The sequence below is a fragment of the Janthinobacterium paucivorans genome, assembly GCF_051380805.1.
Classification (GTDB): domain Bacteria; phylum Pseudomonadota; class Gammaproteobacteria; order Burkholderiales; family Burkholderiaceae_D; genus Janthinobacterium; species Janthinobacterium lividum_D.
In genome coordinates this window covers 56,954-172,296 of sequence record NZ_JBNYXR010000008.1, presented here as the reverse complement: position 1 = coordinate 172,296, position 115,343 = coordinate 56,954, and the positions used below count along the sequence as shown (strand labels likewise).

The 115,343-nt window shown below is 62.3% G+C and carries 84 protein-coding genes (1 of these 84 cut by a window edge); 42 read left to right on the top strand and 42 right to left on the bottom strand.

The genetic code is table 11. The annotated features are described in order from the left end of the window. Nucleotides 1-11: 11 nt before the first annotated feature. Nucleotides 12-3,110 carry an efflux RND transporter permease subunit gene (locus ACQ4V8_RS12175; RefSeq protein ID WP_436571542.1) on the bottom strand — a complete coding sequence of 1,033 codons (3,099 nt, stop codon included), beginning with the start codon at nucleotides 3,108-3,110 and terminating at the stop codon, nucleotides 12-14. Further along, nucleotides 3,107-4,270: an efflux RND transporter periplasmic adaptor subunit gene (locus ACQ4V8_RS12170; protein ID WP_010398455.1), complete on the bottom strand. Its 1,164-nt coding sequence runs from the start codon at nucleotides 4,268-4,270 to the stop codon at nucleotides 3,107-3,109. Before ACQ4V8_RS12170 ends, ACQ4V8_RS12175 begins: the two co-directional genes overlap by 4 nt. A gap of 290 nt (nucleotides 4,271-4,560) precedes the next feature. On the opposite strand from ACQ4V8_RS12170, the gene hpnC reads away from it, so the two are divergent. The 6 genes from hpnC (at nucleotide 4,561) to ACQ4V8_RS12140 (ending at nucleotide 9,635) form a co-directional block, all read left to right on the top strand. Next, complete coding sequence (hpnC, locus tag ACQ4V8_RS12165) at nucleotides 4,561-5,442, top strand: squalene synthase HpnC (RefSeq protein ID WP_010398457.1); 882 nt, start codon at nucleotides 4,561-4,563, stop codon at nucleotides 5,440-5,442. 46 nt (nucleotides 5,443-5,488) lie between these two features. Further along, complete coding sequence (gene hpnD / locus ACQ4V8_RS12160) at nucleotides 5,489-6,322, top strand: presqualene diphosphate synthase HpnD (RefSeq protein ID WP_196855165.1); 834 nt, start codon at nucleotides 5,489-5,491, stop codon at nucleotides 6,320-6,322. Nucleotides 6,323-6,326: 4 nt separating this feature from the next. Then, entirely contained in the window at nucleotides 6,327-7,706 is a 1,380-nt protein-coding gene (hpnE, locus tag ACQ4V8_RS12155; protein ID WP_436571541.1) for a hydroxysqualene dehydroxylase HpnE, read from the top strand. A 128-nt stretch (nucleotides 7,707-7,834) separates the two neighbouring features. Then, entirely contained in the window at nucleotides 7,835-7,990 is a 156-nt protein-coding gene (locus ACQ4V8_RS12150; RefSeq protein ID WP_436571540.1) for a hypothetical protein, read from the top strand. A gap of 36 nt (nucleotides 7,991-8,026) precedes the next feature. Then, complete coding sequence (locus ACQ4V8_RS12145) at nucleotides 8,027-8,818, top strand: DUF1700 domain-containing protein (RefSeq protein ID WP_010398465.1); 792 nt, start codon at nucleotides 8,027-8,029, stop codon at nucleotides 8,816-8,818. Between the two features lie 10 nt (nucleotides 8,819-8,828). Beyond that, nucleotides 8,829-9,635 carry a head GIN domain-containing protein gene (locus tag ACQ4V8_RS12140; protein ID WP_010398467.1) on the top strand — a complete coding sequence of 269 codons (807 nt, stop codon included), beginning with the start codon at nucleotides 8,829-8,831 and terminating at the stop codon, nucleotides 9,633-9,635. Nucleotides 9,636-9,651: 16 nt separating this feature from the next. On the opposite strand, the gene ACQ4V8_RS12135 is transcribed toward ACQ4V8_RS12140, so the two are convergent. Then, on the bottom strand, nucleotides 9,652-10,893 hold the full coding sequence (locus ACQ4V8_RS12135; RefSeq protein WP_436571539.1) for a TIGR03862 family flavoprotein: 1,242 nt from the start codon (nucleotides 10,891-10,893) through the stop codon (nucleotides 9,652-9,654). Between the two features lie 163 nt (nucleotides 10,894-11,056). Here ACQ4V8_RS12135 and ACQ4V8_RS12130 point away from each other — a divergent pair, with 163 nt between their 5' ends. Further along, nucleotides 11,057-11,296, top strand: a complete 240-nt coding sequence (locus ACQ4V8_RS12130) for a hypothetical protein (protein WP_010398471.1) — start codon at nucleotides 11,057-11,059, stop codon at nucleotides 11,294-11,296. A 50-nt stretch (nucleotides 11,297-11,346) separates the two neighbouring features. Here ACQ4V8_RS12130 and moaD read toward each other — a convergent pair whose 3' ends face one another. The 3 genes from moaD to thrC are packed head-to-tail and all read right to left on the bottom strand — an operon-like array spanning nucleotide 11,347 to nucleotide 14,352. Further along, a complete protein-coding gene (gene moaD, locus ACQ4V8_RS12125; RefSeq protein ID WP_436571538.1) occupies nucleotides 11,347-11,604 on the bottom strand; it encodes a molybdopterin converting factor subunit 1 in 258 nt (85 codons plus the stop codon). A gap of 10 nt (nucleotides 11,605-11,614) precedes the next feature. Next, a complete protein-coding gene (locus tag ACQ4V8_RS12120) occupies nucleotides 11,615-12,856 on the bottom strand; it encodes a molybdopterin molybdotransferase MoeA (RefSeq protein WP_436571537.1) in 1,242 nt (413 codons plus the stop codon). Then, on the bottom strand, nucleotides 12,856-14,352 hold the full coding sequence (gene thrC / locus ACQ4V8_RS12115; RefSeq protein WP_010398477.1) for a threonine synthase: 1,497 nt from the start codon (nucleotides 14,350-14,352) through the stop codon (nucleotides 12,856-12,858). Before thrC ends, ACQ4V8_RS12120 begins: the two co-directional genes overlap by 1 nt. Before the next feature lie 297 nt (nucleotides 14,353-14,649). Between thrC and ACQ4V8_RS12110 the strand changes: the two genes are divergently transcribed. Next, nucleotides 14,650-15,390, top strand: coding sequence for an AAA family ATPase (locus ACQ4V8_RS12110; RefSeq protein ID WP_436571536.1), 741 nt, complete (start codon nucleotides 14,650-14,652; stop codon nucleotides 15,388-15,390). A gap of 122 nt (nucleotides 15,391-15,512) precedes the next feature. Here ACQ4V8_RS12110 and ACQ4V8_RS12105 read toward each other — a convergent pair whose 3' ends face one another. Genes ACQ4V8_RS12105 through kbl form a run of 3 tightly spaced genes read right to left on the bottom strand, consistent with a single transcriptional unit; the run spans nucleotide 15,513 to nucleotide 19,189 of the window. Then, on the bottom strand, nucleotides 15,513-16,925 hold the full coding sequence (locus tag ACQ4V8_RS12105) for an L-serine ammonia-lyase (protein ID WP_436571535.1): 1,413 nt from the start codon (nucleotides 16,923-16,925) through the stop codon (nucleotides 15,513-15,515). A gap of 48 nt (nucleotides 16,926-16,973) precedes the next feature. After that, entirely contained in the window at nucleotides 16,974-17,939 is a 966-nt protein-coding gene (locus tag ACQ4V8_RS12100) for an NAD-dependent epimerase/dehydratase family protein (RefSeq protein ID WP_010398484.1), read from the bottom strand. A gap of 20 nt (nucleotides 17,940-17,959) precedes the next feature. Then, nucleotides 17,960-19,189: a glycine C-acetyltransferase gene (gene kbl, locus ACQ4V8_RS12095; RefSeq protein ID WP_010398487.1), complete on the bottom strand. Its 1,230-nt coding sequence runs from the start codon at nucleotides 19,187-19,189 to the stop codon at nucleotides 17,960-17,962. A 222-nt stretch (nucleotides 19,190-19,411) separates the two neighbouring features. Here kbl and ACQ4V8_RS12090 point away from each other — a divergent pair, with 222 nt between their 5' ends. Beyond that, nucleotides 19,412-19,987, top strand: coding sequence for a helix-turn-helix domain-containing protein (locus tag ACQ4V8_RS12090; protein WP_010398490.1), 576 nt, complete (start codon nucleotides 19,412-19,414; stop codon nucleotides 19,985-19,987). A 180-nt stretch (nucleotides 19,988-20,167) separates the two neighbouring features. Here the strand turns inward: ACQ4V8_RS12090 and ACQ4V8_RS12085 are convergent, their stop codons facing one another. Next, nucleotides 20,168-22,348 carry a prolyl oligopeptidase family serine peptidase gene (locus tag ACQ4V8_RS12085; protein ID WP_436571534.1) on the bottom strand — a complete coding sequence of 727 codons (2,181 nt, stop codon included), beginning with the start codon at nucleotides 22,346-22,348 and terminating at the stop codon, nucleotides 20,168-20,170. 415 nt (nucleotides 22,349-22,763) lie between these two features. Here ACQ4V8_RS12085 and ACQ4V8_RS12080 point away from each other — a divergent pair, with 415 nt between their 5' ends. Beyond that, nucleotides 22,764-24,551, top strand: coding sequence for a GGDEF domain-containing protein (locus ACQ4V8_RS12080; RefSeq protein ID WP_196855156.1), 1,788 nt, complete (start codon nucleotides 22,764-22,766; stop codon nucleotides 24,549-24,551). A 60-nt stretch (nucleotides 24,552-24,611) separates the two neighbouring features. Here ACQ4V8_RS12080 and ACQ4V8_RS12075 read toward each other — a convergent pair whose 3' ends face one another. The 4 genes from ACQ4V8_RS12075 to ACQ4V8_RS12060 all read right to left on the bottom strand — a co-directional run bounded on the left by ACQ4V8_RS12075 (nucleotide 24,612) and on the right by ACQ4V8_RS12060 (nucleotide 28,870). Next, nucleotides 24,612-26,066: a tetratricopeptide repeat protein gene (locus ACQ4V8_RS12075; protein WP_436571533.1), complete on the bottom strand. Its 1,455-nt coding sequence runs from the start codon at nucleotides 26,064-26,066 to the stop codon at nucleotides 24,612-24,614. Nucleotides 26,067-26,204: 138 nt separating this feature from the next. Then, nucleotides 26,205-26,834, bottom strand: a complete 630-nt coding sequence (locus tag ACQ4V8_RS12070; protein WP_010398502.1) for a 3'-5' exonuclease — start codon at nucleotides 26,832-26,834, stop codon at nucleotides 26,205-26,207. Nucleotides 26,835-26,929: 95 nt separating this feature from the next. Next, nucleotides 26,930-28,180: an Hsp70 family protein gene (locus ACQ4V8_RS12065; protein ID WP_436571532.1), complete on the bottom strand. Its 1,251-nt coding sequence runs from the start codon at nucleotides 28,178-28,180 to the stop codon at nucleotides 26,930-26,932. Between the two features lie 270 nt (nucleotides 28,181-28,450). Continuing rightward, nucleotides 28,451-28,870, bottom strand: a complete 420-nt coding sequence (locus ACQ4V8_RS12060; protein WP_029496435.1) for a YidB family protein — start codon at nucleotides 28,868-28,870, stop codon at nucleotides 28,451-28,453. Between the two features lie 306 nt (nucleotides 28,871-29,176). On the opposite strand from ACQ4V8_RS12060, the gene ACQ4V8_RS12055 reads away from it, so the two are divergent. The 3 genes from ACQ4V8_RS12055 (at nucleotide 29,177) to ACQ4V8_RS12045 (ending at nucleotide 34,274) form a co-directional block, all read left to right on the top strand. Then, nucleotides 29,177-29,905, top strand: a complete 729-nt coding sequence (locus ACQ4V8_RS12055) for a hypothetical protein (RefSeq protein WP_436571531.1) — start codon at nucleotides 29,177-29,179, stop codon at nucleotides 29,903-29,905. A 464-nt stretch (nucleotides 29,906-30,369) separates the two neighbouring features. Further along, nucleotides 30,370-31,587 (top strand): MFS transporter, encoded by a 1,218-nt coding sequence (locus tag ACQ4V8_RS12050; protein ID WP_436571530.1) that lies wholly within the window; start codon nucleotides 30,370-30,372, stop codon nucleotides 31,585-31,587. 383 nt (nucleotides 31,588-31,970) lie between these two features. Beyond that, the gene (locus tag ACQ4V8_RS12045; RefSeq protein ID WP_436571529.1) at nucleotides 31,971-34,274 is read left to right on the top strand and encodes a TonB-dependent receptor; all 2,304 of its coding nucleotides are present in this window, start codon (nucleotides 31,971-31,973) and stop codon (nucleotides 34,272-34,274) included. Nucleotides 34,275-34,375: 101 nt separating this feature from the next. Here the strand turns inward: ACQ4V8_RS12045 and ACQ4V8_RS12040 are convergent, their stop codons facing one another. The 3 genes from ACQ4V8_RS12040 to ACQ4V8_RS12030 are packed head-to-tail and all read right to left on the bottom strand — an operon-like array spanning nucleotide 34,376 to nucleotide 39,289. Beyond that, nucleotides 34,376-36,262, bottom strand: a complete 1,887-nt coding sequence (locus ACQ4V8_RS12040) for a glycoside hydrolase family 15 protein (RefSeq protein WP_436571569.1) — start codon at nucleotides 36,260-36,262, stop codon at nucleotides 34,376-34,378. A gap of 10 nt (nucleotides 36,263-36,272) precedes the next feature. Continuing rightward, entirely contained in the window at nucleotides 36,273-37,025 is a 753-nt protein-coding gene (gene otsB, locus ACQ4V8_RS12035) for a trehalose-phosphatase (protein WP_070347290.1), read from the bottom strand. Further along, complete coding sequence (locus ACQ4V8_RS12030) at nucleotides 37,025-39,289, bottom strand: alpha,alpha-trehalose-phosphate synthase (UDP-forming) (RefSeq protein WP_436571528.1); 2,265 nt, start codon at nucleotides 39,287-39,289, stop codon at nucleotides 37,025-37,027. The genes otsB and ACQ4V8_RS12030 overlap by 1 nt, the downstream gene beginning before the upstream one ends. Before the next feature lie 261 nt (nucleotides 39,290-39,550). Here ACQ4V8_RS12030 and ACQ4V8_RS12025 point away from each other — a divergent pair, with 261 nt between their 5' ends. The 3 genes from ACQ4V8_RS12025 (at nucleotide 39,551) to ACQ4V8_RS12015 (ending at nucleotide 42,160) form a co-directional block, all read left to right on the top strand. Continuing rightward, nucleotides 39,551-40,666: a mechanosensitive ion channel family protein gene (locus tag ACQ4V8_RS12025; RefSeq protein WP_070347291.1), complete on the top strand. Its 1,116-nt coding sequence runs from the start codon at nucleotides 39,551-39,553 to the stop codon at nucleotides 40,664-40,666. 5 nt (nucleotides 40,667-40,671) lie between these two features. Next, entirely contained in the window at nucleotides 40,672-40,863 is a 192-nt protein-coding gene (locus tag ACQ4V8_RS12020; protein ID WP_142303387.1) for a hypothetical protein, read from the top strand. 109 nt (nucleotides 40,864-40,972) lie between these two features. Further along, entirely contained in the window at nucleotides 40,973-42,160 is a 1,188-nt protein-coding gene (locus ACQ4V8_RS12015) for a serine hydrolase domain-containing protein (RefSeq protein WP_070347293.1), read from the top strand. Here ACQ4V8_RS12015 and ACQ4V8_RS12010 read toward each other — a convergent pair. From ACQ4V8_RS12010 to dsdA, 4 genes are all read right to left on the bottom strand, one after another. Beyond that, a complete protein-coding gene (locus ACQ4V8_RS12010) occupies nucleotides 42,157-42,540 on the bottom strand; it encodes a YkvA family protein (protein WP_050855926.1) in 384 nt (127 codons plus the stop codon). The genes ACQ4V8_RS12015 and ACQ4V8_RS12010 overlap by 4 nt on opposite strands. Before the next feature lie 85 nt (nucleotides 42,541-42,625). Then, nucleotides 42,626-42,904: a hypothetical protein gene (locus ACQ4V8_RS12005; protein WP_142303388.1), complete on the bottom strand. Its 279-nt coding sequence runs from the start codon at nucleotides 42,902-42,904 to the stop codon at nucleotides 42,626-42,628. A gap of 164 nt (nucleotides 42,905-43,068) precedes the next feature. Then, a complete protein-coding gene (locus ACQ4V8_RS12000; protein WP_436571527.1) occupies nucleotides 43,069-43,881 on the bottom strand; it encodes a ferritin-like domain-containing protein in 813 nt (270 codons plus the stop codon). A gap of 160 nt (nucleotides 43,882-44,041) precedes the next feature. Further along, nucleotides 44,042-45,361 (bottom strand): D-serine ammonia-lyase, encoded by a 1,320-nt coding sequence (gene dsdA / locus ACQ4V8_RS11995; protein WP_436571526.1) that lies wholly within the window; start codon nucleotides 45,359-45,361, stop codon nucleotides 44,042-44,044. A 258-nt stretch (nucleotides 45,362-45,619) separates the two neighbouring features. Here dsdA and ACQ4V8_RS11990 point away from each other — a divergent pair, with 258 nt between their 5' ends. Continuing rightward, nucleotides 45,620-45,808, top strand: a complete 189-nt coding sequence (locus ACQ4V8_RS11990; RefSeq protein ID WP_142303389.1) for a hypothetical protein — start codon at nucleotides 45,620-45,622, stop codon at nucleotides 45,806-45,808. Between the two features lie 233 nt (nucleotides 45,809-46,041). On the opposite strand, the gene ACQ4V8_RS11985 is transcribed toward ACQ4V8_RS11990, so the two are convergent. Both ACQ4V8_RS11985 and ACQ4V8_RS11980 read right to left on the bottom strand, forming a co-directional pair. Continuing rightward, complete coding sequence (locus ACQ4V8_RS11985) at nucleotides 46,042-48,138, bottom strand: TonB-dependent receptor (protein ID WP_436571525.1); 2,097 nt, start codon at nucleotides 48,136-48,138, stop codon at nucleotides 46,042-46,044. A gap of 89 nt (nucleotides 48,139-48,227) precedes the next feature. Then, nucleotides 48,228-48,638 (bottom strand): DUF2946 domain-containing protein, encoded by a 411-nt coding sequence (locus tag ACQ4V8_RS11980; RefSeq protein WP_070347296.1) that lies wholly within the window; start codon nucleotides 48,636-48,638, stop codon nucleotides 48,228-48,230. Between the two features lie 288 nt (nucleotides 48,639-48,926). Here ACQ4V8_RS11980 and ACQ4V8_RS11975 point away from each other — a divergent pair, with 288 nt between their 5' ends. From ACQ4V8_RS11975 to ACQ4V8_RS11935, 9 genes are all read left to right on the top strand, one after another. Further along, entirely contained in the window at nucleotides 48,927-52,529 is a 3,603-nt protein-coding gene (locus tag ACQ4V8_RS11975; RefSeq protein WP_436571524.1) for a DUF748 domain-containing protein, read from the top strand. A 526-nt stretch (nucleotides 52,530-53,055) separates the two neighbouring features. Continuing rightward, the gene (locus tag ACQ4V8_RS11970; protein ID WP_436571523.1) at nucleotides 53,056-54,786 is read left to right on the top strand and encodes a methyl-accepting chemotaxis protein; all 1,731 of its coding nucleotides are present in this window, start codon (nucleotides 53,056-53,058) and stop codon (nucleotides 54,784-54,786) included. 93 nt (nucleotides 54,787-54,879) lie between these two features. Beyond that, nucleotides 54,880-55,533: an Hpt domain-containing protein gene (locus ACQ4V8_RS11965; RefSeq protein ID WP_142303390.1), complete on the top strand. Its 654-nt coding sequence runs from the start codon at nucleotides 54,880-54,882 to the stop codon at nucleotides 55,531-55,533. Continuing rightward, nucleotides 55,530-56,444: an HDOD domain-containing protein gene (locus tag ACQ4V8_RS11960; protein WP_436571522.1), complete on the top strand. Its 915-nt coding sequence runs from the start codon at nucleotides 55,530-55,532 to the stop codon at nucleotides 56,442-56,444. Before ACQ4V8_RS11965 ends, ACQ4V8_RS11960 begins: the two co-directional genes overlap by 4 nt. 73 nt (nucleotides 56,445-56,517) lie before the next feature. After that, nucleotides 56,518-57,144: a response regulator gene (locus ACQ4V8_RS11955; protein ID WP_010398542.1), complete on the top strand. Its 627-nt coding sequence runs from the start codon at nucleotides 56,518-56,520 to the stop codon at nucleotides 57,142-57,144. 38 nt (nucleotides 57,145-57,182) lie between these two features. Beyond that, nucleotides 57,183-57,545, top strand: coding sequence for an Hpt domain-containing protein (locus ACQ4V8_RS11950; RefSeq protein ID WP_010398544.1), 363 nt, complete (start codon nucleotides 57,183-57,185; stop codon nucleotides 57,543-57,545). Next, entirely contained in the window at nucleotides 57,542-59,773 is a 2,232-nt protein-coding gene (locus ACQ4V8_RS11945) for a hybrid sensor histidine kinase/response regulator (RefSeq protein WP_436571521.1), read from the top strand. Before ACQ4V8_RS11950 ends, ACQ4V8_RS11945 begins: the two co-directional genes overlap by 4 nt. Before the next feature lie 110 nt (nucleotides 59,774-59,883). Then, on the top strand, nucleotides 59,884-61,593 hold the full coding sequence (locus ACQ4V8_RS11940) for a sensor histidine kinase (RefSeq protein WP_436571520.1): 1,710 nt from the start codon (nucleotides 59,884-59,886) through the stop codon (nucleotides 61,591-61,593). 48 nt (nucleotides 61,594-61,641) lie between these two features. Continuing rightward, nucleotides 61,642-65,061 (top strand): response regulator, encoded by a 3,420-nt coding sequence (locus ACQ4V8_RS11935; RefSeq protein ID WP_436571519.1) that lies wholly within the window; start codon nucleotides 61,642-61,644, stop codon nucleotides 65,059-65,061. Between the two features lie 151 nt (nucleotides 65,062-65,212). On the opposite strand, the gene ACQ4V8_RS11930 is transcribed toward ACQ4V8_RS11935, so the two are convergent. The 9 genes from ACQ4V8_RS11930 to ACQ4V8_RS11890 all read right to left on the bottom strand — a co-directional run bounded on the left by ACQ4V8_RS11930 (nucleotide 65,213) and on the right by ACQ4V8_RS11890 (nucleotide 77,728). Beyond that, nucleotides 65,213-66,436, bottom strand: coding sequence for an NnrS family protein (locus ACQ4V8_RS11930; protein ID WP_196855141.1), 1,224 nt, complete (start codon nucleotides 66,434-66,436; stop codon nucleotides 65,213-65,215). Between the two features lie 136 nt (nucleotides 66,437-66,572). After that, a complete protein-coding gene (locus ACQ4V8_RS11925; protein ID WP_010398554.1) occupies nucleotides 66,573-67,235 on the bottom strand; it encodes a response regulator in 663 nt (220 codons plus the stop codon). A gap of 23 nt (nucleotides 67,236-67,258) precedes the next feature. Next, entirely contained in the window at nucleotides 67,259-69,154 is a 1,896-nt protein-coding gene (locus ACQ4V8_RS11920) for a type IV pili methyl-accepting chemotaxis transducer N-terminal domain-containing protein (RefSeq protein WP_436571518.1), read from the bottom strand. A gap of 44 nt (nucleotides 69,155-69,198) precedes the next feature. Next, nucleotides 69,199-70,185 carry a GTP 3',8-cyclase MoaA gene (moaA, locus tag ACQ4V8_RS11915; protein ID WP_436571517.1) on the bottom strand — a complete coding sequence of 329 codons (987 nt, stop codon included), beginning with the start codon at nucleotides 70,183-70,185 and terminating at the stop codon, nucleotides 69,199-69,201. A gap of 116 nt (nucleotides 70,186-70,301) precedes the next feature. Continuing rightward, on the bottom strand, nucleotides 70,302-71,063 hold the full coding sequence (locus tag ACQ4V8_RS11910; protein ID WP_010398559.1) for a peptidylprolyl isomerase: 762 nt from the start codon (nucleotides 71,061-71,063) through the stop codon (nucleotides 70,302-70,304). Between the two features lie 15 nt (nucleotides 71,064-71,078). Continuing rightward, nucleotides 71,079-71,765 (bottom strand): respiratory nitrate reductase subunit gamma, encoded by a 687-nt coding sequence (gene narI / locus ACQ4V8_RS11905; RefSeq protein ID WP_010398562.1) that lies wholly within the window; start codon nucleotides 71,763-71,765, stop codon nucleotides 71,079-71,081. A gap of 34 nt (nucleotides 71,766-71,799) precedes the next feature. Then, the gene (gene narJ / locus ACQ4V8_RS11900; protein ID WP_070347304.1) at nucleotides 71,800-72,456 is read right to left on the bottom strand and encodes a nitrate reductase molybdenum cofactor assembly chaperone; all 657 of its coding nucleotides are present in this window, start codon (nucleotides 72,454-72,456) and stop codon (nucleotides 71,800-71,802) included. Nucleotides 72,457-72,477: 21 nt separating this feature from the next. Beyond that, nucleotides 72,478-74,028: a nitrate reductase subunit beta gene (narH, locus tag ACQ4V8_RS11895; protein ID WP_436571516.1), complete on the bottom strand. Its 1,551-nt coding sequence runs from the start codon at nucleotides 74,026-74,028 to the stop codon at nucleotides 72,478-72,480. A 1-nt stretch (nucleotide 74,029) separates the two neighbouring features. Further along, the gene (locus tag ACQ4V8_RS11890) at nucleotides 74,030-77,728 is read right to left on the bottom strand and encodes a nitrate reductase subunit alpha (RefSeq protein WP_010398569.1); all 3,699 of its coding nucleotides are present in this window, start codon (nucleotides 77,726-77,728) and stop codon (nucleotides 74,030-74,032) included. Nucleotides 77,729-77,958: 230 nt separating this feature from the next. On the opposite strand from ACQ4V8_RS11890, the gene ACQ4V8_RS11885 reads away from it, so the two are divergent. Next, the gene (locus ACQ4V8_RS11885) at nucleotides 77,959-78,330 is read left to right on the top strand and encodes a hypothetical protein (protein ID WP_010398571.1); all 372 of its coding nucleotides are present in this window, start codon (nucleotides 77,959-77,961) and stop codon (nucleotides 78,328-78,330) included. Here ACQ4V8_RS11885 and ACQ4V8_RS11880 read toward each other — a convergent pair. Genes ACQ4V8_RS11880 through ACQ4V8_RS11870 form a run of 3 tightly spaced genes read right to left on the bottom strand, consistent with a single transcriptional unit; the run spans nucleotide 78,316 to nucleotide 81,704 of the window. Beyond that, a complete protein-coding gene (locus ACQ4V8_RS11880; RefSeq protein WP_010398573.1) occupies nucleotides 78,316-79,011 on the bottom strand; it encodes a carbonic anhydrase in 696 nt (231 codons plus the stop codon). The two genes, ACQ4V8_RS11885 and ACQ4V8_RS11880, sit on opposite strands and share 15 nt — an antisense overlap. A 54-nt stretch (nucleotides 79,012-79,065) precedes the next feature. Beyond that, nucleotides 79,066-80,451, bottom strand: coding sequence for a NarK family nitrate/nitrite MFS transporter (locus ACQ4V8_RS11875; protein WP_010398575.1), 1,386 nt, complete (start codon nucleotides 80,449-80,451; stop codon nucleotides 79,066-79,068). Between the two features lie 8 nt (nucleotides 80,452-80,459). Then, nucleotides 80,460-81,704, bottom strand: coding sequence for an MFS transporter (locus ACQ4V8_RS11870; protein ID WP_436571568.1), 1,245 nt, complete (start codon nucleotides 81,702-81,704; stop codon nucleotides 80,460-80,462). 393 nt (nucleotides 81,705-82,097) lie between these two features. On the opposite strand from ACQ4V8_RS11870, the gene ACQ4V8_RS11865 reads away from it, so the two are divergent. After that, complete coding sequence (locus tag ACQ4V8_RS11865) at nucleotides 82,098-82,475, top strand: SirB2 family protein (protein WP_010398578.1); 378 nt, start codon at nucleotides 82,098-82,100, stop codon at nucleotides 82,473-82,475. Nucleotides 82,476-82,534: 59 nt separating this feature from the next. Here the strand turns inward: ACQ4V8_RS11865 and ACQ4V8_RS11860 are convergent, their stop codons facing one another. The 6 genes from ACQ4V8_RS11860 to ACQ4V8_RS11835 form a co-directional block, all read right to left on the bottom strand. Beyond that, nucleotides 82,535-83,176, bottom strand: a complete 642-nt coding sequence (locus ACQ4V8_RS11860; RefSeq protein WP_128089329.1) for a hypothetical protein — start codon at nucleotides 83,174-83,176, stop codon at nucleotides 82,535-82,537. Nucleotides 83,177-83,538: 362 nt separating this feature from the next. Further along, nucleotides 83,539-84,840: a DUF3472 domain-containing protein gene (locus ACQ4V8_RS11855; protein ID WP_029496441.1), complete on the bottom strand. Its 1,302-nt coding sequence runs from the start codon at nucleotides 84,838-84,840 to the stop codon at nucleotides 83,539-83,541. Nucleotides 84,841-84,967: 127 nt separating this feature from the next. Further along, complete coding sequence (locus tag ACQ4V8_RS11850) at nucleotides 84,968-86,359, bottom strand: Gfo/Idh/MocA family protein (RefSeq protein WP_010398586.1); 1,392 nt, start codon at nucleotides 86,357-86,359, stop codon at nucleotides 84,968-84,970. A gap of 66 nt (nucleotides 86,360-86,425) precedes the next feature. Beyond that, nucleotides 86,426-89,473: a TonB-dependent receptor gene (locus tag ACQ4V8_RS11845; RefSeq protein WP_436571515.1), complete on the bottom strand. Its 3,048-nt coding sequence runs from the start codon at nucleotides 89,471-89,473 to the stop codon at nucleotides 86,426-86,428. Between the two features lie 508 nt (nucleotides 89,474-89,981). Further along, nucleotides 89,982-92,927: a TonB-dependent receptor plug domain-containing protein gene (locus ACQ4V8_RS11840; protein WP_436571514.1), complete on the bottom strand. Its 2,946-nt coding sequence runs from the start codon at nucleotides 92,925-92,927 to the stop codon at nucleotides 89,982-89,984. Nucleotides 92,928-93,027: 100 nt separating this feature from the next. After that, nucleotides 93,028-96,378 (bottom strand): TIM-barrel domain-containing protein, encoded by a 3,351-nt coding sequence (locus ACQ4V8_RS11835; protein WP_436571513.1) that lies wholly within the window; start codon nucleotides 96,376-96,378, stop codon nucleotides 93,028-93,030. 347 nt (nucleotides 96,379-96,725) lie between these two features. Here ACQ4V8_RS11835 and ACQ4V8_RS11830 point away from each other — a divergent pair, with 347 nt between their 5' ends. The 8 genes from ACQ4V8_RS11830 to ACQ4V8_RS11795 all read left to right on the top strand — a co-directional run bounded on the left by ACQ4V8_RS11830 (nucleotide 96,726) and on the right by ACQ4V8_RS11795 (nucleotide 106,861). Continuing rightward, nucleotides 96,726-97,886: an AgaS family sugar isomerase gene (locus ACQ4V8_RS11830; RefSeq protein ID WP_436571512.1), complete on the top strand. Its 1,161-nt coding sequence runs from the start codon at nucleotides 96,726-96,728 to the stop codon at nucleotides 97,884-97,886. Further along, the gene (locus ACQ4V8_RS11825; RefSeq protein ID WP_010398601.1) at nucleotides 97,873-98,835 is read left to right on the top strand and encodes an ROK family protein; all 963 of its coding nucleotides are present in this window, start codon (nucleotides 97,873-97,875) and stop codon (nucleotides 98,833-98,835) included. The genes ACQ4V8_RS11830 and ACQ4V8_RS11825 overlap by 14 nt, the downstream gene beginning before the upstream one ends. Further along, nucleotides 98,835-100,178, top strand: a complete 1,344-nt coding sequence (locus ACQ4V8_RS11820) for a D-tagatose-bisphosphate aldolase, class II, non-catalytic subunit (RefSeq protein ID WP_010398603.1) — start codon at nucleotides 98,835-98,837, stop codon at nucleotides 100,176-100,178. Before ACQ4V8_RS11825 ends, ACQ4V8_RS11820 begins: the two co-directional genes overlap by 1 nt. A gap of 35 nt (nucleotides 100,179-100,213) precedes the next feature. Beyond that, on the top strand, nucleotides 100,214-100,981 hold the full coding sequence (locus ACQ4V8_RS11815) for a DeoR family transcriptional regulator (protein WP_029496444.1): 768 nt from the start codon (nucleotides 100,214-100,216) through the stop codon (nucleotides 100,979-100,981). A gap of 3 nt (nucleotides 100,982-100,984) precedes the next feature. Further along, entirely contained in the window at nucleotides 100,985-102,079 is a 1,095-nt protein-coding gene (locus ACQ4V8_RS11810) for an N-acetylglucosamine-6-phosphate deacetylase (RefSeq protein WP_070347057.1), read from the top strand. A 38-nt stretch (nucleotides 102,080-102,117) separates the two neighbouring features. Continuing rightward, nucleotides 102,118-103,911 carry an MFS transporter gene (locus ACQ4V8_RS11805; protein WP_010398609.1) on the top strand — a complete coding sequence of 598 codons (1,794 nt, stop codon included), beginning with the start codon at nucleotides 102,118-102,120 and terminating at the stop codon, nucleotides 103,909-103,911. Nucleotides 103,912-104,099: 188 nt separating this feature from the next. After that, nucleotides 104,100-105,497, top strand: a complete 1,398-nt coding sequence (gene bcaP / locus ACQ4V8_RS11800) for a branched-chain amino acid transporter BcaP (protein ID WP_010398611.1) — start codon at nucleotides 104,100-104,102, stop codon at nucleotides 105,495-105,497. 77 nt (nucleotides 105,498-105,574) lie between these two features. Then, nucleotides 105,575-106,861, top strand: coding sequence for a DUF445 domain-containing protein (locus ACQ4V8_RS11795; RefSeq protein ID WP_436571511.1), 1,287 nt, complete (start codon nucleotides 105,575-105,577; stop codon nucleotides 106,859-106,861). 114 nt (nucleotides 106,862-106,975) lie between these two features. Here ACQ4V8_RS11795 and ACQ4V8_RS11790 read toward each other — a convergent pair whose 3' ends face one another. Then, the gene (locus ACQ4V8_RS11790) at nucleotides 106,976-107,239 is read right to left on the bottom strand and encodes a hypothetical protein (RefSeq protein ID WP_436571510.1); all 264 of its coding nucleotides are present in this window, start codon (nucleotides 107,237-107,239) and stop codon (nucleotides 106,976-106,978) included. 393 nt (nucleotides 107,240-107,632) lie between these two features. Here ACQ4V8_RS11790 and ACQ4V8_RS11785 point away from each other — a divergent pair, with 393 nt between their 5' ends. The 6 genes from ACQ4V8_RS11785 to ACQ4V8_RS11760 all read left to right on the top strand — a co-directional run. Continuing rightward, nucleotides 107,633-107,782 carry a hypothetical protein gene (locus tag ACQ4V8_RS11785; protein WP_157998742.1) on the top strand — a complete coding sequence of 50 codons (150 nt, stop codon included), beginning with the start codon at nucleotides 107,633-107,635 and terminating at the stop codon, nucleotides 107,780-107,782. An 81-nt stretch (nucleotides 107,783-107,863) separates the two neighbouring features. After that, nucleotides 107,864-108,367, top strand: coding sequence for a chemotaxis protein CheW (locus ACQ4V8_RS11780; protein WP_010398619.1), 504 nt, complete (start codon nucleotides 107,864-107,866; stop codon nucleotides 108,365-108,367). 52 nt (nucleotides 108,368-108,419) lie between these two features. Beyond that, complete coding sequence (locus tag ACQ4V8_RS11775) at nucleotides 108,420-109,478, top strand: HD domain-containing phosphohydrolase (RefSeq protein WP_010398621.1); 1,059 nt, start codon at nucleotides 108,420-108,422, stop codon at nucleotides 109,476-109,478. Nucleotides 109,479-109,492: 14 nt separating this feature from the next. Continuing rightward, nucleotides 109,493-110,638, top strand: coding sequence for an FIST signal transduction protein (locus ACQ4V8_RS11770; RefSeq protein WP_010398623.1), 1,146 nt, complete (start codon nucleotides 109,493-109,495; stop codon nucleotides 110,636-110,638). After that, nucleotides 110,635-114,189 carry a PAS domain S-box protein gene (locus ACQ4V8_RS11765; RefSeq protein WP_436571509.1) on the top strand — a complete coding sequence of 1,185 codons (3,555 nt, stop codon included), beginning with the start codon at nucleotides 110,635-110,637 and terminating at the stop codon, nucleotides 114,187-114,189. The genes ACQ4V8_RS11770 and ACQ4V8_RS11765 overlap by 4 nt, the downstream gene beginning before the upstream one ends. A 62-nt stretch (nucleotides 114,190-114,251) precedes the next feature. Further along, on the top strand, nucleotides 114,252-115,343 hold the 5' portion of the coding sequence (locus ACQ4V8_RS11760; protein ID WP_436571508.1) for a PHA/PHB synthase family protein. Its footprint extends 726 nt past the window's final position; the window shows 1,092 of its 1,818 coding nt (coding positions 1-1,092); its start codon is at nucleotides 114,252-114,254; its stop codon lies beyond the right edge, outside the window.

The following is a 115,343-nucleotide window of genomic DNA, read 5'->3' as shown; positions in this document are numbered from 1 at the left end:
GAGGTAATTATTTATGCTTGCTCCTTGGCTGTCACCAGCGGCTTCTTGACGCGAAACCAGGCCGCATACAGGGCCGGCAGGAACAGCAGGGTCAAGGCCGTCGCCAGAATCAGGCCGCCCATGATGGCCACCGCCATGGGGCCCCAGAAGACGGAGCGCGACAGGGGGATCATGGCCAGCGCGGCAGCGGCGGCCGTCAGCACGATGGGACGGCAGCGCCGCACGGCCGAGTCGATGATGGCATCCCATGGGGCCGAGCCATCCTTGATGTCTTGCTCGATCTGGTCGACCAGGATCACCGAGTTGCGGATGATCATGCCGAACAAGGCAATGACGCCCAGGTTGGCGACGAAACCCAGCGGTCGGTGCAGCAACAGCAAGGCAAACGCGGCGCCCGCCACGCCCAGCGGGCCCGTCAGGAACACCAGCAGCGAGCGCGAGAAGCTGTGCAGCTGCAGCATCAGCAAGGTGAAGATGATGAAGATGGCCAGCGGCAAGTTGGTCGCGATCGACGCTTCCGCCTCACCGCTGCCGGCCGCCACCCCTTTCACGGTGATGCGGTAGCCGGCCGGCATCTTGGCGCGCAAGGCATCGAGCTGCGGCGCCAGCTGCGTCGACACGGTCGCGCCCTGGATGGCGTCGACCACGTCCGATTGCACGGTAATGGCCCATTCGCGCTTGTCGCGCCAAACCACGCCCGGTTCCCATACGAAATGCACGCGCGCCAATTGCGAGATGGGCACGGACTTGCCCGTCGCGGTCGCAATATTCGTGTCATTGAGTACAGAAATCGTCGACCTTTCGGCCAAAGGCTGGCGCACCTGGATATCGATCAGCTTATTGTCTTCGCGGAACTGGCCGATGACCGTACCCGACAGTATCGTATTGGCCGCCTGCATCACGGTTTTCGAGGTGACGCCGAGCGCGCGCATCTTGTCCTGATCCAGATCCAGGCGCAGCACTTTCACCGATTCATTCCAGTTGTCATTCACACCCAGAGTGTTCGGATTGGCGCGCATGACCTCCTTGACCTGGTCGGCAATGGCGCGCACACCGGGCACCTCGGGCCCCGTGACGCGAAATTGCACGGGATACGGCACCGGTGGCCCGTTGGGCAACAGTTTGACGCGTCCCCGCACTTCCGGGAAATCCTTCTTGAACACCTCGATGATCTTTTGGCGCAGTGGCTCGCGGTCCGCCAGGCTCTTCGGCAAGATCACCACTTGCGACACATTCGTCTGCGGGAAGATCTGGTCGAGCGGCAGATAGAAGCGGGGGCTGCCGGTGCCGACATAGCTGGTCACACTGTCCACGCCGTCGAGCTTGCCCACAAAGGCTTCGAATTTCTTCACCTGCTGTTCATTCGCGGCAAAGGTCGTTCCCTCGGGCGACCATAGTTCCACCATCAATTCGGGACGGCTGGAATCAGGAAAAAACTGCTTTTCGATGAAGTCAAAGCCATAAATGCCCAGCGCAAAGATGGCCAGGGTGGCGGCGATCGTCGTCTTGCGCCATTCCACGCACCAGCTGACGGCGCGGCGGAAGCGGCGAAAGTTCGGCGTATCGAACAATTCATGGTCGTTATGCGCGTGCGGCTTCACTTTCAGCAAGACGTAGCCGATGTAGGGCGTGAAGACGACGGCCACCACCCAGGAAATGATCAGCGCCAATGCATTCACGGAGAACAAGGAAAACGTGTATTCGCCGGCGGCCGACTTGGCCAAGCCGATGGGCAAGAAGCCCGCCACCGTGATCAGGGTGCCCGTCAGCATGGGCATCGCCGTTGACGTGTAGGCGAACGTGGCCGCGTCGAAGCGCGACATGCCCTCTTCCATCTTGCGCACCATCATCTCGACGGCAATGATGGCGTCATCGACCAGCAAGCCTAGTGCAATGATCAGGGCGCCCAGCGAAATCTTGTGCAAGTCGATGTCGAGCAGGCGCATGAACAGGAAGGTGACAGCGAGCACCAGCGGGATGGTCAGCGCCACGACCAGGCCGGGCCGCACGTCGATGCGCAGCGGTTTGGTGTGCAAGCCCAGCGCGACAAAGCTGACGGCCAGCACGATCAGGACGGCTTCGATCAGCGTGTGCAAGAATTCGCCAACGGAGGCCGATACGGCTTCCGGCTGGTTCGACACGCGCTGCAGCTCTATGCCCACCGGCAACTCGCTCTTCATGCGCGTCACCGTCGCTTGCAGGGCCTTGCCCATGTCGATGATATTGCCGCCCTTTTCCATCGACACGCCCAGGCCGATCACTTCCTTGCCATTGAAACGCATCTTGTCCTTGGGCGGATCGATGAATTCGCGTTTCACGCTGGCAAAGTCACCGAGGCGGAAGGTCGTGCCGTTGGCGCGTAGTTCCAGCCTTTCCAGATCCTTCACGGTGACCATCGCGCCCGTCACGCGCACTTGCAGATTATCCGTCGGCGTCACCAGCACGCCCGTGGCGTTGATGCTGTTTTGCTCGGACAATTGCTGCACGATAGCGTCAAAAGGAATACCCAACTGGGCAAACTTCTTGTGAGAAAAGATGATATTGATCTTTTCATCTTGCACGCCGAACAGTTCCACCTTGGCTACCTGCCCCACGGCCAGCAATTGCTGACGCACCTTGTCCGCGTAATCCTTCATTTCCGCGTAGCTAAAACCGTCGCCGGACAGGGCGAAGATGGAGCCATACGTGTCGCCGAACTCGTCATTGAAGAACGGGCCCACCACGCCGGCCGGTAAACTGCCCTTGATATCGCCGATCTTTTTGCGCACCTGATACCAGGCCGCTGCCGTTTCCTTGGGTGGCGCCGATTCGCGCAGCTCCAGCAAGATCAAGGTTTCACCGGGCTTCGAATAGCTGGTGATTTCATTGATGTAAGGCGTTTCCTGCAGCTTCTTTTCCAGCTTGTCCGTCACCTGCTCGGCCATCTGCAAAGCGGTGGCACCGGGCCAGTACGCTTGCAAGACCATGGCGCGGAAAGTGAACGGCGGATCTTCATCCTGACCCAGGCTGGCGTAGCTGATCATGCCGCCGATCAGCAGCACGGCCATCAGGTAGCGCGTCAGCGGAATGTGTTCGAGGGCCCAGCGCGACAGATTGAAGCCGCCCTTCATTTGGCCGCCCCAAGGCTGACGGCGGCAGCGGCAGCGTCAGACTTGCTGACCGGTTCGGCGCCAAGAATGGACACTTTCTGGCCAGGCTTGAGCAGGTTGACGCCGGCCGTGACCACCGTCTGCCCCGCTTTCACGCCCGAGGTCAGCAGCAACTCATTGCCCGCCACGCCACCCACCGTCACCGGCACCAGCTTGACGGCGCCGTTTTCCACCACCCACACGGAGCTTTGCGACTTTTCATTAAACAGGGCCGTCAGCGGCACCTTGATCTGTGGCGTCGCCGTCTGCGAAGCAAACTGCACCACGGCCGTCATGCCCAGGCGCGCTTGCGGCGCATCGGGGATGCTGACCTTGGCCAAATAGGTACGCGTGGCGGCATCGGTCACGGGTGATACCAAGCGTATCTTGCCCGGCAAGCCCTGCTTCGGATCGGCCCATAGGCGCACCATCACATCCTTGACACCACGCAAGGTTTCCACCTGATCTTCGGGAATGGCGATCGCCACTTCCTTCTCGCCGCTCTTGGCCACCTGCACCACGGGCGTGCCCGGCGCCACCACCTGCCCCACTTCGGCCTCGATGCGCGTGACGACGCCATCGACATCGGCCAGCAAGCTGGCATAAGCGGACTGGTTCGCCTGGCCGCGGTACAAGGCCTGGGCCGCTTCCACGTTCGCCTGCGCCGCCTTGTAAGTCGCATCCTTGCCATCGAGCACGGCCTGGCTGACAAAATGTTTCTCGCGCAAATCCTGGTAGCGCTTCAGTTCGGCGCGCGCCAGGTCACGGTTCGTTTCTGCGCTGACCAGCGACGCCTTGGCCTGGGCCTGCGACAGCTGCAAGTCGAGCGCATCGAGCTGCATCAGCACTTGCCCTTTCGTCACCGTGGCGCCCACCTCGACCTTGCGCGCGACGATCTTGCCGCCCACGCGAAAACCCAGCTGCGACACGACGCGCGGCACCACCTCGCCTGCCAGCTCGGCACGCACGTCAACGTTGGTACTGGACAACACCATCGCGCGTACGGGGCGCACCTCCTCCACTTTGACGACAGTCTTGGAACAGGCCGCCAAGCTCAGCGCCAGGGCGGCGGCGGCGATCAGCCGCAGGGTGGGCAATGCGGGTACGCCGGTCTCGCGGCGCGGGGTTTTCAGTGCAAACAAGGTATTTTCCTTTACTATGCGGGCTGTTAGATTTTTGCGTGAGGAAACTTTTCACTTACGAAATGGTGCTGGCGAAACTTTTTCGCACGCGATATCCTTGAATTTGTGACAATGTCAGCTGACTCATGACAGGGAGTGACGCCCCTAATGACTTTCTGGTTATTAATTATAATCGGCTGTAAAAGTTTTTAGTGACTTTTACGTCATTAACAGTGAGACGTACAACGTTCGGCAAGCCTCCCGTGCTGGCAGGCTGCCGCACAAAACTGCAAGACTAGAGAAGTGTGTTCATGCCTGTAGACCATTACGAAAATTTTCCTGTTGCATCGTTCCTGCTGCCACGCCGCCTGGTGCCCGCCGTCGAAGCCATCTACGCCTTCGCCCGCAGCGCCGACGACCTGGCCGATGAAGGCGACGCCACGCCGGCCGAACGCCTGGCCAGCCTGCACGCCTACGAAGAAGCGCTGGGCCGCATCGCCCGCGAGCAAGACCACGTCGGCGAGAACGGCGCCATGTTCGAACGCCTCGCTGGCGTCATCGCCAAACACCAACTGCCGCTCAAGCCGTTTTACGATTTGTTGTCGGCCTTCAAGCAAGATGTGGACACGACGCGCTACGCCAGTTACGACGACGTGCTCGATTACTGCGCCCGTTCCGCCAATCCGGTGGGGCTGCTCATGCTGCATCTGTACGGCGCAGCCGATGAACAGAATGTACGCGATTCCGATGCAATATGTTCAGCTTTGCAACTAATTAATTTCTTGCAAGACGTCGCCATCGACCAGCAAAAAGAACGCATTTACCTGCCGATGGAAGACTTGAGCCGCTTTGCCGTGTCCGCCGCCGCCTTTGAGCGGCCCGAGGCGCACGGCAAATGGAGCGCCCTGATGCGCTTTGAAGTGGCCCGCACACGCGCCCTGATGCTGTCCGGCGCGCCGCTGGCCCTGCGCTTGCGCGGGCGTATCGGTTGGGAATTGCGTCTCGTCGTGCAAGGGGGTTTGCGCATCCTCGAAGCGATCGAAGCGGTCAATTACGATGTATTCCGGCGCCGCCCCAAGCTGGAAAAGCGCGACTGGCTGATCATTTTTTGGCGCGCGCTGCGCATGTCGCGCAAAAGCCTGTATCAAGAGGCACAAGTAAAAACGGCTTTTCCCCCGTCGCCCACTCGGTAAGACGATAGAATAGCGGCTTCGATGTGCAACCCTTGCTCTTTTGACTATGTCTCCCGACGAATACTGCCAACAAAAGACCGCCCAGAGCGGCTCCAGCTTCTATTACAGCTTCCTGTTCCTGCCCGCCGAGCGGCGCAAGGCCATTACGGCCCTGTACGCCTTCTGCCGCGAAGTCGATGATACGGTCGATGACTGCACGGACGAAGCCGTGGCGCGCACTAAACTGGTTTGGTGGCGCAAGGAAGTGAAGGCCATGTACGAGGGCAAGCCGACGCATCCCGTAATGCGCGCGCTGCAGCCGCACCTGGATATCTATAAGCTGGAAGAAAAGCATCTGCAAGCCATCATCGACGGCATGGAAATGGACTTGAACCAGACGCGCTACCTCGATTACCAGGCCATGAGCCGCTATTGCTGGCATGTGGCCAGCGTGGTGGGTATCTTGTCGGCCAGCATCTTTGGCGCGACACGCCCGGAAACCCTGCTGTACGCAGAAAAACTGGGGCATGCCTTCCAGTTGACCAACATCATCCGCGACGTGGGCGAAGATGCGCGCAAGGGGCGCATCTACCTGCCGATCAGCGAATTGCAGCAATTTAATGTGACGGCGGCCGACCTGCTGAATGCGCGCCACAGCGAAAACTTTGAAAACCTCATGCGTTTCCAGGTGGCGCGCGCGCAACAAGCGTATGAGGAAGCGTACGCGCTGCTGCCGCTTGAAGACCGCCGCGCCCAGCGCCCGGGTCTGATCATGGCCGCCATCTATCGCACCTTGCTCAACGAAGTCGAGCGCGACGGCTATCACGTCTTGAAACAGCGCATCTCGCTCACGCCGATCCGCAAGCTGTGGCTGGCATGGAAGACCTGGGTGCGTGGCTAAGTTCGTGGCTAAGTTCGTAGCTAACACTAGCGTAAAGCAACGCTATGGCGTCATCGGCGCCGGCTGGGCTGGTTGCGCGGCGGCCATGGAACTGGCGCGCGCCGGCCATGGCGTCACCGTCTTCGAGGCGGCGCGCACCCTGGGTGGGCGCGCGCGCCGCGTAGAGCGGGAAAACACGGTCCTCGACAACGGCCAGCACATCTTGCTCGGTGCCTACACGGAAACCTTGCGCCTGATCAAGCTCGCGGGGCAAGATCCGGCCGAGCTCATCCTCACCCTGCCCCTGCAGATGCGCTATCCGGCAGATTCTGGCGGCATGGATTTCATTGCGCCGCGCCTGCCCGCGCCGCTGCACCTGGCGTGGGCCCTGCTGCGCGCCCAGGGTTTGTCGTTCGCCGACAAGCTGGCCCTGATGCGTTTTTCCACCGCCATGCGCACCATGGGCTGGCAGTTGTACCACGATTGCACGGTCAGCGAGTTGCTGCTGCGCTTCGATCAGACCGAGCAATTGAACCGCCTGATGTGGCACCCACTGTGCCTGGCGGCGCTCAATACCCCGCCCGAACGCGCTTCGGCGCGCGTCTTCCTCAATGTGCTGCGCGACAGCCTGGGCGCATCGCGTCGACGCGCTTCCGACATGCTGATCCCGAAAACGAACCTGAGCGCCCTGTTCCCCGAGGCGGCCGCGCGTTACCTGGCCCAGCATGGCGGTGAAGTACGCACGGGCGCCAAGGTGAGCGCCTTGCAAGCCTTGCCCGATGGCCGCTGGCAGCTCGATGACAGCGCAAGCTTTGACGGCGTAATCGTGGCCACCTCGTCCGTGCAGGCAGCGAGCCTGCTGCAAGGCGTGCACGATGCGCGCCTCGACGAAGCCATTCAAAGCATGCAAGCGTTCACTGCGGAAGCCATCAGTACCTGCTACCTGCAATACGACGCCTCGGTACGTCTGGACTTGCCGTTTTACGCCCTCGTCGATGCGCCGCAACAGCAGCATTGGGGCCAGTTCGTGTTTGACCGGGGCCAGCTCGACGCGCGCCAGGCGGGCTTGCTGGCCGTCGTCATCAGCGCGTCCGGCCCAGCCGCCGAGCAAGGCCACGCGGCGCTGACGCAAGCCATCGCGGCACAACTGGCGCAGGTGCTGCAGCGTGCGGAACTGGCGCAGCCCCTCTGGACCCAGCTGATCACGGAAAAGCGCGCCACCTTTGCCTGCACGCCCGACCTGGTCCGCCCCGGCAACGCCAGCGGCATGCCGGGCCTGCTGCTCGCTGGCGACTATACGGCCAATGCTGACCGGAAGCACGATTATCCGGCCACTATCGAGGCTGCAGTGCGCAGTGGCGTGGCAGCGGCCAAGGCCCTCACCACGGGCAAACTGGCACAGTAGACGACGCTGCATCTTGTCCTGTTACCACTCGCCCCCGCGATATTGCATTCTGTCGCACCGCGCTGGTGCGCCTGAGTGCGCTTGGGTACAGTCTGAGCATTGACAACGGCCATGCGACGGACAATACCATGCACACTACCTTGCACTTAAAAAATAGTTTGAAAGCCTTGGCGTTGCTGGCGGGCGTCGCGCTCGCTACCCTGATCGTCATTCACGTACCGCCAGCGCCGCCAGCGCCATTACTGCTAAGCCAGGCCAGCATGCTGATGCCGACGCTGGGCTAAGCGGCGCGCCGGCACAGGGACAGGAACAGGAGCACTATGATGAACAAGCAAGACTATCTGGAGGCGCTGCGGCGCGCGCTGGCGGGCTTGCCACCGGACCTGGTGGCCAAGACGCTGGACTATTACGAACAGACCTTCATCGAAGGAGCGGCGGCCGGCCGCAGCGAGCACGAGGTCGCCGAGGACCTGGGCGACCCGAAGAAAATTGCCCTGACCTTGCGCAGCAGCACCCGGCGCCAGGCTTTCGCGCAAAAGAAAAGCCCCGTCAACCTGCTGCGCCTGCTCGTCTCGCTGCTGGGCCTCGCCATCTTCAACCTCTTCATGGTCGTGCCCGCCGCCGTCTACGCGGCGCTGCTGACCACGCTGTATGGCGTCGGCCTGAGCTTTTATCTGGCCGGCATTGCCATCACGGCCAGCGGCCTGTCCGGCGCCAACGAACTGGTACTCGATGGCCCGCTGCGCCACGTCTTCATCCATGACGATGACGGTGGCGAAGGCGGCGAGCGGCGCGAAACACGCATCACCATCGGCGACACGGGCATCGAAGTCGATCACCTGCCCGGCCCGTCGCAGCGTGAAGCGGCAGAAACCGAGGCGCCGGGCGCTTCATCGCGCATGATGGAGCGGGCCGAAGCGCTGGCCGGTGGCGGCATCCGCATCTCCACCGACATGGAGCGCGATGCACGCACCACGCAAACGGTCTTCGGCATAGGCATGCTGCTCGGCGGCATCGCCATCTTTTTGCTCAGTCTGGTGGTGACGCGCTATACCTTGATCGGCATCAAGCGCTACATCGCCATGAATGTCTCCCTGCTCAAAGGTCACTAGAAAGGCTGCCATGAAACGCTTGTTCAACGTTGGCCTGTCCATGCTCGTGCTGGCAATGGTCTTGATCGCCCTGTCCTATGCCGCGCTGCGCGCCAAGGGCATCAGCAATCCCAGCAGCGCTGCCGGGCGCGCCGTGCGCAGCGAAACGCGCCCGATTTCCGCCGGCATCAACAGCATCGACCTGGCCGGCCCCATCGACCTGGTGCTGCGCCGCGGCGCCACGCCATCGATGAAGGTGAACGGCGAGCAGCGTTTGTTGTCGAACGTCGCGACCAGCGCCGACGGCACGACCCTGCATATCGGGCCGAAAGGCATGCTGTTCCACCATCGCCAGCCGCTGCAGGTGGAACTGGTGCTGCCATCGCTGGTGCGCGTGGAAGTGCACGGCAATGGCGACAGCAAGATCACGGGATTTTCCGGCGACAGTTTCATTCTGGAATTGACGGGATCGGGCGACGTCAGCTTTACGGGACGCTACAAACAGGTACAAGCGACCGTCAACGGCAGCGGCGACCTCGACATCAACGCTGGCAACAGCGACAGCGTGGTGCTGGAAATGGTCGGCTCCGGGCGCATCGCTGCCAGCGGCAACACAAAATTCTTGCGTGCCGACCTGAGCGGCTCAGGCGATATCGATGCCGAGCACCTGTCGGCCGACAAGGCCAGCGTCAGCCTGCAAGGCTCGGGCCAGAGCACCATCTTCGTGCGCGACGCCACCAACCTCAGCCTGCGTGGCAGCGGTGATATTCACGTCCACGGCAACCCACGCCAGCGCGATGCGCAAAAAAATGGTTCAGGCGACATCATCTGGCACTAATAATGACGGCGATGCTTTAACGCGTCGATTCCAGCCACGCCACCGCCTGCTCGCCGGCCGCCTTGCCTTGCGCCAGGCAGGCCGTCAGCAGATAGCCGCCCGTGGGCGCTTCCCAGTCCAGCATTTCGCCGGCCACGAACACGCCAGGCATGGCGCGCAGCATGCAAGCGTCTACCCCGTCGAAGACCACGCCGCCGGCGCTGCTGATGGCTTCGTCGATGGGGCGCGGGCGCTGCAAGGTAACGGGCAGCAGCTTGATGGCGCGCGCCAGCTTGGCCTCGTCGGCAAAGTCGGCCGCACTCAGGCACTCGCGCAGCAAGCCCGATTTCACGCCTTTGATACCCAGCCGGCTTTGCAGATGGCTGGACATGGAACGCGCGCCACGCGGCCGCGTCACTTCCTCGAACACCCGTTCGCTGCTGAAATCTGGGGTCAGGTCGAGCCAGATGGTGCTGCTGCCCTGAGCGGCAATTTGCTCGCGCAAGGCCGCTGAGAGCGCATAGATCAGGCTGCCTTCGACGCCGCCGGCCGTGATGACGAACTGTCCCTGGCGCTTCACCGTCAAGCCATCGATGTCCTGCGCCGTGATGGCCACCGTGGCCAGGTGCTCGCCCGCGTAACGGCTGCTGAAATGTGCGCTCCAGTCGACGTCGAAGCCGCAATTGGCCGGCGCCAGCGCTGCCACGGCCACGCCCTGCCCTTGCAATAGCGGCACCCAGGCGCCATCGGAGCCCAGGCGCGCCCAGCTGCCGCCGCCCAGCGCCAGGATCACGGCGTCGAACGAGCGCAGACATGCGCCGTCCGGCGTGGCGAAAACCAGTTGGCCATCTTGCCAGCCGGTCCAGCGGTGGCGCATGTGAAATTGCACGCCCGCTTCGCGCAAGCGGTGCAGCCAGGCGCGCAGCAAGGGCGCGGCCTTCATATCGGTGGGGAAGACGCGGTTCGAGGAGCCCACAAAGGTGTCCACGCCCAGGCCGTGCGCCCAGTCGCGCACATTCTGCGGGCCGAACTGGTCCAACGCCGCTTGCAAGCGACTCGCTTGCCTGGCATAGCGCGAGACAAAGGTTGGGTAGCCTTCTGCGTGCGTAATATTCATGCCGCCGCGTCCAGCAAGCAGGAATTTGCGGCCGACGGACGGCATGGCGTCGAACAACTCCACCTTAGCCCCCTGGTCGGCGGCCGCCTGGGCGGCCATCAGGCCGGCGGGGCCGCCGCCGATGACGGCGATATGAAACGGAGCGGAAATGGAATGGGTCATGGCAAGCCGGGAAGACGCTGAAAACCCCGGCATTTTAGTCGAGATAAGGCACGGGGATGGCAATAATGCCGAAAAATGCTGCATACTGCGCTCAGATGCTGCAGTCAAAAGCGGCGAGACTTGACGCGACAACGAGACAACGAGACGACAAGAGGAGAAACATATGGGTGCAGGATTCTGGATTTCCCGTTATTTGCTGGCCAGCTCGATTTTATTCATCATCCTGATGCTCGTCGAGTACAGCAAGGGCGCCACCAGCGGCGCAGATATTCTCAGCACCCTGGCCTGGTCGCTGGTGGCGTCGGCCATCTTTATCGGCTCGAAGTACTGGCGCTACAGGAAAGCCATCGCCTGCGCCACTTGCAGCGACAGTACGCTCAGCAAGCCGAAAACGAAGTCCTGATGAAAAAACGGCCACTTCGATGAAGTGGCCGTCGCATTTGGCAAGCGCGATCAGCCGCCCGTCACGGGTGGGAAGAACGCCACCTCATCGCCTTCGGCTATCACGGCATCGGCATCGCACATCACCTGGTTGAGCGCCATGCGCAGCGCGCGGCCCTGCGCCAGCGCAGACTCCCAGTTGCCGCCGCGGGCGATCAGCAAGGAGCGCACGTCACCGACCGTGCGCAAAGGTGCGCTCACTTCGAGCACTTCCTGTGCCGTGCCCACCAGCTCGCGCACGCTGGCAAAAAAACGCAGATTGATCTTCATCACGGCTTCCTTAGTACAGCAATTCGTTAAACGGGATAAAGCGCAGCATGTCGCCGCGCGCAATCGACAGCCCCGGTGGACAGTCGATCAAGCCATCGCCCCACACAGTGGACGTCAGCACGCCCGAACCCTGATTGGCGAACAATTCCAGTTCGCCCTCCTCGTTGATCTTGGCGCGTAAAAATTCGTTGCGCTTGTCCGCCTTCAGGCGTTCAAAGCTGGCCGGCAGCTTGTAGCTGCGCGGCGCCAGATTGCCGGCCACGCCTTGCAGGCGCAGGATGAAGGGACGCACGAACAGCAAGAACGTGACAAAGCTCGACACGGGATTGCCGGGCAAGCCGACGAAGAACGCCTGATTAACTTCGCCAAACGCCAGCGGCTTGCCCGGCTTGACGGCGATCTGCCACATGTTCAGCCGCCCTTCCGCTTCCACGGCCGGCTTGATATGGTCTTCCTCGCCCACCGACACGCCGCCCGAGGTGATGATCAAATCATTGCCCTGGGCCGCCTGGCGCAGCACGGCTTTTGTCGCTTCCAGGCTGTCTGGCACGATACCCAGGTCGGTGATCTCGCAACCGAGGTTTTCCAGCAGGGCGCGCAAGGTAAAACGGTTCGAGTTGTAGACGGCGCCGGGCGCCAAAGGCTGGCCCGGCATGGCCAGTTCATCGCCCGTAAAAAAGACGGCGACGCGCAGCTTGCGCAGCACCGGCAGCTGCGCCAGGCCGACCGAGGCGGCCAGGCCCATTTCCTGGCTGCGCAGACGCCGGCCAGCAGCAAGGATCTCGCCGCCGGCGCGGATATCCTCGCCCTGGCGGCGCACCCATTCACCCGCCTGCGGCACGTGGTTTACCGTCACCACGGCGTCAAGCACGCTGCACTGCTCCTGCATCACCACGCAATCGGCGCCGTCCGGCAGCAAGGCGCCCGTAAAAATGCGCGCCGCCGTTCCCGGCTGCAAGGGCTGGCCCACGTGGCCGGCCGCGATGCGCTGCGACACGGGCAAGCTGGCCGCGCCGCTGGCGCAATCGCTCGCGCGCACGCAATAGCCGTCCATCTGCGTATTATCGCGCTCGGGTACGTTCAAGGTCGAGGTCTGGGCCAACGCCAGCACGCGGCCGTTGGCGCGCATGGTGTCGATGTGCTCCACCTCCGTTACCGGGCGCGCCGCGCCCAGCATGAACGCTTGCGCCTCGGCCACCGACAACAGGGGTTTTCGTACAGTGCTGGTGTCTGTCATTGCAGTGGCGCTCATTACAAGCCCGTGGCGGCGCTGATATACGCCTTCATTTTCTCGACATCGGTATCCATCACGATGAACTTTTGCGGCAAGTCTTCGATGTTTTCGAAGCCCGCTGGCCGTTCGGCGTCCACGCCCAATGCATCGAGGATGGTTTCGTTGAACTTGGCCGCCAGCGCCGTTTCCAGCACGATCATCGGCACATTCGGCTCCAGGTGCTCGCGCGCCACCTTGATGCCGTCGGCCGTGTGCGTATCGATGATGATGCCGTAGTCGTCAGCCACGTCGCGGATGGTGTCGAGGCGGTCCTGGTGCGTGGACTTGCCCGACTTGAAGCCATACTTGGCGACCAGCTTGAACTCGTCGCCATCGCTGCCAGGCTTGCCGGACAAATCAAAACCGCCGTGGCTGTCCACTTTCGCAAACAGCGCACGTACACGCTCGCCGTCGCGGCCAACCAGGTCGTATATGAAGCGCTCGAAGTTCGAGGCCTTCGAAATATCCATCGACGGGCTGCTGGTGTGGTAAGTCTCGGCCGACTTGCGCACGCGGTACACACCTGTGCGGAAAAATTCGTCGAGCACGTCGTTTTCATTCGTCGCCGCCACCAGTTTCGAGATGGGCAAACCCATCATGCGAGCGATATGGCCGGCGCAGATATTGCCGAAGTTACCCGACGGCACCGTAAACGACACTTTCTGTTCGTTGCTGGTGGTAGCCGACAGGTAGCCGCGGAAGTAGTACACGACCTGCGCCACGACGCGCGCCCAGTTGATGGAGTTGACGGTGCCGATCTTTTGTTTCGCCTTGAACGGCAAGTCGTTCGAGACGGCCTTGACCATATCCTGGCAGTCGTCGAACACGCCTTCGACGGCGATGTTGTAGATGTTCGGGTCTTGCAGGCTGAACATCTGCGCCGTCTGGAAGGCGCTCATTTTCTTGTGCGGCGACAGCATCAAGACGCGGATGCCCTTCTTGCCGCGCATCGCGTATTGGGCCGCGCTGCCCGTGTCGCCCGACGTGGCGCCGAAAATATTGAGTTCGGCGTCATGCTTGGCCAGCGTGTATTCGAACAGATTGCCCAGCAACTGCATGGCCATATCCTTGAAGGCCAGGGTCGGGCCGTTCGACAGCGCCTGCAGCATCAGCGTGGTCTGTCCACCCTTGACGCTATTTTCTTCGAGCACGCGCAGCGGCGTGATGTCGGCCGCGTTTTCACCGGCGCGGACGTTTTTGTAGACGGCCTTGGTATAGGTTTTCGCCGTCAATGCCTTCAAATCCGCAGCCGGGATATCGGTGGCGAATTTCTTCAGGATTTCGAATGCCAGGTCGGCATACGACAATGTGCGCCAGGCATTGAGCTCGGCACCAGTGACTTGCGGGTAATGTTCTGGGAGATACAGTCCGCCATCGGGGGCCAGTCCGCCCAGAAGGATGTCGGAAAATTGCTGCAAAGATGACTGTTGCGACTGCAATGGCGCTTTATCAGCGCGGGTAGACACGTAGTGCATAAATTTGAAGAGTCCAGTTGAGCTGAGTGCGGTTGATCATGAATTGCAGCGGATATTATAGTGCTACAGGCTACCCAAGGCGAATCGCATGCGCAAGCAGCCGTGCTGAGCGGCGCGCTTGTTGCCAAACAGCAGCGCCTGGCAAGGCTGACATCGTTTAAAAGCATTGCACTTTTGAAATTTGTTTGACCAGATCAACGCGCTGCATAAAGGATGCGCGCCCATGCTGGTGTGCGCGCGCGATTTGCGCCACACTCGTCCTTGTCGGCCGCAGTGCGGCCATTCATGGAACCGGCCATGTCGCTGAGTAAAAAACCGTATCTGCAAAGTGCCACGCTGCGCCCTGACGCCGTCGTCGACCTGGACAACTATCCGTTCACCATCCCCGCTATCCGCGAATTCGTGCGCATGGATTTTCATCGCGACGTGACGTTTTTTGTCGGTGAAAATGGCAGCGGCAAGTCGACCATGCTCGAAGCGCTGGCCGTGGGGTTGGGCTTGGGCAAGGATGGCGGCACGCGCAATGTGCGCATCGCCGTGCCATCGGACCAGGAATCGCTCTTGCATGCGCATCTGCGCCTGAGCAAAAGCTACAAGCAGCCGGACGACAGTTATTTTTTGCGCGCCGAGAGTTTTTTCAATGTCGCCACCTATATGGATGACATGCCTGAATACCTGGGCAGCTACGGCGGCAAGTCGCTGCATGCGCAATCGCACGGCGAAGCGTTCATGGCGACCTTGATCAACAAGCTGAGGGGCAAAGGCCTGTATCTGCTCGACGAGCCCGAGGCAGCCCTGTCGCCCAGCCGCCAGATGGCAGCCCTGTCGGTGATCCACCAGCTGGTGCGGGATGACTCGCAGCTGATCATCGCCACCCACTCACCCATCCTGCTGGCCTACCCGAACGCGAAAATCCTGATGTTTAGCGGCGGCGGCATCCACGAAGTGGCGTACGAAGACACGGAACACTACGCCGTGACGCGCGATTTCCTCGATCACTATCCAAGAAGGCTGGAGCAGCTGTTTGAGGAGGAGTGAAGTTGGTGGCTGAGGTGGTGATGTCGGCTTACGCCCTGCGGGCTAAGCCGACCTACGCCGACCGTGGCGTATCGTAGGTCGGATTAGCGCTGCGCGCGTAATCCGACACCACCATCAGCACATCAACAAGCGGCGTGATTCACCGTGATGACGTGCACGGCAAGGCCACCCAAGGACGTTTCCTTGTACTTGTCTTGCATGTCTGCACCCGTCTGGCGCATGGTTTCTATGACCTCATCAAGGCTGACGAAGTGCGTGCCGTCACCCTTCAGCGCCAGCGAGGCGGCCGTGATGGCCTTCACTGCGCCCATGCCATTGCGCTCGATGCAGGGGATCTGCACCAGGCCGCCGATCGGGTCGCAAGTCATGCCCAGATGGTGCTCGATGCCGATTTCAGCCGCGTTCTCGATCTGTTCATTCGTGCCGCCCAGCGCGGCCACCAGGCCGGCCGCCGCCATGGCGCACGCCACGCCCACTTCGCCCTGGCAGCCTACTTCGGCGCCCGAGATCGAGGCATTACGTTTGCACAGCATGCCAATGGCCGCTGCCGTCAGCATGAAACGGCGCACGCCGCCCACAGGGTCGCTGGGTCGGCAATCATGCGCGTAATAGCGCAGCACGGCCGGGATGATGCCGGCGGCGCCGTTGGTCGGTGCCGTCACGACGCGCCCACCGGCCGCGTTTTCTTCGTTGACGGCCATCGCGTACAGGCTGACCAGATGCACGGCATCGTGCGGCAAGTCGTTGGCGCGGTTGTCCGACGCTTTCGTCTCCTGCGCCAGACGCCATAATTTGGCGGCGCGGCGCTTGACGTTCAAGCCGCCCGGCAAATTGCCCGTCGCTTCCAGGCCGTGCGCGATACAGTCGCGCATGACGTGCCAGATGCGGTCCAGGCCTTCATTGAGTTCCGTCTCGCTGCGCTTGACGCACTCGTTGGCACGCAGCATTTCCGGGATCGACAGACCACTTTCCACGCCATGCGCGAGCAGCTGCTCCATGGTGTCGAAGGGAAAGACGACCGGCGCTTTGGCGGCCAGTTCCACTTCGCCTTGCGCCCGGCCCGCAGCATGCCCTTCGCCCTCTGCACGGATAAAACCGCCGCCAATCGAGTAAAACACCTTGTCGACGCGGCTGCCATCGGCCAGTATCAGGGTAAAGCGCATGCCGTTCGGGTGTTCGGGCAAAGAGACATCCTTATGCCAGATCAAGTTCGTCGCTGCCGTAAACGGCACCACGTGCGTACCCAGCAGCGCGACCTCACCGGCCGCATCGATGGCGGCCAGCTTGCTGTCGACGGCATCGGGCGCCACGTCTTGCGGCGTTTCGCCCATCAAGCCCAGAATGACGGCCTTGTCTGTGGCATGACCCACGCCCGTCAGCGCCAGCGACCCATACAAGGCTGCCTCGACGCCCACTACCTGGTCCAGCGAACCGTATTCGACCAGAAAACGCCGCGCCGCCGCCATCGGCCCCACAGTGTGGGAACTCGACGGCCCGATGCCGATCTTGAACAAGTCAAATACGCTCATATCCATGTAGTGTCTCTTTATATTGGTATTTTTTTATTAATTATTGTGCAATCTTCAGGCAGCTTTGGCGTGCTGCCCTGCGTCGACATTGGCCAACATATCGGTGACCATCTGCTCGACGCCGATCTGCGCTTTCCAACCCCAGTCTGCGCTGGCCTTGCTGTCGTCGAGACTTTGCGGCCAGCTGTCGGCGATGGCCTGGCGGCTGTCCGGCTTATAGCTGATCTTGAAGTCCGGCACCGTACGCACGATGGCTTTTGCCAGCTGCTCGGGGTTGAACGACACGCCCGCCACATTGTAGGACGAACGGATCTTGATCGATGCCGCCGGCGCATCCATCAGTTCAATGGTGGCGCGGATGGCGTCGGGCATGTAAATCATCGGCAAGGTGGTGTTCGCATCGAGGAAACATTCATAGCGCTCACCGCGCAAGGCTGCATGGAAAATGGCGATGGCGTAATCGGTGGTACCGCCGCCCGGAGGCGATTTATAACTGATGATGCCCGGGTAGCGGATGCTGCGCACGTCCACACCATACTTGTTGAAGTAATACTCGCACAGGCGTTCGCCGGCCAGCTTGCTGATGCCGTACATCGAAGTCGGGTCCATCACCGTCATTTGCGCGGTGTTCGCCTGCGGCGTGTTCGGACCGAAAGCGGCGATCGACGATGGCCAGAAGATGCGCAAGGGTTTGCCCGCGACACCGCGTTCGCGCGCCAGTTCCAGGATATTGAGCAAGCCATCCATGTTCAGGCTCCAGGCCTTCAATGGCGCCGCCTCGCCCGTGGCCGACAGCATGGCCGCCAGCTGGTAGACCTGGGTGATATGCTCGTCGGCGATGATTTTCGCCAAGCCGTCCTTATCCAGTACGTTCAATTGCGCGTAGCGCTTGGCCTGGTACAGATTGTTTGTGCCGATATCGCTGGCGATGACGTTGTCCGCGCCGTGCTGCAGCGCCAGCGCGCCCACCAACTCACTACCGATTTGGCCGTTTGCGCCGATGACTAAGATGCGTTCCATGCTATGTCCCTGAATTCTTATTAATTAGTAGTGGTAGTGGTCGTAGTGAGCAGGCCCAGTTCCTGGCCGGCCTGCTCGAAGGCGGCCAGCACTTGCACCAGCTGTTCTCGCGTGTGCGCAGCGGACAGCTGCACGCGCACGCGGGCCTGGCCCATCGGTACGACCGGGTAAAAGAAACCGGTCACCAGCACGCCCAGCTCATACAGGCGGGCGGCGAATTTTTGCGCCACGGGAGCATCGAACAGCATCACCGGCACGACCGGATGGGTGCCCGGCTTGATGGTAAAGCCGATGCGCTCGATTTCGCTGCGGAAGAAAGCCGTGTTTTCATGCAGGCGGTCGCGCAGTTCGGTCGATTTGGCCAGACGCTCCAATACCGACAGCGAGGCGCCGGCGATCGATGGCGCCAGGGTGTTCGAGAACAGATAAGGGCGCGATTTCTGGCGCAGGGTGTCGATGACTTCCTTGCGCGCCGCAGTAAAACCGCCCATGGCGCCGCCCAGGGCCTTGCCCAGCGTGCCCGTGATGATGTCGATGCGGCCCATCACATTGTGGTGTTCGTGCGTGCCGCGGCCCGTCGCGCCCATGAAGCCGGAAGCGTGGCATTCGTCGATCATCACCAGCGCGCCATACTTGTCAGCCAAGTCGCAGATCTTGTCGAGTTGCGCAATCGTGCCATCCATCGAGAACACGCCATCCGTGACGATGACCTTATGGCGCTTGCCGGCGGCAAGCGCCGCTTGCAATTGCACTTCCAGATCGGCCATGTCGTTGTGTGCATAGCGGTAGCGGCCAGCCTTGCACAGGCGGATGCCGTCGATGATGGAAGCGTGGTTCAGCGCGTCCGAGATGATGGCGTCGTTTTCATCGAACAGGGGCTCGAACACGCCGCCGTTGGCGTCGAATGCGGCCGCGTACAAAATCGTGTCCTCGGTGCCCAGAAATGCGGAAATCGCCTGTTCCAGTTCCTTGTGCACGGTTTGCGTGCCGCAGATGAAGCGCACGGACGACAGGCCGTAGCCGTATTTTTGCGTGGCGGCAATAGAGGCTTGCTGCGTCTGCAGATCGCCGGACAGGCCCAGATAGTTGTTGGCACACATATTAATCAGGGTACGGCCATCGTCGCATACCACTTCGGCGCCCTGGCGCGAGGCGATCACGCGCTCGGGCTTGTACAAGCCCTGCTGGCGCAATTGATCGAGATTCTGTTGCAGACCGCTGAAAAAGGTGTTCTTCGCTTGCTCGCTCATGATGATCCTTGTGTGTCCCTGTTGTATCGGTGGTATCCGGGTGACCTCAGCGGCCATAGGGGAACAGCAGCCGCTTGACCGGTGCGCGCAGTATGCTGTACCGTGAAGCGCTGTTTGAAGTCTACACGTTTCCGTGCCTTTCCTCAAAATCCACTATGTCGAACTGAAATTCAATATAGTGGATATTACCCAAGCCTACTGAACTTTGCAAGCCACCTGCCGATGAAAACCAGCATTTCGACCAATTCTCCACCCGAAGTGGGTGCAACACTGCAACGGCTGCGCCTGGCGCGCGGCCTGACACTGGAAGATTTGTCGCGCATCGCGGGCGTCTCGAAGTCCATGCTGTCGCAAATCGAGCGCGAAAAAGCCAATCCCACCATCGCCATCACGTGGCGACTGGCCAACGCCCTGGGGGTACAGATCGGCGAATTACTCTCCAACGCAGAAAAAACCGTGGAAACCATCCGCATCACGGACGCCCACGAAACCCCCACCCTGCCCGGCGACCATGCGGGCTACGTGCTGCGCATTCTGGGGCCGATGGAACTGGCCGGCAAATACGAGTGGTATGAAGTGACCCTGGCGCCGGGCGGGGAACTGGCGTCGCAGCCGCATGACCCGGGCACCACCGAGCATTTGACAGTGATCCACGGCAACCTGGAACTGGAAGTAGGCATGGCGAAGAAAAAAGTCAAAAATGGCGGCACGGCGCGCTATCCGGCGGACCAGCCGCATACTATCCGGAATCTGGGCAAGACCGAAGGCAAGGCCTTACTCGTGGTCATCCACCGATAAGCCTCGCCAGCAACTGCGTCAATTCGGCATCGTTCGGCATCGACGTGGGCGGCCTCGATCATTTAAGCTTTCAGTCGATGTCTGAAAAGGGGCTGCTGGCACGCATCGCGCCTTGGCATCGGACGTAAAAAAGCGCGGGCCAACTGCACCCGCGCTTTTCAAGACAGAAAGATGAGCAGATTACTGCGCCGCCACCTTGGCTGGCTCCGCCACTACCGGCGTCATCTTCAGCGAACGGCTGAGGAAGCCCCAGCGATCGGCCACTTCTTCGATCTGCTTGGTCGTCGGCTTGCCGGCGCCATGGCCGGCCTTGCTGTCGATGCGGATCAGTACCGGTGCCGCGCCGCCTTGCGCTGCCTGGGCAGCGGCAGCGAACTTGAAGCTATGGGCCGGCACAACGCGGTCGTCGTGGTCGGCCGTGGTGATCATGGTAGCCGGATAGCAACCGCCCGCCTTCAGGTTGTGCAGCGGCGAGTATTTCACCAGTGCCTTGAACTGCTCGGCGTCATCGGACGAGCCGTAGTCAGGCACCCAGCCCCAGCCCACGGTGAACTTGTGGAAGCGCAACATGTCGAGTACGCCCACTTGCGGGATGGCCGCAGCGAACAAATCCGGGCGCTGCGTCATGGCCGCGCCCACCAGCAAGCCACCATTGCTGCCGCCGCCGATCGCCAGCTTGGATGGCGAGGTGACTTTGTTGTCCACCAGCCACTGCGCGGCGCCAATAAAATCGTCGAACACGTTTTGCTTGTTCAGCTTGGTGCCAGCCTGATGCCAGGCTTCGCCATATTCGCCGCCACCACGCAGGTTGGCCATCACATAGACGCCGCCCATTTCCACCCAGGCAAGATTGGCCACGGAGAAGCTTGGTGTCAGCGAAACGTTGAAGCCGCCATAGCCGTACAAATAGGTCGGATTCGTGCCATCGAGCTTCATGCCTTTTTTCGAGACGATGAACATCGGCACCTTGGTGCCGTCGCGGCTGGTGAAGAATTGCTGGCGCGTTTCAAAGGCGTTGGGATCGAAATCGACCTTTGGCTGGCGGTACATCGTGCTCTTGCCCGACTTCATATCGTAGCGGTAGATGGTCGCTGGCGTGGTAAAGCTGGTGTAGGAGTAGAACGTTTCCGTATCGCCACGTTTGCCCGCAAAGCCACCGGCCGAACCGATGCCCGGCAACGCCACTTCACGCACCAGCTTGCCCTTCAGGTCGACGATCTTAATTTGCGTTTGCGCATCTTTCAGGTAGTCGAGCACCAGCTGATTGTTGATCAGGTTGACGGCAACGAGGGTTTCCGCGCTTTGTGGCACGATTTCCTTCCAGTCGGAAGGCAGAGGTTTGCGCGTGTCGATGGCAATGACGCGCGATTTCGGCGCATTCTTGTCCGTCTTGAAGAAAAATACCGGGCCGTCATTGTCGATGAAGGCATACGCAGCGTCGAACGCTTCGAGCAAGCCTACCACCTTGGCGTTCTTCTGGCGCAAGTCCTTGTAAAAGACACGGTTCTTGCGTTCCGTACCCTGTGTGGCCGTGATGATCAGGTAATTGCCGTCGTCGCTGACGGTGCTGCCACCAAATGCCCATTCTTTCTGGTCAGGACGTTCGAAGACCAGCACGTCATCGCTTTGCGGCGTGCCGATTTTGTGAAAATACAATTTCTGGAAGTAATTGATATCGGCCAGCTTGGTCGCTTCGTTTGGCGCGTCATAGCGGCTGTAGAAGAAACCCTGGTTATCCTGGGTCCACGAAGCGCCGGAGAACTTGGCCCACTTGATGTGGTCCGTCAAATCCTTGCCCGATTCGATGTCGCGCACTTTCCACTCGTTCCAGTCGGAACCGGAAGCGGACGTGGCATAGGCCAGGTATTTGCCATTCGGACTGATCGAGGTACCGGCCAGCGCCACCGTGCCATCGCTGGACAGGGCATTCGGGTCCAGCAGCAGACGCGGTTCGTCCGTCAGTTTTTTAACCGTGTACAGCACGGCCTGGTTTTGCAAGCCGTCGTTGCGGCTGTAGAAGTAACGCCCGCCCTGCTTGCTTGGCGTAGAAAAACGCTCATAGTTCCACAGCTTGGTCAGGCGCTGCTTGATCGTGGCGCGCTCGGCGATGGTGCCCAGATACGACTGTGTCAACTGGTTTTGTGCCGTCACCCACTCGCCCGTCTCTGCGCTGTTGGCATCTTCCAGCCAGCGATAGGGATCAGCGATGGTGGTGCCGAAATAGCTGTCTTGCTGGTCGACTTTTTTGCTGACCGGATACTTCACGGGAGCGCTATCGCCGGCTGGGCACGATTGCGCCATGGCATTGCCAGCAAAAGCGGCCAGCAAGCTCAATATGAGGGTTGTACTACGTAATTGCATGGGTGGTTGTCTCATTGTTGGATGTCGAAGAAAGCAAGCCGCTCAAACGTACGACGCGGCTGCCCATGTTGACTTTCGCCAAGAGAAATCATAGCGCGGATTGACACTTTTAAAGCACAGTTATCTGCTGGATTTGCCGTCTTTTGTTTGGGGAAATGCGGTGAACTACCGTCACAAATTACTGTATTGGCGAGAATTGGCACACTGACGGACAGGCAAGAAACATTATCAAAAGCAAACCCGTTTCATCAAGCCGTCATAAATCTTCGTTACCATGATCAATATGTTCATGGCCCGTCCAGAGGCCGTGCCGCCACATCCTCCTATGCACACTCTCGCCCTCCCTTCCGCCACCGCCGCGCCGCCCGGCGCGATACCATCGAATATAGCTTACCTGAAGCCACATTCTGCCTCCATGTCCATCGAGGCAACAAATGCCTTGCACGAGATTCTGGCAGGGCGCAAGCTCAGCGCCCTGTTCCAACCCATCATCCACATGCACAGCGGCGACATCATCGGCTACGAAGGCTTGATACGAGGGCCTTCGGATAGCCCCCTGCACGCGCCGATGAATCTGTTCAAGGTGGCGCGCGCACATGGGCTGACGCTGGAAGTGGAACATCTGTGCCGGCAAGTGGTGCTCGAGCGCTTTGCAGAACTGCAACTGCCAGGGAAATTGTTTCTTAATGTCAGCCCTGAATGCTTGCTGCTGCGCAATGCGCGCCATGGAGAAACCCTGGGATACATCGAGCACATCGGCATCAACCCGGACCGCGTCATCATCGAGCTGACGGAAAACCAGCCCACCTACGATTACGAACTGATGCGCGAAGCGGTGCTGCATTACCGCAACATGGGTTTCCAGATAGCCATCGACGACCTGGGCGAAGGCTTTTCCAGTCTGCGGCTGTGGTCAGAATTGCGCCCTGAATACGTGAAAATCGATATGCATTTCATTCAGGGCATCAATAATGACCCGGTAAAACTGCAATTCGTGCGCTCGATCCAGGAAATCGCGGAAAAGTCAGGCACCCTGGTGATCGCCGAAGGTATCGAGGCACAAACGGAATTGCTGGTCTTGCGCGACCTGGGCGTGGCGTTCGGACAAGGCTATCACCTGGGCCGACCGAATGCAGTACCGGCGCGCGCCCTGCCGGCCGAAGTGCTACAGGCGCTGGGGCGCAATGGCGTAGCCGTGTATCCACAGCGCAGCAGCCTTGAAAAGAACGGCGCCAGCATCCGCAAGCTGCTGCACCAGGTGGCCGCCGTTTCGCCCGAGAAAAACAATAACGAGGTGTACCAGATCTTCCTGAAGGAACCGAAGCTGATGATCATTCCCGTCGTCGACAATGGCGTGCCGCTAGGCCTGATCAGTCGCTTCGTGATGATCGACCACTTCGCCCGCCCCTACCAGCGCGAACTGTACGGCAAGAAATCGTGCAGCCTGTTCATGGATGCCACGCCCCTGATTGCCGACCACGAGACGAGCTTGCAGGAACTCAGCTACACCATGGTGCAGTCCGACGCCCACCATCTGTTCAACGGTTTCATCATTACCGAACAGGGCCGCTACCTGGGCATGGGCACGGGTCACGACCTGATGCGCGAAATCACGCAGATGCAGATCAATGCGGCGCGTTATGCCAATCCGTTGACGCAACTGCCCGGCAACGTGCCCATCAACGAGCATATCGACCGTTTACTGCACAGCGCCGCCCGTTTCTGGGTCTGCTATTGCGACCTCGACCACTTCAAGCCCTTCAACGATGTGTATGGCTACCGCAAGGGCGACGACGTGATCCAGTTGACGGGGGAAATCCTCAGCAGCCATTGCGACCCGAACCGCGACTTCATCGGCCACATCGGCGGCGACGATTTCATGATTTTATTCCAGAGCGAAGACTGGGAAGTGCGCTGCCAGGCCATACTCGAGCATTTTGCTACCGCCATCCTCGCCTATCACAGCACGGGAGACTGCGAACGGGGCGGCTACATCAGCGAAGACCGGCAGGGGAAAAAAGTGTTTTATTCATTGATCAGCTTATCGTTGGGCGTCATCAAGGTCGGGGCGCACCAGTACTACACGCACCATCAGATTGCCACCCAGGCGGCCGAAGCGAAGAAGCAGGCGAAGAAGATCCACGGCAACAGCTTGTTCCTCGACCGGCGCCAAGGCACGGGCATGGCGAGCCTGGGGCCTTAAGCGGGAAAATTGCGGTATTGCTCGATGAACTCACGCTCATGCGCGCACCGGCGCTGGACGTCAGTGGCGCGGCGGCGGCGGAAAGCGACCCTGCTGCCATTGCCGCACCCGCTGTTGCGCTTCCTGCAACTGTGCCGGTTCCAGCCTGGCGGCCGCCGCTTCCCTGGCCATGGCCGCCGCGCTATCGCCGCTCTCGGCCGCCAGCGCCAGCCACATGTAGCCGCACAGCAAATCCTTTGCCACGCCGCGCCCGCTGTTATACATGCCGCCCAGGTTGTATTGCGCCAGCGCATAGCCCTGGCTGGCCGCGCGCGCATACCATTGCACGGCCAGGCTATCGTCTGGCGGCACGCCATGGCCATTCGCATACATGACGCCCAGATTGTTTTGCGCGCTGACATCGCCCTGCTCGGCGGCCGTGCGATACCAGCGCACGGCACAGACATCGTCGCGTTGCATGCCCTGGCCATTGGCATACATCACACCGAGGTTGAACTGCGCATTCGGCGCGCCCTGGGCCGCCGCCCTGGCATACCAGTCCAGCGCCTGGCGCCAATCGCGGACGATACCGCGCCCGCCCGCATACATGCCACCCAGATTGTATTGCGCCATGCAATGGCCCTGCAGGGCGGCGCGCCGGTACCAGAGCACGGCGCGCGCCTCGTCCATGCCCACGCCCTGGCCGTGCGCCAGCATCAAGCCGAGGTTGAACTGGGCATCGGCATCGTCCTGCTCGGCCGCCCGCTGCAGCCACGCATAGGCACGCAGTTGGTCGGGCGCCACGCCCAAACCTTGCGCATACGCCACGCCGAGTTGCCGCTGCGCCATAGCCAAGCCTTGGGCAGCGGCTTGGCGAAACCAGGCCAGCGCCTGTGCATCGCTTTGCGCCACGCCCTGCCCACGCTTGTAGATCAGCCCCAGATTGAGCTGCGCCTGCGCATCGCCCTGCAAGGCTGCCTTGCGGAACCAGGCCAGGGCCAGCGCATCGTTCTTTTCCGCGCCCAGCCCCTTTGCATACGCTACACCGAGCAAGAATTGCGCGCTGGCCATGCCCTGCTCGGAGGCGCGGTAAAACCATGCCAGAGCCAACTCGTCGCTCTGCAGTACCCCGCGCCCATTGCGGTACATCTGCCCCAGGTTCTGCTGGGCTGCAGCATCGCCCTGGACGGCCGCACGGCGAAACCACAACACGGCGTCTGCATCACTCTGCGCCACGCCCCTGCCATGGTAATACAGGGCGGCCAGTTGGTTCTGCGCGAAAGCCAAGCCTTGCAAAGCGGCAAGGCGTAGCCAGGCGAAGGCGCGCGCATCGTCTTGCGCCACACCCTCGCCCTTCTTGTACAGCAATCCCAGGTTGAACTGGGCGTAGGCATTACCCTGCTCGGCAGCCGTGCGAAACCAGATATACGCCTGGTGCTTGTCTCTGGCAGTATGGTGCTTGTCCATGTGCGCCCCCATCGACATCGCGCTTGCCAGCAGAGCGCGCAAAGCGGCGGCCCAGGGCGGCGAAATCACGTGTTGCCTAAATTTTAAATTCGATGCGCGGGAAGGACTTGAGCAGGCTCAAAAAAGATAATAAAATTATATCGCTTTGATGAGCCCGCCTTGATGCCAAAAGAGGGCTTGCACGCCAGAACAGGCGGGCGGCGGACATTAGGAGCGCGCGGGGTGCTTTTGCAAAAATTGCGGCACTTTCGCGGCCGCCAGCTTGTTCAGCGACACCAGCAAGTCGGCGTCGACATCGGCGATGCCGTAATTGCTGCGCAAATGGCGGCCGATATGGATCAGCACTTGCGCCGCCACTTCGGCATCGGACTCGGCTCTGTGGGCGGCGCTCTTGAAGGCGATGCCCAGCTGGCTCGACAGCAAGCCCAGCTTATAGCTGGCCAAGCCCGGAAACACGCGACGCGACAGTTTCAAGGAACACACGAGCGAGCGGTGCGCGGGCGTCAGGTTCAGTCTCGCGCTTTCCGCGCGCAGGAATTTTTCATCGAAGCTGGCATTATGCGCCGACAAGGCATCGCTACCGATGAACTCCAACAGCTGCGGCAGCACCTCGGTCACGGGCGGCGCCTTGTCCACCATGGCCTGCGTGATACCCGTCAAACCCGTGATGAACGAAGGAATACGCGCATTGCAATTGATCAACGTCACATAGCGGTCCGTGATCCGCCCGTCCTCGATGCGCAAGGCAGCCACTTCGGTGATGCGGTCGCCCATATCGGGTGACAATCCAGTCGTCTCGAAGTCGATCATGACGATCGGTTTGTCAAACACATGCATGGGATGCTCTTTCGTAGGTGCAACGATAAGTGTCTCGATAAAATGCGCAGGGCAAGGCGCGGCAACGCCGCCACGCACACGCCACCCGCATTTTATCAGCCGAACTTGCGCACGGCGTCCAGCGCGAGTCCGGCGCCGATACTGCCGAACCGGTCGCCTTCGACCTTGCGCGCGGCCGGTACCAGGGCAGCGATCTTTTCGCGCAGCAAGCGCACGCCGGAAGAGCCGCCCGTGAAGAACACGGTGTCGACGGCTTCCGGCGCTACGCCGGCGTCGCGCAGCAAACGCAGCACGGTTTCTTCCACGGAACCACACAGGTGAGCGATGGCATCGTCGAATTGCACACGTTTGAGCAACAGGCTGTGCGCGGGCGACAAACGCTCGAGCTCCAGCTGCACTTCGGCCGCGTCGGACAGGGCAATCTTGCCCTCTTCCACTTTCATGGCCAGCCAGTGGCCGGCACGCTCGTCGATCAGCTTTTGCAGACGTTTCACTTTGTCTTGCTCGCGTGCATCGCGGCACACGTCGGCCAGCTGCACCCAGATTTTCTTGGTGTACGCCAGGTTGATGGTGTGCCAGGTAGCCAGGTTGAAATAATAACTGGAAGGCACTTCGCTATTGTTATGCAGACGGCTGCCGTAGCCGAGCAAAGGCATGACGGACGACAAGCTCAGGTATTTATCGAAGTCCGTGCCACCGATATGCACGCCGCCGGTGGCGAGGATGTCGTCGCGCCGTTCGGCTTTTTTCGCCCGCTGCGGCGACAGCCTGACCAGCGAAAAATCGGACGTACCACCACCGATGTCGGCGATCAGTACCAGTTCTTCCTTGTCAATTTGCGACTCATAGTCGAAGGCGGCAGCAATCGGCTCGAACTGGAAGGCGACATCCTTGAAACCCACGGAACGGGCCACTTCAGCCAGCGTATCCTGGGCCAGCTGGTCGGCCTGCGCATTGTCGTCGATAAAGAAGACGGGACGGCCGAACACGGCCGACGAGAACTCGCGGCCAGCCGATTGCTCGGCGCGGCGCTTCACTTCGCCAATGAATTGCGCCAGCAACATGCGAAATGGCAGCGCGCGCCCGCCCACTTCCGTCTGGCCATCGATGAGACTGGTACCCAGCAAGCTTTTCAGCGAGCGCATCAATCGCCCCTCGTAACCGGCCAAATAGCCGGCCAGCGCCGCGCGGCCAAAGCTGACTTCCTCGTCCTCCGCATTGAAGAAGACGACGGACGGTAAGGTCGTCTTGCCATCTTCCAGGCCGAGCATGGTGCTCTGCCCGGGACGTGCCCAGCCTACCGTGGAATTTGACGTGCCGAAATCGACGCCGCAAGCATTGGCCATGTCGACCCTTCCCTGAATAAAGGGGCGTTATCTTATCAGAAGGCAGGCCATAGCACCAGAAAAATACTTGCGCCACGAGCAAGGCAGCAAGCTTGCTTTACGTCAAGTAGCTACGGCGCACAACAGCGACTCTTGTGCAAGGTCCGCCGGAAAACCCGGCAAGCGACCGGCGCAGCGCCATAGAGCGCGCAGCATCGAGGCATGATGGCCGCCGCCTGAAAGAAAAAACCCCGCATCGCTGCGAGGTTTTTCACTTCCAGGGCCAGGCAATCAAGCAAAAAGCTTACCCTTGAGCATATTCAAGCCCTGGCTGACGAGGTCATTGCCTTCTGGTACTTGACCGTTCGGCGTCAGCATGTCGATCAACTGGGGCAGCAAGGCTGCCAGGCCGCCCGATGCCGCATCCGGCGCCACGCCCGCTTTTTCAGCGATCTGGGTAATAGTATCGGCGCCCAGCGCATCCTTAATTTGGTCACCGGAGACGGGCGCATTGGCGCCGCTACCGATCCAGCTGGCCACCTGGTCGCCCAGGCCGCTTTCCTGGAATTTCTGCAGCAGGCCCGGCAAGCCGCCATGCTGGTTGACCAGATCCATCACGCTGGCCAGCAATCCGGCTGACGTTTCCCCATCCGCGCCCGGCTTGCCCAAGGCGCTCATTGCCTGTCCTGCAAGTTGATTTAGAAAACTCATCGTACTCTCCTGAAGGCTATCGATTCGTGCCGCGTGACTGCGGCGTCCGGCATGGCGCAGACCATTCTCCACCACGGAAATAATTGCACTATAAATAATACAAAGACTATAATGACGATTTGGCGGCGAGCACCTGGACGGCCTCACTGCCGCGTCGCCCACCACCATCATATTGAGTTCGGCACAACATGCAAGCGTCAATGTTCGGCAGCCCACCCATGTGGGCGCGCTCTTTTATGCCAGCCCTTATGCCAACCCTCTTGCCAGCCATCTAGCGACTGGCATGCCACCCGCCATGAGGCCCTATTGGACACGCCGTTGACCCTGCCCAGCATTTGCTGGCCCCTGCAAGCGAGTACTGGCCATCTTGCCGTCACCAGCACCCACATCACGGGCCACTTTCACGCCGGCGCGGGCGAAGACGCCATCGTGCTGTGCGCCCTGCTGCCGGCCGGTAAATTTCGCAATGGCGCGGCGCGCCACTGGTGCCGCACACATCAATGCTACTGGGGCACGCAGGCCGACCTGGCCGATAAGCTGGCAACGCAGCTGCTGCGTTGCCGCCAGCATGCCAGCCCCATGGGCTATATGCTGTATCCGCCGCTGTTCGACCCCGCCCGCTTTCATGCCAGCACCTTGCGCCTGGGGCCGGACGGCTTGCTGCAACTGCGCGCCAGGGCCGATGACGGCGACGCCCTGATGGCGCACGACACGGCCGCGTTGGCCATCGACTGCCGCGCCCTGCCCGGTATCTTCCCGCCCGACATCGTGCAGCTCAATATCACGCCACCGGCAGCGCATGCCTATGTGGCCGCATTGCAGGCCGGCGCAGCGCTGGACTGCAGCGACTGCACCCGCTGCGGCCATCCGCACCTGGACCTGGGCAGCTTCGCGCTGGCGCCGCACCGGCGCCACAGCTGCGGCCAGTGCGGCCATGACGCCTCGCATAGCGCCACGCCTATCGTCTCGTCGCCGCTGTGGCGCTTGCGCCAATACGCCTTGCGCAACCGCACACGCATCACCGAATGGCTGTGACAGTGCGCGCTGCCATCGTCGGGACTGCGCTGGCAGCGATCCTCGTTCGGTAATATGCACAGGACGTGACGGATTTGTTGCACGCCATCGTTGTGGCGGGTCTGTCAGCACTACAGCAGTCGTGAGTAAGGTGAGTAAGGTGAGTAAGGTAAGTAAAGCAAGATGCAAGGAAGTCCATTTCGGCCTTGGCCACCTTTTCTGTGCTTGACCTGTAGCGGCATCGGGCGCATTTCGTGTTATCGTTAACAACAAGAACCGTCAATGGTGTGTGCAGTGCAGCAGATTTCAGCCATCGCCCAGCACGGCCTGCCCGAATCTCTTACTATATCGCCTTTGCGCAGTTCTTATCGCCCGCAAATACGGCCGGCCATCGCCTCTGGTGGCGCTTGGCCAGCTTCGGCTGGACTTCCGGCCGGGCCACAGCGCCTCTCCACCCAATCATTGTTTACCCGAGCAACTAGAACATGCACGCCTCCGTAGATCCCCTGATACCGCGCATTACCGCGCCTTTTGGCGCCGGCTATGCCGACCTGGCCCTGGCCCTCGGCGGCCTTGCCATCGGCACGGGCGAATTCGCCTCCATGAGCATCTTGCCCGTGGTGGCAGACGACCTGGGCACAAGCTTGCCGCAAATGAGCCACATGATCAGCGCCTATGCGCTGGGCGTGGTCATCGGCGCGCCGCTGATCACGATCTTCCTGGCGCGCATGCCGCGCCGTCTAATGCTGATCTGTCTGATGCTGATGTTCGCTGGAGGCAACTTGCTCAGCGCCATCGCCCCGAACTACGGCTTGCTGGTGGTGGCCCGCTTTGTGGCCGGCATCCCGCATGGCGCGTATTTTGGCGTGGCAGCGCTGGTGGCGGCCGCCCTGGCCGAACCGGACAGGCGCGGCCAGGCCGTGGCGCGTGTCCTGATGGGTTTGACGGTCGCCAATATCTTCGGTGTGCCGCTGGCCACGTATATCGGCCAGACTCTGGGCTGGCGCTCGGCCTTCTTGCTGGTCGTCGCGCTGGGCTTGCTGACCATGCTGATGGTGCGCATCTTCGTGCCCATGGTGGCTGCCGGGGATGCCAGCCCGCGCCGCGAGCTGGGCGTGTTCCGCCGCCTGCAAGTATGGCTGACCCTGCTGATGGTGGCCATCGGCTTCGGTGGCATGTTCGCCGTCTACACCTTCATCACGCCCACCTTGCTGGAAATTACGAAAGTGTCACCCCTCGTCATCTCCATTTTGCTGGCCATCATCGGTGTCGGCATGACCCTGGGTAATTTGATCGGCGGCTGGCTGGCCGACCGCTCGCGCCTGTGGACCATCTTTGGCGTGCTGCTGTGGAACGTGGCCGCGCTGGCCGCCTTCACCTACTCCAGCAGCAATGTCTGGCTGACGGCGATCAACCTGTTCGCCATCGGCGCCGGCATCGCCGTCGCCCCTGCCGTGCAAACACGCTTGATGGACGTGGCCGGCGACGCACAAACGGTGGCCGCCGCCCTCAACCATTCCGCTTTTAACATCGCCAACGCCCTGGGCGCGTGGGCCGGCGGCATCGCCATCGCCATGGGCATGGGTTTGCGCTCGACGGGCTGGGTCGGCGCGATGCTGGCCTGCGGCGGCATCGTCGTGCTGGGTATTTCCGTGCTGGTGGAAAACCGCAGCCGTCACCAAGGCAGCGCCCAAGCGGCATAAGGGTTGCGCCATGCAGCTGCCTGCCAAGGCGGCTGCATGGCGCATCGCCCGTTGCGGCGTTGGCCGCCTCCGCCAGCAAGCCTTGCAGCAATGCCACGCTGCACCATCCCTCGTCAATATTTTCCAGACTGCAGCGCGCGCACGGCCGCTGGCAGATGCCGGCTGTCTGCGCTGCGCGTTTCCGTGCGCCAGTACGGCAACTGAGCACTCATGGGCTCAAGCGTTCAATTCCATCAAATGCAATTAACTTGCAATAGCAAGGTCTGCAAGCTACTATTGCAACCCTATTGCATTGACACCATTGCGCTGCGTCTGCATTCGACGCCAGTACCCCATCCCGCTTTTTAGAGATTTTTATGCGCCATCACGTATTCGCAGCTGCCATGCTGTCTACTAGCCCGCTCGCTTACGCGGCAGAGGACATCACCGTGCAGAGCATCAACGTCCGGGCAGACAAGCCTACGGCCATCGACAACATCGTTGTCGTCGACAATACACAAGCCCAGAACAGGACGCTGGGCGGCATGCTCGAACATGTCTCTGGCGTGCAAAGCAGCGCCTTTGGACCGCATGCGGGCGCGCCGGTAATTCGCAGCCTGAGCGGCAGCCGCGTGCAGATCCTGGAAGATGGCCAGTCCATCCTCGGCATGAATGCGCTCAGTGGCGATATCAATATCGCGTTTGATCCGCTTTTCGTGCGCAGCGTCACCGTCAACAAATCATCCGATAGCGTGCGTTTCGGCGGCAATGCGATCGGCGGCAGCGTCGACGTCGATTCCGGCCTCATTTCCAGGACCATGGAGAGCACGCAAAAGAACCTGGAATTTGTCCTGCGCAAGGGCTACAACGATACCGACGCCCAGGGCTTGCGCATGAACTTCAACGACCAGCAGCACTTCTCGACCAATTTGCAGATGTCGTTCCAGAAAATCGCGCATTACGCTATTGCTGGCAACAGCAAGGCAGGCGTGTGCAACAGCCAGCTATTTCCTGCGCAGGGCGGCGTGAATATTTTTTTATCCGATAGTTGCCAAAAGGAAGCGCGGATCCAGCAGGTCTACAACAAGGCTTCGCAGCCCTTTATCGATCAATTCATGACAGAAAATCCGGACTGGGCGGACGGTGATTTTTCCTTCTACACCAATAAGCCGACGTCCGTCTGGCAGCGCAAGACCTACGTCAACCCGGCTAACCCCGCTTATGTCGCAGGTACGCCATCGATGACCCAGAACAAGATCAACAAGGATGTAACGCCCGATTACCATGGCACCCTAGGCAATAGCTATGCCAGCAATTCCCACTTTGCCGTCGGCAGCACCTATTTTTTCGATCGTGGTTACGTGGCAGTCAGTATCGATACCAAGAATAGCGCGTATGGCGTGCCCGGCTTTTCCATGGAAAACAAGTCTTTCGGCGCGAAGTATGACGCGGCGCTGCCTGTCGGCGTGGTGATACAGCAGGATAAATATGCGCTGGAAGCGCTTCTGCGAGAGCCCGTCGCCTATATTGAAAGCGCGCAACTGCGCGTATCTCGACTGAGCAATGCATCGGCAGAACTTCTTGGCTCTGCCAGGGCGAACGACTACCGGTTCGACACCAGGCAAGCCGAGCTCGTGCTTGCGCACCGGCGCGCAGGGCCCTTGAGCGGCTCGCTTGGCCTGAGCCACAAGGCCAGAGATATTGCCGGTAGCGGCTCGCAACTTTACCTTCCCGATGCAAGCACCATGAGCCGCGCGCTATTCGTCAAGGAAAGCCTGGACTTCGACTGGGCCACCTTCGATGCGGGCTTGCGCCATGAAAAAGTGGAGCACGAGATCCGCAAGAGCGGATTCAAGACCTCGAGAAATGCGAGCAATTCCCAACTCAACGACAAGGCGTTCAGCCTGAACAGCTATAGCCTGGGGGCTTCGGCCAAGCTAGGCCAGCTTTTCGGCGCGAAGCTGCGCTATACCGACTCGGAAAGAGCACCCGATATCAACGAGTTGTATGCAAGCAATCGGCACTATTCGATCCTGGCCCAGGAAGAAGGAAACCAGAACCTCAAGGCAGAACGTGCAAGCAATACCGAACTTACCGGCTTGTTCGGCAATGGCGGCTTCAAGTTGTCGGCAACGGGCTACGTCATGCAGTACGAGAACTATCTCTACCTTGGCCACTCGGGAGCCCAAATGGCAAACCGCCTGCCCTTGAAGTATTGGAAGCAGACCGATACGACGGTCAAGGGATTCGAGCTCGACGTGTCACAGGACGTGCAACTTGGCAACTACGGCAAGCTCAATCTCTCCGCATTTGCCGACCTGGTCAAGAACAAGGCAGACAATCCGGACAAGCTGCGCGCGCATAACGACGGCGAGTATCTGCCCAATATGCCTACCAACCGCTACGGCGCGAATTTGCTGTGGCAAAACAAGGGCTGGAAGGCCAGGGTTTCCAGCACTTACTATGCCAAGCAAAAGTATCTGGGCAAAAGTGTCGGCACGGAAGTGCCGCTCGACTGCTACACCATGCTGAACTTTCAGCTGAGCCGCGAACTCCAGGTGCCCAATTCACCGTTTGCCGGAGTCGAAGTGTTTATCAGCGGCACCAACTTGCTCGATGAAGATGCCAGGGCGCACAATTCGCCACTGAAATACATTGCGCCCTTGCCAGGCCGCAGCTTTCAAATTGGCTTGAGCGCCACGCTTTAAGGCACGCGGGGGCCGCTGTGGTTGCCGTCGCAGCTGACGGCCGCGCCATCGCTGGCGCGCGCCCTGAGGGTCGGACCCTGGACCTGGCTTTTGGGTTCAGCTTAAACCGCACTGTCCCACGGCGCCGACAACCTCACGGCGCAATTGATCAAGCCCACCATCGAGTACGTCTGCGGGAAGTTACCCCACATTTCGCCCGTCACCGGGTGCGTGTCTTCCGACAGCAGGCCCAGGTGGTTGCGCGCCTTTAGCATCGTTTCGAAGATCTTGCGCGCCTCGTCTTTCCTGCCGATGCGCGCCAGGGCGTCGATGCGCCAGAAGGTGCAGATGTTGAAGGTCGTTTCCGGCTTGCCGAAGTCGTCGGGCGCTTCGTAGCGGCGCATGTAGGGGCCGTCGCACAGCGACGCTTCGAGCGCGTCGACGGTAGCGATGAAACGCGGGTCCATCGGGTCGATGAAGTTCACTTCCGCCATCAGCAAGACGGAGGCATCAAGGTCGTGCCCGCCCAGGCTTTCGGCAAACGCCTGACGCTCCTTGCTCCACGCTTCGCGCAGCAGGCGTTCGCGGATCAGCACGGCGCGGCTGTTCCAGTGGTCGGCGCGCTCCGGCAAGCCCAGTTGATGGGCGACCTTGGCCAGGCGATCGCAGGCGGCCCAGCTCATCAGCATGGACGAGGTGTGGACCCGGGCGCGCGTGCGCAACTCCCACATGCCCGCGTCCGGCTGCGCATGCAGCCTGAAAGCCTGGTCGCCCACGGCTTCGAGCGCGGCAAACTCGGCCTTGCCGGCCTGGTGGAACAGACGCTGGTCGAGGAAGGACTGCGCCGCGCCCAGCACGATATTGCCGTAGACATCGTGCTGGAAGTGTTCCTGTGCCTGGTTGCCCACGCGCACGGGACCATTGCCGCGGTAGCCGGGCAAGTGGGCTAGCGTCGATTCCGGCAATTGTTCTTCCAGGCCGATGCCGTACAGGGGCTGGATATGCCCGCCCTTCGAGCGGGCGACGATATTCGTCAGCCAGCGCAGATACTCTTCCATCGTGCCCACTTCGGACAGGCTATTGAGGGCGCGCACGACAAAGAAGGCGTCGCGCAGCCAGCAATAGCGGTAATCCCAGTTGCGGCTGCTGCCCGGCGCTTCGGGGATGCTGGTAGTCATGGCGGCGATGATGGCGCCCGTATCTTCATATAGAGACATTTTCAAGGTGATGGCGGCGCGGATGACCACGTCTTGCCATTCCAGCGGCACGGCCAGGCGGCGCGTATAGCTGCGCCAGTAATTGATGGTATCCTTTTCAAAGATGCGCGCCGTCTCGTCGATGCCGCCGGCCAACGTTTCATCAGGCCCCAGCAAGAAGTTGGCCGTGCCACCCAGCACGAAATACGTTTCGCTCAGCACATAGTTGAGCGAAACATCCGTGTTCAGGCGCAAGGTCTGTTCCGGCCCTACATAGCGGATGTGGTGGCTGCCCTGCGTGATCTGCGGCGCCAGGCGGCCCCAGTCGTAGCGGGGGCGCAAGCGCACCCGGATGCGTACGGCCTGATCGAGCGGACGCACGCGGCGTATCAGCATCAGCGGGCGGAACATGCGGTCACGGCTGAGGAAACGGGGCGCGAAATCGGTGATTTCCACGCCGCGCCCCTCGGTATCGTACAGGCGCGTGCGCAGCACGGCCGTGTTCGGCTCGTAGCATTGCTCGCTGCGCGCGTGGTTTTCAATGTCGATGCCCCACACGCTGCCGTTTTCCGTGGCATCGAGCAAGCGGTTGAAAACGGGGTCGCCATCGAAACGGGGCAGGCAGGACCAGACGACCTGCCCTGCCTGGTCGATCAGGGCGCTGAAGGCGCAATTGCCCACCACGCCGCAGTTGAGGCTAGCCTGGGCGGGCGTGACCGGTGCCGACGCACTCGCTGCGCCAGCGGCGCAAGCGGCCAGGGAGCCGGCAGCGCCGCTGGGCGTGTCATACGCTTGTTGCGGAGATTGCGTCATCATCTGCTCCTTATGAGGATATAGCGGCAGCCAGCAGCGCGGCGCGCAAGGCGCCCGGACTGGCCAGACGCAGGATGGCGGCGCTGGGGCCGCTGCCCACTTTGACGCCCTGCCCACGAACTTGTTGTACAAAGGCAAAACCTGCCTCGTCAGTGGTGTCGTCGCCCGCGAACACGGGCCGGCGGCCGGCGAATGGCGCTTCACGCATGAAGGCGGCGATGGCGCCGCCCTTGTCGCTGGCGGCCGGCTTGGCTTCCACGACCATTTTGCCATGCAACAGCAACAACCCCGGGCACGCTTGCACGGCGGCCGTCATTTCCTGCGAGCACAAATGTTCGAGTTCCGGTGCCAGACGGTAATGCAGGGCGACGGCGCCCCGCTTTTGTTCCACCAGCAAGCCCGGGTGGGCAGAGGCCAGCGCCAGCGCGCGCGCCAGTACGGATGAGACATCGGGCGTAGCGGCCACATGCAGCGCGCCATCGGCGCCGCGCCGCTCCACGCCATGCACGCCCGCCACCGGCAAGAGCAGCGGTGCCAGCATGGCATCGATCTGCGCCACGGGGCGCCCGGAAATGAGCGCCAGCGCGCCGCCATGGCGCTCGGCCAGCAGGGCCAGCGCTTGCACGATGCCCCCTTCCAGGTGCACGCCATCGGGCGTGGGCGCCAGGTCGACCAGGGTACCGTCGAAGTCGAGGAAGACGGCGCTGCCAGGCTTGCTCAGCAGTTGCAGTACGGCGGCGCTATCGTCAGGCATCTGCATCATCAGATCCCCTTGCGCCGCTTGCGGCGGCTATGGGCATCGATCTTGCTCATGACTTTGTCGCGCTGACGCAAACGGGCGGCATCGAGCAGCATGCGCCCGGCCCAGCGGTAGACATTGAAATGTTTGACACGCGCACGCATGCTCTTCATGCGCTCGCGCTGCTCCACGGGCGGCATCGACAGGCCGCGGTACAGGGCCTCGGCGCCTTGCTCGATGTGATATGGATTGATAATCAGCGCTTCATGCAGTTCGCGCGCCGCGCCGGTGAACTGGCTCAAGACAAGCACGCCCATCTCATCGTCGCGCGCGGCGACGAATTCCTTGGCCACCAGATTCATGCCGTCATGCAAGCTTGTCACCATGCACACTTCAGAAGCGCGGAAATAGCGCTGCAAGTCTTCCTGTCCATGCTGCTCGGCTTTCAACAGGATGGGGACATAGCTGCCGCTGCCGAAGCGGCGGTTGATGCGCTCGACCATCTTGCGCACGCGCGCATCGAAACTTTGATATTCGTCTAGCGAAGCGCGGCTGGGGGCGGCGATTTGCACAAAAGTAAAATGGCCAAGCATGCCAGGCTGCTGTTCCAGCATGCGCTCGACGGCCTGGAAGCGCTCGACGATGCCTTTCGTGTAATCGAGCCGATCCACACCGATGCCCAGCAAGTGATCGGGTGCCACGCCCAGTTCGGCGCGGATTTGCGCGCGGCAAGTGGCTGCATCAGGCTGCTCGCGATGCTCCTCGGGCCAGGCGATGGAAATCGGGTAATCCTCGACCTGCGTCATCTCGCCGCCATAGGAAATCGTCGACGCTTCCGGCGCGATGCGCGTTTCCAGGTAGCGGTCTACCGTTTCGAGGAAATTCTTGCGGTGGAATGGCGTATGGAAGCCCAGGATCGTGCTGCCCAGCAAGCCGTCGAGAATTTCCTCGCGCCACGGACAAATGCCGAACGATTCCGAATTCGGCCAAGGGATATGCCAAAAAGTAATAATCGTCGCTTTCGGAAAAGCTTCGCGCACCATGCGCGGCAGCAAGGCAAAATGATAATCTTGCACCAGCACGACAGGGTTGTCCGTCTTCGCCTCGGCGATCACCGCTTCGGCAAAGCGGCGGTTCACTTTGACATACTGCTCCCAGTCAGAGGAGCGGAACACGGGGCGCACGTGGGCAATATGGCACAGCGGCCACATGCCTTCATTAGCAAAACCATAATAATAGCCTTGTTCTTCCTCTTGCGTCAGCCATACGCGGCGCAAGGTATAGCTGGGATGATCGGGTGGCACCGGCACATGGTCGAATTTATCCACCGTTTCGCGGTCGGCGGAACCGGCGCCATGCGCGATCCAGGTGCCGGAACAGGCGCGCATCACCGCTTCCACGGCCGTCACCAGGCCGCTGGCCGGGCGCTGCACGCTGATGCCCGTGTCCGTCATGGTGTGGATGTACGGTTCGCGGTTCGATACCACCAGCACTTGATCTCCCGCCAGGTCTGCTTCGAGCAAGCCGCGCAGTTTTTCCGGCGTCCACTCCGAGTTCCAGCCACTGTCGCCCTGGCGCTCCAGATGGTATTGCTGCAGCAATTCGCGCAAGTCGCCGATCAGCGGCTGCATTTCCGGCGGCGGCGCGGCGGCGGCGGGCGCATTGGCGCTCTGGACGGCCATGGCGCCGCGCGGCATCAATTCCCCCCGCAACATATCCTTCACGGCCGACAGCCAGCCGCGCCAGCTCAGGTGAGCGACGCACACGCTTATCAGGGAAATGAGCACGGCCAGTACGGCCAGGAAAGCAAAGATGAAGCGCCTGGTATCGGTATTGCGGCGCTCGACAAAACGCATGTCCTGCACCAGCACCAGGCGGCCCAGCTCGGTAGCGTCCTGCATGACCGGCGTTTCGCTGAGATGGACTTGCCCCTGCGGCAGTTGCGCCAAGGATTTGTACAGACCGCCCGCAGAAGGCGTGCTCCAGCAGCCGATCGAGGCCGGGTATTGCGCGGATTGGTAGACCAGGTGGCCGGCATGATCGCAAAAGCCGATGGCGATCAGGCGTTCATCGCGCATGGCGCCCTGGAACAACGCGCCGATGCGCGTGGCATCTTGCGCGGGCAGGGCTTCGCTGAGCGGGGGGCGCAGAGTTTCAGCGAGCAATTGCGCCCGGCTGTCGAGGTCACGCACATACCAGCGCAGGGTGATGTTGTCGAGCAGCGGCACCACAATATAAGCAAACAATCCCAGCACCAGAGCCAGCGGCAGGATGAAACGCAAAGACATTCGCAGTGATCGTACTATCATCGTTTTCCTTTGCAGACATAAGCAAACATTGCAAGTATGACTATATTGCAAAAATGGCGGCGCCCGTTTGCAGGCCGTGTTGAAACGTCAACGTGGCTTGGCGCAGCGCAGCAATAACTTGCAGTATCGACCTTGCCGCAACTCTTATCCGTTCGGCAACGCACGTCCCTGCGAGCTCACCTGCCCGTAAAATAGCCGCTTCCGGCAGCCATTTCACTGACACAGAAGGAGTTTTCGCCTATGGATCTCAGCACGTTTCACTCACTGATGGGAGGCCCGCTGCGCTCGGCGCTGAGCGTGCTCGTTTCGGCCCTGCTGGTCACCGTGCTCGCCATCGGCTTGCACCGGGCTGGCATCGGCTTGCTGAAAAAACTGGCCCATGGCCGCCCGTTTACCACCAATGTCACGCGCGTGGCTTTCCGCGCCAGCCAGCTGTGCGTGATCGTCTTCGGCTTGCGCATGGTGCTGGCCGGTGCGCCCGACAACACGCCGGGCTTGGTCGCCGTGTCGCACCTGGCCAGCGTGGCGCTGATCATCGCGCTGACCTGGCTAGCCATGCAATGCATCAAGGCGCTGTCCATCACGATTTCCGACATCCACCCCGTCGACGTCGCCGACAACCTGCGCGCGCGCCGCCTGATCACGCAAGCGCGCGTACTGACGCGCAGCGCGCACGCCATCGTGGTGATCCTGGGCCTGGCCTTCGTGCTGCTGACCTTGCCTGGCGCGCGGCAGATCGGCGCCAGCCTGCTCGCTTCGGCCGGCGTGGCGGGGCTGGTGGCCGGTATCGCCGCGCGCCCCGTGCTCGGCAATTTCATTGCAGGGCTACAAATTGCGTTTTCGCAACCCATCCGCATCGACGACGTGCTGATCGTCAATGGCGAATGGGGCAAGGTCGAGGAAATCAAGGGCACCTACGTGGTCGTGCGCGTGTGGGACGAGCGCCGTTTGATCGTGCCGCTGCAGTGGTTCATTGAAAATCCGTTCGAGAACTGGACGCATAGCTCGTCCGCCCTGCTGGGCACGGTGTTCCTGTGGCTCGATTTCAGCATCGCGCTCGAACCGCTGCGCGCCGAACTGACGCGCATCTGCGAGTCGGCCAGCCAATGGGATGGCCGGGTCTGCACGGTGCAGGCGACCGATTCGAACGAGCGGGCCGTGCGCGTGCGCTTTCTGATCAGCGCGCAAGATTCGGGCCTGGCCTTCGAATTACGCTGCATCGTGCGCGAGCGAATGCTGGCGTTTATTACGGCCAACTACCCGCACGGCCTGCCCCGCTTGCGCTCCTCACACGACCCGATCGAAGTGCGCGAAATGCAGGCGCAAAACGACAGCGTGTCGCGGTACAAGGCGTAAACATCGTGCGGCGCGCTGCCCCTTGTCCACGCGCCGCTGCCATGGGCCGCAAGAGCACCACCGCCTGGCTCATCCTGATCGATGGTCTGCTGCTGGTGCGCGAACGGGCCGACATCCGCATTGGCGTCGTCATCTTGTCCATCGTCGCGCACGGCCTGACCGTCCCCCCCCTGCTGGAACGCTACTGGCGCAAATGAGCACGGGCCAGATCCCTTTGCATTTGCTGTAAAGCAATGTTTCGCCAATTGCACCTACGGCGGGCGGAAATGTTGTTAAGATAATTAAAAACAAGCAAAGAGAGCATCAATGAAACGAAGAAGCATGCTGCAACTGGGCGTCTCACTGGCCCTGCTGCAAACGGGCTGCGCCATCGATCCGACAACGCTGGCGTGGGAAACGCAATTTGACGCCTTCATGCGCGATGGCCTTGCCCGCACTGAAACGCCGGGCATGAGCGTGGCCGTGGTGCGCGGCGAGCAAACCATCTTCGCGCGTGGCTATGGCTGGGCCGATATCGAGGCCGGCAAGAAGGCCGACGCTAACACGGCGTTTCATATTGCCTCCGTCAGCAAGCTCGTGACAGCGACGGCCGTCATGATGCTGCTCGAACAGGGCGCCTTCCAGCTCGACGACAAGGTGGCGGCCTATCTGGACTTCCCGCTCATGCATCCGAAATTTCCCGACGTGCCCATCACCTTTCGCCATTTGCTCAACCATACGTCGGGCATTTCCGATGCCGTATACGAAAAAACGACGGCGTTTGCCGTGCAGGGCGACCCGCGATTACCGCTGCGCGATTTCGTCAAGGGCTACCTGTCGCGTGGTGGCGCCTGGTATGACGCGGATATGTCGTTTGCCGCCCGGCCTGGCACCGAGTGGCGCTACAGCAATGTGGCTATCGCCCTGCTCGGCTATCTGGTGGGCCGCTTGAACCCCGATGGCCTCGACGCCTACGCGCACGAGCACCTGTTCGAGCCGCTGGGCATGGACAGCACGGCCTGGAACCTGGCCAGCTTGCCGCGCCGTACGGTCGTCGCGCAGCCGTATGCGCACAAGGAACCGGGCCTGCAACTGCTGCCACAGGTCGGCTATCCAGACTGGCCGGCCGGCCTGCTGCGCAGCTCGGCGCATGACTTGGCCCGTTTCCTGGCCATTTTCAGCAATGGCGGCCGGGTCGATGGCCACCGCTACCTGCAAGATTCTACCCTGCAATTATTTTTTGCCCCGCAAACGGCGCCCGTCGTACCGGCCGATTCATCCGTGCGCCAAGCCTTGGTGTGGCAGCTGCGCGATGTCGACGGCAAGGCGCTGGCCACGCACAGCGGCGGCGATCCGGGCGCCGCGTCCGTCGTCTGCGTCGACCGCGCCAGCAAGACGGCCGTGCTGGCCTTCGCCAATGTCAGCGCCGACAAGGAATTTCGTTCATTTCAGAAAGAAGTCGTGCTGCGCCTGCTGGCGCATGGCGCCGGCACGCCGGCGACCAGGCAAGGCTAGGCGCCGAACCAGCCGCGCAGCTTCTCGGCAGCGCTTTCCTTGACCTCGGCCGTGATGTAGGTGGCCACCGTGGCGACGGCCGCCGCGAGCACGGCCAGGTCATCCGCATAGCCGATCACGGGCGTGATGTCGGGAACGGCATCGATGGGTGAAATGAAATAGCCGAGCGCGCCATAAATGGCCGTCTTGGCCCACAGCGGGGTATTTGGCTGCTGGGCCGCGTAATATAGCCACAGGGCTTTCTCGATGACTTCGCGTCCCGCCGTCCTGGCGAACTTGACGACCTTGTCCCAAAAGCTGTCTTGCGTGTATTTCTTTGCATACTGCTTGTCGGCCTGGGGGGCGTGATTTTCTTCCAACTTCTTTTTTCTGCCAAACATCTGCTGCTCCTGTCTAATGCGCAAGCCGTTACGCATGCGCACCTTAGCATAACGGCGCGCCGGGTAGGCCGCATGCAAGCTTGGCTCAAGCCTGGCGCCCCGGCTGGGGCTGGAGCTTGACTTGGCACTGGCGCGTGAGCTCGTGGGCGAAGCTGCTGCAGACCGGCAAGCCGGCTTGGCCGGCATCGCGCGCCACGGCGGCTGGCGCGGCGGCGCTCTCCGGCGCATCGCCGGGAGACAGCAGCGTGGCCGCCAAAATAGCGAAGGTGAACAGGCAAATGAGCAGCAATGGCTTGTTTACGTGCATCGACTGCTCTGGCTTGTGCATCGCGTACTCCATCGGATTGCTTGGTTGTTGTAGCATGGACACGATCATCGCGTGTTTCCGCAGGGCATACAATCAGACAGTTTCGACAAGATGGGTAGGACAATGCTGACAATGCTGGCAGCGCCGGCCGCAGCAACGTCAGGAAAGGGACCTGCAGGGCCTTTACCTGCAGCCTGCCCGGCGTCGCTTGCACGCTGGCCTCAGGCAGACAAGTCGGACAATTCCAGCTCCGAAAAGCCGGCCCGGCGCCGCGCTTCCAGGTTGAACGGGCCGCGCAGGGTGGGCGCTTCGTAGCGCAGCGCCAGCGCGGCGTAGGTGGCGCGCAATTCCAGGCCACGCTGCTCGCACAGGTAGCCGTACCAGCGGTTGCCGATTTCCACATGCCCCACTTCATCGCGCAAGATGATGTCGAGAATGGCGGCGGCGGCCATGTCTCCGGCCTGCGCCAGCTTGGCGCGCAGCGGCGGAATCGCGTCCAGGCCACGCGCTTCCAGGGTGCGCGGCACCAGCGCCATGCGCGCCAGCACGTCGGCGCGCGTCTTGTCGACCATTTCCCACAGACTGTCGTGGCCGGGGAAGTCGCCATAAGTATGGCCGAGCACCTGCAGATGCGCCTGCAGCATGGCAAAGTGCGTCGCTTCTTCCTTGGCCACGCGCAGCCAGTCCGTATAGTAGTCAAAGGGCAAGTCCGGGAAGCGCCACAGGGCGTCGAGCGCCAGGTTCATGGCATTGAATTCAATATGCGCAAGCGCGTGCACCAGCATGGCGCGCCCTTCCGGCGTGATCATCGAGCGCCGCCCGACCAGGCGCGGCGGCACCAGTTCCGGGCGCTCGGGACGGCCCGGCACGGCGCCGCCGGGCACCAATGACGCTTGCGCATCGAGCGCCAGCTGCGCTTCGGCCATGGCCGCCACCATCGCCACCTTCGTCGCCGGGTCCGGTTCGAGCAGGCAAGCGAGCGCAGTGGCGCGCAATTCCGGTGGCGGTGTCGGGTTCAGTGGGGGTGGCTGCATGGGAATTCCTTCGTGCGCGTCAACTGCGCATAAACAATGAGGCCTGCAGTGTAGCAAGTGCCTGCCCCACCAGCCAGTGCTGCAGGCACTTGCCGGTCCAGCCGATGCCGCCGCAGCAGCGCCCATACTGCACCAGGCGCGCAGGCGGGCCAGGCCGGCATCAACCGGCGACGGCCGCCAGCAAGGCGCGGCCATGCGCCACATAGGCCGCCATTTCTTGCTCCGGCACCATGCCGCCGCCCGTGCCCCACACCAGATGCGTGGCAGTATCGCCGTGCTGCTGGTATTGCGGCGCGGCCAGCACGGGCTCGATCCCCGCGAAACCGGCCACGGCGGACGGTTCCAGGCGCAAGCCTTGCGTTTGCGCAAGCGTCGCCAGCAAACGGTACAGCTCGTCATCCGTGACGGTAGCGTAGCCGTCGATCAAGCGCTGCATGGCCCGCCCAACGAAACCGGACGCGCGTCCCACGGCCAGGCCATCGGCAGCCGTCAGGTTGTCGATGCCGATTTCCTGCACGCTGATGCCTTCATGCAAGCCCGTGTACACGCCCAGCAGCATGCACGGCGAGTGGGTCGGCTCGACAAACACGCAGTGCACAGCATCGCCAAAGGCCAGTTTCAAGCCAAAGGCCACGCCGCCGGGACCGCCACCGACGCCGCACGGCAAGTACACGAACAGGGGATGCTGCGCATCGACTATGACGCCGTTTGCGGCGAACTGCGCTTGCAGGCGCTGGCCCGCCACCGCGTAGCCGAGAAATAAATCGTGCGAGTTCTCATCGTCGACGAAGTGGCAGCTGGAGTCGTTCTGCGCCTGCCTGCGCCCCGCTGCCACGGCCACGCTGTAGTCGGTCGCGTATTCGACGACGGTGACGCCGTGGCTGCGCAATTGATCCTTTTTCCATTGCCGCGCGTCAGCCGACATATGCACCGTAGCGCGAAAGCCCAGGCGCGCGCTCATGATGCCGATCGACAAGCCCAAATTGCCCGTCGAGCCGACGGCAATTGCATACTGGCCGAAAAACGCCCGCACGGCGTCGCTGGCGAGCAGGCTGTAGTCATCGTCCTCTTTCAATAAACCGGCGTCCAGCGCCAGCATTTCCGCGTGTTTCAGCACTTCATAGATACCGCCGCGCGCCTTGATCGAGCCAGAAATAGGCAAATGGCTATCCTGCTTGAGCCATAACTGACCGCTCGGCATGCCCAGCGCCGCCTGCATGGCGGGCAACGGCACGACGGGCGACTCGATGACGCCGCCGCTGGCCTGCGTTTCCGGGAATGCCTTGGCCAGGTAGGGCGCGAAGCGCGCCAGGCGCGCGCTGGCGTCAGCCACGTCAGCGGCCGTCAAGCCCACGTCGCACAAGGCCTCGGCCGCCGGCGCGATGCCAGGATTGAACCAGCTCAAGGGCTGCAAGGCCATCAATGCTGTCACAAGGGGAAACTTTTCGCACAGCGCGGCGATGGCGGGAATAGGCAGCATGACAACCTCGTGTAGAAACAAGCCATGATTAAACCGCATCCGGGTGCCGCTGGCAAACGATGGTTAATCAGACAATGGGGAGCCGGAAGCGCCTGCCAATAGCTAAATTTAATTATTGAATGCACTATCAATTAAAGAAAAATTTCCACAAAGTCACAAAAATAAGTTATCTTTAAGGCAAAAATAAGGAGACATTTTTTTCTCTTTTCTACCGAGGTAAAAATGCGTTCCAAAAATGAGAAAACCAATGCTGCGAATATGGACATCCTCGACTGCGCAAGGCAAGACGATTTGACGGCCCAAAAGGTCGAGGTGGGCGTTATTTTTCAGGAAATGCTCGATACCGCCACGGCTGCCGCCTATCTGGCCAAGAACAAAGTACCGATCGCCACTGCGCTGCGGGTGCTGACAGGATCACGGCGCAAAAAGAACGCAGGCGAAAATTGATGGCGCTGCGGCGGCTTACTCGACGCTGGCGCTCGATAATCGACACCGCACGCACGCGCTGCCATTATTCAAGACACGCCGGGTGGGTTGCCAGGCACGTTGCTGGCAGCGTTGCCGCACTTGAGGCCATGCGCACTTAGTCACGCACATCTGCCCCTGCTTTGTCTTTGCGACGAAACCTGAGGCGGACGCCTTCCGCAGCGGCTGCAGGAAGGCGCCCGCTGATTAGGCCCTTAGAACTTCAGTTGCAGCCCAAGATCAATCGACCGGCCCTCGGCCGGCAAGGCTTGCAGCACGCCGCCGTTCGCCTTCAGACCCGACAGATACACGCCCCCCAGCGGGTCCGCGTAGGCGCGGTTGAACAGATTGCTGACGCCGGCGCTCAGGCTGGCCATCTTGCCCAGCGCTACGCTGCTGCGCAGATTGACGAGGGCATAGCCGCCCGTCGCGGGCTCAAAGCGACGCGCATCGACCTTGTCCTTGCGGGCAACCATCTTCGTTTCGATGCGACTGCTCCAGGCGCCCAGCGTATGCTCGACGGCCAGCAAGGCATTGAACGGCATCATGCGGTACAGGTCGCCGCCATCGCTGCGCTTGCCCCGCGTCCAGGCGGCATTGCCCGAGGCCACGATGCGCCCCCGGCGCGCGCTGCTCGCTAGCGGCAACTGCCACGCCATATTGGCGCCATACAGCTTGGCATCATGGTTGGCAAAGCGCAGCAAGTTGCCATTCGCACCCATTTTCATATACGGATGAAAAGACGCCAGCACATCGACGTCAATGTAATTGTCGACCTTGCTGTAATACGGGTTCACGCGCAGGAACCAGCCCTCTTCGCCGCCGCCATGCCAGTCGGCCGTGAAGGCCGCCGTATGGGCCGTTTCGGCTTTGAGGTCGATATTGCCCACGTAGCCGTTGCCGTCGCCAAACCAGTTGGTCATGGTCATGGCCATGGAGCCGCGGCCCCATGAGTAGCGCTCGTACAGATTAGGCGAGCGCACCTTGCGCGCCAGCGCGAATGCATAGTCGCTGGCCGCGTCCGGCGTGAAGGTGGCTTGCGCCATGGCATCGATGTTCGTATCGCGCTGGCTGCGGCTGCGCGCATTGAAGGCCTTGGCGGCCATCAGGTCGGGCATGTTCATCATATTGGTGCCATACGCTTGCACCTCGCCCGTGTCCATGCGCACGGACTCGCCGCGCAAGCCCAACACACTCGTCCAGCGCGCAGCATGGCGCGTTTCCAGTTCAGCAAACAGCACGGTGCGGTCGCGCTTGCCATCGTTGATGTTCAGGTAGGTGCGCGGCCCCATCATCATCGAACCGGGCACGGCCGGCCAGTAATCGTCGAGGCGAAAGCCATGCCACTCCTGCCCCAGGCGCAAATCACCGGCAGCGGTCGGCACGCTAGCCATCAGTGCATAGCCGGTGTTGCGGCCATGCGTCAGCATCGGCATCGTGCCCTTGCGCTCGGCCGAGAAAAAGCCCATTGCATGTTCGGTCTGCTGCCAATAGGCGCGCGCATCGAACACGCCCCAGGCAAATGTGCCCTGGTAAGCGAGATTGGCGAACTGGCCGTGGTTGTCCGTCATGTCCATATACTGGTTGGGAAAGCCCTGGTAGGGAATGTGCTGCACGCCGGCGCGCAGGGTCAGCTGCTGGCCCTGACCTTTTGCCGCCAGTACCATGGCCTGGTTGATGCTTTCATACATGCTGCCCAGCACCTTGTTGCCGTGCCCATCGTCATAGCTATGGCCGCGTGTATAGGCGCCGCTGTAGCCGACGCTCAGGCTGTCGCTGGCTGCTGTGGCTTGCACGCTAGTGGCCACGCTATTGTTGACGCTGCGGCCCGACACGGCAAAACTGCCTTGCGTCAAGAGCCCTGCGCCCGGCTGGGCGAACACGGGCGCGTTCGATTGCACCTCGATACTGCCGGCGATGCTGTCGCCACCGACGCTAACGGGCGTCACGCCAGCGATCAGGCGTATGCGCTGCACTTGTTGCGGATCGATGTAGGACAGCGGCGCATTCATGTGATTGGCGCAGGCCGACGTCAGCTCCATGCCATCGATACGGATCTTGATGCGGTCATCGGCAAAGCCATTCACCATTGGCAAGCCGGACACGCCGCCGCCTGCCGCCACGCTGTAGCCGGGCGTGCTGGAGAGCAGCAGCGCCGTGTCGGCGACGGGGCGATAGCCTTCCTTGACGCCAGCAACGATGACTTTCATTTCAGGCAAGACGATGGTCTCTGCGTCACTGCGGGTTTGCGCCATGGCGGGCATGGCGGGCATGGCGATGGCGAGGGAAATCAATAACGGTATATGTTTCATGCTGCTGCTTTCAGATTCTGTAGAGGTGAAGCGAACTGGCGCAAGCGCACGACGCACGCGGCGCAAGGCAGTTCAGGAAAAAGGACAGATCAGAAAGCGGCGGGCGGGCCACGCGGCTGGACGGGCGTCCAGCCGAACAGAGGCGTGGCGGATTGATAGAATAGCTCGGGCAACAAGCCCGTGATGAGTTCGCCGGAAACGCGCACCAGGGAGCTCGGCGGCATCGACAAGGTGTCAGCATGCATGCTGCAGCAGGGGCAGTCGGCCATGCGCATCGCTGATTTTTCGGGCGCGGAAGATTCTTGCGTGCCGTCGCCCATGGGCATGGGCATAGCTTGCAGGCGCAGGCCGCCCGCCACCGAGCAAATTTCCAGGCTGGGCAAGGCCAGGCCGCTGGCGAGCGTCAGCGCGCGAGACACCGTAGGGGCGAGCGTAGCTAAGAAGATGGCGATACACGCGATCCACAGGACGATACTAGCTTTGCCTTTGCTGATGAACATGGCAACATAGTATCAGGGCAAGCACCGTGAGCCCAGCGCGCAGGTCAAGCCGCCACGACAAATCCGCCTTCTTCGACAGCTTGATGGCGCGCGGCGCATCGGACGCACGGTATCGACGCGTCAGCGCCACATCGGCGGCGTCGGCAGCAACAGTTATCGAGGGCAGCTGTTATCACATGAATACGTTTTCATTTTGCAAACGAGGCCGCAAAAAGGCATACTGACGGCCACGGCGCGCAGATATGCCGCCTAACAAGATACTAAAAGAAGATACTAAAAGGTCAGTTCGTGAACACAATCGACAATAAAAGCGTGCAGACGAAAACATTTCGCTGGAAACGCTGGCAGCGCTGGGCCTTAGGCGCGGGTTGCGCCCTGGCCGCCTACAGCGCGGCCGGCTTCTGGCTGCTACCCTACGTCATCAAAAACCAGCTGCCCAAATTGGCCGAGAAAGAACTCGCGCACCGGGCCAGTATCGGCGACGTAGGTTTCAACCCGTTCACCTTGCGCCTGGAAGCGCAGCGGATTACCTTGACGCAAGCGCCCGGCGTGATTGCCAAGAGCGGCTTGAGCGGATCGAGCGACACGCACGGCACGCCGCTGCTGTCGATCGGCGCGCTGGCCGTCCAGCTGGAATGGAAATCCATCGTGCGCCGCGCCTGGAGCCTGGCGGAAATCCGCATTACGGCGCCGCAAGCGCAGCTGACCATCACGCCCGATGGCAAGTTCAACCTGGCCGAACTGCTGGCCACCTGGCAACGCCGCCACCCGGACAAGAGCGACGGCGCCATGCCGCGCCTCGTCATCGCCCACTTTGCGCTGGAACAAGGCAAAGTGGACTGGCAAGACCAGAAAGCCGGCTATGCGGACAACTTCGCGCCGATCAACTTTACGCTCGACAATATCTCCACCCTGCCCGACACCAACGGCAACTACAGCCTCAGTGCCGACGCGGCGCGTGGCGGCAAGCTGCATTGGCGCGGCACGGCCTCGCTCAGCCCGATCCGTGGCGAAGGCGAACTGATACTGAACGACGCCTCCCTGCCCGGCTTGGCCGCGTATTTGAAAGCTTATACGCGCGCCAGCGTCGTCAGCGGCAAGCTGTCGGCGCGCCTGCCCTACGCTTTTTCTTATGCCGAAGGCAAGCTCGAAGCGACTGTCAAAGGCGCTGGCCTGGCTTTGCGCGACCTGGCGTTAGCGCGCGACGGCAAAGGCGCAGCATTCACGTCGCTACATACTTTAGGCATCGCCGGCGTCAACGCCGACCTGGCACGCCACAGCGTCAGCGTCGATAAAATCAATCTGTACGGCGGCAAGATGGCCGTGCGCCGCGATGCCAAGGGCCAGATCGACCTGGCAAACCTGATGCTGCCTGACCATCACCGATCGGCAACATCGGCAACACCGGCAGCGTCAGCCGGCGCGCCGGCGGCGCCAATCACAGCTGGCAAGTGGACGGTGGACTTGAAACAGCTGGCACTGGCCAACGTGGACGTGTCCGCCATCGATGAAAGCGTCACGCCGGCGCTGCAACTGAGCGCGAAACAATTGCAACTGCAGCTGCAATTGGCGATGCAGCAAGGACAGGCGGGAAACAGCATCATTGTCGATGGCGTCAATTTTAGCCTGGCCGACCTGGCCATGCAGCGCGGCGCGCAAACGCCGTTCAAGCTGGCCCGCTTCGGCTTTACGCAAGGCAAAATCGATGTGGCGGCGCGCACCATCGACCTGGGCGCGCTGACGGCCAGCGGCGCGCAAATCGATCTGACGCGCAACGGCCAGGGAGAGTTCGCGATTGCGCAAAAACTGCCCGCATTTACCTCTGCCGCAACTATCACAAGCAAGGCAGCGCCAGCCGCGCCGTGGTCCGCCAAGGTAGACCAGGTAGAACTGAGCAAGTTCGGCGCCCGTTTCGATGACGCGGGCACTGGCATCAAGGGCAACTTGCAAGATGCCCGCCTGTCTCTGCGCAACGTCAGCAGCGATATGCAGCAGGCGCTGCCGTTCGAGCTTGGCGTGGGCTTGCGCGAAGGCGGCTTGCTCACAGCCAAGGGCAAGTTCGTGCCAGGCTCGGGCGCCGTCGATGCGCAACTGCATCTGCAACAGCTGACCTTGCTCCCCCTGCAAGCGCTGCTGGCGCAGCACGTGAAACTGACGCTGGCCGGTGGCTCGCTATCGGGCAACGGCCGCCTGACGATGGGCGGCGGCGCAGTAAAAGCGCCCAAGGTCCAGTATGTGGGCGGCGTCGATATCGCCGGCCTGGTACTCAATGAAACCGATGGCAAGCGCTTCGCCTCATGGAAAAGCGTGCGCGCCGACAAGCTGACGGCCAGCGTGGGTCCCGATTTTGTCGATATCCCCGAACTGCGCGTGGTCGAGCCGAACGCCCAGCTGATCATCGAAAACGACCGCAGCCTGAACGCGCAGCGCCTGCTGATCAAGGCCCCGGTCCCGGCCCCGGCCCCGGTCCCGGCGCCAACATCGACAATGGCGACGGTCCCACTTGCCAGCGCCACGCCGGCCGCCGACGCCGCCTTCCCCGTGCGCGTGCGCCGCGTGCGCCTGGAAAATGCCAAGCTGGACTTTGCAGACCTGAGCTTGCGGCCCCAGTTCGCGGCCAAGATTTATGCATTGAATGGCTTCGTCACGGGCCTGTCGACGCAAGCCGATGCACGCAGCCAGATCGAACTCGATGGCCGCATCGACGAATTCGGCATGGCCCGCGTGCGCGGCCAGCTGAACCCGTTCGCGCCGACCGACAACACGGACTTGAACGTGCTCTTCAAGAACGTCGATATGGTCGCCGCCTCGCCGTACACGGTGAAGTTCGCTGGCTACAAAGTGGCAGAAGGCAAGATGTCGCTCGATTTGCAATACAAGGTGCGCAATCGCCAGCTCGACGGCAGCAACCAGATCGTGCTCGACAAGCTGACCCTGGGCGAACGCATCGACGGCCCGGATGCCCTCAAGCTGCCGCTGACACTGGCGCTGGCCATCCTCAAGGATAGCGACGGGCGTATCGAACTGGGCTTGCCTGTGTCGGGCGATATGAATAACCCGCAATTTAGCTATGGTGCCTTGGTCTGGAAAGCCGTGGGCAATGTGCTAACGAAAATCGTCACGGCACCGTTGCGCGCGCTGGGCAGCATGCTAGGCATCAGCGCCGACAAGCTCGATGCCATCGAATTCGATGCAGGCAGCGCCGTACTGCTGCCGCCCGAGCGCGAAAAACTCAAACAGGTGGCGCACGTCCTGGCCAAGCGCGAACAGCTCAAGCTCGCCGTGCCGGGCCAGTACAGCGACACCGATGCCAGCGCGCTGCGGGCCCAGGCGGTGCGCCGCAGCGTCATCACCAAGGCCGGCATCAAGCTGAAAACGGGTGAAGAAGCGGACGAAGCAGCGGGTCCGCTGGACTTGGGCGAACGCAAGATACGCAGCGCCCTGCGCGAGCTATACGGCGAGCGCTTCGGCAAGGCTGCGCTGGAGCAGCAAAAGAAGGCGGCGCAGGCCGCTGCCACTGTGGTGGTGGCCGCAGCCGCATCGGCCAGTGCCACAGTCGGCGCCTCGGCCAGCGCATCAGCGAGCGCATCGAGCACTGCGGCAAAGGCCAACATCGCCGTTCTGCAACGCCTGGGCAAGCTGATCGAGGGTGAGCCGCAAGTGGCCGATACAGGCGCGTTCTACCACGGCCTGCGCGAGCAACTGGAAGCGAGTCAGCCGCTGCCTGCCGACGCCTTGGCGATACTGGGCGCGCAGCGCAGCGCGGCGATCTTGGCCGCCTTGCAGCAAGACGGTACGCCGGCAGCCAGGCTGAGCGCAGGCGCGCCGGAAAAAACGCCGGCGGCAACAGGCAAGCTGGTGCAACTGACGCTGGGCTTGGCGGCACAGTAAAAAGCCTTAATATGCCGCAAGCTAGCGCAACCTGGCGCAACCTTCCGCAAGACAGCGCAAGACAGTGTCTGCGCGCCGATAATCTGACACCGTCGCCGCAGGCTGGCGCCGGGCTTGACCAGCCCGGCGCCAGCCTGCAAGACTAGCTTTCCACGGCAAACGGCACGCCCGTCTGCGGCGGCAAGTCCACTCCCATTGCATTGCCTTTGCTGTGCCCATGCCCGTGCGAACTTTCGCCTCGGCAGTGGGCACGGTGTTTTGCTGCGCCGGTCGATGACGGGCGCCAGTCGCGAGGTGCTGCGCCGGCAAGCGCTTGGCCCATCAAAGATGGCTACGCGATGTTGGTTTTTCGTCACAACCGATACTCCCTGCATCGCGCCCCTCACCCGTCAATGTCGACACACAAAATAAGTAATGCGAATAACAAATTTCTCGAATAAATTGAATTTTTGCCGTAAAATGAAAATTGATAAGCCTGGAAACCGATTTTCTTGATTTTCAACCTACACGTGGAGCGCCACCCATCATGACCATCGCCAAACGCCTGTATGCCTTGATTGTCTGCGTCATCCTTGGACTTGCCGCGCTGGCAGGCTTCAGCATCTATCAAATGGGGCGCGTCTACACGGCGGCCAACTATGCCACGGTCAACACCGTTCCCAGCTTGCTGACCTTGAACCAGATCTTCGTCCCTTTCGCACAGATGCGCACGGCCGTCTGGCAACATCTGGCCAGCAAGGATGGTGCCGCACGCGACAAACTGGAAGCGGGCATCAAGGAAGCGCATGCGGCAGTCGGCCAGGCTTTGGACAAATATGAGAAAGAGAATATTTCCGACGAGCAAGACAAGGCGCTGCTGGCCGCGGAGCGCGCCATCCTGCTGCGCTACGACGGCCTGCGCGACAAGGTCATGGCCCTGTCGAAGGCGGGCAACACTGACGCGGGGCGCGACTTGCTGCTGCAGAACCAGCCCCTCATCAAGGAACTGGTCGAAGCCCTCGACGCCCACCAACGCTACAACGAAAAACTGGGCAATATGGGCTCGGTCGATGCCGCCGCCACTGCTGCCAGCGCGCGCTGGATGTCGATCAGCCTGGCCCTGGCCGTGACGGCCCTGGTGGCCGGCATGGGCTTGCTGCTGGCGCGGCGCATCGTCGCCGCGCTCAATAGCGCCGTCGGTGCAGCCCGCACCATCGCCGCTGGCGACCTTAGCGTGCGCATCAGCGCCAGCTCGAACGACGAGGTGGGCCAGTTAATGACCGCCATGGCCGACATGAACCAGAGCCTGGTGCGCATCGTCTCCGAAGTGCGCTCCGGTACGGAGACCATCAATACGGCTTCGAGCGAGATCGCGGCGGGCAACCTGGACCTGTCGGCACGCACGGAACAGCAAGCGGGCTCGCTGGAAGAAACCGCCTCGGCCATGGAGGAATTGACGGCCACCGTGCGGCAAAACTCGGACAATGCGCGCCAAGCCAAGCAAATGGCCGTCAGCGCCTCGGAAAAGGCGGTGCGCGGCGGCGAGGTGGTGGGTGACGTCATCCGCACCATGGAAGCGATCGACAACTCATCGAACAAGATCGCCGACATCATCAGCGTCATCGACGGCATCGCCTTCCAGACCAACATCCTGGCCTTGAATGCGGCCGTGGAAGCGGCGCGCGCCGGGGAACAAGGACGCGGCTTTGCCGTCGTGGCAAGCGAAGTGCGTAACCTGGCGCACCGTTCGGCGGCGGCCGCCAAGGAAATCAAGACGCTCATCAGCGATTCCGTGGAGCAGGTGGGACAAGGTGGCAAGCTGGTTCAGCAGGCCGGTGCGGCCATGCAGGAAGTGGTCGACACGGTGCGCAACGTGACCGACATCGTCAGTGAAATTTCGGCCGCCAGCGCGGAGCAAAGCACCGGCATCGACGAAATCAACCGCGCCATCACGCAGATGGATGAAGTCACGCAGCAGAATGCGGCGCTGGTGGAAGAAGCGGCGGCGGCATCGCAATCGTTGCAGGAGCAGGCGGGCACCCTGGCCGGCGTGGTCGGCGCCTTCAAGCTCGATCATGATCAGGTCGGCGCGGCACCACAGAAGACGCCGGCGCGCCAGGCGGCAACGGCCCCGCAGCCTGCAGCGCGCAAGGCGGCGCCGCCCAAACTGGTCGCCCAGCACGCGTCTGCCACTGCCGCTGCCACGACTACCGCCACTAACCATTCCCGCAGCAAACCGAGCACCAATGCCGACGGCGGCGACTGGGAACAATTCTGAACCAAGCACCACGCTGTATCAGCGGCATCGATCGTTCTGGAGCATTATCATGACATACGTTTTCAATCACGCTCATTGCACGCAGGCATGGCCATGAACGCCTTGCTGGCCGTCCATCCCGGCCTTCGTTGCGACAACGTCTCGCTGGTGGGGCCATCACTGGCCCTGGCAGGCCTGCTGTTGCTGCTGGCCGCCCTGCTCTGGCATCGTCTGCTCTGGCACCGCCTGCGCTGGCAGCCGGCTGCCCGCGCACCGGCCGCCAGTGCAAGAGTTGCCGATCTGCATCAGCAACTGCCTAAGCGCCGGGCTACCTTGCCGGCCAAGGCGCCAGGCACAGCAGCGCCGCCAGAATCGGAGCCGCTGGACCAACCGCCGTTCCAACTGGCCCATCTGGACGCCATGTTCGGTTGCGACCGGCGCCTGCAAGGTGAGATTCTGGCCCTGTTCATGGCCGAAACGCGCGACCGCCTGGCCGGTATCGCCCATGCACTGCGTTGCGAACGCCCCGCCCCGGCGCGCATGCTGGCACAGGAAATTGTCGACAGTAGCGCCGCCATCGGACTGCTGCCACTGCAGGCCCTGGCGCGCCAGGCCGTGCATGCAGGCTTTTCCAACGATATCGGCGCGCTGCGCCACTTGCATGCGCGCCTGCTGAAGGCGCTCGAGGCGCTGTCGCAAGCGGTCACAGCCCTGCAAACGGCCACCGCGCTGGCGCATGACTGCGACGACTTTCGGCACCGGCCATGAATGCGCACATTGATCTGGCGAGCCGGCTTGGCGGCGCTGTCCTGCCCTCGTCGGCCTGGCGCCGCTACTGGCTGGCGACGCTATGCCAGCAGCAGGTGCGGTTCGATGCGCTGGCCGAACAACTGGGCTGCGATCCTGCGCTGACAGGCAGGGTCATCGGCCTGGCGAATGCCGCCGTGTCACCCGGTGAACGCAAGCATGCGGCTATCGATGCCGCGATGCTGGCCGCCATCGGCCTGCCCGCCCTGCGCCAGGCATTCGCCGTCCCGGCCCTGCCAACGGGTACCCATGCGCACTTCGACGAACAACAATTCTGCTCGTACTCACTGGCCATGGCTTGCGCCGCCCGCGTGCTCGGCGATGCGCTGCAACTGGCGCCGGCCAAAGAGCTCTATACATGCGCCTTGTTGGCCAATATCGGCCAACTGGAGCTGGCCATGCGGCATCGGCAAGTGTACGCACAGCGGCCGGGCCAGCACGGCAGCGCCGCCAAGGCACTAATGCTGTGCGAAGAATCGCGGCGCTTCGACCGCCATCATTCGGCGCTGTCAGCCAGCCTGATGCAGCACTGGGGCATGCCGGACATGCTGTGCAACGCCGTGCGCTGCCATGCCGCGCCGCCCGGCTGCGGGCAGGCCGGGCGCATCACAGAGTTGGCCTGGCTGCTGAAGCTGGCCAGCAGTTTCGCCCAGCTGATACTGCGCAATGGCATGGGCGAGCGCGAGCCAGCCCTGGCCGCCGCGCGGGTACTGGGTCTGGATGCGGCGCACATGGAAACCTTGCTGCGCCACAGCAGTGCGGAATGGAGCGAATGGCGCGAGATCATGGAAGCGCCCACCAATCATGCCCTTTGCCGCCCGCGCACCAGAGCCCGGCCAGCTGCACGGCAGGTTTTTAGTGAATTTATCTAATTTGTTAAAATTGATTTTTTTAGCCTAATTGCGTATCATTCCACCCACCTTCATCCCGAGCATAAAATCCATCATGCACACTGCAGACGTATGCACTACCCAAAAGGCTGCCGAGATCCTCGGCATCTCAGTCACATCGGTGCAGCAACTGGTCGAAGCAGGCGTTATCGAAGCCTGGAAGACCAAGGGTGGCCACCGGCGCATTCCCCTCGCAGCGGTCGAGGCCTACAAGGGTAATCCCGGCCAGCAAGGCCAGGATCAGCGCATGGCGCGCGCCAGCCGCGCCGCGGCATCGGGACGCCCGCCGTCCATCCTGGTGATCGAAGACAATCCGATCGAGCGCGCGCTGTATGAAAAGCAGATCGGTTCATGGGGCTTGCAGGCAAGCTTGCGCTTTTGTGAGAACGGCTACCAGGCCCTGATGGAAATCGCCCGCGACCAACCCGACATCCTGTTGGCCGACATCATCATGGAGGGCATCGATGGCTACGAGGTCATCCGTACCATTCTGGCCGACCCGCTACTGGCAGACATGCATATCGCCATGCTGTCGAGCCTGACGCCAGAGGAACTGGAAGAACGCGGTGGCGTGCCGCCAGGCGTGGTGTTCTTTGCCAAACCCGTCAATTACGACGAGCTGCGTGGCTATCTGCGCGCCTGCTGCGCCGGCCATGCGCGGCGCAACAGCCTGGCCGTCTAGCCCGCCACCGCTGTTCCTTCGCCCTGGAGCCCCCCCCCATGCAAGCCTATCGCCACATCGACCCAGCCGTGCTGTTCAAGGCCGCTTGCCATGACCTGGAAATGTTCCGCGCCCTGTCCCAGACCTACCTCGATACGGCGCCGGCCATGTATGCGAGCGTAGAAAAAGCCGTGCACAGCGGTACGGCGCAGGCCATCGTGCATAGTTGCCATACCTTGCGCGGCACCGTGGTCTTGCTCGGCGCCCACGCCTTGACGGCGCGCCTGGCAGAGCTGGAATATCTGGTACGCCACCAGGGCGTAGCGGCAGCCGGCTGGCTGGCCGAAACGGCAGCGCTGGTCGGCGCAGTGGAGCAAGAGGTACGCCGCAGCATGTGCGAATATACGGGCGCGCAGGCATGAACGCACGCCAGGGCATACTATGCCTGGCGCACCGCTATCGGCCGCGCACCACGGCAGCCGTGGTGGGCTTGGTGCTGGTGTGCCTGCTGGCGCTGCTCATCGTCGTTTCCGGCGTGCTGCTGCAACGCGAAGCGGTCGATGACTGGAAACAGGACCTGTCCAACCTGTCGCTACTGCTAGCCGAGAACACGGCGCAAAGCATGACGGCGGCCAGCCTGGTGCTCGACAGCGTGAGTAACGACATCGGGGCCGCCACGCCCGCAGACGCGCGCGCGCTAGCCGCCGTGGCCAGCACCGAGGCCATGCACCAGATGCTGCGGCACAAGATCGGTGGCGTACCGCAAGTGGATGTCGTGTCCATCGTTGGCAGCGATGCCAGCGTGCTCGCTTTCAGCCGCGCCTTTCCCGCGCCGCCCTTGCGCCTTGATGAACGCGATTACTTCGAGTATCACCGGCGCAACCCGAACGGCGGCATGCATGTCAGCGCGCCGGTGCAAAACAAGGGCAACGGCGCCTGGACCTTTTACATCAGCCGGCGTATCAGCGCTCCGGACGGCCGCTTCCTGGGCATAGTGCTGGTGGGGCTGTCATGCGACTTCTTCAGTAAATTCTTCCAGAACAGCAGCATCGGCGAACACACGGCCTTTTCCCTGTACCGCAGCGACTACACGCTGCTGGCGCGCTGGCCAGCCGTGCCCGCCATGATGGGCAAGCGCAACCTGACGGGCAGCACCTATCTTTTGCTGGAACAGGGCAAGACGCATGGCGTGCTGCAGGTGGAGCGGCCGCGCGCGGCCGAACAGGGACGCACGGTCGACCGCCTGGCCGGCGTGCGGCTGGTGCGCGACTATCCGCTGGCCATCAACGTGACCATTACGGACGATGTCTACCTGGCGGGCTGGCGGCGCATGCTGCGCACCATGGGCAGCGCGGCGCTCATCAGCCTGCTCGTGCTGGCGCTGGCCATCGCGCTGATCATGGCCCTGTTGCGGCGCCAGGAGCGCGACGCGGCCGGGGCGCTGGCGCTGCAAGCGCGCGCGGAAGCGGCCAATGCGGCCAAGTCGCGCTTCCTGGCCATCATGCGTCACGAGATCCACTTACCGATGGTCGGTATCGCCGGCATGACCGAAATGCTGCAGGGAACTGAACTCGACGCGTCGCAACAGCAATATGCGCAGCGCATCGGCGATGGCGTACAACACCTGAAGCGCGTCCTCGACGATATCGTCGACCTGTCCAAGGTGGAGGCAGGCCAGATAGATATCGCGCTAAGCGATTTCAACCCGCAGCAGCTGCTCGATGAGGTGCTGGCGCTGCAGTGCCCGCAAGCAGACAGGAAGAAGCTGCAACTTGTCAGTGATATCGACAACAGCGTGCCACAGCGAATTTGCTCGGACCGTACACGCATCGCGCAAATCCTTGGCAATCTGCTCAGTAATGCCATCAAATTTACACCGTCGGGCAGCGTGACAGTGCACCTGCGCCTGGAGGCGGCAACGCCGGACGGCGCCAGCGCCTGCCTCGTCGCCAGCGTCAACGACCAGGGCATCGGTATGAGCGGGCAGCAGCTAAGCCGTATCTTCGCGCCGTTTGGCCAGGCCGACGACAGCATCAGCGGCGCCTATGGCGGCACGGGACTGGGCCTGAGCATCTGCAAACACCTGGTGGCGCTGCTGGGCGGCGAGATTTCCTGCCGCAGCGAGCCCGGCGCCGGTTCCCGCTTCACCGTGCGCATTCCTTGCCAGGCGCTGCAGACGCCGGGCGTCCCCACGCCAGCGGCAGTACCTGCCCTGCCAGCACCCGCATCGGAGCAAGGACTGGGGCCGACACCAGGGCCGGGACCGGAGCCGGGTGCGCGCATCCTGCTGGTCGAGGATACGGCCCTGAACCGCCAGTTGGTGTGCCTGCAATTGGCCGCCCGTGGCTACCACATCGACACGGCGGAGAATGGCGCACTGGGCCTGCAAGCCCTGGCCGAGCAGCAATATGATCTGGTCCTGATGGACTGCATGATGCCCGTCATGGATGGCTACCAGGCTTGCCTAGCCTTGCGCGCCCGCGAAGCGGCCAGCGGCACGGCGCGCCTGCCCGTGATCGCACTGACGGCTGGCGTTACCGAGGACGACCGGCAGCGCTGCGTGGCGGCCGGCATGGACGATTACCTGTCCAAGCCCTTTACGGCCGCCCAGCTGCGCGCGATGGTGGAGCGCTGGATACAACACTGTTGACATAAAAATCTATTTATTCGATGAAATCAACTATATTCGCTATAATTGATAAAGGAACGTAGCAGTGCCGCTGGGCATACGCGCGACATGGCAGACCTTGCGAAGGCAGCATGCGAAAGTACCGATACTGGAAGGCCGTGGCGTGGGAAAGCTGCGATACGCGCACCTTGCTATGGTTCTTCATGGCGCTCCTGCTGGCGGGACTGTGGAGCATCACCGTGCTGCAATTGCAGCACGCGCACGACAGCGCCATCGCCGATGCCAGACGCGATGCGCGCAGCATGGCGCGCATGTTTGACGAACACGCGATGCGCACGATCGAAGGGGCGGACCAGGCCGTCACCTATCTGCGCAACCGCTACCAGACGCTGGGCAAGCGCCTCGACATCGTGGCGGACCTGCAGCAAGGCCTGCATCGCGCCCCGTTGTACAACCTGTTGACCATCGTCGACGAACACGGCGATACTTTACTCTCTAGCCGTCCCTTCAAACCGACCAATCTGGCCGACCGCGAGCACATCCGGGTACACATGCAGCGCGACAACGGCGAACTGTACATCAGCAAGCCCTTGCTGGGCCGCGTATCGAAGAAATGGTCGATCCAGATGACGCGCCGCATCAACCATGCCGATGCCAGCTTCAAGGGCGTGGTCGTGGTCTCGTTGGACCCGTATTACTTTACGCGCCTGTACGACGAAGTCGACCTGGGCGACAACAGTTCCATCGCGCTCGTCGGCAGCGATGGCGTGGTGCGCGCGCGCCGGGTTGGTGCCGTCAACAGCATCGGTCAGGATATTAGCGACAGTAAAGTATTCGCCTTGATGCAAGGTAAAACGCGCGGCGGCTTTACCGAGCGCAGTCCGGTCGATGGCACGCTGCGCATTTACGCCTACGAAAAACTGGCCAACTACCCGCTCTACATACTGATAGGACTGGACCGCGACACGGTATTTGCCCACTACGTCTCGCGCCGCAACCAGGCCTTGCTGATGGCAGCCGTGACGAGCGCACTGATCGTGCTGTCGTGGGCTGCGCTGGTGCTACTGATTGACCGCCTGGTCGACAGCCGCGCCAGGGCCATCGCCGCCAGCGAGGCCAAGTCGCGCTTCCTGTCGAATATGTCGCATGAATTGCGCACGCCCCTCAATGGCATCCTGGGTTTTTCCGAGCTGCTGCTGGAGCAGCTGCGCGAGCCGGAACAAGCCGCCTGCGTGCAAACGATACACGATAGCGGGCGCCAGTTGCTGGCGATGGTGGAGGCGGCGATGGAACTGAGTGCGCTCGAAAACGACCAGGTGCGACTGAAGTTTGCTGCCGTGCCGCTGCACCAGCTGATGGCGCTGGCGCTGGCGCCGCACCGGCAGCGCGCGGCGCGCAAAGGCTTGCAGCTGGCCCTGCACGTCTCACCGGCAACGCCGCCCAGCATCGATTGCGACCGCGTCCGCTTGGTGCGCGTGCTCGATATCGTGCTCGACAATGCCATCCGTTACACGCCCACAGGACGGGTCGATGTCCACGTCACGCTCAATGGCGCGGACCTGCAGATCGAGGTGCGCGATACAGGCACGGGCATCGCGCAGGCGCAGCAAGCGCGCATCTTCGACAAATTCTCGCAGGCCGACGATACGCCCAGCCGCGCCCACGGCGGTGCCGGCATGGGGCTCGCTATCGCGCAGCAGCTCGTCACCTTGATGCGCGGCAGCATCGGCGTGGAATCGACGCCGGGCCAAGGCGCTAGCTTCCGCCTGCGGCTACCGCTTGGCGGTACGGCCAGCGCAACGGCGCAAGATATCAAATTGACCACACTATCACATGCATAGTCGCACACAAAAGTTGTTCTCCGTGCGTATCAGGTATAGCATCGCCACATGACTTACCACACTGATGCGGCGGCGGTACGCAGACTATGGATCGAATGGCTGTTTTTGCTCCTCGGGCTGCTCCTCGTGGCTGCCGCCCTCGCTTACGCGCATCTGGGTGAAGCGGCGCGACATGACGGGGCCGAGCGTGAACGGCTCAGCGTGATGACGGCGTTGCTGGCTAAAAATATCGAAGTCGACCTGGCGGCAACCAACCTGGTGCTGAGCGGCGTGATCCGCGACTATCTTGGCGCCGGTGCTGCGGGCCCCGGACCTGCCCTGCCACGGCGATTGGCGGCGCTGGTCGACGCCATGCCGGGCGTGCGCACCATGCTGGTCCTCGATGCGAAGGGCAAGCCGGTCGCCACCAATATGGCAGAACTGGTCGGACAGGATTTTTCGCGCCGCGACTATTTCCAGTGCGCGCGCGACGCTCCAGATGCGCGCATGCTGTACATCTCGGCGCCGTTTCTTTCCTTCGAGCGCGATCTGGTCATCACGGCGTCGCGCATCGTACAGGACCAGCAGGGCCGCTTTGCCGGCATGGTGGTGGCCACCCTCGATCCCGAGTACTTCACGGCCAAGTTCCGCACCGCCATGTATGCACCCGACGTCTGGGCCGTGGTGTTGCATGGCGACGGCCGCCAATTCATGAACTACCCCAAGAGGACTGCCGATGGCGGCAATATGGATGTCCCCGGCAGCTTCGTGCGGCGCTTCCGCGACAGCGGCTATCCGGCTGGCGTCCTGAGCGGCGTCGCCACTGGCGCTGCCAGCGCAGAGCGCATCATGGCCATGGCCACCATCGCGCCGCCCGCGCTGCACATGGACCGTGCCATCATCATCGGCCTGAGCCGCGAAGAAGCGGCCATCAGCGCCCCGTTGCGGCGCCAGGCGCTGACCTACGCCCTGTGCTTTGCCATGCTGGTGCTGACCGCAGCGAGCCTGCTGTTCTGGAGCCAGCGGCGGCGCCGGCAACAGGCAGCTTGGCGTGTGCAACAGGAAACGGAGCACCAGGCCATGCAAGCGGTGTCCGACAGCGAGGCGCGCTTTCGCACGTTGATCGAAGATGCGCCCTTGGCCATCGCCATCCTGCGCCACGGGCGCTTCATCTACTCGAATCCCCGCTACCGCAGGCTGCATGGCTACTCGCTCGAAGACGACCTGAACGGCGCAGCCTGGTCTTCCATGCTTTCCGCGCAATCGCAGGCGACACTGGCCACCAACGAAGCGCTGATCGAGGCCGACTCGCCCAGCGAACAGGTGTTCGAAGCGTTCGGCCTGGACAAGCAAGGCTTGCCCGTGCCCATGTTCAAGACCACGACGCGCGTGATGCTCAAGGATGGACCGGCGACGCTGATCTTTGCGCAGGATATTTCCGTGCAAAAGCAGGCCGAAGAGGCCATGCTGCTGGCGCGCGATGCGGCCGAGGCGGCCAACCGCAGCAAGGCGGAATTCCTCGCCAACATGAGCCATGAAATCCGCTCGCCGCTGAACGCCATCCTTGGCATGGCATGGCTGCTGGAACGTGGCAGCCTGAGCGGGGAAGGACTCGATATGACGCGCAAGATCCGCGCCGCCGGCCAGTCCTTGCTGGGCATCATCAACGACGTGCTCGACGTATCAAAAATCGAGGCGGGCCACATGACCATGGAGCAGGCGCCGTTCCGCCTGGCCGAGGTGATCGAAAAAATCGCCGCCAGCATGGGCGTTGCCGCGCATGACAAGCCCATCACCGTGCGGATCGGGCCGCTGCCCGAAGGCGTGGACCAGGTACTGGGCGATGCGCTGCGGCTGGAACAGGTGCTGGTGAACCTGACCAGCAATGCCATCAAATTTACGGCGCAAGGCACGGTCGAGCTGTTGACCACGCGAGAGAGCGGCGACGGCGACGCTGCAGTGCTGCGTTTCAGCGTGCGCGATACGGGCATCGGCATCGCCCCTGAAGTACAGGAAACGATCTTTTCCGCCTTCGCCCAGGCCGACACGTCCACCACGCGTCGCTTCGGCGGCACCGGCCTGGGCTTGACCATCTGCCGCCAACTGGTCAGCCTGATGGGCGGCTCGCTGCACCTGGAAAGCAGCCTGGACCGGGGCAGCGAATTTAGTTTCACGCTGCCGCTGCAACTACTGCCCGCCAACGCCCTGTCCTCACCCGACATGAAAGCCTTGCATGCCCTGCTGGCCGACGCCAACGCCGACACGCGCGAGGCCGCTGCTGCCGTGGCGCGCGCCCTGGGCTGGAGCGTGCATGTGGTGTCCGATGGGCGGGCGGCCCTCGACTATGCGCTCGCCTGCGCCGATGGCGAGCGGCCCGGCGTCGTCCTGCTGGCCGCGCGCATGCCCGAGCTGGACGGTATAGCCACGGCACGCGCGCTGCGCAAGCACTTGCCGGCACAGGACTGCCCCGTCGTCATCCTGGCGGACAGCGGCGCGCCGGTCACGCAAGCAGCGCAGCACCATGCCGACCGCGCCGACCCGGCCGACGCCGTACTCAACGAAGCGGTGACAGCGTCCAGCCTGTACCACGCGGCGCTGCAAGCGCGCCAGCAGCGCGCCAGGGATGCCGGCATCGATACCAGTGTGGTGACGCTGGAAGAGCGCGTGCTTGCCGGCGTGCGCGTGCTGGTGGTCGACGACAGCGAAATCAACCGCGATGTGCTCAAGCATATCCTGCACGACCAAGGGGCAGTGCCATCGTTCGCCTGCGATGGCAGTGAGGCGCTGAACTGGCTGCTGGCCCACCCCGCTGCCGTCGACATCGTGCTGATGGATGTGCAAATGCCTGTCATGGATGGTTTGCAGGCGACGCGCGCGCTGCGCCAACTGCCGCAGTTTCAAGACCTGCCCGTGGTGGCATTGACGGCCGGGGCATTCCAGACCCAGCGTACGGCAGCACTGGAAGCGGGCGTGAATCATTTCATCAGCAAACCATTCGACGTGCCACAGACCATCGCCCTGATCGCGCGTGCACATCGCCGCCATGCGCAGGCACTGCCAGCCCTTACTGCGGTCATCGACGACGTGACGACGCCCGTGCCCACATACGGCGCGCCAGCCGTGATCGACCTGGCGCAAGGCATGGCCCAGTGGCTCGATGAAGCGCTTTACCGCCGGCACCTGTCGCGCTTTGGCAGCACTTATCGCAACTCGGTGGGCGCCATGCGCGCCCTGCTGGCGGCCAACGCCGGCGACGATGCCGCCGCACTGGCGCACAAGCTAGCCGGCGATGCTGGCATCCTGGCCCTGCCCGCCACCTTGCAAGCGGCGCAGCAAGCAGAGCAGTTGCTGCGTGCCGGTGCCGATGCGTCGGCCGCCCTCGATACACTGGAACAGGCGCTGGCGCAGGCCACCGAAGCGGCCGCTGCCATCACGGCACAGACGCCGCTACCCGGTCAGCCAGCCTTGGCGGCAAAAATGGCACCATGACGCGGCAAATAATCGTGCTAGTGAAGCATGCACTAACCAGGCTGCGCCTGCAAGGGCAAGGGTTTGCGCTAGAAATGCAATGCTGGGCTGCTGTACGCCAGAGAACAATTGCATGCATAAACTGTTGGCCTGGCGCCGTATCTGGCAGCACCTACCCTTCGCGTCCATCTATCCTGGCGCGCCACAGGTAGGGCGCATACACGCACGCATACAAGCCAAAGGCCAGTGACCAACAGGCGCCTGCCGCCAGCAGCAGCGGCATGGCCAGCGCTGCGGGACCGACAGCGGCCAGCAGGCGTGCCAGCGCGCCCAACTGTATCAAGCAGTACATCGCCGCTTCCGCGCGGCCACCCTTCAGCGGGCGCCCCGTGTGGCCCAGGGTGGTGCGTGTCATCATGCCGATGATCAATCCCGCCATCGAGCCCACCGTCAGCGCGTGAAATGCGGCGCTGGCCGGCAGCAGCCCCAGGCTGGCCAGCGCCAGTAGCGCAAAACCGACGCCTATCCATGCATACGACAGGTGCAAGATCCACAGCAGGGGCACGCGCACGGTGCGCTGCGGCTGCCAGGCCAGCACATTGAGCAGCGACATGGCGCTAGCGACCAGGGCCAACGGCGCCGTCAACCACGCTGGCGCGTCTGCCAGCCACGCGATGGCCGCCGCAGCCATGCAGGCCGCAGCGAGCAGCGCGCGCTTCGGACTGGCCACGGGCGGGCGATTTGGATTGATGTTTGGCGCGCCATTGCGGGTAAACATGGGGATCACGCGTGCGCCGATCACCGATTCGATCAAGACAATGATGAAGATGGCCGCCTGCACGGGCAGGAACAGCGACAGCGGCAGCGCGCCCAGCACGGCCGCATGGAACAGGCCATTGGCCAGCGCCAGCAAGGCCAGCAGAGCGACGAGGAACAAGTTGCGGGTATTGCCAGAACGGCGCAGTACCCGATATAGGGGCCAGGCGGCCAGCGGCAGGAACAGCCACTCGACCACCGCCGCCACCAGTGCGGGGCTGCACAGCATGGCGATGCGCCCTGCCAGCCACAGCGCTACCAGCGCCATCAGCTGGACACCGTGCGGCGTGGGCAAACCCGTCCAGTTGCGCCCCGCCGTGTACAAAAAGCCAACAATGACGGCCAGCGCGAAGCCGAAGACCATTTCGTGCATATGCCAGCCCAGGCCCACTTGCAGGCCAGGCGCAAGCGAGCCGGCATAACTGGCCAGCCAAAGCGCAATACTGATGACCGCAAACACGGCCGCCAGCAAGTAAAACGGTCGAAAACCCAGCTGCCAGAGAGCATGACGGGCATGCCAGGGAGCGGCGCCGGCTGTCGTGGAAGGCGGGGAAGGTTCGCTGATCGGGGTGATGGACATGATGGACTCGCGATAAAGATATATTCAATATACTACTTTAAACGCGCAAGAACTGCCATCGGCAAAAAGGACTAGGCGCTAGCGACAAGTGAGCATGGGATCTGACCCGGCGGGTCAGACCCCATCACGCCGGTGCCTACTTGCCCTGGCGGTGCTCGACCGCATACACGGCCGCCTGCACGCGGCTGCTGAGATTGAGTTTTTTCAGCACGTTCTGTACGTGGATCTTGACCGTGCTTTCGGCCAGGTCGAGGGTGCGCGCAATGGCTTTGTTGCTCTCGCCACGCGACAGGCAGTCGATGATTTCCTTTTCGCGCGGCGTGAGCTTGTCGAGTTCCGATACTGGCTCTTCGCGCCGCGCGCCCGCCTGCAACTGCGCCACCAGCTTGCCCGTCATGGCTTCGGCGATGACGACTTCGCCGGCAGCGGCGCGGTGGATGGCGCGCACCAGGTAATCGGCGTCGATATTTTTGATCAGGTAGCCGCAGGCGCCCGCACGCAGGGCCGTCGCCAGGTCTTCGGCGTCTTCGGAGACCGTCAGCATGACGATGGCAGTGTCGGGACAGTCGTGCTGCATCAGTTGCAGCGCTTCGACGCCCGACATACCGGCCATGTTCAAGTCCAGCAGCACCACATCGGGTTGCAGTTGGATGGCGCGCTTGATGCCTTCCACGCCATCGGCCGCCTCGCCCACCACGCAAAAGTCGCTATGGCGCTGCAGCAGCGAGCGGATACCGCTGCGAAACAGCGCATGGTCATCGACCAGCATGACGGTGATCGGTTTGACGAGAGTCTCCATTTTTTGTACTTTCAGAGTGTGGCTTATGCGGCGCGGCGCTGCTCGCGCGACAGGTGCAGTTCGACCGTGGTGCCGCCACCGGGATGGGCGTGCACATCGAACCTGGCCTCGATGCGCTGCGCGCGCTCGCGCATGATGTGGATGCCGACATGGCTATCGCCTTTTTTCAGCACGGCCGCAGCATCGAAGCCGACACCATTGTCGCTGATCGTCAAGGTAAAGTCCTGGTGATCGGCGAGGCGCACCTCGACATGACTGGCCTGGGCGTGCTTGCGGATGTTCGACAGCGCTTCCTGCACGATAAATAGAAGCTGCAATTGCTGTTCACGGGGGAATGGCGCGCCGTCGACATCGGCCAGCAGTTCAGCCTCGATGCCCGTCTGGCGGCGAAATTTGTCGACAGCCGCGCGCAGGGAACCGATCAGGTCGTCCTCCATCAGGCGGCAGCGGAAGTTGGCCAGCAGTTCGCGCACGTCCTCATAGCTTTCCTTCACGCCCGCATGCAGGGCCGGCACGATGTCGGCCACTTCATCGAAGCGCGCATTGCGCACGGAGTCGTCGAGCATCTGCACTTGCAGGTTGAGGAAATTGAGGCTTTGCGCGATGCTGTCGTGCAAGCCCTGCGCCACCAGGTTACGCTCTTCGGAAATGGCCATCTCGCGCTCGCGCGCGGCCAGGCGCAGGTTTTCCAGCGCGATGCCCAGTAGTTGGCCCAGCGTTTCGAGTAGCCCCAGCTCGCGCGCGGAAAATACGCGCGCATGGCGGAAATGCAGGTTGAAAAAGCCCAGCTGCTGTTCGTGCGCATGGATATGGAAGACCGAGACGGTGGCAAAGCCCTCGCGGTGGCAGCGCAGTTCGTGCGCCTTGTCGATGCGGCGCATGTCGTGCACCTTCGCCACTTTCATCTCGACGGCGCTGCCGCACAGGCACTCGCCCACCTTCAGGCAATGCTCGGACGCTACCAGTTCTTCCGACAGGCCGTGGTGCACCACCATGTGCAGGTTGCCCCGCTCGGCATCGAGCACGCGCACGGTGGAGCCGTCGGCCTCGAAATAATCGACGATGCGCTGCATGAAGCCGTCGCAAATGTCTTTCAGCGGCTGCGGGCGCTGGAGGAAAGCGGCGCTTTCATACAGCAGGGCCAGTTCCCGGTTGCGGTACTCCAGGGTGGCCGTCTTGCTGCGTACGCCCTCTTCCAGGTTGCCGTACAGCGCTTGCAGGCGGTCGGCCATCTGGTTGAAGCCACTGGCCAGCTGGCCGAATTCGTCATTGCTATCGACGGCCAGGCGCACGCTGAAATCGCGTTCCTTCATGCGCTGCATACCCAGGCGCAGCCGCGTTACCGGTTCGACGATCAGCATGAACATCAGATAAATCATGCTGACCGTGCCGATGACGGCCATGCCCACCAGGATCAGCTGCGAGGCGCGCAGCCAAAAAGTGCGCTGCTCGCTATCGTGCTCGATCAGCCGCACCAGCTGATCGACCTGGCCAACAAAGGTATCGGCGTCACGCTCGAACTGAGGCCCTCGCGCGCTCTTATCGGCGACCAGGGCGGCCGGTCGCAAGGACCCGCGCCAGGCAGCGCCGATGCGTCCGAATTCGGCCTTGATGGCACTGCTGGGAGGCAGGAACAAGGGACGCTGCGGGTCGCCTTGGCCGATCTTGGCCAGGGTCTCGTCGATCAGCAGCACCTGTCGGCGCGCCTGCACGACGGCGTCGCTGGCGTCGCTGACAAGCAGCAGGGACAGGCGGTAGGTCTGCATGCGCAGGCGCCCCGTTTCATTGATGGCGGCAGAACTGCCTTCGAGCTGCCACGACAGGAACAAGGTGCAGCCGATGGCACTCAATGCCAGCGCCAGCATAAGCAGCAGCGCGCCGACGATCTTGGTCGACAGTTTCTGCCAGGAGGAAAACATCGCCTTCAATTTCATACCGCCCTTGAATGTAAATACAAACTACCTCAACCGCCCGTCTGTGCCATGAACCTCACGATTTTATCGGGCTGCGAATTGAAATCATGCTGCTGCGGCTTGAGTTCGATGGCGGCGCGGATCGCCGCTTCGATCTGCGCATCGCTAGCCCCGCCGCGCAACAGGGGACCGAAGGCGAATTTCTCTTCCTGGCCCAGGCACAGATACAGAGTACCATCGACGGACAGGCGCACACGGTTGCACGTGGCACAAAAATGCTGCGACATGGGCGTGATGAAGCCGATGCTCGATCGACCGTCGGGCGTTGCCATATAGCGCGCCGGCCCGCCACCGAGTTCTTGCGCCTGCGGCACCAGGCCAAAGCGCGCGGCCAGGCGCTCGCGCACTGGCCCCAGCGGCATATAGCGGGCATTGCGGCCCGTACTGCCCATCGGCATGGCTTCGATCAGGCGCAGGATGAACTGCTGCTCGATACAGAAAGCCGCCATGGCCTCGATCTGGTCGTCATTGACGCCGCGCATGGCCACCATATTGATCTTGATCGGATCAAAGCCGGCCGCCTTGCCCGCCATCAGGCCGTCCAAAATAGGCTGCAAGCTGTCGCGGCCCGTGATCTGCTGCATGCAGGCGCGGTCCAGCGAGTCCAGGCTGACATTGATGCGATGCACGCCCGCCGCGCGCAGGGCCACCGCGTGCTTGCCCAATTGGGTGGCATTCGTCGACAGCGACAGATCCTGCAAACCGGGCAGCGCAGACAGCTTTTGCGCCAGTTCGGGCAGTGCACGCCGCAACAGCGGCTCGCCGCCCGTCAGGCGCACGCGGCGCGTACCAAGGCGCACGAAAATGCCCAGCAAACGCTCGATCTCATCGAACCTCAGCCAGTGCTGCGGCTCCTCGAAACCGTGAAAATCCTTGGGCATGCAATAACTGCAGCGCAAATCACAGCGATCGGTAACGGACAGCCGCACGTAATCGATCGAACGGCCAAAACGGTCTTGCAACTTGCTACACTGCATGACACTACTCCTGTTTCTAGCTCGATTGTAAGGGCTGGGGCACGATCTGGCTGCGCCCCAGAAGGCGTAGCGCACTACGTCTTCCAGCCTACGCATTTCAGCCTAGGCATTAAAACCTACTGAACCAGCGCGCTGGCGGTGCCTTCGACGCTCGCGCCTTCCAGCTCGATGCCCGTAATCTGCGCGCGCCCCACCAACAAGTGCAGATACTGGTGTACGGCGCGCTGCCACGCGGCGCGCGACAGGCGGTCGGCGATCTGCGCCTGCACCGCCTCGTAGGCAATCACCTGGCCTTCGACGCGGCGCAGCACCTGCACGATGTGGTAGCCGAAGCGTGTTTCCAGCAAATGAGCGGCCAGCGCGCCCGCTTCCAGGCGCAGCAGCAGCGCGTCGAATTCCGGCACGCTCTGCCCCGGTGACAGCTGGCCCAGGTTGCCGCCCAGGGCCCCGGATGGGCAGTTCGAGTACTGCGCTGCCAGTTCGGCGAAGCGGTGCGGCGCCTGTTTCAGGGCATCGAGCACGGCTTGCGCCGTCGTACGCAGCAGCGCCAAAGGTGCTTCCGGCGTCACCTGAAACAGGATGTGGCGCGCCTCGACCAGCGCCCCGCTGCGAAACAGCTGCGGGCGCTGCGCATAAAAGCTGCGGCACGCCGCATCGTCGGCGGCCGGCACGCGCACTTCCTGCGCGAACAGCGCCTCGATGCGGTCGTCAATACTGCCGCCCTGCACGCCGAGCCGCTCGGCCTCGTCTTGCAGCAGCCGGCGCAGCACCAATTCATGCACGGCCTGTTTCAACGGATTGCCGGCGCTGTCGTGATGCGGCAGTTCCTGCGCGATGTCGGCATCGTCGATATCGATGCCATTGACAGAGATCCCCATGACATTGCTCCTTTTTTAGCGGCGGCGCACCAGTTGATAGGCGCGACCGAGATAGGCGACTGCGCCAAAGCCGCTCCACACGTGCACCAGACGGGTGAACGGGAAGATGACAAACAGCGACATGCCCATGAACAGATGCAGCTTGAAGATCAGCGGTGCCTCAACGATGAAGCTGGCTGCGTCAGCGCGGAAGGTGACGATGTGCTGCGCCCAGTTCATCAGCAAGACCATCATGTGGCCATCCATGTGCGAGGCCGACACAAAGATTGACGACAGGCCCAGCAGCAAGGTCAGCAAAATCCACAGCATCACCAGCTTGTCGCCGGCCGTGGTGACGGCGCGCAGCCGGTCATTGGAAAAGCGGCGCAGCAGCAGGATCAGCAGGCCGGCAAGGCACAGGCCGCCCATGATGCCGCCAGCGGCCATGGCCACGCCCTGTTTCAGGCTATGCGTCACGCCCAGCGTATCCCACACCCAGACGGGCGTGAGCAAGCCGGCCGCATGGCCGAACAGCAGGCCGATGATGCCGATGTGGAACAGGATATTACCCAGGCGCAGGCTGCCACGGTGCAGCAGCTGGCTGGAATCGGACTTCCACGTGTATTGCTCGCGGTCGAAACGGATCAGGCTGCCGAGGAAAAAGATGGCCAGCGCGATGTATGGATAAATGCCATACACAAATTGATGCAAGTAATTACTCATGATGTACTCTCCTCATGCGGGCGCAGGCGGCCAATTAAGCGGCGCGCCGCGGCTGCGGGTGAAAATGCACGGGATGGACGCCGCCTGGGACCTGGCCCTGACCTTGGCGCAGCAATGGCTCGACGCCATCCGCACCGGGGCCGAAGGTTTCCAGCGCTTCATCCATGTCGCGGATCGGCGGTTCGGCCAGCATTTCGGCCGCCACCGGGCTGAGGCGTTCAAGCAGCGTGAAGACGGGCGCATACGCACTGCCGTTCGCTGCCAGCTTGCGCCCGATATGCGCGAGCACATGGACAGCATCACCCAGCAGCGGCGCCGAAGCTGCCTCGTCGATGTGCGCCAGAAATTCCAGGAACAGCGGCACGAAGTCGGGCAAATCGTCCCCCGTCATCTGCAAGCCGTGGCGCTTGTATTCCTGCATCAGGTCGACCATGGCCTGGCCCCGGTCTCGCGATTCGCCATGAATATGCTCGAACAGGTGCAGCGAATGCGACGGGTTGCGGTCGAACGTAGCCACGTACTGCTGCTGCAGATCGATCAGACTGCTGCTTTCAAGGTGCGCCAGCAAGGGCCGCAACAGCGCATGCTGCTCCGGCACGACCTCCAGCGCAGCGTCCAGTTGCGACAAGTGCGCGATCAGCTCGGGCTCCGGATACAGCAGCAGGCGCGATAGGATGTGATAGTGATTCATAGCGTGTCTCATCTGAGTTCCTTAAGCGCCTGGCGCCGTTTTGCGCGACTTCGGCATCTGCATGAAGATCGCCGAACCGTGTTTTTTCTTGCCGAACAAGGTCGGCTCACTGCTGCCGTCCGAGCAGCCATTGCCGAAGCTGAAGCCGCACGAGCCCTTCTCGTTGAAGCTGTCCTCCGCCATTTCCTTGTGGCTGCTGGGGATGACGAAGCGATCTTCGTAATTGGCAATCGCCATGATGTGGTACATGTCCTCCACCTGCGCCTTGCTCAAGCCCACCTGCTTCAATACCGTCAGGTTCTCGACTTTCTCGACCGTTTTGCTGCGCATATAGGCACGCATGGCCAGCATGCGGTCCAGCGCCGAGACGATGGGCGGCTGGTCGCCGGCCGTCAGCAAATTGGCCAGGTATTGCACGGGAATGCGCAGGCTTTGCGTGTCCGGCAGCATGCCGTTGACGCCCAGCTTGCCCGATTCGGCCGCCGCCTGGATCGGTGACAGGGGCGGCACATACCACACCATCGGCAAGGTCCGATATTCGGGATGCAGCGGAAACGCCACCTTCCATTCGACGGCCATCTTATAGACGGGCGACTTGACGGCCGCTTCCAGCCAGAGGTCGGGGATGCCCTGGCGGCGCGCCTCGGCGATGATGGCCGGGTCATGCGGGTCAAGGAACAGATCGAGCTGCGCCTGGTACAGGTCCTGCTCCTGCGGCACGCAGGCAGCGGCCTCGATCTTGTCGGCGTCGTACAGCAGCACGCCCAGGTAGCGGATGCGCCCGACGCACGTTTCAGAGCACACGGTAGGCTGGCCAGCCTCGATGCGGGGGAAGCAGAAGGTGCACTTCTCGGCCTTGCCGGACGACCAATTGTAGTAAATTTTCTTGTACGGGCAGCCGGAGATGCACATGCGCCAGCCGCGACACTTGTCCTGGTCGATCAGCACGATGCCGTCGTCTTCGCGCTTGTACACGGAGCCCGATGGGCAAGAGGCCACGCAAGTCGGGTTGAGGCAATGCTCGCACAGGCGCGGCAGATACATCATGAAGGTGTTTTCGAACGTACCGTACATCTCCTTTTGCATGTTGTCGAACAGTTTGTCCTTGCTGCGCTGGGCAAATTCACCGCCCAGGTCATCTTCCCAATTCGGACCCCATTCGATTTTTTCCATCTTTTTCCCCGTCAGCACGGAAATTGGACGCGCCGTCGGTGGCGTTTGCGACAGTGGTGCGCTTTGCAGGTGCTCGTAGTCGTAGGTGAACGGCTCATAGTATTCGTCGATGGCCGGCAGATTCGGGTTGGCGAAGATATTGGCCAGGATCTTCAAACGGCTGCCCTGGCGCGGCTCGATCCTGCCCGCGTCCGTGCGGCGCCAGCCGCCATTCCATTTGTCCTGGTTTTCCCACTGCTTCGGATAGCCGATGCCCGGCTTGGTTTCAACGTTGTTGAACCATGCGTACTCGACGCCGTCGCGGCTGGTCCATACGTTCTTGCAGGTGACGGAACAGGTGTGGCAGCCGATGCACTTGTCCAGGTTCAGCACCATGCCGATTTGCGCTCTGATTTTCATACTATGCTCCTTCTTCCTGCAACGGGCCTTCAAGCCAGTCGACCTTGTTCATCTTGCGCACCAATACGAATTCATCGCGGTTGGAGCCCACCGTGCCGTAGTAATTGAAGCCGTAGGCCAGCTGGGCGTAGCCGCCGATCATGTGCGTCGGCTTGGGCACGGCGCGCGTCACCGAGTTGTGGATGCCGCCACGCTTGCCCGTCATCTCCGCGCCGGGCACGTTGATGATCTTTTCCTGGGCGTGGTACATCATCGTCATGCCGGCCGGGATGCGCTGGCTGACGATGGCGCGCGCCGTCAGGCTGCCATTGACGTTGAAGACCTCGATCCAGTCGTTGTCGACGATGCCGGCCGTTTTCGCGTCCGTCTCCGACAGCCACACGTGCGGTCCGCCACGCGACAGGGTCAGCATGCGCAAGTTGTCGGAATACGTGGAGTGGATGCCCCACTTCTGGTGCGGTGTCAAAAAGTTCAGCGCCAGTTCCTTGTTGCCATTCGGCTTGCTACCCAGCAGCGCTTGCGTCGTCTTGGTGTTGATGGCCGGCTTGTACACGCACAGGCCTTCGCCGAAATCGCGCATCCACAGGTGATCCTGGTAGAACTGCTGGCGGCCCGTCAGCGTGCGCCATGGGATCAGTTCATGCACGTTGGTATAGCCTGCCGTGTAGCTGACTTCTTCACTTTCCAGGCCCGACCAGGTGGGCGAAGAGATGATCTTGCGCGGCTGCGCCTGCACGTCGCGGAAGCGGATGCTGTCATGCTCGCGCGGCAGCGCCAAGTGCGTATGCTCGCGTCCCGTGATCTTTGAGAGCGCGGCCCAGGCCTTGACGGCCACGTGACCATTCGTTTCCGGCGCCAGCGTCAGTATCATTTCCGCAGCATCGATGGCCGTGTCCAGGCGCGGCTGGCCCTTCGACACGCCTTCGTCAAGCACCGTGCGGTTAATGCCGCGCAATACCTCGACTTCATGCCCCGTTTTCCAGGAAATACCCTTGCCGCCGTTGCCGATGTTTTCCAGCAGCGGTCCGATCGAGCTGAACTTCTTGTACACGTCGCGGTAATTACGCTCGACCACCGTCATGTTCGGCATGGTCTTGCCCGGGATGGCGTCGCATTCTCCGGCACGCCAATCCTTGGGATCGAAAGGCTGGCCCAGCTCTCCCGGCGTATCGTGCATCAGCGGCGTGAGGATGATGTCTTGCTGGGTACCGAGCAGTTCGCCGCCGATTTCCGAGAATTTCGCGGCAATGCCCTTGTAGATTTCCCAGTCCGACTTCGATTGCCACAATGGCTGCACGGCTTCGGACAGCGGGTGGATGAAGGGATGCATGTCCGAGGTGTTCAAGTCATCCTTTTCATACCAGGTGGCCGTCGGCAGCACCACGTCGCCATACAGGCAGGTGGTCGACATGCGGAAGTCCAGCACCACCAGCAAATCGAGCTTGCCTTCGGCGGCGGGACGCACTTTCACCTGTTTCGGCGTGATGCAGTCGTCTTCGTCGCTAAGCAAGCCATTCTGCGTGCCCAGCAAGTACTTCAGGAAGTACTCATGGCCCTTGCCCGAGCTGCCCAGGATATTCGAGCGCCAGACGAACATATTGCGTGGGAAGTTGGCCGGATTGTCCGGGTCGTCGCAGGAAAACTGGAGCTGCCCCGCCTTGATCTGGTCGAGCGCATACGCCGCTGGCGCCTGCCCTGCCGCCTTGGCGGCCTTGGCCACTTCCAGCGGATTGGTTTGCAGCTGCGGCGCCGATGGCAGCCAGCCCATGCGCTCGGCCTTGGCGTTGTAGTCGAGCAGGGTCAGCTCTCCCGTGCCGCCGGCCGCCGATGGCGAGGCAATGTCGCCCGTTTCCAGCTTTTCGTGGCGCCATTGGCTGGTGTGCGCATAGAAAAACGAGGTGCCGTTCATCTGGCGCATCGGGCGTACCCAATCCTGGGCGAAGGCCAGCGGCGTCCAGCCTGTTTGCGGACGCAGTTTTTCCTGGCCCACGTAATGCGCCCAACCGCCGCCGGACTGGCCGATACAGCCGCACATCATCAGCATGTTGATGATGCCGCGATAGGTCATGTCCATGTGGTACCAGTGATTCAGGCCGGCGCCCACGATGACCATGCTCTTGCCGCGCGTCTGGTCGGCGTTTTGCGCAAACTGGCGCGCCACGGTGATGACGTCGGCGCGTTTCACGCCCGTGTGCTTCTCCTGCCATGCGGGAGTGTAAGGCACGTCGTCGTCATAGCTTTCGGCCACGTTTTCGCCACCAAGGCCACGGTCGATGCCGTAGTTGGCCAGGGTCAGGTCGAACACGGTGGTGACCAGGGCGGTCGTGCCATCGGCCAGGCGGATGCTTTTCACCGGCACCCTGCGCAGCAGCATATCGGCTGCATCCTTGCCACCAAAGTAGGCGAAGCCCACTTCCATGACCGCGTCGCTATCGTTGATCATGGACAGCATCGGCACGATAGCTGCGCCGCTACCGCCGGCCTTTTGTTCCAGGTTCCACTTGCCCGACTCGCCCCAGCGAAAGCCGATCGAGCCGGCCGGCGCCGTGATGGTGCCCGTGCTTGCGTCGACGACCAGGGTTTTCCATTCGGGATTGTTGGTCTCGTCGAGGTTGTTCTCGAGGTGCGAAGCGCGCAGGAAGTAGTCGGGCACCAGGGTGCCGTTATGCTCCTTGAGCAGCACCAGCATGGGAAAGTCCGTGTACTGGCGCGCATAGTCGCGGAAATAGGCGCTCTGGCCTTCCGAGTGGAATTCCTTGAGAATGACGTGGCCCATGGCCAGCGCCAGCGCGGCGTCCGTGCCCTGCTTGGGGGCCAGCCAAATGTCGCCGAACTTCACCATTTCGCCATAATCGGGCGAGATGGCGACGGTTTTCGTGCCCTTGTAGCGCACTTCCGTGTAAAAGTGGGCATCCGGGGTGCGCGTCATCGGCACGTTCGAGCCCCACACCATCAAATAGGTCGAGTTGTACCAGTCAGCCGATTCCGGCACGTCCGTCTGCTCGCCCCACACTTGCGGGCTGGCCGGCGGCAAGTCGCAATACCAGTCGTAGAAGCTCAGGGCCACGCCACCGATCAGCGACAGGTAGCGCGTGCCGGCGGCATAGCTGACCATGGACATGGCGGGAATCGGCGAAAAGCCGACGATGCGGTCCGGGCCGTATTTCTTGATCGTCAGCGCATTCGCGGCGGCGATGATTTCATTCGATTCGTCCCAGGTGGCGCGCACAAAGCCGCCCAGGCCGCGGATGGATTTGTATTGCTGCGAGCGCACGGGGTCCTGGCTGATCCAGTCCCAGGCCGTGACAGGGTCCATGGTCTTGCGCGCTTCGCGCCACATTTCCATCAGGCGGCCGCGCACCATCGGGTATTTCACGCGCTGCGCCGAATACACGTACCAGGAATAGCTGGCGCCGCGCGGGCAGCCGCGCGGTTCGTGGTTGGGCAGGTCGGGCCGCGTGCGCGGATAATCGGTTTGCTGGGTTTCCCAGGTGATCAGGCCATTCTTGACGTACACCTTCCAGCTGCATGAGCCGGTGCAGTTCACGCCATGCGTGGAACGCACGATCTTGTCGTGCTGCCAGCGCTGGCGATAGGCGTTTTCCCAGGTTCGGTCTTCATCGACCACGGTGCCATGGCCGTTGGAAAACGGCTCGGCGGGCTTGCTGAAAAATTTAAGGCGGTCCAGAAAGTGACTCATGCTACCTCCACATTACGCCGCAGACAGCGGCGCCAGGTCTTAAAAAACGCTGCAAGCACGATGGCTCGAGCGTCGATGCAAACAGTCTATCGATGCGTCCTGCGCGGCGGTATTGGCAAGAAGTCGGTTTCCCGCACCAGGAATGCATAGGCAGGTAGTCACTATTGCCTATGGGCGCCTCAGGCCTGCTGCGGTATACCTGTCGCCATCGTTCAACCAGGAGAAAAACCATGAGCATTACCGATTACGCCAGCCTGCTGCGCAGCGCCGGCAAGCAGGAACAGCCGCAACGCTTGCTGTTTACCTTTACCCAGGCGCAGGACCAGCCGGGCGGCCAGGGCAAGTCGCTCACGCCCGTGATGTGCGCCGACAAGCTGCCCGATGAACTGGGCAGCTTCGAGACATTGATAGAGGAATCGAGGCAGATGCAGACGCACTGGGATGTGGTCTTCGTAGCAGGATTGGCGGGGCGCGACGGCCAGCCGCCCGCCGCGCAGGACTGCGAGGCGCCCCTGCGCGCCATGGTGACGGCCATCGAGCAAGGCCGCATCGACAGCCTGCTGGCGTTTGATCGCAGCGGCGACCTGTTACGCTTTAACTGAATCCGGCCAAGGGCGCTCGTGCAGATGACGCGCCCGTTCGATTGGGCAAACCAGCGGCAAGAACTGCTGCTGGCGCGCCGAATACGCCATCAGTGCCCCGCTGTCGATGTCAAAATACCAGCCATGCAGTTTTAAGAGCCCCTGCTCCACCCGGCGCTTCAGCCAAGGGTAGGTCAGCAAGTTATCCAGCGACTGCAGGATGCTGGCCAGCTCGCACGCATGGTGCTGCTCTTGCGAAGAGCGGTGCGCCAGCTCGCGCCGCACGCGCTGCGCCACCGGTTCGGCAATGCGCATCCACTGGCCCACGAAGTCCGTTTCCTGTCCTTGCGCGCACGGCTGCGGTTCCAGCAGCGCGCGGATGCCGCCGCAACGCGCATGTCCGAGCACGATGACCCTGGCCACTTCAAGCTTGCAGACGGCGAACTCGATGGCCGAACTGACGCCAGGCGGCGCGTCGGGCGTGCATGGCGGCACCAGGTTGGCGATATTGCGCACGACGAACATGTCGCCCGGGTCGCTGCCCGTCAGCAGCATCGGATCGACGCGCGAATCGCAGCAGCCGATCAGCAAGGTCGTGGGCCGCTGGCCGTCGCGCAGGCTGTCATACAAGGTCTGCGGCTCGCTGAAGTACTGCTGCTGAAACAAGCTGAAGCCGTTGACGAATTTTTCCAGTTCTTCCATCACATACTCTCATTTCCTGAACGCCTGGCAAGAACGACTTGCCAGGCGTTCTAACTAGCAAGGCATCGGTGCGTTCTTGCGGGCGTAGCAGCACCAGGTAATGGCGATGCAGCTCACATAGAAGCCGATGAAGCACCACAGGGCCGCGTCGGGGCTACCCGTCAGCGCAATCGAGGTGCCATAGCTTTTCGGGATGAAGAAGGCGCCGTAGGCCGCCACGGCCGATGTGAAGCCAAGAACCGCCGCACCTTCCTTGTTGGCGTCAACGATGGCTTGCTCCTGCGCCGCCTTGCCTTTGCCGGCGGCCGCGCGCTGGTGCTCCGTCAAAAAGATCACGGGGATCATGCGGAAGGTCGACGCATTGCCGATGCCCGTGCCGGCGAACAGCAGCATGAACATCCAGAAGAAGCCGCTGAAGCTTCCACCCACGCCAGCTTGCGGCATGAAGTACAGCACGCCCAGCACGGCAACGATCATCAGCAGGAAAGACCACAGGGTGACACGGGCGCCGCCCAGTTTATCGGAAATCACGCCGCCGGCCACGCGCGCCAGCGCGCCCACCAAGGGGCCCAGGAAGGCGTAATCGAGGGGATTGACGTCAGGGAACTGGATCTTGATCAGCAGTGGAAACGCGGCCGAATAACCGATAAAGGAACCGAAGGTACCCGTGTACAGCCAGCACATCAACCAGTTGTGCTTGCGCTTGAAGATCACTGCCTGTTCAGAAAACGAAGCCTTGGCCGAGGCCAGGTCATTCATGCCAAACCAGGCCAGCAAGGTACTCAGGGCGATGAATGGCACCCAGATGAAGCCCGCGTTTTGCAGCCACATGTCCTTGCTCACGCCATTTTTGAGCCAGGTCAGCGAATCACCGCCCCAGGCGCCGAAGACGGCGAAAGTGATTACCAGCGGCACCACAAACTGCACCACCGACACGCCCAGGTTGCCCAGGCCCGCATTCATGCCCAGCGCGAAGCCCTTGCTCGCCTTCGGATAGAAAAAGCTGATGTTGGCCATCGACGAGGCGAAATTGCCGCCGCCGAAGCCGCACAGCAACGCCAGGATCAGCATGGTCGGATAGCCGGTGTGCACATCTTGCACGGCCAGGCCGATGCCGATGGCGGGAATCAGCAAGGAGCCCGTGGAAATGGCCGTCCAGCGGCGGCCCCCGAAGATCGGTACCATGAACGAATAAAAGATGCGCAAGGTGGCGCCGGACAGGCCCGGCAAGGCCGTCAGCCAGAACAGTTGGTTGTTACTATAGGTAAAACCGATGTTGGGCAGATTGACCACCACCACGCTCCACACCATCCACACGGCGAACGCCAGCAGCAGCGCGGGAATCGAAATCCACAGATTGCGCGCGGCCGTGGCCTTGCCCGTGTTTTGCCAGAAGCTCGGGCTTTCCGGCTCCCACGTATTGATCATGTAGCGGCTCATTGGTTTGCTCACAGCGTTACTCCTACAGGTTGAGGGAAAGTCGCTGCACGCAGCGGCTTGAACGAGAAATACATCCAGACAAGCGATACGCAGACGGTGCCGTACAGGAGCATGAAGGCGCTCGAACGCACACCGGTGAGGTCCACCAGGGCGCCGAACATCACGGGCAGAATGAAGCCGCCGAGACCGCCGGCCAGGCCCACCACGCCAGAGACGGCGCCGATATTGTCGGAAAAGTCGTCGCCGATGAACTTGAAGACGGAGGCCTTGCCCACGGCCATGGCGATGCCGACGATGAACAGCAGCGCGGTAAACCATAGAGGCGACAGGCCGATGTGGATAGCCAGCGGCCCCGTCACGGTCTCGATCACCATCTGCGTTTGCGGATACGACAGCAGGAAGAAGCACACCCAGCACACCCACATCACGGCCCAGGTGACTTTCGCCGCACCATATTTATCGGAGATCCAGCCGCCAAATGCGCGCAACACGCCGCCCGGCAGCGAGAAGCAGGCAGCGAGCAGCGCCGCGTGCTTCAGGTCGTAGCCATATTCGGCCACGTAATACTTCGTCATCCACAGCGCCAGCGCCACATAGCCACCAAACACCACCGAGTAGTACTGGCAATAGCGCCAAACGCGCGGGTCCTTCAGCACCTTCATCTGCGCCGAAAAGCTTTCGCCCGATGGCGCCAAGTGCGATTTGTCCGTGTATGAAAACAGCCAGAAAACGATGGCCGTGGCCAGCATGGCTAGCGCATACACCTTGGGCAGCATTTGCCAGCCGAAGGCGGCGACGATGCCCGGCGCGACGAACTTGGTCAGCGCGGAACCGGAGTTGCCGGCGCCGAAAATACCCATCGCCAGGCCGCGACGCTCCTTCTCGTACCAGCGTGCCACATAGGGCGTGCCGACCGAGAAGGAGCCGCCCGCCAGCCCGACGAACATGCCCAGCAAGAGAAAGTGCCAGTACGCGCTGGCGTAGGAAATCAAGTAGATCGGCACCACGCTGGCCAGCATCAGCAGGAAGAAGACGCGGCGTCCGCCGTATTTGTCCGTCCAGATGCCCAGCGGTACGCGCACGAGGGAGCCCGTCAGCACGGGCATGGCGGCCAGCAGGCCGAATTGCGTTTCCGTCAAGCCCAGGCTGGTCTTGATGGGAATACCGAGTACGGCAAACATCATCCATACCGCGAAGCAGATCGTAAACGCGAAGGTACTGCTGATCAGCACGCACGCCTGCTTGCGCCGCATGCCCGGCTCGACTGCCTTGTTACTACTGTTGTTCTTAGTGCCATCTAGGGTAGCCACGATGTTTCTCCATGAATGCACTGGCCGTCTGGCCAGCCGTCCCGACCAGCTTACGTGGCGCAGGCGAAAGGCACTATCGGCCACAGGGTGATTATGAAAAGGCAATCTGGATAGCCGCATCGGCAAAAGTGACTAGATGGCGCGGTGCGGGCCTAGGCTGGATGGCGGGCGTTTTACAAAAGGACGCGTTTTTGGCACACTCGGCGCCTGCAGAACAGGCACGAAACAGAGCAGATCATCACCCGCGTGGCCCGGCATGGCGTCCCGACATATGGCGCGGCGCGCCAAAGGCGGCTATGCTGTCGCCACCATCAATCAACGCCCCCGACATCACGCATGGACTATCTGAGCCTCAAGCATTTCCACATGGGCTGCGCCGCCGCCAGCGGCTTTCTTTTCCTCTTGCGTGGCGCATGGATGTTGCGCGCCCCGGCCAAGCTGCAGCAGCGCTGGGTCAAGGTGCTGCCGCACCTGATCGACACGGCCCTGCTGGCCAGCGCCATCGCCCTGGCCGTGTGGAGCGGCCAGTCGCCGGGCAGCCAGCCGTGGCTGGCCGCCAAGCTGTGCGCGCTGGTCGGCTACATCGTGCTGGGCACCATCGCGCTGAAACGTGGCAAGACGCCGGCCGTGCGCGGCGCCGCCTTCGCGCTCGCCGTGCTGGTATTCGCCTACATCGTCGGCGTGGCCGTCACCAAGCAGGCCTGGCCGCTGTGATGCATCAGATATGCAGCAGCGCAAGCGAGCTGGCGGGCGCTGGCGCGCCCTGCACGTGCTTAGTTGGCGCGGTTCTTCTCCAGAAGTTTCTTGCCAGTGGCGTCCTGTAGCCACCATTCACGCACATCGAGCGCCTTGTTCTCGATGCTGGCATTGGCCAGCAAGGGATTTTTCTTCAGGTAGACGATATCTTCCTCGAAATTGTCGTGTATCGAAGCCACTTCCAGGAAACGGTTGGCATCCAGACGTCCCAGATAGATGACCTTGCCAGCCACGACGTCAAACTCGATCGCCTTCGGCGACGATTCGGAGTACTTGGACCTGCTTCCATAGTCAAGCAGCCAGATGAGGATGCGGTAGCGTCCCGGCGTCAGCTGCAGCGCAAAAGTACTGCCCTTGCCCGTAGGCACTTTTGGCGCGACATTCTGCAAGGAGACCTGGCCGGCGGGAGCATGGCTGGATAACCACAGATCTTTGTCCTTGTTGGTGGCAAGGTCGCTGCTGACAATGCCGAATCTGGCGCCATGCGCCTCGAAGACGGCGCGCTCGAACACGGTGCCGACGACAACGCCCTTGGCAAGGTCGGGGGTCGTATAGGTAAACGCAGGCGCTTTATCGTGGCCGGTGACGCAGCCGGACAACAGCGCAGGCAGCAAGACGGCGCACGCCAGCGCGCGCAGCATGGTGGTTCGGACAAACATGGATGATCCTGGATGAAATGAAGAAAATGGGTAACAAGTAATGGGCATGGGGCGACAAGCCCTGTGCCTGCCGGGGCATCGAAAAATATTTCCACATGGGAATATTTTTAGTGTATCCGCTTGGCAGGAAAATGTCTAGTTGATAAGTCGGCGAGGGGCAAAGTACGATTTCTGCAGAACGCAGCAGGCTGCACGACAATGACAGTATTGGCAACATCATCGACAAGCCGGCCACCGTGTACCTGCGCGTTACAAACGACATCATCGAGGCTGCGGTGTTGATGGCAGTGACGCTAGGCCGGCCACTCACTGACTATCGCGGCATCGAGGCGATGGTGGGCAAGCGGCCGGGCTGAGGGCGCTTATTGCATCGGCAAGGCATTCACATCAACGACAGGCATCTGGCCTGTCGCGGGCCGCGTGAAATTCTGATCGGTTTTCACGTAAGCGGCAAAGAAGCCGCCGTTATGCAGGTAAAACTTGCCGTTTTCCAGGCCGCCCGCATAATCCATGCGCTGCGCATTGGTGGCCGTGGCGTCGCCCGTGAAGCGCCCTGCCGTCACTTCGGACCAGGCGCCAGCGCTACTCCTTGCCCACTGGTTACCGAACTGAACGCGGCGCTCCATGTAGCCGTTCGTGTCGATGAAGTTTTCGAGGAAGGAATGCACGCCCGTCAGGTAGGTGGAAATGGCCGGGCGCTTCCAGGTAGCGATATAGCGCCACCGGCCCGTTTCCGGCGCGAAGAACCAGGCCGAATATTCGCTGCTACCCTTGCCGTCGGGCCGCGCGCGGGTGATGAAGCGGTACGTGGTGCCGGCTGCCCAGTTATACGACAGGTAGGTCTGCCCGCCAGTGCCCTCGCCGCCAAAGGCATTGTCGGTCACGCCGGCGCCCTTGCTGACCAGGGTGGTTTTCGCGCCATTGTCGGCATCCCAGACGGAAAACAATATCCAGCGCTCGCTTGGCGACTTCACCTGGATGCCCAGGTAGCCCTGGCCAAAACCGTTGGCCATGAAGTAGGAGCCGATGGCATCCTGACCCACGGGTATCGTCATCTCGTTGTAAAAATACTCGGTATTGGCCGGCACCGTGTAGCCCATGTGCACGGACGGCCCGCGCCGCGACCAGTAGTAATTTTCCGTATCGTCGGCATAATTGAGCGTGGCGCCTGCTGTCACCTTCAGCGCGGCGACCTCGCCAAAGGTGGCCTTGGCGCGCGTCAGTCCCTGCAATTCCACCTTCACATAGCCGGCCGTCGGCACGTTCACCGTGCCCACCGCGTAAGTCTTGCGTGCCTTGTCGGTCAGCTTGACGTCGAACGACTTGCCGTTGATCTTTACGCGCACGGTGCTGCTGCCGCCATCGGCCAGGCTGGCATCGAGCGCCACCTGAACGGAGCCTGCTCCGGAGACGCGGAAATACGTGCTGGCGACGGCATCCGGATTGCTCCAGCCAGTCAAGCCTTGCTCAGTAATGTCGGCGCCGTCCTCACCTCTGGTGATATAGGCATTACCAGCCAGGGCCACCGTCACTGGCACGGCCGTGCTGCTGGCCAGCAAGGCCGTGCCGTCCGTGGTGGCGGTGGGGGCGGTGCCGCCGCACGCTGCCAGCAGCAGGGACATGGCGGGAAGGACTGCATAGCGTAATGAACTTCTGTGTTTCATCAACATCTCCTCGTGGTGCGGCGCGCAACGGACCCAAAAAGGCCTGCAGCGAGCGCCGCGGTTTAAAAAACAAACGGGTAAAAAAAAACCCGCTACGGCACCAGGTGCGGTAGCGGGTTGTGCCGGCTTAGTACTTGCCGTCGAGCGCGAAGATCGGCTGGCGCGCTTTCCACTGGCCGCCCGTGAAGTCAGGGAAGTCCAGGGTCTGGAAGTTGGCGGCGATCGATTGCTCGGACAGCGGCGTGATGGCGCTCCAGGTCACCGCATCGTAAATATCGATCGGCATCGGCGCATTCGCCTTGAGCGCTTCGACAAAGGCGTGGATGACGAAGAAGTCCATGCCGCCATGACCCGCGCCTTCGGCTTGCGCCGCATATTTGCGCCATAACGGGTGCTCATACTTGTCCTGGTAGGCCTGGAAGTCATCCCACTCGTGCGCCTTGCTGACACCTTCGATGTGGATAGCATTGTTCAGGTCCATCCACAGGCCGTCCGTACCTTGCACGCGGAAGCCCAGCGAATACGGACGCGGCAAGCTGGTATCGTGCTGCAAGATGATGGTTTCGCCGTTCTCGCACGCCAGCGTGGTGGTAACGATATCGCCGAGCTTGAACTTCACCTTGGCGTTCGCATGCTGCGCGCCGCCCGGCTGCTTGACAATGTAGTCGTGCAAGCCGCGCGCCTTGCTGGCAAAGGCGTTGATGCGCGTAAAACGGTTGCCGCGATTGATGTTTGTATACATGGCGCAGGGGCCGATGCCATGGCTCGGGTACAATTCGCCATTGCGCTCGACCGAGTGCTGCGTGCGCCAATGGGCCTCGGACCAGCCTTTTTCGCCGAATTCCACACCGCCGCCGTACGGCTTGCCCGGATTGCCGCTGTTGAATTTGACGGCGCGCAAATCGTGCTGATAGCCGCCCTGCAGGTGCAGCAGTTCGCCGAACAGGCCGGCGCGCACCATCTGCAACGCAGCCATCACATCGCGGCGATAGCATACGTTTTCCAGCAGCATGTAAGGCGTCCCCGTTTTCAGCTGGGTATTTAGCACATCCCAGTGGTCTTGCAGGGTAATGCCAGCGACTACTTCGCATCCGACGGCAATCTTCGCCTGCATGGCGGCGATAGCCATGGGCGCGTGACATTCCCATGGCGTGGCGATGATCACGCCATCGAGGCCACCGGCGTCGAGCATGCGCTTGTACGCTTTCTGGTCGCGCTCTTCGCCATAGGTGCGCGGACGCGGCTTGCCGGCTTTGGCCACCTGGCCCAGCGCGTGTTTCAGCATGATCGGGTCGATATCGCACAGGGCAACGACTTCCACGTCATCGCGGCGCACCAGTTCGGCCAGCAGCACCTGGCCGCGCATGCCTGTGCCGATCAGGCCAAGACGAACCTTGTCGCGGCCGGTGGCGGTGGCAGCGTTGGCGGCGCCAGGCAGCAATGTGCTGCCGGCCATGGCGCTGCCAGCCAGCGCGGCGCTGGCGGACAGGAAATTGCGTCGATTGATTTGTATTGTCATTCGTCTCTACTCGCTTCCATTGGTAATGTTCTTCGCCGACCCGCCATGCAGCGGACCGGCGACAGTTTAATAAGTGTATTCAGCCGTGAAACGCACCGAACGCGGCGCCGTGCGTCCATCGACCTGCAGGTAATTGCGCGAGATGGCGCCATGGTCTTCGCGCGTTTCGGTGTAGCGGGTCACGGTCTGGCTGTTGAACACATTGAAGACGTCCACTTTCAAGCTCAACCCTTTGACGGCGCCGGGAGTATAGGCCAGGTTCATGTCCAACTGAGCTTGCCACGGCAGGCGGCCCTGGCTGCCGCGCGGCGCCGGCTTGCCATTGCAATAGAAGTAGGAATCGCCGTAATTGTTTTCGAACTTCAGCGCATCGGGCAGCGCGCCGATGCAGTTGCGCGGCGCACCCGAGGTCAGCGACAGGTTGGCGCCCAGCATCACGTCCGGCATGACCTGCATGAAACCGTAGGCCTTGAAGGCGTGGCGATGGTCGCCCGGCAGGTAGCCATAGGCGTTGTACATCAATTCCTTGTGGTCGTCGCTGACCGTCAGGCCCACATCGCCGCCGCCGACGCTGTCCGTCTGGCCTTCCATATTGCCCTTCAAGACGGACAGGGTGTAGGTCAGCTTGCCGTACCAGCCATTCGTGTACGGGTGCTCGACAAACATGTTCAAGGCACGGTAGGTACGCGACGGCAGCGGATTGCCCCATTCTGCCGCCGAAATATCGACGCGGCGCAAGCCCTTGCCATCGTCGAAGTCCACCATCAGGCTATTGTCGCGGCCTGGGTTGATGATGGCGCACTGGAAGCCGCTCCAGTTGCTCGTGTCAACGCTGTTGCGCGTGGCCCAGGCTTGCAGCGGGCGCTCGTCGCAGACGTCGTCGTTGGTATCGTTCAGCTTACGGTACAGCATGCTGGCGCCCACCACCAGTTGCTTGGAGAGGGCGCGTTCGAAGCCCAGCGAGAATTCATCCTGCGACAGCGGTTTCAGGCCGACGGCTGTCACTTCGCGCGCATCGCGGCTCTGGCCATAGGCGTTGTTAGCCGAATACGGCTTGCTGATGGCATGCAGGCCCGTCGGTGCGCCAGTGACGGGATCGACACCCGTGTAGGTGTACATCTCGCTGGTGGCCAGGAAGGGGCTGGCCATGTTGCTCGACAAATTCGATGGCACCGGCAGGTGGTAGCGCCCGCCATTGGCGAACAATTTAAGGCTGCCGTCGCCCAGGTAATCCCAAGTGGCGCCCACGCGCGGGGCGATCATGTTGCGCTGCGAAATGAAAGCCACGCCATCGGTGCTGTAATTGGTGAACTGTTCGCGGCGCAGGCCCAGATCCAGCAGTACGCGCTGCGTGACCTGATAGTGATCCTGGATGTACTGCGCCGATTGCACGCTGGTCGGACGCGCCAGGTTGGCGTTCAGGTCCTTGCTGACGTAATAGCCCTGCTTGCCGTAACCATCACCCTGATACGGCGTTTCAAAGGCGCCGTTGATCGGCAGATTCGGATCCGTCGCCCGCAGGTAAGTCCAGCGGTAGCCGCCGGCCAGGCTCAGGCCCACTTTCGATTCCACGTCGATGCGGTCGACGCCGCCGCGCAGCGAATGCTTGCCCAGCTTGTATTCGAGGTCCAGGCGCTTGGCCTTCTGGCGGTCTTCCGACGATGGGTCGACCAGGGTGCCGGTCACCGTTTGCGGATTGGAATAGCTAAGGCCAGGCACCTGGGTCGAGGTGTTCGACGAGGTCTGCGCCAGCAGCGGATTGTAGCCATTCGGTGTGCGCGTGTGTGAGGTGCGCGATGCGCCCATCATGGCCGTCAACGTCAGCTTGTCCGTCAGATAGCCCGTATACTTGAAGATGTCGGCATTCGCGCCTGGCGCAGCCGACGAACCGCAGCAATTAATGGTGGTCTCGCTGCCGCCGCCAGGCACGTTGTTGCGTTTCAGCGTGGCATAGTCGAAGCCATAGCTTTGGCTGTCCGTGGTCGTGCGATCATACAGCTTGGTATATTCAAAGTGATGGTCATCCGTCAGATTGTAGTCCAGCTTGGCCATCATGCGGTCAACCTTGCTCTTGCTCTCGCGCCAGCCATTCGGCAGCACCTTGTTCAGCAAGTCGTCGCGCGCACCGGCGATCGAAGCGCTGTTCGTGCGCGTCTGTTCCAGCGCCACAAAGGCAAACAGCTTGTTCTTGATCAGCGGCCCGCTGCCGTACAAGCCGACGACCTTGCTGCTGCTGCTGTTATCGCGATTCCAGTACTTCAAGGTGCCGTCCGTGAGCGCATTGGCGCCCGTGTTCGGGTAATACCTGTTTTCCGTTGTGCCCTTCAGCGAACCGGGGATGATGGAAACCTTACCGCCCAATTCCACCTTGTTGCCGCCGCTCTTGGTGGTGATGTTGATGACGCCGCCCGTGGAGCGGCCAAACTCGGAACCGTAGCCGCCCGACAGCACCTGCAGGTTCGAGATCGCGCCAAACGGCAGTTCCGACGCACCCACCTGCGTCAGGATGTTGGTGATGGGGAAGCCGTTGACATAAAAGGCGTTTTCCGACTGGCCCGAGCCGCCGATCGATGGCGCATTGCCATACGCGCTGTTGGTGCCGCGCGCCACGCCCGGCGTCAGCTGCACGATGGAGGCGACGTCATTGCCCACTGGCAGCGCTTTCAATTCCTTGGCCGTAAAAATCACGCCATTGTTGGTGTTCGACACGTCGATCGGGTTGCGCGACGCCCTTACCACGACAGTTTGCTCCTGAACCGAGGGGCCAGCCGCGCTGACTGGGCCGAAGTTGGCTTCGGCACCCGCGCCGATCAGCGCTTCGACTTCCTGCGACGCTTCGACCGAACCGGCACGCAGCACGCGCACCGCATAGCGTCCTGGCGGCATGGAATTGGCCACGTAGCGGCCCGACGTATCCGGCGTCAAGGTGCGCTGCACACCCGTCGCCAGATTTTCCAGCACCACGCTGGCGCCGGCCGGCGTGCTCAATGCGCCAAAAATGGTACTGGTGGCGTTCGACTGTGCCCAGGCCTGGCCTGGCACGCCGGCCGCCAATGCGATCACGATCGCTGCGGCGCGGCTGATGTCGCGCAATTTGAGTCGGGTGGTATGCATTCTTGTCTCTCCGTCTATATCGAGGGTTATACGCGCCCTCCCCGCTCCAGGGCAGAGTCGGAGGGACGCAATTTTTATGTTGTTCGTCGAGCGGTGCAGCCAGGCAGTTGCACTTTTCGGGAAATCGGTCCGTATCGGCCGATCTTCGTTTTAGTAGGATTACTTTAAAAAGAAAAAGAAGTAGCGTCAACAAAAAGAAAGTTAAAACGCAAAATTGTCGCCAAATCGGGGGCAAAAATGCTATTTATCTTTCGATTTTATGCATTGCCTGGTAGTTAACTTTCGTTATCGTGGCGTAGCAGATACACGCGCCAAAAAAAATCGGGCAAGCGCGAGCCAGAACAGCCCAATAATGGCGGGATGGAAACGCGAAAAAAGAAATTCTCATCCGTTCTATCTTACGTTTATCTTTCGCATTGCGCATTTCGAAACATTAATTTTTTTTCATCCCAATCGCCCAGCCCATCACAACGCAAACCGCGCCGACGGGCTGGGGCAGCGTCAAGCCTTAAAAGAACTTGTAGCTGGCAGAGAGGGCAAACTGGCGGCCGAACAGGTCCTGGCTATGGTTATAGCCTTCCCAGCCATTCGGATCGTAGTAAGGCTGCTTGTTGAACGCGTTTTTCACGTTCAGGCCCACGTCCAGGTGCTTGATCGGCTTCCAGCTGAAGGCCAGGTTGACCGTGGTGTAGGACGGCGCGCCCTTGCACTGGCCCGCAGGCAGGGTAACGGAAGCCGCGCTGCAATTTTCCGGCGTATTGTCCTTGTCCCACGGACCATAGGCCCAGCGCGTCTTGCCCGAATAATTGACGAACACGCTGCTGACGAAATTGCGGTAGCTCCAGTCGGCATTCACAGTGGCGCGGTAGCGCGGCGAATCATAGTAGCCGACGGTATTGCCCTTGATATCGCTGCCATCTTCGCTGTTATGGCTGTCGCGCTTGCGGATGGTGGCCGCGATGCCGGTGCTCAGCTTGCCCCAGTCCCCCAGCGCAAAACGCGTGCGGGCGTCGATGTCGATGCCGTCGATCAGGGTCCGACCGCGGTTCGAGTACGAGTTAATCAAGCCGCCCAGGTTGCCGACCGAGTAGCCTGGCACGCCAGCGGCGCACACGCCCGCATTGGCCGGATTGGCGCACATGGCCGCCACCGCCGCCATGTTGCCGCGGTCGGCGTCAGTCAGGCCATTGCGGATGGCACTCGACGTACCGGCCAGCGTCGGTCCATACTTGCCCACAAGTTCCGTGAACAGTTCGTTGAAGTCCTGGCGCACGATTTCATCACGGCGATACACAAACCAGTAATCGACCGAAATGCTCACATCCTTGGCCGGCTGCATGACCAGACCGAGGGTCGAAATCTTGGCCTTCTCCGGAAGCAGGTTCTGGTTCGGCGGCGTCAGGCCGCCTACCGTCGTCGAGCAGTTCGAATTGAGCAAACTCTTGCCCAGGTCCGCATCGGTAGCCACTTTGGACTTCATCAAGGCGCGCGCCATGGCATTCGTTTCGTCGCAGCGCACCGTATCGCGGATGCCACCCACCTGCGCAAAGACGCCGCCGCTTCCCGCTTCGGCAAGGTTGGGCGCGCGAAAGCCTTCGGAATACGTCCCGCGCAGCATCAGGTCGGGCCGTGCGCGCCAGATCAGGCCCAGCTTGGGTGCCAGGTTGGCGGCGAAATGCGGATATTTGTCCAGGCGCGCGGCCGCATTGACTTCCAGGGTATCGCTAAGCGGCACCACCACTTCGCCAAACACGGCGGCGATGGTGCGCCGGCCGTCGAACCAGGAACCGCCCTGCTGCGTGATCAGGCCATTGGCAGCATCGGCGTTGCCGGGCGTGAGAAAGCTCTCGCGCATGATGTTGGTGCCCACGGCGGCGCGCACTTCGCGCTCACCGAGCTTGAACAAAGTGCCTTCCAGTTTCGCATCCCAGGTCATCAACTTGGTCCACGATTCGATGGCGAAGGTCGGGTAGGCGGCACGCAGGAGCGCCGCGTTGGCGTCGCTGATTTCGCCGAACTTGTAGGCAGGATTGTCCGAGATATACGTGCGCCCGCTGACGGGGTCTTTCGTGAACGGCCCAAACGCCTGCTCGAAACCCTTGATGTTGATATTTGCCGTCTGGAACAGCGTGGAATGGCTGCCCGCTACGCTGAGCGCCGTTTCAACATCCCAGCCGCCGCCGATGCTGCCGCGCAGGCCGACGAGCGCGCGGTAGTTTTCATCGATATTCTTTTGCCCGAAGTGCCCCGTCGCATCCTGCAGCAAGTAGTTCAAGCCTGCCGCGCCGCCCATTTTGGCCACCATGTCAGCATCGAGCTTGCCTTTCAGGTAAGCATTGTTGGGGCTCAGGTAAGGTGTGGCAAAGGTGTTCAGGGTATTGCCGGTGTTGCGCGCGAACCAGTTGTTCGTGCTGCCGCTATTGAAGCTCGACGGCCCGTTCTCGCCGCGCATCTTGATGTGGGTGAAGGCGCCTTCCGCGAACGCTTCCATGTCGCCACCGAGTTTCAGCCGGCCGCTCAGGTAGGCGGTGGCGCGCTCCGAGGTCGGGCCCGTGTCGATCTGATTAGGCAGCGCATTCCACACGCAGCGCGTGCCCGACGCTTCGGTGATGCTGTTATTGCAGCCAGGCGCGGCGCGCTGGCTGCGGGCATTGTTGTTGGCTTTGTCGAAGACAAAGAAGGTCCCCGGATTCATCACGCCCGGTTCGCTGCCGACGCCCACGCGCATGTTTGGAATGAAATTGGGGTTGTTCACATAAAAATACGCGGGACGCTTGCGGTAGGTATCGGCCAGCGCGATGCGGTCGCGCTGGTAGACGTTGACGGAAGCGTAGATGTTGTAACCATCGCTGGCCAGGTCGCCCAGGCCATACAGCACGCTGGCCTGGCGCTCGCCAAACGCTTTCACGCTGGGCGAAAATTCGCCATTGGCACGCGCTTCCAGACCCTGATAACTCTTCTTCGTAATCACGTTGATGACGCCTGCCACGGCATCGGAACCATATACGGCCGATGCGCCGTCCGTCAAAATCTCCATGCGCTCGATGGCGGCGGCCGGAATGGCGTCGATATTGACGAACATGGTCTGGAAGCCGGCCGGCGCGCCATAGAACGACAGGCGGCGGCCATTGAGCAGCACCAGGGTGCCCTGCGCACCCAGGCCGCGCAAGTTCGCTTGCGAGCCGCCATCCGAGCCCGAGAACATCGAACGGAAGTCCTGCTGCGCGGGACGGGCAGCAGGCAGATTGTCGAGCACCTGCAGCAAGGTGAGCGCGCCCATGTTTTCGATCTGCTTGGCGCTGATGACCTGCACCGGCGACGCCGTTTCCGCGTTGATGCGCTTCAGGCTCGATCCCGTCACTTCGACGCGCGCCAGCTTCTCTTCCTCGGCTGCCAGCGCCGTTGACGCCAGCCCTACCGCCATCATGGCGGCCATCAGTTTTTTCAAGTGCATTCCCATCTCCCTTTTTATAAGTGATTTATTTTCGTCAGGCTGCAAGAGCCCCTCCCCGGTCCGAAGAGGGGCTCGTTTTTAGTGAAATGATGAAGTGTGTCTAGCGCGGCTTGACTGTCGCGCCCTCCGTGCCGGTGAGTACGGCGTTGCCCCAGTTGCCGCAGACCTGGGACGGTCGGCTACCGCGCGCGCCCAGGGTACGCAAACTGAGCTCGCTCAGGCCGCGCACGTCGATTTCCGGTTTGACCACTGCGGGAGCCGAGACCAGGCCGCTGTCATACAGCAGCCGCTCACCGCTCCAGACCTGGAATTGCAAGCCGCCCGCGCTGCGGCAGCTGTCGTCCACGCCCAGGTCGGCGCGCAGCAGATTCCAAGTGCCCGTCAGTTGCAAGTCGATGCTGCTGACCGGACCCACGCCGAGGCCCTTGCGGAACCACAGCCCGTTCATGCGCATCTCGGCCGCCTTGCCGGCCGGCCGGTCACGCGCGATATTTTTCGCTAACGCCAGGTCCGACAGATAGCGCTGTACTTCGGCGCCTTCGGCCACGCGATGCTCAAGCACGCGGAACTCGGACAACGTCACTGGCGCCACGTCGGCCGCCAGCGCCGCATCGAACGCGCGTGCCAGCGGCTCCGCTTGCGCCGCCGTGACCATCGGGTCGGCGGACGCCGCGCCATCGCCTTCCGGATTGTGCGTGCTCATGACGCGAAAGCGCAGCAAGCGCCCGGCCGCGGCACGAAAATTGATCGTCTGCGCCCCCTGTTCCAGCTTGAGGCTGCCGCGCGCAAGGGGTGCACCCCACTCGCCATTGTTATCCCCGATGTAGATTTCATAGTCGCGCACCTGGCCATGCTTCCAGTGCTGGTCGTTGCGCGGCGCCAGTTCGATGCCGTCCACCAAGCGCCGTTCCGTGAAACCGATTACCCACTCATGCGGGCCGCTTTTCACCGCAGGGCTGCGCACGGTGCGGAACCACGTCTCGGGCTTGCCATCGAAGGCGTTTTCCAGCCGATAGCCGCTCTCCTCGCCAGGGCGCGTCACCACCTGCATGGCATCGGCCGGCAAGGCGCGGCCCGGCACGGGCGCAGCCGGGAAGTGAGCGTCCAATCGAGCCACGCTCAGCGCGCCGTCGACGCGGATGCGCAAAGGCTGGCCGATATCCTGCGCCGCCACTTTCACGTGCACAGTGCCTTGCCTGTCTGCTGCGTCGAAGTACCAGCCTTCGAGCGCCTTGTCGTAGGCAGCGCGATCGCCAGCGTCGGCCAGCAATCGCTGTCCCGCCTTTACCGCTACCGGCCGCTGGAGCGCCAGCATGCGCAGCGCATAGCCGCGACGCGCTTCCTGGCCCGCGTACTGGCCTTCGACGCCGCCGACGTCGACTTGCACATCGCCGCCCGTCTGGTGCATGCGAATCACTTGCTGGCTGAAGGCGCCGCCCTGATACTGGCGCGTGTTGCCGTCATCTTCATACAGGGTGTATTCGGAATGGCCATGCGGATAGATATCGAGCGTGAGCTGATCTTTCGGCTTCTGGCCGTCGTACAGCATTTCCGGATACATGGGCACGATGGCGCCGGCGCGCACAAACACCGGCAGCTTGTCCAGGCTTACCTGCAGGTCCAGGTCGCGCCCCTTGGCGTCGGCCGTGGCCTGGCGTCCATCCCAGTAGTCGTACCAGGTGCCTTGCGGCAGGTGGATGCCCTTGCGCCAGCCTCCGCTGACGGCCTGGCTGCGGTAGACGGGCGCCACCAGCACGTCGCGCCCCAGCAGAAATTGATATTTGTAGGCTTCCGTGTAGGCGGCCGGATCGTGCGGGTAATCCCACATCAGGCCGCGCACCAGCGGCGCGCCCGTCTGCTCGGCTTCGCGCACCAGCGTGTACATGTACGGCGTCAGGCGCATCTTGAGCTTCAGGTAGCGGCGGTTGATGTCGCGGTAAGGTTCATCGAACCACCACGGATGCTTGCGCTCGGCTGCGGCCCAGCCGGACATGCCCATCAGCACGGGCGTAAAACTCTTCCACTGCAAATCGCGCAGATAGGTTTCCGGGCTGCCGCCAAAGATGGCGTCCACGTCGCCGGAGGCATACGCCTGGCCGGACAGGCCCGAGCCGATCAGGGTAGGGATGTGCCAGCGGATGTAGTCCCAACTGGCGCTCTGGTCGCCGGTCCACGCCACGGCATAACGCTGGATGCCGGCCCAGCCCATCACCGTCCACAAAAATGGCCGGCTGTCGGAGTTGTTCAAAATGCCGTCGTAGGCGGACTTGTTCGCATCCATGGCGAACTGATAGCCCTTGCCCGTCCACGCCACGTCCAGCTTTTGTACGCGGCTGCCCGCCTGGCTCACTTCCCAGGCGATCTTGTCGACGCCGTTTTCGGTCCACAGGCCCGTGCGGAAACCGTAAGCGGCCAGGCCCTTCACCGTAGCGGGCAAATTCGTGTAGCCACAGCCGTAGCCATCGTTGGGTAAAATCCAGCCGCCCGGCATATCGTGTTCTCGGTACTTGCGCGCCACGCTCTCGACCACGTCGGGCGTCTTGCCGGTGGGGCCATCGGTCCAGCCCTTCGGCACGGAACCTGGCTTTTTCACGTTATCGCCATCGTTGTAGCAATCGGCGTCGCCGTATTCCAGCGCCCAACGGGGCAACATGCGCGCACGCCCCGTCAAGTCGGTGTAGCGGGCGACGACGTCGCGCAAGTCCTTGCCGACGAAGAAATACGCGTCGAAGCGGCCTTCCGCATGCTGCAGCGAGATCTGCTGCTGGTCGCGCAAGTCGTAATTACCATCGGACCAGGTATTGCGCAGCACGCCCCAGCCGCGTGAACTCATCAAAAATGGCGCGGGATTGGGCCGGTCGCCCTCTTCCCACCCTCCCGAATACGACACCGGCACCTGCTTACCCTTGAATTCGAAGCGGCCATTTTGCTGGCCGCCGCCGAAAAAGCGCTCGCCCGGCAAGCTGGAAAGGACTTGCACGCCCTGCTTGTCGTCCAGCGACAGCGGCTGCACTTCGCGCCACAGCGGCACCGGGTCACCCTTGCGAAAAAGGCTGAAGCGCAAAGGCTTGCGCTCGATGCGCAGACTCAGAGCCTCGGTGCTGATCAAGATATGCTCGGCCTGCTCGCTGAGTTGATACGCTACATGCGCAGCAGGCTGGCCCACGACTATCGGTGCAGCCTTGTCGCCCGGCCCCGTCAAGCCCCCCTTGCCACCCGCCTCGATACGCAGCACGTCCACCTGCGGCAGGCTGATACGCAGCTGCATACCATTATCGCTACGCAAGTCCCAACCCAGACCCTCCCCCTTGGCCATGTCGGCCGCGTGCACGGCGGAGAGGGATTGCAAATTACCGATAGTGGCACCCTGCAGGCCAGGCGCAGTCAGGGTAGCAAGAGCGGCGAGGACACAGGCGGCAAGGGCACGGCGGGGAAGCGGGAGGGGTTGCATGTGCTGGCTTTCAGGAAATCGAAGTGATAGAAATACTTTAAGAAGAAAAATTAATATCGTCAACATAAAGAAAGTTAAAGCGCAAATATATTCATAAAATACGCAAAATATGCACATTCATCTTACGTTTAATCAAAATTTCATAAATAATACTTTCACTATCGTGGCATTTCAGCGACAACCGCCCCCATTACGGCATTTCATGCGGCGCTGCCACCGCATTCCAGCCCCGTAAAACACCATTATTTCGCAAGTTACCAAATAATTTACTTTCGTTTTACTTTCGTATTTGACTTTTCGAAATTTAGTGCCTATGCTTTCTCCAACAAACACTTTACTGACCTCTCATGACTACCCTACTTCAGCGTGACACTCAAACCTGGCGCGACATCGGCGGCCTGCACACGGCCGAGGAAATCGCCCACCAGCCGGCTATCTGGCGCGCGCTGAGCAGCATTTTGCGCGACGCACAAGCGAGCCTGGCCGCCTTCCTCGGCGATGCGCTGTCCAACCCGCAGCAGCGCGTCATCCTGACGGGCGCCGGCAGCTCGGCCTATGTGGGCGAAATCGTCGTCGACACCCTGAATGCGGCCTGGCCAGCGCAGATCCGCGCCATCGCCACCACCACCTTGCTGACGCACCATGAGCTGTACCTGGAAGCGGCTGCGCCCACCCTGCTCGTCTCGTTTGCGCGCAGCGGCGACAGCCCCGAAAGTCTGGCGGCCGTGGAGATGCTGCGCCAGGTCGTGCCCGGCGCGCGTTTCCTGAACATCACCTGCAACGCCGAAGGAAAGCTGGCGCGCCAGGGCGCCAACGACGCCAACACGTATAACTTGCTGATGCCGGAAGGCAGTTGCGACCGCGGCTTCGCCATGACCAGCAGCTTTAGCAGCATGCTGCTGGCGGCCCTGTCGGTGCTGGGCAAGGACGCCGATTTGACGCGCCTGGAGACCCTGGCGCAGCTGGGGGAACAAGCCTTGCGCGACTGGTCGGCACCGGTGGCGGAGCTGGGCAACACACCCGTGCAGCGCGTGTTCTACCTGGGCAGCGGCCCGCTGGAAGCGCTGGCCAAGGAAGCAGCCCTGAAAATTCTGGAATTGACGGGTGGCCGCGTGATGGCGATGGCCAATACGCCACTCGGTTTCCGCCATGGCCCGAAATCGGCCGTCACCACGCAATCGCTGGTCATCCTGCTGCGCAGCAGCAAGCCGCTGGCGCGCCAGTACGAGGACGATCTATTAAAAGAACTGCAGCGCGACGGCGTGGCGCAAGCCTGCCTGACGGTGGGCATCGGCGGCGACTTATCTGCCAACTTATCTGCCAACTTAGCGCCCGACGCGCAGGCCTGGCCCGACGCCTGGCTGGCCCCGCTGTGGCTGCTGATGGCGCAGCAATATGCACTGCACCAGTCTGCACTGTTGCAACTGCGTCCCGACAATCCATTCGCCGGCGGCATCGTCAACCGTGTCGTGCAGGGCGTCACCATCTATGGCCATGAGCAATTCTAATCACATAGCGGCTTACCACGGCATCGACATCGGCGGCAGCAAGATGGAGCTGGTGGCCTTTGCAGACCGCGACGGCGCGCTGACGGAAGTGTTCCGCGAACGGGTGGCCACGCCGGGCGATGATTTCAGCGCCTTCGTGCAGGCGGTCGTCGACCTGGTGGCGCACGGCGACGCTGCACTGGGCACGACGGCAGCTGTGGGCATAGGCTTGCCCGGCGTGATCGACAGCAGCAGCGGTCGACAACTGAGCTCGAACGTGCCCGCGCTGAACGGGCGCCTGGTGGCGCAAACGCTGCAGCAAGCCTTGCAGCGCCCTGTCGCCATCGGCAACGATTGCCAGTGTTTCGCCCTGTCGGAAGCGCAAGGTGGCGCGGCCAAAAATAGCGCCAGCATGTTTGGCGCCATCCTCGGCACGGGTGCTGGCGGCGGCTATTGCGTGGGCGGCCAGTTGCTGCGCGGTTTTAACGGCGTGGCTGGCGAATGGGGCCACTGGAGCCTGCCCGCCAGCGTACTGGCGCAGCACGGCCTGGCCGAGTATCGCTGCGCATGCGGCAAGACGGGCTGCCTGGAACGCTATGTCTCGGGCCCCGCCATGAGCAAACTATATGCGCACTTTGGCGGCGAAGGCACAGAACCGCTGGCCACGCTGTCCATCGTCGCACGCGCCAATATGGGCGACGCCGTGGCCAAGCGCACGGTGGAGGTGCACCTCGACGTGCTGGGCCACGCGCTGGCCGGGCTGGTGCTGGCCTACGACCCGCACGTCATTGTGCTCGGTGGCGGCCTGTCCAAGCTGCCCCACCTGTATGACAGACTGCCGGTGGCAGTCAAACGCCATCTCTTCCCCGGCGTGCACGTGCCGCCCATCTTGCCACCGCACTTTGGCGATGCCGGCGGCGCGCGCGGCGCGGCCCTTTTGATACGACAACATACGAAGGCGTCAATATAATGAAACAAGTGGGAAACCCGACCTTTACACTCTCGCCTATCGAGCAAGTGATCAAGGCGCACCGCCGCGGCGAGCGCGTGGGGCTGTACGCCGTCTGCTGCAGTCACCCGAGCGTGCTGCGCGCCGCCATGCGCGTGGCCAGCGACTACGACACCGTGCTGCTGGTCGAAGCGACCTCGAACCAGGTCGACCAATTCGGCGGCTACACGGGCATGACACCCAACGTTTTCCGCGAAAGCATGTTGGCGCTGGCCCGCGAACAGGGTTTTCCGACTGAGCGCCTGGTGTTGGGCGGCGACCACCTGGGCCCGAACGCCTGGCAGCACCTCGATGCCGCTACCGCGATGGCGCACGCCGAAACCCTGATCGCCGCGTATGCGGCGGCCGGTTTCCATAAAATCCACCTCGATTGCAGCATGCGCTGCTTGGATGACCCTTTGCAGCTCGACGATGAAACCGTGGCCGCCCGTTCGGCGCGCCTGTGCATCGTCGCAGAAGCGGCGGCAGCAGCAGCCGGTTTCGCGCCGCCTGTCTACGTGATCGGCACGGAAGTGCCGATACCCGGTGGCGAAGCATCGTTGGCGCAAGCCGGCGCCGTCACCAGTGCGCAGGCGGCGCGCCGCACCCTGGACGTGCACCGCCGCGCCTTCCTCGACAATGATCTGCATGGCGCGTGGCGCCGCGTCATCGCCATGGTGGTGCAGCCGGGCGTCGATTTCGATCAAAATAGCATCGAGCACTACGCTGCGCCGGCGGCCGCCACACTGTCGGCCTTTATTGGCGAGCAGCCTGGCCTGGTGTTCGAAGCCCACTCCACCGACTACCAGCGCGAATCAGGCCTGCATGCCATGGTGCGCGACCATTTCGCCATCCTGAAAGTGGGCCCGGCCGCCACCTTCGCCCTGCGCGAGGCGCTGTACGCGCTGTGCCAGATCGAGCAGGAACTGCTGCCGGCGCACGCCACTTCACAGCTGATGCAAGTGCTTGACGAGGTGATGCTGGCCAAGCCCAAGCACTGGATCAAGCACTACCTGGGTACGCCGGAGGAACAGCGATTGATGCGTCGCTACGGCTTGAGCGACCGCTGCCGCTATTACTGGGGCGAGCCGGAAGTGGTGGCCAGCGTCGCCAAACTGCTGGCCAACCTGGACGCGCTGGCGATTCCGCTGCCGCTGCTGAGCCAGCATTTGCCGCAGCAGTACCAAGCCGTGGTGCAGGGCAGCTTGAAAGCCCAGGCATCGGCCTTGATCGAGCACAAGATCGGCAGTTTGCTGGCGCAATATGCGCGCGCCTGCAACTGCAATACGGCCGTCCCCGTCGTTGCCGAAGCGGCTATCTGTTAAGCTCGATATCTTCATTTTTTACTGAGCCCGCCAACATGCGAAATACCAGCCAACGCCGTGAATCCATCCTTCGAATGCTTACCCAGCAGGGCTCGGTGCAAGTGACCGATCTGGTGGCAAAGCTTGGCGTGTCTGCGGTCACCATCCGCAGCGACTTGAATGCGCTCGAAGCGCAGGGCATGGCCACGCGCAGCCACGGCGGCGCGACCCTGACGCGCACGCCGCCGCTTGAACACACGATCAGTCAGAAGGATGCCATCAACCACGCGCAAAAGGAACGCATCGGCGCCTATGCGGCGCGACTGGTGGAAGCGGGCGATAACATCATCATCGACTCGGGCACCACCACCATTTCGCTGGCGCGCCATTTGCGCGATGCCACTGGCGTGACGGTGGCCACGAATGGCCTCAACATCGCCTGGGAACTGGCCGACGCACCCGGCGTGGACCTGATCCTCACGGGCGGCCTGCTGCGCAAGCAGTCGCTGTCGATCCAGGGCAGCCAGGCCGAAACCTGTTTGCAAGCCTACAGCTTCGACAAGCTGTTTTTGGGCGTGGACGGCTTCGACCTGCAGTTCGGCGTGACCACCCACCACGAAGCGGAAGCGAGCCTGAACCACAAGATGGTGGAACGGGCAAAGAAAATCATCGTCCTCACCGACGCCTCCAAGTTCGGCCGCGTCAGCCTGCACCGCATCGTGCAACTGGACCGCGTCGATATCGTCATCACCGATGCCAGCATCAGCCAGGAGTACCGCGAAGGGCTGCAAAAGCTGGGCATCGAACTTTTTATAGCGGAATAACACATGCTGAGCGGCAGAATCCTTACCCCCTCTGGCTGGATCACGGGCAGCATCGCCTTTGACCGGCGTATCGTCCAGATACAAGAAGACACTGCCGCCGACAGCGCGCTGACCATTTTGCCCGGCTTTATCGACCTGCACGTACACGGCGCCGCCGGCGTCGACATCATGGAAGGCGCAAACGCCGGCGCCAGCGTGGCGCAGGTGCATGCGCGCCACGGCACCACGGCCCTCTTGGGCACCACCCTGACGGCCAGGGAGCCGTCGATCTTGCGCGCCCTGCAAGGCCTGGCCGGCGTCATCGCCGAACGCCCCGCCAACGGCGCACGCATGCTGGGCGTGCACCTGGAAGGGCCGTTTTTAAATTTGCACCGCCTGGGCGCGCAGCCACCCGACGTGGTGCAAGCGAGCTTGGCGCAGGTACAACGCTTTCACGCCATTGCCCCCATCAAGGTGCTGACCATGGCGCCGGAAATCCCCGGCCACCTGGAACTGATCCCGCAACTGGTGGCGATGGGCATCCGCGTGCAGATCGGCCACAGCGCCGGCACGTATGACGAAGGCGTGGCGGCCCTGAAAGCCGGCGTCTCCGGTTTCACCCACCTGTACAACGGCATGACGGGCATGACGCACTACGACCCCGGCATGGTGGGCGCGGCGCTCGCGCATGCCCAATACGCGGAAATCATCCCCGACCTGCAGCACGTGGAAAAGGGCGCCCTGCGCGCGGCCCTGCGCGCCATCCCGCGCCTGTACGGCGTCACGGACGCCACCTCGGCCACCGGCATGCCGGACGGCGAATATGGCCTGGGCACGCAGCGCGTCTACAAATGCCTGGGCTGCGTGCGCCTGGCAACGGGTTCGCTGGCCGGCAGCGTGCTGACCATGGACCAGGCCCTGCGCAATTTCGTCGACCTGGGCCTGGACCTGGCCGACGCCTCGAACCGCTTGTCGCTGTATCCCGCCGATTACCTGGGCGAATCCGAACGGGGCCGCCTGGCGCCGGGCGCCTGGGCCGATATCGTCGTCCTCGATGCCAACTTGCAGCCCGTGTCGGTCTTCGTCGAAGGCGTGGCCATCGATCTTTCCACCCGCTAAAGCACCTCAAGCTACCTCAACCCCGTCCCGGAGTTTTCATGCACGACACGTCACACAAGGCCCCCGTGTGGGCCATGCGCTACCTGCTATTTATTGCCGGCATGGGAGGCTTGTTGTATGGCATAGACATCGGCATCATCGCCGGCGCCCTGCCTTACCTGGAATCGACGGCCTCGGTGGCCTGGAAACTGACGGCCCAGCAGCTAAGCTTTATCGTCGCCGCCGTGCTATTGGGTTCAGTCCTTTCTTCCCTGTTCGCCGGCGCCCTGGCCGATATGCTGGGCAGGCGCTGGGTGATGTTCCTCGCTGGTGCCTTGTTCAGCGCCAGCATCCCGCTGATCGCCCTGGCCGACGGCTACACGCCGCTGCTGCTGGGTCGTCTGCTGCAAGGCATCAGCGGCGGCTTGATCGGCGTCGTCGTGCCGCTGTACCTGGCCGAATGCCTGCCCGCGCAACAGCGCGGACGCGGCGCCGCCCTGTTCCAGCTGCTGCTGACCATCGGCCTGGTGGCCGCTGCCCTGATCGGCCTGCAGCAGGCACAGACGGTGGAGACGGCCACGCAAGCGGCGCAAGCCTTGCCCGAAGCGGGCCGCAGCGCCGCCATCTTCATGGCCAAGGACCACGCCTGGCGCAGCATCTTCTGGGTCTGCCTGACGCCTGGCCTGGTATTTACCATCGGCGCCATGCTGCTGGCAGAATCGCCACGCTGGCTGGCACAACGCGGCCGTATCGCACAGGCGCGCGACTCGCTGCTGCGCACGCGCCTGCCCGCTGCTGCCGACCTGGAGCTGGGTGACATGCTCGCTACGCCCGAAAATGCGGCCAAGACGAGCGGCAAGGACAAGCCCAAGGAGGCGCTGCTGAGCCGTCGCTACATGCTGCCCTTCCTGCTCGCTTGCCTGATCCTCGCCTGCACCCAGGCGACGGGCATCAATTCCATCCTCGCCTATGTCGTCAATATTCTTAACCAGGCAGGCTTGTCCGGTGCCTCGGCCAACATGGCGGACGTGCTGCTAAAGGTGTTGAATGCCGTGATGACGGTGGTGGCGGTGCTGCTAGTCGACCGCAAGGGCCGAAAATTCCTGCTGATGCTGGGCACGGGCGGCATCGTCGTCTCGCTGCTGGCGGCCGGTTTGCTGTTTCGCGGCGCCGAAGCGCACCTGGCTGACGTGCGCCCGGCCATCGCCGCGCAAGCGCAAGCGGATGCTCTTACGCTGCACCTGGACAGCGCCACCCTGCAAGCGCTGGGCGCGGCGGCCGATGGCACGCCGCAGCAGCTGACCATCGCCTACGCCTATGGCCCGTTCAGCAACGTGAAAAGCCTGCGCAGCGACGACCCGGTGCTGCGCCAGGTCAGCATCGCCCGCGCGGACGCCGTGCAGCCTGACAGCGTGATCGGCGTGTTTTTCCGCAAACTGCACCTGAACCCATTCGCCGACCCGGCCGCCGGACGCGAAGCGCCGCTGCGCATCGAGAAGGCCAGCCTGGGCCCAGTGCCCTCGTCCACGCATGGCTGGCTGGTGGCCGTTGCCATCTGCGTATTTGTCTCCAGCTTTGCCGTGGGACCGGGCGTGTGCGTCTGGCTGGCCCTGTCCGAGCTGATGCCTACCCGCATCCGTTCGAACGGCATGAGCATCGCCCTGCTGGTAAACCAGTTCGTCTCGACCGTGATCGCCGCCATCTTCCTGCCGACGGTAGGCTTGCATGGCTACTCGACGCTGTTCTTCTTTGGCGCCGGCTGCACGGTGCTGTATTTCCTGGCGGCAGCATTTTTGTTGCCCGAGACGAAGGGCAAGACACTGGAAGAAATAGAAGCGCACTTCGCCAGGTAGCCGCTTGCCTTATTGTGCAGGTGCAGCATCGCGGGGCTTTTTAAGCTGCCGGACAAGTTTGCAGAGCGATGCGCACGGCACTGTAGAGTTTTTCTTCTGGAAAAACCACCGGCTGGGCTAAAATCTGGCTGCGCCGTGCTACTTACGGGGCGGCAATGGCGCCATGACAAAGATTACCAGGAGAAAAAGTGAGCTTATTTAGAACCAAAAATTTGGATGACATGATCGCCCACAGCAAGAAACCGGGAGGATTGGCGAAAGTGCTTGGGCCCTTCGACCTGGTGCTCATGGGCATAGGTGCCATTGTCGGCACCGGCATTTTCGTGCTCACCGGCACCGGCGCGCTGACCGCCGGCCCCGCCCTGTCGCTCTCGTTTGTCGTCGCTGCCGTCGCCTGCTGCTTCGCCGCCCTGTGCTATGCCGAATTCGCCTCCACCGTGCCGGTGGCCGGCTCCATTTACACTTACAGCTATGCCACCCTGGGTGAGCTGGCCGCCTGGATGATAGGCTGGGACTTGCTGCTCGAGTACGGCCTGGCCGCAGCCGCCGTTTCCGTCGGCTGGTCTGGCTACTTCCAGTCACTGCTGGCGGGCTTTGGCATCACCCTGCCTGCAGCCCTGACGGCCGCGCCAGGCGCCCTGCCCGGCGTGACCACCTTTATCAACCTGCCAGCCCTGGTCATCATGCTACTGCTGACGGCCATGCTGGGATGGGGCGTGCGCGAATCGGCGCGCCTGAACAACATCATGGTCGCCATCAAGGTGGGCGTGGTGCTGCTGTTCATCATTTTCGGTGCGCGCCACGTACAACCGGCCAACTGGCAGCCCTATATGCCATTCGGCTACCACGGCATGCTCAGCGCAGCGGCCCTCGTGTTCTTCGCCTTCATCGGCTTTGACGCCGTTACCTCGGCCGCCGAGGAAGTCAAGAAGCCATCGCGCGACTTACCGATCGGCATTATCGGTTCCCTGGCCGTGTGCGCCGTACTGTACGTGGTGGTGTCAGCCATCATGACGGGCATCGTGCCATATCAAAAATTCCTCGGCGTCGACCATCCCGTCTCGCTGGCCCTGCAGTATGCGGGCGAAAACTGGATCGCCGGCTTCGTCGACCTGGGCGCCATTCTCGGCATGACTACCGTGATCCTGGTGATGGCCTTCGGCCAGACGCGCATCATCTTCGCCATGTCGCGCGACGGTTTGCTGCCCAAGCGCCTGTCGAGCGTGCATCCGCGCTTCCACACGCCGTTCTTCGCCACCTGGCTGGTCGGCATCGTCTTCGGTCTGATCGCCGCCGTGATCCCGCTCAACATCCTCGCCGAGCTGATCAACATTGGTACTTTGGCCGCCTTCACCATGGTGTCGATTGCCGTGGTGGTGCTGCGCAAGAAGCGTCCCGACTTGCCGCGCGCCTTCCGCTGCCCTGGCGTACCGTATGTACCGGCGCTGGCAGTGATACTGTGCGTGGGCCTGATGACTTTCCTCAGCTGGGTGACCTGGATGGCTTTCAGCATCTGGCTGGTGCTCGGCCTGGTCATCTATTTCAGCTACGCGCGCCGGCGCTCGCTGCTGCACCCGGCGCAGTAAAAAGTCCCCTGCAGCGACATATTGTGTCGCTGCGCCAGTTAAGATGGCGGTCTCGCAACCTGTGCAGGCCGCCATCCATGCAACCTTCCCCCGACCTCATCGCCCAGCTCGAGCAGAGCACGGACCAGCTCAAGCGCGCGCGCCTGCGCAATATGCAAGGGCTGGCCGTCGGCTTGCTGCTACTCGCCGCCCTGGTGTTTGCCGTCGCCCGCTCGCAGCGCGGCGGCCATCCCGCCTGGGGCTATGTGGAAGCATTCGCCGAAGCGGCTATGGTGGGGGCGATTGCCGACTGGTTCGCCGTCGTCGCCCTGTTCCGCCACCCGCTGGGCATCGCGCTGTGGCATACGGCCATCATTCCCAATAGCAAGACGGACATCGGCCGCAGCCTGGGCGCCTTCGTGGAGAACCATTTCATTACCGAGCAAGGCATCGCCGAGCGCATCGTGCAAGCCGATCCCGCCGCGCGCCTGGGTGACTGGCTGGCGCAGCCTGCGCACGCGCAGCAGTTCGCTAGCGCCAGCGCCGGCCTCGCCAGGCAGTTGCTGGCGATGGCCGACCACGACACCGTGGGCCGGCTGCTGCGTGAACAGGCCAGCAGCTACCTGGGCCAATTGAACCTATCGCAAGTGGCAGACGACTGCATCGACGCGCTGATCGCCGACGGCAAGCCGCAGGAGCTGCTGGACTTTTTGCTTGACCGCAGTGCCGCCTACCTGGACGATGAGCGCCACCACGCCGCCATCGGCGACTTCGTGCTGGGCGCCTTCCAGATCGAAAACGCGCTGGTGAAAAAAGCCTTGAAAGCGTATGAGCCGCGCATGCTCGCCTCGCTGCAAAAGCTTGCCGTCGCCGTGCGCGTCGATCCGCAACACCCGCTGCGCCAGCGCATCGCCGGCTGGATCGCCGACAGCGCACTGCACCTGAAGGCCGATCCGCACTGGCAAGTGACGCTGCGCCGCTACCAGTTGCAGCTGATCGCCAGCGACACGCTGCAAGCCACGCTGGGCACGCTGTGGGAGCATATCCGCACACGCCTGCTGGCCGACCTGCACGCCGAGCAGCCCGTGCTGGCGCAGGCCATCGCCAGCCTGGCGCGCAAGACGGGCCTAGTGCTGGGCGCGGATGCGGCTGCACGGCAATGGCTGAACGACGCCATCGTCACCGGCAGCGGCGCTCTCGTGCGCCACTACCGGGGCGAAGTGGGCGCCTTCATCGCCGGCCGGCTGGACCTGTGGAGCAAGGAAGAAATGAGCGAGCGCATCGAACTGGCCATCGGACGCGACCTGCAATTCATCCGCATCAACGGCACCATCGTGGGCGGCATGGCCGGCCTGCTAATTTACGCCCTCAGCCATGCCTTTTAAACGCTATTTATCCGTACGGCACCTCGCGGCGCTCCGCCGGCGCGATCCGACACGGCCACACGCGCTGCAGCACTGGCATGCATGGCATGGATCAGCAGCAGCAACTGCAGGCGGCTAAGGCGCCCCAGCTCGGGCCGCACATGCCACCACGCCGCACACGGTACTGAACAACATCGGCATGCCGGCGCACTCCATGGCCATGCAGGTCGCTGCCGGTATCAGCGCCAATAGCAGGACCAGGTAGGCGATCAGCTTCAGGCGCGGCACCGGTGAGCGCAACAGGCCCGCACCCGACTCTTGCGCCTCGCGCATCGAGCCAGACGGCCGCCGATCCCTGTACACAGCTTCGCTGCCGATTGTCGGTATTTTCCTACGCATGTCCGTTTCCTCCATCCAGCGTTACCCTACTGGCATGCCAGGTCGGACGCACCACGCGCGTGCCGCACTGCATCTTTGGAGTTTGGCGCATAAATTTATCAAATACAACAAATAAATCGACAAAAAATAGTTTTCCCTATCAATCAGCAAGCGACAGGCGCGAAAGATCTTCTCGGCCCCTCAGTGAAAGGCGCAGCTACGCACTGCCATTTTCGTCAAGGCCTGCATTTTTTTTGTGTACAAAAAACCAAATATAATCATCATAATCGTAATATTTGTTTAAATCATTTTTATTTGATGTATGATCTCTTTTAGCGCAAAATCAAGGCATTACGCCAGCCATGTTTGCTGCGATCACCCGATATCTTTGCCTTCTGTGTAGGAGATAAGCCCATGCATAGCCTCTTGGCCTTGCGCCCGCTCGACGCCGCCGCCAGCACCGTCGATATTGTCAAACGCGAATGGAAAGCTGACTTCATGCAAGCTGGCGCCTCACCACAGCAGGCCAAGAGCAATCTGCGCCCACGCGTCGAACCAGTCTGATTACAAGTTTGATTACGAGTTTGATTACTAGGCAAGCCTCGCATCTTCATGCATCACGCATCACTTGACAGGAGCAAACACATGGAAAACACCACGGCACGTGCCGCAGCAGAGAGCCAGCTGGCACAAGAGGGCGCCCGTGAATTGCTGGTCTTTGGCCTGAACAATGAGGAGTACGCGATTGACATCGGCCTGGTGCAGGAAATCCGCGGCTATAGCGCCGTGACCCACATCGCCAATGCGCCGGCCTTGCTCAAGGGCTTCATCCACTTGCGCGGCAGCATCGTGCCGCTGATCGACCTGCGCATCGCGCTGGGCCAGGCCGAGCCCGTATATGACGCTTCAACGGTGGTGATCATCCTCATCTTCGCGCATGGTGCCAGCGGCATCGTCGTCGACCGTGTGGCCGATGTGGTGCAGCTGGCGCCGGCACAGATCAAGCCCCCACCGCAACTGCACGGCTCGACGATAGCCGGCCATGTGACGGCCATCGGCAGCCTCGATGAACGCATGCTGATCGTGCTCGATATGGACAGCCTGCTGTCAGGCTTGGGCATGCAAGCCCTGGGCAAACTGGCGGCGTGAGCCAGCCAGCCCATTCTGCACCGCCACCTGACCGACTTACGCCGGAGACCCCATGAGCATCCTGATCGTCGACGATAACGACACCAACCTGAACTTGCTATCGACATTGGCCCGTAAGGCCAGCAGCACCGAAGCCGTGTGCATGAGCGACCCTATCGATGCGCTGCACTGGTGCGAGTCGCACGTACCGGATCTGGTCTTGCTCGACTACCGCATGCCCAACCTGTCGGGCAACGAATTCCTCAGCATTTTCCGCAAGATGCAGGGCATGGCCGACATTCCCATCATCATGGTCACCACCGAGAATGACCGCGCCGTGCGCAAGCAAGCCTTTTCGCTCGGTGTCACGGAGTTTCTCACCAAGCCCGTCGACACCATAGAGTTCAGCCTGCGCGTGCGCAATCTGCTGGCCCTGCGCACGGCACAAACCATGCTGGCTGACCGCGCCAAGCTGCTCGAACATGAAGTCAGCGAGGCCATCGCCAATGTCACGGCGCGCGAAATGGAGCTAGTCACGCGCCTGGCACGGGCGGCCGAATTTCGCGACCCCGAAACGGGTGCGCACATCATGCGCATGGCGCGCTACTCGGCGCTGATCGCCCGAAACCTGGGCATGGATGCGCAGTGGCAGGAAATGCTGCTCAAGGCTGCGCCCATGCACGATGTGGGCAAGCTGGGCACGCCCGATCATATCCTGCTCAAGCCGGGGCGGCTGGACCCGGAGGAAATGGCCATCATGCGCCAGCACGCTGAAATCGGCGGCCATATCCTTGCCGGCAGCGATTCGCCACTGATCCAGCTGGCTGAGGAAATCGCCTGCGGCCACCACGAAAAATACGATGGCAGCGGCTACCCACGGGGCCTGGCGGGCGAACAGATACCGCTGTCGGCGCGCATCGTCGCCGTCGCCGACGTCTTCGATGCGCTCAGCTCGGAACGCCCATACAAGCGAGCCTGGCCAGTGGAGCAGGCGCGCCTGTTCCTGCAGCAAAACAAGGGCAGCCATTTCTGCCCACGGTGTACCGACGCCTTCCTGGTCGCCTGGGACGAGGTGCTTACTATCCGCAACAGCCTGCCCGACCCCATCGAGCACCACGCCCAATCACTGTAAGCGAGGAACCTGCCATGCGCGTGCAACAACTGATCTTGAAAAACCGTGCCGACATCGATGCCGTGCTGGCGCCCCTGGCCGCCATGCAGCCGCAGCTGGTGCTGGTCTTTGGCGCCTGCGCCTACTTCACCGGCCCCGAACTGACGGCGGCACTGCGCCGCCAGTTACCGGGCGCCGTCATCGCCGGCTGCTCCACGGCCGGCGAAATCGCCGGCAAGCGCGTCTACGACGACAGTTGCGTCATCACCGCCATCGACTTCAAACACACGACGGTGGCCATCGCCGACGCCATCATCTGCGACATGGCCGACTCGCATGACGCGGGCGAGCGCCTGGCCCAGGCGCTGCCGCAGGACGACCTGAAGGCGGTGTTCATGCTGGGCACCGGTGTCGCCATCAACGGCAGTGCGCTCATCGCCGGCCTGCAAGCGAATCTGCCACCGGGCGTGACCGTATCGGGCGGGCTGGCCGCCGACGGCGGCGCCTTCCGCCAGACCTGGACCCTGGGTCCGCGCGGTACAGCCGACAACACCATCGTCGCCGTCGGCCTGTACGGCGAGCATATCCGTCTCGGCTACGGCAGCCATGGCGGCTGGGAGGCGTTCGGCCCGGCGCGCAAGGTGACGCGCAGTGTCGACAACGTGCTGTATGGGCTCGACGGCGCGCGGGCGCTCGATATCTACAAGCTGTACCTGGGCGAGCATGCACGCGCCCTGCCCGGCTCGGGCCTGCTGTTCCCGTTTGAAATGCTCTCGGCCGCGCATGAAAAAAGCCAGGTCTTCCGCACCATCCTCGCCGCCGACGAAGAACAGGGTTCGCTGACCCTGGCCGGTGACATCCTCGCCGACGGCTACCTGAAATTGATGCATTCGAGTACCAACCGGCTCATCGACGGGGCCGAAATAGCCGCGCGCGGCGTCCAGTTGCATGCCGATGCGGTCGGCGATCAGTTGGCCCTGCTGGTCAGCTGCGTGGGGCGCAAGCTGGTCATGGGCGACCGGGTCGAAGAAGAAGTCGAAGCGGTCGCCGACTTGCTGGGCAACGGTGCCAGCCATATCGCCGGTTTTTACTCGAACGGTGAAATCGGCATCTCGCAACCGCATGGCGCGTGCCAGCTGCATAACCAGACGATGACCGTCACTGTCATGAGCGAAGCATGAACCGCACCCTGGCACGCCAATTGAACCGCGTTTGCGATATCGACTCGGACAGCGCCCGCATCGCCTTGCTGGCACAGGCCGAGGCCCTGGGCGCGCAAGCGGACACGCCGCGCGAACTGGCCGGCTTCCTGGCCGGCCTGCCGGCCCTGCTGCTGCGCATCGACAACGCTTACGAACAATACGAGCGCGACCTGGACTTGCGCTCGCGCAGCCTGGAACTGAGTTCGATGGAACTGAGTACGACGAATGACCTGCTGCGCACGGAACTGGCCAGCCGCAACCGCGTCCTGCAATTGCTGCGCGTGGCAGCCATGCGACTGCGCGACAACGACGATTCCGACCTGCACCTGCCGCAAGAAAGCGACATCGAGGGCCTCTCGGTGCTGCTCGCAGAGCTGGTGTCACAGCAGGAACTGCGCCGCATCGAACTGCAAAACCAGCGCTTTGCGATGGACCAGCATGCCATTGTCAGCATCACCGATACGGCCGGCGTCATCATTTACGTCAACGACAAGTTCTGCGCCATCAGCGGGTACACGCGCGAAGAACTGATCGGCAATACGCACCGCATGATCAATTCGCGCACGCATCCCAAGGCCTTCTTTACACAGTTGTGGAAAACTATCGCCGAGGGCCAGGTATGGCATGGCGAAATCTGCAACGACGCCAAGAACGGCGAGCAATATTGGGTGGACGCCACTATCGTGCCCTTCCTCGATGCCGCCGGCAAGCCCTATCAATACATCGCCATCCGCACGGACATCAGCGACAGCAAGCGCATGGCCGTGGCCATCGCGAAAAGCGAGCGCGAATACCGCAACGTCGTCAACAGCCTCAATGAAGTGGTCTTCCGCACCGACTTGAACGGCGCATGGACCTTCCTCAACCCCGCCTGGCACGCCATTACCGGTTTCAGCATCGCCGACAGCATCGGCAAGAATGTGCTGCAATTCATCGATGTGCGCGACCGCGACCGCGCCGCAGCCGGACTGTCCCAGCTGCTCAATGGCGAGATGGAGAGCATGCGCCATGAAGCGCGCTACATCAACGAGGACGGTAATGTGCGCTGGATCGACGTCTGCGCGCGCGCCGAACGCGATGGCCAGGGGCGGCTGGCCGGCGTCACCGGCAGCCTGACCGACATCACCGAGCGGCGCCTGGCGACGCGCGAGCTGCGCCACAACCTCAACTTTGTCGATGCGCTGATCGAAACCATTCCGATTCCCCTGTGCCTGAAAGATGGTCAGGGCCGCTACCTGCGCGCCAACCGCGCCTTTTGCGCCTTCTTCCAGCTAGACAAAACAGACATTCTGCACAGGACGGCAGCCGACATCTTGCCGCAGCAAGAAGCGCAGCAGGTGGCGCAACAGGACCTGCGCCTGATGCTCGACAAGGGCAATCAGACCTATGAAGAGCGCATGACCGTCGGTGGGCGCCAGGTCGATGTACTGATCAGCAAGGCGGCCCTGCTGAAGTCCGACGGCAGCCTGCAGGGCCTGGTGGGCACCATCGTCGACATTTCCAGCCAAAAGGCGGCTGAGCGGGCGCTGCTGCTGGCAAAGGAAGTGGCCGAATCAGCGAGCCGCTCAAAAAGTGAATTCCTGGCCAACATGAGCCACGAAATCCGTACGCCGATGAACGGCATCCTGGGCATGACGGACCTGGTTCTCGATTCGGAACTCGATATCCACCAGCGCAAATACCTGGAGATCGTCAAGGCTTCGGCCGACGCCCTGCTGGGTATCATCAACGATATCCTTGATTTCTCGAAGATCGAAGCGGGCATGCTGACCCTGGAAAGCATACCCTTCAACCTGCGCCAACTGATGCAGGAAAGCATGCGCGCCCTCGCCGTGCGGGCCCAGGTCAGCGGTCTGGAACTGGTGCTCGACGTTGACCCCGCGCTGCCGCAAACCTTGCTCGGCGACCCTGGCCGGCTACGCCAGGTACTGACCAACCTGGCGGGCAACGCCATCAAGTTCACGCCGCGCGGCGAGGTCACTGTCAGTGCCCGGCTGGGCGCCTGCGACGACGGTAAAGCCCAAGTGCAGCTGTGCGTGCGCGATACCGGCATCGGCATCGCCGCCGACATGCAAGAAGCCGTCTTCGACGCCTTCCAGCAGGAAGACGGCTCGACCACGCGGCGCTTCGGCGGCACGGGACTTGGCCTGTCGATCACGCGCCGGCTGGTGAGCATGATGGGCGGCAGCATCGGCCTGTCGAGCGAATTGGGCAAGGGCAGCAGCTTCACGGTGGACCTGGCCCTGAACATCGGCGAGGACCAGCCTTGCCTGACGCCACCGGACGCCTCGCTGACGGGGCGGACGCTCCTGCTGATCGACGACAATTCCAGCAGCCTGAGTATCCTGCGCCAGATCTTTGAAGGCAGCGGCGCCGCCGTTACCGCCTGTACATCGGGCGAGGCAGCGCTCGAGCATTGCCGCAGCGCGCTGCCGGTCGACTGCATCATCATGGACTTTGCCATGCCCGGCATGAATGGCTTCGGTACGGCATCGGCCCTGGCCGCACTGCCGCACTGGAGCGAGGTACCCATCGTCATGCTATCGTCCAGCGGCAACTTGGCCGACGCGGCGCGCTGCCGCGAACTGGGCATCGAGGGCTATCTGCTCAAGCCGGCCAGCCCCGAGGAATTACTCGCCATCACGATGAGCGTGCTGGGTACCTGCCGCGGCGCGCCCAGCGCTACGCCCGCTGTAACGCAGCATGGCGTGCGCGAAGGCACACCCAGCCTGGACATCCTGCTGGTCGAAGACAATGCCATGAACCGCGAACTGGCCACCGTGCTGCTGTCGCATGCGGGCCACCGGGTCACGCATGCGGCGAATGGCCAGCAAGCACTCGACTGCCAGGCCAGCGGCCATTTCGACATGATATTGATGGACTTGCAGATGCCGGAGATGGGCGGCTTCGAAGCCACCGCGCAGATACGCCAGCGCGAAGCGCAAGGCATGGCGCGCAGCGTCATCATCGCCATGACGGCCAGCGCCTTCGAAGGCGACCGCGAACGCTGCATCGCCGGCGGCATGGACGACTACCTGTCCAAGCCTTTCCGCACCGCTGCCTTCCAAAGCCTGATCGAGCAGCATGTGTTGCAAATCAGCAAGCCCCCACTCGCGCCCGCCATGACGCCAGCCGAGCCCTTGGTCGTGACGCCAAGCGACAGCGCGCCGCGCTTCGACTACGGTGCCGCGCTGGCCAATGCCGATGCCGAAGTGATCGGCATCATCGGCGCTTCCTTCCTCGCCGACTTGCCGCAGCAACTGGCCGCCTTGCGCGCAGCACTGCAAGCGGGCGACCGGCCCACCGCGAGCCGGCAGGCACATACCCTGGCCGGCTTGCTGGCCAACTTCCATGCCATCCCCGCCGTCGCCATCGCCGCAGCCATCGAGCGCGAAGCGGCAAAGGCGCCACAAACGACGTTGCTGGCGCGCCTAGATGCGTTTGAGGAGCAGTTACGCCTATTCATGCAGCAAACGGGCACGGCCATCCAGACGGCAAGCAAGCTATGGCACGCATCCGGGCAAACTTGATGTAGATCATAATTTTTTGAACAAGCTCTTGCTATCCTGCAAATAAATGACAGGAGTCCTGGATGAGCAAGACACAGATGGCAAACGTGGGGCAAAAAATTGACTATGAGCGCCAGGGCAGTGCCTGGCAAGGCGCAGCGGGGACCTGCTATCCGGAGAGTGCGCCGGAAGGCGCCAATCTGGACCTGCTGCTGAACGCTTGGCTGGGCAAGTTCACGGGCACCATTTCGCCAGCCGCGCTGGGCAATGCCTATGCCGACTGGCTCAGCCACCTGGCGCTGGCGCCATCTAAGCAGCAAGCCCTGTTGCAGGAAGCGTGGAAGAACATCGGCCGCTGGCAGCAGTACGCGTTGCAATCCGCGCTGCAACTGGCCCAGGCCGGCAGCGCCAGCGCACCGCCGTGCATCGCGCCGCTGCCGCAAGACCGGCGCTTCGAAGACCCGGCCTGGCAGCGCTGGCCGTACAATCTGCTCTACCAGGGCTTCTTGCTGCAGCAGCAATGGTGGCACCGCGCCACCACGGGCGTGCGCGGCGTCTCGCCGCACCACGCCGATGTCGTCACGTTCACCGTGCGCCAGTGGCTCGACATGCTGGCACCGTCGAACTTCATGCTGACCAATCCCGTGGTGCAGCAGGCCACGCTGGCAAGCGGCGGCGCCAACCTGGCCAACGGCGCACAGCACCTGGCCCAAGACTGGTGCCGCGCCGCCATGGGAGCGCATGCGCCCGACCAGCGCCACTATAAGGCAGGCGACAACGTGGCCGTCACGCCGGGCAAGGTGGTCTACCGCAATGCGCTGATCGAGCTGCTGCAATACGCGCCGGCGACAGAGCGCGTGCATGCCAAACCCCTGCTATTCGTGCCGGCGTGGATCATGAAGTACTACATACTCGACCTGTCGCCACACAACTCGCTGGTGCGCTACCTGGTGGAGCAGGGCTACACGGTGTTCATGATTTCATGGAAAAATCCGCGCGAAGAAGACCGCGAGCTGTCGCTGGAAGACTACCGCCAGTTGGGCGTGATGGAAGCGCTCGACGCCGTTTCGCGCATCACGGGCGCGCCGCAGGTGCACGCGGCCGGCTACTGCCTGGGCGGCACCCTGCTGGCGATTGCCGCCGCAAGCATGGCGCGCGACCGCGACGCGCGCCTG

Bases quoted from the DNA above. Each gene is read 5' to 3' on its own strand.
- ACQ4V8_RS12175 (WP_436571542.1), bottom strand. From the start codon at position 3,110: ATGAAGGGCGGCTTCAATCTGTCGCGCTGGGCCCTCGAACACATTCCG.
- hpnC (WP_010398457.1), top strand. From the start codon at position 4,561: ATGCCTGTAGACCATTACGAAAATTTTCCTGTTGCATCGTTCCTGCTG.
- hpnD (WP_196855165.1), top strand. From the start codon at position 5,489: ATGTCTCCCGACGAATACTGCCAACAAAAGACCGCCCAGAGCGGCTCC.
- ACQ4V8_RS12150 (WP_436571540.1), top strand. From the start codon at position 7,835: ATGCACACTACCTTGCACTTAAAAAATAGTTTGAAAGCCTTGGCGTTG.
- ACQ4V8_RS12145 (WP_010398465.1), top strand. From the start codon at position 8,027: ATGATGAACAAGCAAGACTATCTGGAGGCGCTGCGGCGCGCGCTGGCG.
- ACQ4V8_RS12140 (WP_010398467.1), top strand. From the start codon at position 8,829: ATGAAACGCTTGTTCAACGTTGGCCTGTCCATGCTCGTGCTGGCAATG.
- ACQ4V8_RS12135 (WP_436571539.1), bottom strand. From the start codon at position 10,893: ATGACCCATTCCATTTCCGCTCCGTTTCATATCGCCGTCATCGGCGGC.
- ACQ4V8_RS12130 (WP_010398471.1), top strand. From the start codon at position 11,057: ATGGGTGCAGGATTCTGGATTTCCCGTTATTTGCTGGCCAGCTCGATT.
- moaD (WP_436571538.1), bottom strand. From the start codon at position 11,604: ATGAAGATCAATCTGCGTTTTTTTGCCAGCGTGCGCGAGCTGGTGGGC.
- ACQ4V8_RS12120 (WP_436571537.1), bottom strand. From the start codon at position 12,856: ATGAGCGCCACTGCAATGACAGACACCAGCACTGTACGAAAACCCCTG.
- thrC (WP_010398477.1), bottom strand. From the start codon at position 14,352: ATGCACTACGTGTCTACCCGCGCTGATAAAGCGCCATTGCAGTCGCAA.
- ACQ4V8_RS12110 (WP_436571536.1), top strand. From the start codon at position 14,650: ATGTCGCTGAGTAAAAAACCGTATCTGCAAAGTGCCACGCTGCGCCCT.
- ACQ4V8_RS12105 (WP_436571535.1), bottom strand. From the start codon at position 16,925: ATGGATATGAGCGTATTTGACTTGTTCAAGATCGGCATCGGGCCGTCG.
- ACQ4V8_RS12100 (WP_010398484.1), bottom strand. From the start codon at position 17,939: ATGGAACGCATCTTAGTCATCGGCGCAAACGGCCAAATCGGTAGTGAG.
- kbl (WP_010398487.1), bottom strand. From the start codon at position 19,189: ATGAGCGAGCAAGCGAAGAACACCTTTTTCAGCGGTCTGCAACAGAAT.
- ACQ4V8_RS12090 (WP_010398490.1), top strand. From the start codon at position 19,412: ATGAAAACCAGCATTTCGACCAATTCTCCACCCGAAGTGGGTGCAACA.
- ACQ4V8_RS12085 (WP_436571534.1), bottom strand. From the start codon at position 22,348: ATGCAATTACGTAGTACAACCCTCATATTGAGCTTGCTGGCCGCTTTT.
- ACQ4V8_RS12080 (WP_196855156.1), top strand. From the start codon at position 22,764: ATGTCCATCGAGGCAACAAATGCCTTGCACGAGATTCTGGCAGGGCGC.
- ACQ4V8_RS12070 (WP_010398502.1), bottom strand. From the start codon at position 26,834: ATGCATGTGTTTGACAAACCGATCGTCATGATCGACTTCGAGACGACT.
- ACQ4V8_RS12065 (WP_436571532.1), bottom strand. From the start codon at position 28,180: ATGGCCAATGCTTGCGGCGTCGATTTCGGCACGTCAAATTCCACGGTA.
- ACQ4V8_RS12060 (WP_029496435.1), bottom strand. From the start codon at position 28,870: ATGAGTTTTCTAAATCAACTTGCAGGACAGGCAATGAGCGCCTTGGGC.
- ACQ4V8_RS12050 (WP_436571530.1), top strand. From the start codon at position 30,370: ATGCACGCCTCCGTAGATCCCCTGATACCGCGCATTACCGCGCCTTTT.
- ACQ4V8_RS12045 (WP_436571529.1), top strand. From the start codon at position 31,971: ATGCTGTCTACTAGCCCGCTCGCTTACGCGGCAGAGGACATCACCGTG.
- ACQ4V8_RS12040 (WP_436571569.1), bottom strand. From the start codon at position 36,262: ATGACGCAATCTCCGCAACAAGCGTATGACACGCCCAGCGGCGCTGCC.
- otsB (WP_070347290.1), bottom strand. From the start codon at position 37,025: ATGATGCAGATGCCTGACGATAGCGCCGCCGTACTGCAACTGCTGAGC.
- ACQ4V8_RS12030 (WP_436571528.1), bottom strand. From the start codon at position 39,289: ATGTCTTTGCGTTTCATCCTGCCGCTGGCTCTGGTGCTGGGATTGTTT.
- ACQ4V8_RS12025 (WP_070347291.1), top strand. From the start codon at position 39,551: ATGGATCTCAGCACGTTTCACTCACTGATGGGAGGCCCGCTGCGCTCG.
- ACQ4V8_RS12015 (WP_070347293.1), top strand. From the start codon at position 40,973: ATGAAACGAAGAAGCATGCTGCAACTGGGCGTCTCACTGGCCCTGCTG.
- ACQ4V8_RS12010 (WP_050855926.1), bottom strand. From the start codon at position 42,540: ATGTTTGGCAGAAAAAAGAAGTTGGAAGAAAATCACGCCCCCCAGGCC.
- ACQ4V8_RS12005 (WP_142303388.1), bottom strand. From the start codon at position 42,904: ATGCTACAACAACCAAGCAATCCGATGGAGTACGCGATGCACAAGCCA.
- ACQ4V8_RS12000 (WP_436571527.1), bottom strand. From the start codon at position 43,881: ATGCAGCCACCCCCACTGAACCCGACACCGCCACCGGAATTGCGCGCC.
- dsdA (WP_436571526.1), bottom strand. From the start codon at position 45,361: ATGCTGCCTATTCCCGCCATCGCCGCGCTGTGCGAAAAGTTTCCCCTT.
- ACQ4V8_RS11990 (WP_142303389.1), top strand. From the start codon at position 45,620: ATGGACATCCTCGACTGCGCAAGGCAAGACGATTTGACGGCCCAAAAG.
- ACQ4V8_RS11985 (WP_436571525.1), bottom strand. From the start codon at position 48,138: ATGAAACATATACCGTTATTGATTTCCCTCGCCATCGCCATGCCCGCC.
- ACQ4V8_RS11980 (WP_070347296.1), bottom strand. From the start codon at position 48,638: ATGTTCATCAGCAAAGGCAAAGCTAGTATCGTCCTGTGGATCGCGTGT.
- ACQ4V8_RS11970 (WP_436571523.1), top strand. From the start codon at position 53,056: ATGACCATCGCCAAACGCCTGTATGCCTTGATTGTCTGCGTCATCCTT.
- ACQ4V8_RS11965 (WP_142303390.1), top strand. From the start codon at position 54,880: ATGAACGCCTTGCTGGCCGTCCATCCCGGCCTTCGTTGCGACAACGTC.
- ACQ4V8_RS11960 (WP_436571522.1), top strand. From the start codon at position 55,530: ATGAATGCGCACATTGATCTGGCGAGCCGGCTTGGCGGCGCTGTCCTG.
- ACQ4V8_RS11955 (WP_010398542.1), top strand. From the start codon at position 56,518: ATGCACACTGCAGACGTATGCACTACCCAAAAGGCTGCCGAGATCCTC.
- ACQ4V8_RS11950 (WP_010398544.1), top strand. From the start codon at position 57,183: ATGCAAGCCTATCGCCACATCGACCCAGCCGTGCTGTTCAAGGCCGCT.
- ACQ4V8_RS11945 (WP_436571521.1), top strand. From the start codon at position 57,542: ATGAACGCACGCCAGGGCATACTATGCCTGGCGCACCGCTATCGGCCG.
- ACQ4V8_RS11940 (WP_436571520.1), top strand. From the start codon at position 59,884: ATGCGAAAGTACCGATACTGGAAGGCCGTGGCGTGGGAAAGCTGCGAT.
- ACQ4V8_RS11935 (WP_436571519.1), top strand. From the start codon at position 61,642: ATGACTTACCACACTGATGCGGCGGCGGTACGCAGACTATGGATCGAA.
- ACQ4V8_RS11930 (WP_196855141.1), bottom strand. From the start codon at position 66,436: ATGTCCATCACCCCGATCAGCGAACCTTCCCCGCCTTCCACGACAGCC.
- ACQ4V8_RS11925 (WP_010398554.1), bottom strand. From the start codon at position 67,235: ATGGAGACTCTCGTCAAACCGATCACCGTCATGCTGGTCGATGACCAT.
- ACQ4V8_RS11920 (WP_436571518.1), bottom strand. From the start codon at position 69,154: ATGTTTTCCTCCTGGCAGAAACTGTCGACCAAGATCGTCGGCGCGCTG.
- moaA (WP_436571517.1), bottom strand. From the start codon at position 70,185: ATGCAGTGTAGCAAGTTGCAAGACCGTTTTGGCCGTTCGATCGATTAC.
- ACQ4V8_RS11910 (WP_010398559.1), bottom strand. From the start codon at position 71,063: ATGGGGATCTCTGTCAATGGCATCGATATCGACGATGCCGACATCGCG.
- narI (WP_010398562.1), bottom strand. From the start codon at position 71,765: ATGAGTAATTACTTGCATCAATTTGTGTATGGCATTTATCCATACATC.
- narJ (WP_070347304.1), bottom strand. From the start codon at position 72,456: ATGAATCACTATCACATCCTATCGCGCCTGCTGCTGTATCCGGAGCCC.
- narH (WP_436571516.1), bottom strand. From the start codon at position 74,028: ATGAAAATCAGAGCGCAAATCGGCATGGTGCTGAACCTGGACAAGTGC.
- ACQ4V8_RS11890 (WP_010398569.1), bottom strand. From the start codon at position 77,728: ATGAGTCACTTTCTGGACCGCCTTAAATTTTTCAGCAAGCCCGCCGAG.
- ACQ4V8_RS11885 (WP_010398571.1), top strand. From the start codon at position 77,959: ATGAGCATTACCGATTACGCCAGCCTGCTGCGCAGCGCCGGCAAGCAG.
- ACQ4V8_RS11880 (WP_010398573.1), bottom strand. From the start codon at position 79,011: ATGGAAGAACTGGAAAAATTCGTCAACGGCTTCAGCTTGTTTCAGCAG.
- ACQ4V8_RS11875 (WP_010398575.1), bottom strand. From the start codon at position 80,451: ATGAGCCGCTACATGATCAATACGTGGGAGCCGGAAAGCCCGAGCTTC.
- ACQ4V8_RS11870 (WP_436571568.1), bottom strand. From the start codon at position 81,704: ATGCGGCGCAAGCAGGCGTGCGTGCTGATCAGCAGTACCTTCGCGTTT.
- ACQ4V8_RS11865 (WP_010398578.1), top strand. From the start codon at position 82,098: ATGGACTATCTGAGCCTCAAGCATTTCCACATGGGCTGCGCCGCCGCC.
- ACQ4V8_RS11860 (WP_128089329.1), bottom strand. From the start codon at position 83,176: ATGTTTGTCCGAACCACCATGCTGCGCGCGCTGGCGTGCGCCGTCTTG.
- ACQ4V8_RS11855 (WP_029496441.1), bottom strand. From the start codon at position 84,840: ATGAAACACAGAAGTTCATTACGCTATGCAGTCCTTCCCGCCATGTCC.
- ACQ4V8_RS11850 (WP_010398586.1), bottom strand. From the start codon at position 86,359: ATGACAATACAAATCAATCGACGCAATTTCCTGTCCGCCAGCGCCGCG.
- ACQ4V8_RS11845 (WP_436571515.1), bottom strand. From the start codon at position 89,473: ATGCATACCACCCGACTCAAATTGCGCGACATCAGCCGCGCCGCAGCG.
- ACQ4V8_RS11840 (WP_436571514.1), bottom strand. From the start codon at position 92,927: ATGCACTTGAAAAAACTGATGGCCGCCATGATGGCGGTAGGGCTGGCG.
- ACQ4V8_RS11835 (WP_436571513.1), bottom strand. From the start codon at position 96,378: ATGCAACCCCTCCCGCTTCCCCGCCGTGCCCTTGCCGCCTGTGTCCTC.
- ACQ4V8_RS11830 (WP_436571512.1), top strand. From the start codon at position 96,726: ATGACTACCCTACTTCAGCGTGACACTCAAACCTGGCGCGACATCGGC.
- ACQ4V8_RS11825 (WP_010398601.1), top strand. From the start codon at position 97,873: ATGAGCAATTCTAATCACATAGCGGCTTACCACGGCATCGACATCGGC.
- ACQ4V8_RS11820 (WP_010398603.1), top strand. From the start codon at position 98,835: ATGAAACAAGTGGGAAACCCGACCTTTACACTCTCGCCTATCGAGCAA.
- ACQ4V8_RS11815 (WP_029496444.1), top strand. From the start codon at position 100,214: ATGCGAAATACCAGCCAACGCCGTGAATCCATCCTTCGAATGCTTACC.
- ACQ4V8_RS11810 (WP_070347057.1), top strand. From the start codon at position 100,985: ATGCTGAGCGGCAGAATCCTTACCCCCTCTGGCTGGATCACGGGCAGC.
- ACQ4V8_RS11805 (WP_010398609.1), top strand. From the start codon at position 102,118: ATGCACGACACGTCACACAAGGCCCCCGTGTGGGCCATGCGCTACCTG.
- ACQ4V8_RS11795 (WP_436571511.1), top strand. From the start codon at position 105,575: ATGCAACCTTCCCCCGACCTCATCGCCCAGCTCGAGCAGAGCACGGAC.
- ACQ4V8_RS11790 (WP_436571510.1), bottom strand. From the start codon at position 107,239: ATGCGTAGGAAAATACCGACAATCGGCAGCGAAGCTGTGTACAGGGAT.
- ACQ4V8_RS11785 (WP_157998742.1), top strand. From the start codon at position 107,633: ATGCATAGCCTCTTGGCCTTGCGCCCGCTCGACGCCGCCGCCAGCACC.
- ACQ4V8_RS11780 (WP_010398619.1), top strand. From the start codon at position 107,864: ATGGAAAACACCACGGCACGTGCCGCAGCAGAGAGCCAGCTGGCACAA.
- ACQ4V8_RS11775 (WP_010398621.1), top strand. From the start codon at position 108,420: ATGAGCATCCTGATCGTCGACGATAACGACACCAACCTGAACTTGCTA.
- ACQ4V8_RS11770 (WP_010398623.1), top strand. From the start codon at position 109,493: ATGCGCGTGCAACAACTGATCTTGAAAAACCGTGCCGACATCGATGCC.
- ACQ4V8_RS11765 (WP_436571509.1), top strand. From the start codon at position 110,635: ATGAACCGCACCCTGGCACGCCAATTGAACCGCGTTTGCGATATCGAC.